The 84,859-nt window shown below is 37.7% G+C and carries 95 protein-coding genes; 77 read left to right on the forward strand and 18 right to left on the reverse strand.

Features of this window, described 5'->3' with window-relative positions; genetic code table 11:
* Positions 1–91: 91 nt before the first annotated feature.
* On the reverse strand, positions 92–784 hold the full coding sequence (locus ACRD7B_RS11785) for a TetR/AcrR family transcriptional regulator (RefSeq protein WP_430824764.1): 693 nt from the start codon (positions 782–784) through the stop codon (positions 92–94).
* Between the two features lie 186 nt (positions 785–970).
* Here ACRD7B_RS11785 and ACRD7B_RS11790 point away from each other — a divergent pair, with 186 nt between their 5' ends.
* The 20 genes from ACRD7B_RS11790 to ACRD7B_RS11885 all read left to right on the forward strand — a co-directional run bounded on the left by ACRD7B_RS11790 (position 971) and on the right by ACRD7B_RS11885 (position 16,782).
* Entirely contained in the window at positions 971–2,569 is a 1,599-nt protein-coding gene (locus tag ACRD7B_RS11790) for a SulP family inorganic anion transporter (RefSeq protein WP_430824765.1), read from the forward strand.
* Between the two features lie 39 nt (positions 2,570–2,608).
* Positions 2,609–3,235: a carbonic anhydrase family protein gene (locus tag ACRD7B_RS11795; protein WP_430824766.1), complete on the forward strand. Its 627-nt coding sequence runs from the start codon at positions 2,609–2,611 to the stop codon at positions 3,233–3,235.
* 437 nt (positions 3,236–3,672) lie between these two features.
* Positions 3,673–5,088 (forward strand): anthranilate synthase component I family protein, encoded by a 1,416-nt coding sequence (locus ACRD7B_RS11800; RefSeq protein WP_430824767.1) that lies wholly within the window; start codon positions 3,673–3,675, stop codon positions 5,086–5,088.
* A gap of 45 nt (positions 5,089–5,133) precedes the next feature.
* Positions 5,134–5,703, forward strand: coding sequence for an anthranilate synthase component II (locus ACRD7B_RS11805; RefSeq protein WP_430824768.1), 570 nt, complete (start codon positions 5,134–5,136; stop codon positions 5,701–5,703).
* Positions 5,704–5,737: 34 nt separating this feature from the next.
* Positions 5,738–6,757, forward strand: a complete 1,020-nt coding sequence (trpD, locus tag ACRD7B_RS11810) for an anthranilate phosphoribosyltransferase (RefSeq protein WP_430824769.1) — start codon at positions 5,738–5,740, stop codon at positions 6,755–6,757.
* Between the two features lie 11 nt (positions 6,758–6,768).
* Positions 6,769–7,569 (forward strand): indole-3-glycerol phosphate synthase TrpC, encoded by an 801-nt coding sequence (gene trpC, locus ACRD7B_RS11815; RefSeq protein ID WP_430824770.1) that lies wholly within the window; start codon positions 6,769–6,771, stop codon positions 7,567–7,569.
* A gap of 3 nt (positions 7,570–7,572) precedes the next feature.
* Entirely contained in the window at positions 7,573–8,211 is a 639-nt protein-coding gene (locus tag ACRD7B_RS11820; RefSeq protein ID WP_430824771.1) for a phosphoribosylanthranilate isomerase, read from the forward strand.
* A gap of 20 nt (positions 8,212–8,231) precedes the next feature.
* The gene (trpB, locus tag ACRD7B_RS11825) at positions 8,232–9,425 is read left to right on the forward strand and encodes a tryptophan synthase subunit beta (RefSeq protein WP_430824772.1); all 1,194 of its coding nucleotides are present in this window, start codon (positions 8,232–8,234) and stop codon (positions 9,423–9,425) included.
* A gap of 58 nt (positions 9,426–9,483) precedes the next feature.
* Entirely contained in the window at positions 9,484–10,260 is a 777-nt protein-coding gene (trpA, locus tag ACRD7B_RS11830) for a tryptophan synthase subunit alpha (RefSeq protein ID WP_430824773.1), read from the forward strand.
* 10 nt (positions 10,261–10,270) lie between these two features.
* Positions 10,271–11,128: a formyltetrahydrofolate deformylase gene (gene purU / locus ACRD7B_RS11835; protein WP_430824774.1), complete on the forward strand. Its 858-nt coding sequence runs from the start codon at positions 10,271–10,273 to the stop codon at positions 11,126–11,128.
* Positions 11,129–11,175: 47 nt separating this feature from the next.
* Positions 11,176–11,697 carry a peroxiredoxin family protein gene (locus ACRD7B_RS11840; RefSeq protein ID WP_430824775.1) on the forward strand — a complete coding sequence of 174 codons (522 nt, stop codon included), beginning with the start codon at positions 11,176–11,178 and terminating at the stop codon, positions 11,695–11,697.
* 85 nt (positions 11,698–11,782) lie between these two features.
* Positions 11,783–12,112, forward strand: a complete 330-nt coding sequence (locus ACRD7B_RS11845) for a four helix bundle protein (protein WP_430824854.1) — start codon at positions 11,783–11,785, stop codon at positions 12,110–12,112.
* A gap of 2 nt (positions 12,113–12,114) precedes the next feature.
* A complete protein-coding gene (hisH, locus tag ACRD7B_RS11850) occupies positions 12,115–12,768 on the forward strand; it encodes an imidazole glycerol phosphate synthase subunit HisH (RefSeq protein WP_430824776.1) in 654 nt (217 codons plus the stop codon).
* A 72-nt stretch (positions 12,769–12,840) separates the two neighbouring features.
* Positions 12,841–13,566, forward strand: coding sequence for a 1-(5-phosphoribosyl)-5-[(5-phosphoribosylamino)methylideneamino]imidazole-4-carboxamide isomerase (gene hisA / locus ACRD7B_RS11855; RefSeq protein ID WP_430824777.1), 726 nt, complete (start codon positions 12,841–12,843; stop codon positions 13,564–13,566).
* 54 nt (positions 13,567–13,620) lie between these two features.
* Positions 13,621–13,986, forward strand: a complete 366-nt coding sequence (locus tag ACRD7B_RS11860) for a four helix bundle protein (protein WP_430824778.1) — start codon at positions 13,621–13,623, stop codon at positions 13,984–13,986.
* A gap of 37 nt (positions 13,987–14,023) precedes the next feature.
* Positions 14,024–14,782, forward strand: coding sequence for an imidazole glycerol phosphate synthase subunit HisF (hisF, locus tag ACRD7B_RS11865; RefSeq protein WP_430824779.1), 759 nt, complete (start codon positions 14,024–14,026; stop codon positions 14,780–14,782).
* 54 nt (positions 14,783–14,836) lie between these two features.
* Positions 14,837–15,187 carry a four helix bundle protein gene (locus tag ACRD7B_RS11870; RefSeq protein WP_430824780.1) on the forward strand — a complete coding sequence of 117 codons (351 nt, stop codon included), beginning with the start codon at positions 14,837–14,839 and terminating at the stop codon, positions 15,185–15,187.
* 47 nt (positions 15,188–15,234) lie between these two features.
* Positions 15,235–15,834 (forward strand): bifunctional phosphoribosyl-AMP cyclohydrolase/phosphoribosyl-ATP diphosphatase HisIE, encoded by a 600-nt coding sequence (gene hisIE, locus ACRD7B_RS11875; RefSeq protein WP_430824781.1) that lies wholly within the window; start codon positions 15,235–15,237, stop codon positions 15,832–15,834.
* A gap of 54 nt (positions 15,835–15,888) precedes the next feature.
* Positions 15,889–16,428, forward strand: a complete 540-nt coding sequence (locus ACRD7B_RS11880; protein ID WP_430824782.1) for an HDIG domain-containing metalloprotein — start codon at positions 15,889–15,891, stop codon at positions 16,426–16,428.
* Positions 16,429–16,437: 9 nt separating this feature from the next.
* A complete protein-coding gene (locus ACRD7B_RS11885; protein ID WP_430824783.1) occupies positions 16,438–16,782 on the forward strand; it encodes a hypothetical protein in 345 nt (114 codons plus the stop codon).
* A gap of 43 nt (positions 16,783–16,825) precedes the next feature.
* Here the strand turns inward: ACRD7B_RS11885 and ACRD7B_RS11890 are convergent, their stop codons facing one another.
* Positions 16,826–17,158: a DUF4870 domain-containing protein gene (locus ACRD7B_RS11890; protein WP_430824784.1), complete on the reverse strand. Its 333-nt coding sequence runs from the start codon at positions 17,156–17,158 to the stop codon at positions 16,826–16,828.
* Positions 17,159–17,186: 28 nt separating this feature from the next.
* Positions 17,187–17,717, reverse strand: a complete 531-nt coding sequence (locus tag ACRD7B_RS11895) for a DUF3124 domain-containing protein (RefSeq protein ID WP_430824785.1) — start codon at positions 17,715–17,717, stop codon at positions 17,187–17,189.
* A 359-nt stretch (positions 17,718–18,076) separates the two neighbouring features.
* Here ACRD7B_RS11895 and ACRD7B_RS11900 point away from each other — a divergent pair, with 359 nt between their 5' ends.
* Positions 18,077–19,513 carry an MATE family efflux transporter gene (locus tag ACRD7B_RS11900; protein ID WP_430824786.1) on the forward strand — a complete coding sequence of 479 codons (1,437 nt, stop codon included), beginning with the start codon at positions 18,077–18,079 and terminating at the stop codon, positions 19,511–19,513.
* A gap of 160 nt (positions 19,514–19,673) precedes the next feature.
* The gene (locus tag ACRD7B_RS11905; RefSeq protein ID WP_430824787.1) at positions 19,674–21,722 is read left to right on the forward strand and encodes a hypothetical protein; all 2,049 of its coding nucleotides are present in this window, start codon (positions 19,674–19,676) and stop codon (positions 21,720–21,722) included.
* Positions 21,723–21,866: 144 nt separating this feature from the next.
* On the opposite strand, the gene ACRD7B_RS11910 is transcribed toward ACRD7B_RS11905, so the two are convergent.
* Entirely contained in the window at positions 21,867–22,358 is a 492-nt protein-coding gene (locus ACRD7B_RS11910) for a sigma-70 family RNA polymerase sigma factor (RefSeq protein WP_430824788.1), read from the reverse strand.
* 449 nt (positions 22,359–22,807) lie between these two features.
* Between ACRD7B_RS11910 and ACRD7B_RS11915 the strand changes: the two genes are divergently transcribed.
* From ACRD7B_RS11915 to ACRD7B_RS11930, 4 genes are read left to right on the forward strand one after another with little or no spacing between them, the layout of a single operon-like run.
* On the forward strand, positions 22,808–23,020 hold the full coding sequence (locus ACRD7B_RS11915) for a DUF4492 domain-containing protein (RefSeq protein WP_430824789.1): 213 nt from the start codon (positions 22,808–22,810) through the stop codon (positions 23,018–23,020).
* A 14-nt stretch (positions 23,021–23,034) separates the two neighbouring features.
* On the forward strand, positions 23,035–24,630 hold the full coding sequence (locus ACRD7B_RS11920; RefSeq protein WP_430824790.1) for a cytochrome ubiquinol oxidase subunit I: 1,596 nt from the start codon (positions 23,035–23,037) through the stop codon (positions 24,628–24,630).
* Entirely contained in the window at positions 24,630–25,763 is a 1,134-nt protein-coding gene (gene cydB, locus ACRD7B_RS11925) for a cytochrome d ubiquinol oxidase subunit II (RefSeq protein ID WP_430824791.1), read from the forward strand. The genes ACRD7B_RS11920 and cydB overlap by 1 nt, the downstream gene beginning before the upstream one ends.
* 17 nt (positions 25,764–25,780) lie before the next feature.
* The gene (locus ACRD7B_RS11930; RefSeq protein WP_430824792.1) at positions 25,781–25,906 is read left to right on the forward strand and encodes a hypothetical protein; all 126 of its coding nucleotides are present in this window, start codon (positions 25,781–25,783) and stop codon (positions 25,904–25,906) included.
* Between the two features lie 46 nt (positions 25,907–25,952).
* On the opposite strand, the gene ACRD7B_RS11935 is transcribed toward ACRD7B_RS11930, so the two are convergent.
* The 8 genes from ACRD7B_RS11935 to pssA all read right to left on the reverse strand — a co-directional run bounded on the left by ACRD7B_RS11935 (position 25,953) and on the right by pssA (position 36,073).
* Positions 25,953–26,771: a hypothetical protein gene (locus ACRD7B_RS11935; RefSeq protein ID WP_430824793.1), complete on the reverse strand. Its 819-nt coding sequence runs from the start codon at positions 26,769–26,771 to the stop codon at positions 25,953–25,955.
* Between the two features lie 15 nt (positions 26,772–26,786).
* Entirely contained in the window at positions 26,787–29,246 is a 2,460-nt protein-coding gene (locus tag ACRD7B_RS11940; protein WP_430824794.1) for a DUF294 nucleotidyltransferase-like domain-containing protein, read from the reverse strand.
* A 14-nt stretch (positions 29,247–29,260) separates the two neighbouring features.
* A complete protein-coding gene (locus ACRD7B_RS11945) occupies positions 29,261–30,007 on the reverse strand; it encodes a metallophosphoesterase family protein (RefSeq protein ID WP_430824795.1) in 747 nt (248 codons plus the stop codon).
* Between the two features lie 98 nt (positions 30,008–30,105).
* On the reverse strand, positions 30,106–30,885 hold the full coding sequence (locus ACRD7B_RS11950) for a tetratricopeptide repeat protein (protein WP_430824796.1): 780 nt from the start codon (positions 30,883–30,885) through the stop codon (positions 30,106–30,108).
* A gap of 199 nt (positions 30,886–31,084) precedes the next feature.
* Positions 31,085–32,755, reverse strand: a complete 1,671-nt coding sequence (locus ACRD7B_RS11955; protein ID WP_430824797.1) for a VC_2705 family sodium/solute symporter — start codon at positions 32,753–32,755, stop codon at positions 31,085–31,087.
* A gap of 15 nt (positions 32,756–32,770) precedes the next feature.
* Entirely contained in the window at positions 32,771–33,514 is a 744-nt protein-coding gene (locus ACRD7B_RS11960; protein WP_430824798.1) for a DUF4212 domain-containing protein, read from the reverse strand.
* A 390-nt stretch (positions 33,515–33,904) separates the two neighbouring features.
* Positions 33,905–35,182: a hypothetical protein gene (locus ACRD7B_RS11965; protein ID WP_430824799.1), complete on the reverse strand. Its 1,278-nt coding sequence runs from the start codon at positions 35,180–35,182 to the stop codon at positions 33,905–33,907.
* Between the two features lie 162 nt (positions 35,183–35,344).
* A complete protein-coding gene (gene pssA, locus ACRD7B_RS11970) occupies positions 35,345–36,073 on the reverse strand; it encodes a CDP-diacylglycerol--serine O-phosphatidyltransferase (RefSeq protein WP_430824800.1) in 729 nt (242 codons plus the stop codon).
* 455 nt (positions 36,074–36,528) lie between these two features.
* Between pssA and hisG the strand changes: the two genes are divergently transcribed.
* The 5 genes from hisG to hisB all read left to right on the forward strand — a co-directional run bounded on the left by hisG (position 36,529) and on the right by hisB (position 41,916).
* Positions 36,529–37,389, forward strand: a complete 861-nt coding sequence (hisG, locus tag ACRD7B_RS11975) for an ATP phosphoribosyltransferase (protein WP_430824801.1) — start codon at positions 36,529–36,531, stop codon at positions 37,387–37,389.
* An 80-nt stretch (positions 37,390–37,469) separates the two neighbouring features.
* Positions 37,470–38,756, forward strand: coding sequence for a histidinol dehydrogenase (hisD, locus tag ACRD7B_RS11980; protein ID WP_430824802.1), 1,287 nt, complete (start codon positions 37,470–37,472; stop codon positions 38,754–38,756).
* An 86-nt stretch (positions 38,757–38,842) separates the two neighbouring features.
* A complete protein-coding gene (gene hisC / locus ACRD7B_RS11985) occupies positions 38,843–39,883 on the forward strand; it encodes a histidinol-phosphate transaminase (protein WP_430824803.1) in 1,041 nt (346 codons plus the stop codon).
* 6 nt (positions 39,884–39,889) lie between these two features.
* A complete protein-coding gene (locus ACRD7B_RS11990; RefSeq protein ID WP_430824804.1) occupies positions 39,890–40,795 on the forward strand; it encodes an alpha/beta hydrolase in 906 nt (301 codons plus the stop codon).
* Positions 40,795–41,916, forward strand: coding sequence for a bifunctional histidinol-phosphatase/imidazoleglycerol-phosphate dehydratase HisB (hisB, locus tag ACRD7B_RS11995; RefSeq protein WP_430824805.1), 1,122 nt, complete (start codon positions 40,795–40,797; stop codon positions 41,914–41,916). The genes ACRD7B_RS11990 and hisB overlap by 1 nt, the downstream gene beginning before the upstream one ends.
* An 81-nt stretch (positions 41,917–41,997) precedes the next feature.
* Here hisB and ACRD7B_RS12000 read toward each other — a convergent pair whose 3' ends face one another.
* Positions 41,998–42,621: an ERCC4 domain-containing protein gene (locus ACRD7B_RS12000; RefSeq protein ID WP_430824806.1), complete on the reverse strand. Its 624-nt coding sequence runs from the start codon at positions 42,619–42,621 to the stop codon at positions 41,998–42,000.
* Between the two features lie 157 nt (positions 42,622–42,778).
* Between ACRD7B_RS12000 and ACRD7B_RS12005 the strand changes: the two genes are divergently transcribed.
* The 3 genes from ACRD7B_RS12005 (at position 42,779) to ACRD7B_RS12015 (ending at position 47,053) form a co-directional block, all read left to right on the forward strand.
* Complete coding sequence (locus tag ACRD7B_RS12005; RefSeq protein ID WP_430824807.1) at positions 42,779–44,053, forward strand: fibrobacter succinogenes major paralogous domain-containing protein; 1,275 nt, start codon at positions 42,779–42,781, stop codon at positions 44,051–44,053.
* 365 nt (positions 44,054–44,418) lie between these two features.
* Positions 44,419–46,377 carry a tetratricopeptide repeat-containing sensor histidine kinase gene (locus tag ACRD7B_RS12010; RefSeq protein ID WP_430824808.1) on the forward strand — a complete coding sequence of 653 codons (1,959 nt, stop codon included), beginning with the start codon at positions 44,419–44,421 and terminating at the stop codon, positions 46,375–46,377.
* 37 nt (positions 46,378–46,414) lie between these two features.
* Complete coding sequence (locus ACRD7B_RS12015; protein ID WP_430824809.1) at positions 46,415–47,053, forward strand: response regulator; 639 nt, start codon at positions 46,415–46,417, stop codon at positions 47,051–47,053.
* 39 nt (positions 47,054–47,092) lie between these two features.
* Here the strand turns inward: ACRD7B_RS12015 and ACRD7B_RS12020 are convergent, their stop codons facing one another.
* The 3 genes from ACRD7B_RS12020 to ACRD7B_RS12030 all read right to left on the reverse strand — a co-directional run bounded on the left by ACRD7B_RS12020 (position 47,093) and on the right by ACRD7B_RS12030 (position 48,653).
* On the reverse strand, positions 47,093–47,287 hold the full coding sequence (locus tag ACRD7B_RS12020) for a hypothetical protein (RefSeq protein WP_430824810.1): 195 nt from the start codon (positions 47,285–47,287) through the stop codon (positions 47,093–47,095).
* Positions 47,288–47,372: 85 nt separating this feature from the next.
* Positions 47,373–47,765 (reverse strand): hypothetical protein, encoded by a 393-nt coding sequence (locus ACRD7B_RS12025; protein ID WP_430824811.1) that lies wholly within the window; start codon positions 47,763–47,765, stop codon positions 47,373–47,375.
* Positions 47,766–47,816: 51 nt separating this feature from the next.
* Entirely contained in the window at positions 47,817–48,653 is an 837-nt protein-coding gene (locus tag ACRD7B_RS12030; RefSeq protein WP_430824812.1) for a carboxypeptidase-like regulatory domain-containing protein, read from the reverse strand.
* 139 nt (positions 48,654–48,792) lie between these two features.
* Here ACRD7B_RS12030 and ACRD7B_RS12035 point away from each other — a divergent pair, with 139 nt between their 5' ends.
* Both ACRD7B_RS12035 and acs read left to right on the forward strand, forming a co-directional pair.
* Positions 48,793–51,771 (forward strand): PEP/pyruvate-binding domain-containing protein, encoded by a 2,979-nt coding sequence (locus tag ACRD7B_RS12035; protein WP_430824813.1) that lies wholly within the window; start codon positions 48,793–48,795, stop codon positions 51,769–51,771.
* Positions 51,772–51,923: 152 nt separating this feature from the next.
* Positions 51,924–53,813: an acetate--CoA ligase gene (gene acs, locus ACRD7B_RS12040; RefSeq protein ID WP_430824814.1), complete on the forward strand. Its 1,890-nt coding sequence runs from the start codon at positions 51,924–51,926 to the stop codon at positions 53,811–53,813.
* Positions 53,814–53,938: 125 nt separating this feature from the next.
* Here the strand turns inward: acs and fabD are convergent, their stop codons facing one another.
* Positions 53,939–54,829, reverse strand: coding sequence for an ACP S-malonyltransferase (fabD, locus tag ACRD7B_RS12045; RefSeq protein ID WP_430824815.1), 891 nt, complete (start codon positions 54,827–54,829; stop codon positions 53,939–53,941).
* A gap of 72 nt (positions 54,830–54,901) precedes the next feature.
* Between fabD and ACRD7B_RS12050 the strand changes: the two genes are divergently transcribed.
* From ACRD7B_RS12050 to ACRD7B_RS12070, 5 genes are all read left to right on the forward strand, one after another.
* On the forward strand, positions 54,902–55,129 hold the full coding sequence (locus ACRD7B_RS12050; RefSeq protein WP_430824816.1) for a hypothetical protein: 228 nt from the start codon (positions 54,902–54,904) through the stop codon (positions 55,127–55,129).
* Between the two features lie 305 nt (positions 55,130–55,434).
* Complete coding sequence (locus ACRD7B_RS12055) at positions 55,435–55,917, forward strand: hypothetical protein (RefSeq protein ID WP_430824817.1); 483 nt, start codon at positions 55,435–55,437, stop codon at positions 55,915–55,917.
* Positions 55,918–56,009: 92 nt separating this feature from the next.
* Positions 56,010–58,091 carry a hypothetical protein gene (locus ACRD7B_RS12060; protein ID WP_430824818.1) on the forward strand — a complete coding sequence of 694 codons (2,082 nt, stop codon included), beginning with the start codon at positions 56,010–56,012 and terminating at the stop codon, positions 58,089–58,091.
* A gap of 99 nt (positions 58,092–58,190) precedes the next feature.
* Positions 58,191–58,841, forward strand: coding sequence for a porin family protein (locus ACRD7B_RS12065; protein WP_430824819.1), 651 nt, complete (start codon positions 58,191–58,193; stop codon positions 58,839–58,841).
* Between the two features lie 8 nt (positions 58,842–58,849).
* Positions 58,850–59,434: a phage holin family protein gene (locus tag ACRD7B_RS12070; protein WP_430824820.1), complete on the forward strand. Its 585-nt coding sequence runs from the start codon at positions 58,850–58,852 to the stop codon at positions 59,432–59,434.
* Between the two features lie 80 nt (positions 59,435–59,514).
* Here ACRD7B_RS12070 and ACRD7B_RS12075 read toward each other — a convergent pair whose 3' ends face one another.
* Positions 59,515–59,754, reverse strand: a complete 240-nt coding sequence (locus ACRD7B_RS12075) for a M28 family peptidase (RefSeq protein ID WP_430824855.1) — start codon at positions 59,752–59,754, stop codon at positions 59,515–59,517.
* Positions 59,755–60,045: 291 nt separating this feature from the next.
* On the opposite strand from ACRD7B_RS12075, the gene rpsL reads away from it, so the two are divergent.
* From rpsL to ACRD7B_RS12255, 36 genes are all read left to right on the forward strand, one after another.
* The gene (gene rpsL, locus ACRD7B_RS12080; RefSeq protein ID WP_430824821.1) at positions 60,046–60,429 is read left to right on the forward strand and encodes a 30S ribosomal protein S12; all 384 of its coding nucleotides are present in this window, start codon (positions 60,046–60,048) and stop codon (positions 60,427–60,429) included.
* 109 nt (positions 60,430–60,538) lie between these two features.
* Positions 60,539–61,015 (forward strand): 30S ribosomal protein S7, encoded by a 477-nt coding sequence (rpsG, locus tag ACRD7B_RS12085; protein ID WP_430824822.1) that lies wholly within the window; start codon positions 60,539–60,541, stop codon positions 61,013–61,015.
* A gap of 26 nt (positions 61,016–61,041) precedes the next feature.
* On the forward strand, positions 61,042–63,153 hold the full coding sequence (gene fusA, locus ACRD7B_RS12090; RefSeq protein WP_430824823.1) for an elongation factor G: 2,112 nt from the start codon (positions 61,042–61,044) through the stop codon (positions 63,151–63,153).
* A 15-nt stretch (positions 63,154–63,168) separates the two neighbouring features.
* Complete coding sequence (gene rpsJ, locus ACRD7B_RS12095; RefSeq protein WP_130642659.1) at positions 63,169–63,474, forward strand: 30S ribosomal protein S10; 306 nt, start codon at positions 63,169–63,171, stop codon at positions 63,472–63,474.
* Between the two features lie 20 nt (positions 63,475–63,494).
* On the forward strand, positions 63,495–64,112 hold the full coding sequence (gene rplC, locus ACRD7B_RS12100; RefSeq protein WP_430824824.1) for a 50S ribosomal protein L3: 618 nt from the start codon (positions 63,495–63,497) through the stop codon (positions 64,110–64,112).
* On the forward strand, positions 64,112–64,741 hold the full coding sequence (rplD, locus tag ACRD7B_RS12105; protein ID WP_430824825.1) for a 50S ribosomal protein L4: 630 nt from the start codon (positions 64,112–64,114) through the stop codon (positions 64,739–64,741). The genes rplC and rplD overlap by 1 nt, the downstream gene beginning before the upstream one ends.
* Positions 64,742–64,752: 11 nt before the next feature.
* Positions 64,753–65,043 carry a 50S ribosomal protein L23 gene (gene rplW / locus ACRD7B_RS12110; RefSeq protein WP_430824826.1) on the forward strand — a complete coding sequence of 97 codons (291 nt, stop codon included), beginning with the start codon at positions 64,753–64,755 and terminating at the stop codon, positions 65,041–65,043.
* A gap of 5 nt (positions 65,044–65,048) precedes the next feature.
* Positions 65,049–65,873 (forward strand): 50S ribosomal protein L2, encoded by an 825-nt coding sequence (rplB, locus tag ACRD7B_RS12115; RefSeq protein ID WP_430824827.1) that lies wholly within the window; start codon positions 65,049–65,051, stop codon positions 65,871–65,873.
* Between the two features lie 20 nt (positions 65,874–65,893).
* The gene (gene rpsS / locus ACRD7B_RS12120) at positions 65,894–66,163 is read left to right on the forward strand and encodes a 30S ribosomal protein S19 (protein ID WP_430824828.1); all 270 of its coding nucleotides are present in this window, start codon (positions 65,894–65,896) and stop codon (positions 66,161–66,163) included.
* A gap of 37 nt (positions 66,164–66,200) precedes the next feature.
* Positions 66,201–66,620, forward strand: coding sequence for a 50S ribosomal protein L22 (gene rplV / locus ACRD7B_RS12125; protein WP_430824829.1), 420 nt, complete (start codon positions 66,201–66,203; stop codon positions 66,618–66,620).
* Between the two features lie 7 nt (positions 66,621–66,627).
* Positions 66,628–67,350, forward strand: a complete 723-nt coding sequence (gene rpsC / locus ACRD7B_RS12130) for a 30S ribosomal protein S3 (RefSeq protein ID WP_430824830.1) — start codon at positions 66,628–66,630, stop codon at positions 67,348–67,350.
* Between the two features lie 30 nt (positions 67,351–67,380).
* On the forward strand, positions 67,381–67,812 hold the full coding sequence (gene rplP / locus ACRD7B_RS12135) for a 50S ribosomal protein L16 (protein WP_430824831.1): 432 nt from the start codon (positions 67,381–67,383) through the stop codon (positions 67,810–67,812).
* Positions 67,813–67,816: 4 nt separating this feature from the next.
* Entirely contained in the window at positions 67,817–68,014 is a 198-nt protein-coding gene (gene rpmC / locus ACRD7B_RS12140) for a 50S ribosomal protein L29 (RefSeq protein WP_430824832.1), read from the forward strand.
* Between the two features lie 7 nt (positions 68,015–68,021).
* Complete coding sequence (gene rpsQ, locus ACRD7B_RS12145) at positions 68,022–68,279, forward strand: 30S ribosomal protein S17 (protein ID WP_430824833.1); 258 nt, start codon at positions 68,022–68,024, stop codon at positions 68,277–68,279.
* Positions 68,280–68,281: 2 nt separating this feature from the next.
* Positions 68,282–68,647, forward strand: a complete 366-nt coding sequence (gene rplN, locus ACRD7B_RS12150; RefSeq protein WP_430824834.1) for a 50S ribosomal protein L14 — start codon at positions 68,282–68,284, stop codon at positions 68,645–68,647.
* A 20-nt stretch (positions 68,648–68,667) separates the two neighbouring features.
* Entirely contained in the window at positions 68,668–68,988 is a 321-nt protein-coding gene (gene rplX, locus ACRD7B_RS12155; RefSeq protein ID WP_430824835.1) for a 50S ribosomal protein L24, read from the forward strand.
* On the forward strand, positions 68,988–69,545 hold the full coding sequence (gene rplE, locus ACRD7B_RS12160) for a 50S ribosomal protein L5 (protein WP_430824836.1): 558 nt from the start codon (positions 68,988–68,990) through the stop codon (positions 69,543–69,545). The genes rplX and rplE overlap by 1 nt, the downstream gene beginning before the upstream one ends.
* Positions 69,546–69,549: 4 nt before the next feature.
* Complete coding sequence (gene rpsN, locus ACRD7B_RS12165) at positions 69,550–69,819, forward strand: 30S ribosomal protein S14 (protein WP_430824837.1); 270 nt, start codon at positions 69,550–69,552, stop codon at positions 69,817–69,819.
* A gap of 53 nt (positions 69,820–69,872) precedes the next feature.
* Entirely contained in the window at positions 69,873–70,268 is a 396-nt protein-coding gene (rpsH, locus tag ACRD7B_RS12170) for a 30S ribosomal protein S8 (protein WP_430824838.1), read from the forward strand.
* 12 nt (positions 70,269–70,280) lie between these two features.
* Entirely contained in the window at positions 70,281–70,832 is a 552-nt protein-coding gene (rplF, locus tag ACRD7B_RS12175; RefSeq protein WP_430824839.1) for a 50S ribosomal protein L6, read from the forward strand.
* A gap of 21 nt (positions 70,833–70,853) precedes the next feature.
* Positions 70,854–71,210 carry a 50S ribosomal protein L18 gene (rplR, locus tag ACRD7B_RS12180; protein ID WP_430824840.1) on the forward strand — a complete coding sequence of 119 codons (357 nt, stop codon included), beginning with the start codon at positions 70,854–70,856 and terminating at the stop codon, positions 71,208–71,210.
* 6 nt (positions 71,211–71,216) lie between these two features.
* The gene (rpsE, locus tag ACRD7B_RS12185; RefSeq protein ID WP_430824841.1) at positions 71,217–71,735 is read left to right on the forward strand and encodes a 30S ribosomal protein S5; all 519 of its coding nucleotides are present in this window, start codon (positions 71,217–71,219) and stop codon (positions 71,733–71,735) included.
* A gap of 11 nt (positions 71,736–71,746) precedes the next feature.
* Positions 71,747–71,923, forward strand: coding sequence for a 50S ribosomal protein L30 (gene rpmD, locus ACRD7B_RS12190; RefSeq protein WP_430824842.1), 177 nt, complete (start codon positions 71,747–71,749; stop codon positions 71,921–71,923).
* Between the two features lie 29 nt (positions 71,924–71,952).
* Positions 71,953–72,399, forward strand: coding sequence for a 50S ribosomal protein L15 (rplO, locus tag ACRD7B_RS12195; RefSeq protein WP_430824843.1), 447 nt, complete (start codon positions 71,953–71,955; stop codon positions 72,397–72,399).
* A 4-nt stretch (positions 72,400–72,403) separates the two neighbouring features.
* A complete protein-coding gene (gene secY, locus ACRD7B_RS12200) occupies positions 72,404–73,747 on the forward strand; it encodes a preprotein translocase subunit SecY (RefSeq protein WP_430824844.1) in 1,344 nt (447 codons plus the stop codon).
* A 21-nt stretch (positions 73,748–73,768) separates the two neighbouring features.
* Positions 73,769–74,554 carry a type I methionyl aminopeptidase gene (gene map / locus ACRD7B_RS12205; protein WP_430824845.1) on the forward strand — a complete coding sequence of 262 codons (786 nt, stop codon included), beginning with the start codon at positions 73,769–73,771 and terminating at the stop codon, positions 74,552–74,554.
* Positions 74,555–74,568: 14 nt separating this feature from the next.
* Entirely contained in the window at positions 74,569–74,787 is a 219-nt protein-coding gene (gene infA, locus ACRD7B_RS12210) for a translation initiation factor IF-1 (RefSeq protein WP_010527070.1), read from the forward strand.
* 11 nt (positions 74,788–74,798) lie between these two features.
* Complete coding sequence (gene ykgO / locus ACRD7B_RS12215; protein ID WP_071792536.1) at positions 74,799–74,915, forward strand: type B 50S ribosomal protein L36; 117 nt, start codon at positions 74,799–74,801, stop codon at positions 74,913–74,915.
* Between the two features lie 11 nt (positions 74,916–74,926).
* Positions 74,927–75,304, forward strand: a complete 378-nt coding sequence (gene rpsM / locus ACRD7B_RS12220) for a 30S ribosomal protein S13 (RefSeq protein ID WP_430824846.1) — start codon at positions 74,927–74,929, stop codon at positions 75,302–75,304.
* A 10-nt stretch (positions 75,305–75,314) separates the two neighbouring features.
* Entirely contained in the window at positions 75,315–75,704 is a 390-nt protein-coding gene (gene rpsK, locus ACRD7B_RS12225; RefSeq protein WP_430824847.1) for a 30S ribosomal protein S11, read from the forward strand.
* Between the two features lie 145 nt (positions 75,705–75,849).
* A complete protein-coding gene (rpsD, locus tag ACRD7B_RS12230) occupies positions 75,850–76,455 on the forward strand; it encodes a 30S ribosomal protein S4 (RefSeq protein ID WP_430824848.1) in 606 nt (201 codons plus the stop codon).
* Positions 76,456–76,464: 9 nt separating this feature from the next.
* Positions 76,465–77,457 (forward strand): DNA-directed RNA polymerase subunit alpha, encoded by a 993-nt coding sequence (locus ACRD7B_RS12235; RefSeq protein ID WP_430824849.1) that lies wholly within the window; start codon positions 76,465–76,467, stop codon positions 77,455–77,457.
* A 5-nt stretch (positions 77,458–77,462) separates the two neighbouring features.
* On the forward strand, positions 77,463–77,999 hold the full coding sequence (gene rplQ, locus ACRD7B_RS12240; RefSeq protein ID WP_430824850.1) for a 50S ribosomal protein L17: 537 nt from the start codon (positions 77,463–77,465) through the stop codon (positions 77,997–77,999).
* A gap of 130 nt (positions 78,000–78,129) precedes the next feature.
* Positions 78,130–79,431 (forward strand): phosphopyruvate hydratase, encoded by a 1,302-nt coding sequence (gene eno / locus ACRD7B_RS12245; protein WP_430824851.1) that lies wholly within the window; start codon positions 78,130–78,132, stop codon positions 79,429–79,431.
* 152 nt (positions 79,432–79,583) lie between these two features.
* Positions 79,584–80,897 carry a citrate (Si)-synthase gene (locus tag ACRD7B_RS12250; RefSeq protein ID WP_430824852.1) on the forward strand — a complete coding sequence of 438 codons (1,314 nt, stop codon included), beginning with the start codon at positions 79,584–79,586 and terminating at the stop codon, positions 80,895–80,897.
* Positions 80,898–81,078: 181 nt separating this feature from the next.
* A complete protein-coding gene (locus ACRD7B_RS12255; protein ID WP_430824853.1) occupies positions 81,079–84,399 on the forward strand; it encodes a ligand-binding sensor domain-containing protein in 3,321 nt (1,106 codons plus the stop codon).
* Positions 84,400–84,859: the final 460 nt, after the last annotated feature.

The following is an 84,859-nucleotide window of genomic DNA, read 5'->3' on the forward strand; positions in this document are numbered from 1 at the left end:
GGCAAAAGTGCCTGTTTTCGGGGTTTTATTATACCATTAAGATAGTGATAATTATTTAATTATCAAAGATATATACCACTTAAGAATATGCCTAATTATGTGAGCTTTTGTAGCCCAATAATGTAGATGTGAAATAAGCTAACATTCTTTTAACCTGGTCATAATCATTCTCTGAAATACTAATGTCGGTAAGTCTAGGCAAGTGTAAAGCAAAGTAGCTATGGTTATTTGCCATCTCAAATAAATTACTAGCCAGGGTATGGGGATAAGGAAATTCTGGGTTAACATCTGCCATCACTACGGCTACCTTTTCGGTTAACTCTTTGTAATTGGTGAAAAAACCATGCTTGTTATCTTTGTCTACTTCCTTAGTGTGATAAGCTTTTGATGCCTCTGCAATTACTAAACGGTGCAATATGCTTTCGTTCACATATTCAATGGCCGGATTCTCTCTATAAGCATATACCAGTTTTTCAATAATTATATCTAACTTCTTTTCAGGTTCAGAAATATTCAAGGTATTAATATCGATTAAATAACTAACCCACTCCCAGTACCAGGAAATTAGATATATCAGTAATAGGTGTTTATTCTCAAAATACCTATAAATGGATGCTTCGGTTGATTGCATTTGTTTGGCTAGCTTTTTAAATGTAAAAGCTTCAAAGCCCAATTCGTCAATTAAAATAATACTGTGTTTAATTATATTCTGACCCAGACTGGTTTCTTGTGGATCGCGTAAATACAGTTTGCTGTTTAGATTTATTTTAATTCCAATTGACATGGTGATGATATTTTTTTTACAAAAATAGGGAAATTAGAAAACAAAATTGTGATTTCTGTGTTTTAGTTATGCAAATATTAATAATAGTATTGCTATTATGAAGAAAAGTAATAGTTTTGCAGTGTTTGATTTTCATATTTCTTTTGAATTGGAGACAGAGAAATGTGTTTTTTAAAATTTTAAGAAATGAGCGTGAAAGAGAAAGTAGGATTATTTAGTAGCTTGAAGCAAGACATACCAGCTTCGATAGTGGTTTTTTTGGTAGCAGTACCTTTGTGTTTGGGAATTGCATTGGCTTCTGGAGCCCCTCTTTTTGCAGGTATTATTGCAGGTATTATTGGGGGTATTGTTGTTGGAGCAGTAAGTGGATCGCAATTAGGAGTTAGTGGTCCGGCAGCGGGCTTAGCTGTAATTGTATTGTCTGCTATTACCGAACTTGGTGCATTTGAAGCCTTTTTATTGGCGGTAGTTGTAAGTGGTGTTTTTCAAGTGATTTTAGGATATGCCAAGGCAGGTATCATCGGTTATTATTTTCCGTCATCTGTAATTAAAGGAATGCTTTCGGGTATAGGTATTATCATTATTTTAAAGCAGATTCCTCATGCAGTTGGTTATAATAAAGATTACGAAGGGAGTTTGTCTTTTTCGCAACCCGATGGTCATAATACCTTGACTGAGTTGTTTTATATGTTCGAAGCTATAAGTCCGGGAGCTATCATTATTACTGCTCTATCAATGATTGTTTTGATTTTATGGGAGCGTCCATTCATGAAAAAGATAAAGGCTTTTAGTATAATTCAAGGCCCACTTGTTGTTGTAACTTTAGGTATTGTATTAAATCTTATTTTCCAAGGCATACCTTCTTTGACTTTGAATTCGGAGCAAATAGTTGCACTTCCAGTAGCAGGTAGTATTTCTGGCTTTTTCAGTCAGTTTACCTTACCCGATTTTTCTCAAATAATGAATCCATCTATTTGGATTGTAGGTGCTACTATTGCCATTGTGGGAAGTATGGAAACGCTGCTTTGTTTGGAAGCAACGGATAAATTGGATCCTCAAAAGCGTGTGACTCCGGTGAATCTTGAGTTAAAAGCACAAGGTATTGGTAATATACTGTCGGGCTTAATTGGTGGTTTGCCTATTACTCAGGTTATTGTGCGAAGCTCTACAAATATTCAATCGGGTGGGCGAACAAAAATGTCAGCCATACTACATGGTGTAATAATGTTATTGTGTGCAATGGCTATTCCAAACGTTCTTAATTTAATTCCTTTAGCAAGTTTGGCTGCCATTTTATTTATAGTAGGTTACAAATTGGCAAAGCCAGTTGTATTTAAGCAAATGTATAAATTAGGTATTTCGCATTTTGCACCTTTCATGGTTACTATTATTGGAATTGTTTTTACCGATTTATTGATAGGTATTATTTTAGGTTTGGTTGTGGCTGTGATGTACATACTCTATAATAATTTTAAGAAACCATTTTTATTCGAAACTGATGAGCATTTGAAAGATGGAGTTTTGCATTTGGCTTTAGCCGAAGACGTGACTTTTATAAATAAAGCCAGTATCTTGAATACTTTAAGTCAAATTCCTAATGGAACAAAAGTTGTTATTGATGCATCAAAAACCATTAACATCGATCAGGATGTGATAGAAATTATACGCGAATTTGAAACGGGAGCCACATTCCGCGATATAGATTTGAAAGTTATTAAACGAAAGAAAAGAGGAGTTACGAATCAGCGTAAGGTGGTTGAAGATTTGCTTAATAAAGCTGTTTAAATAGCTGGTTATTAGTTAATACTTTTAAAAGATAATGATATGGAGCAGACAAAAACAAAAGAATTACAGGAGCAAATAACTCCGGCCAAAGCCATTGAGTTGTTAAAGGAAGGCAATGATCGATTTATTAACTCTAGTCGATTGGAACGTAATTTATTGGAGCAGGTTGAACAAACGGCAAAAGGGCAGTATCCTTTTGCGGCCATTGTGAGTTGTATTGATTCGCGTATTCCAACGGAGGTCGTTTTTGATCAGGGAATTGGTGATGTTTTTAATGCACGCGTGGCTGGTAATATTGTGAATGAAGATATATTAGGCAGTCTCGAGTTTGCTTGTAAACTAGCAGGTTCAAAAGCCATAGTTGTATTAGGTCATACCTCGTGTGGTGCGGTTAAAGGTGCTTGTGATGATGCGAAATTAGGTAACTTAACATTGTTGTTAGATAAGCTAAAGCCTGCTGTTGATGGTGTGCCGACATCCCAAGGAGTTGTGAGAAATTCGACTAACGCTGCTTTTGTTGATGCGGTTTCGCTTAAAAACGTTGAGCTAACTATTGCAAACATTAAGGAGAAAAGTCCTGTTTTAAACGAGATGTTTGATAAAGGAGAGATTGATATCGTAGGAGCGATGTACGATGTTAAAACTGGTAAGACTGTATTTGGTTAATTTATACTCCTTGGTGTAGGTAGTTGCGATCACCTATGCCAATTTTTATTTTGATGTTAGAATGGTTTACGCTCTTGATAGGCTTCAAGCGTAAACCATTTTTTTTACTCTTCATTCTATATTTGCATTCAAACACTAGTGGCATACTATTAAATTGATGATTTTTGTTTGCTTTTTTGATAATATTGTCACTTTTTCCATTAAAAGTTTATAAAAATGCAAAAGTGTACTTGGATTTCTAAATTATTATTTCAAATATTTGTGACCATATAAAAACAGAAGAATGAATTTGATTTTGAACAATACAGGTTGGTGGCATCATTTAACACTTTCAACAAAGAGTTGAGGGCTCTAGCCGTATATCTATAATATTCAAAGAAGGCTTACCTAACTCAAGGTAAGCCTTCTTTTTTTTAAACAATACTTAGTACCAAACCATGGAAACAAAAAATATAAAATGCATTGCTACTCAAATCCCCGCTAATGTTGCGGATGTAACAACCCCTGTGAGTTTATACTTAAAGTTGAGAGATGTATACCCTAATACAATATTGCTTGAAAGTAGTGACTACCATGGCAATAGTAATTCGATGTCGTTTATTTGCTTTAATCCACTTTATGAATTTATTGCTGATAAGGGTGAAGTGATGTATGGAGACGCACATAAAGAGTTGGAGCGAATTCCAGTTTCAAAAGAAGAGAATGTTCCTGCCTTACTCGATGCTTTCATCAAAAGTTTTAAAGTTGATAAAAAAGAATGTTCATTGAAAATTAATGGACTGTTTGGCTACACCACTTTCGATGCAGTCCAGTATTTCGATACTTTAAACTTTCAAGCTCCTGTGAAGGATGCGCACTCCATACCTGAAATGCGTTATACCTTTTTTAGGTACATTATTGCCTTTAACCACTTCAGCAACCAGTTGCATTTAATTGAAAATCTTGGAGAAGGAGAAACATCTAATAGTTCAACGGTAATTGAATCGCTTTATAACCGTACTATTCCTGCGTTTCAATTTGTTCCTTCCGACAATGAAGAGTCGAATTTGACAGATGAGGAATACATGAAGATGGTGACCAAAGGTAAGGAACACTGTTTCAGAGGCGATGTATTTCAGATTGTACTGTCACGACAATTTAAGCAAACTTTTAAAGGCGACGAATTTAATGTCTACCGTGCTCTGCGTAACATTAATCCTTCGCCATATTTATTTTATTTCGATTATGGTGGGTATAAAATATTTGGATCTTCGCCAGAGGCTCAACTCATAATTGATAACAATGTTGCGACTATTAATCCTATTGCCGGAACTTTTAAGCGTACTGGAGATGATGTTAAGGATCAGGAGTTGGCCATCCAATTAAGTAAGGATGAGAAAGAAAATGCTGAACATGTAATGTTGGTTGATCTGGCACGAAACGACTTAAGTCGAAATTGTGCAGGCGTTAAGGTGAATACTTACAAAGAGGTGCAGTATTATTCACATGTCTTACATTTAGTTTCTGATGTAAGCGGCGAATTGCAGGCTGGTTCCATCGCATCACGTGTAATGGCCGATACTTTTCCGGCAGGTACATTATCAGGTGCGCCAAAATACAAGGCTATGCAATTGATTGATGGTATCGAAAACCAAAATCGTGGTTACTACGGAGGTTGTATTGGTAACATTGGTTTAGATGGAAGTTTTAATCAAGCCATCATGATTCGTTCATTTTTGAGTAAGCACAATACCTTATTTTATCAGGCTGGAGCCGGAGTGGTGAGTGAGTCGAAAGAAGAAAATGAATTGGCTGAAGTGAATAATAAATTGGGTGCTTTGAAGAAAGCCATTGAAACAGCCAAAGATTTTTAGCAAATTACAGAATATAAGGCACTATTACATATAGAAACTATACAGATGAAGATATTAATATTAGATAATTACGATTCGTTCACCTATAATTTAGTCCATTATGTGGAAGAGCTTGTGAATGAAAAAGTTGATGTTTATCGTAACGATGAAATCAGCATAGCTGAAGTTGGTAAATACGATAAGATTCTTTTGTCACCCGGTCCAGGTATACCCGATGAAGCTGGAATTTTAAAAGAGCTGATAAAAACTTATCTGCCGAGCAAAAGCATACTTGGTGTTTGCCTTGGTTGTCAAGCTATTGCCGAAGTGTGTGGTGGAAGTATCCGTAACATGAATCAGGTTTTTCATGGTGTTGCCACGCCAGTAAAAGTATTAAGTCGTGATGAGTATTTATTCGACACTTTGCCCGATAGTTTTTTAGCTGGGCGTTATCATAGTTGGGTGGTAAACGAGGAAGATTTACCTAATGAATTGGAGATTACTTCGAAGGATGAAGCGGGGCAGATAATGGGATTACGTCATAAAGCCAATGATGTGCGAGGCGTTCAGTTTCATCCTGAATCGGTATTGACCGAACATGGAAAGAAGATGATCGAGAACTGGTTAAAGAATTAAAAAAATATACTAACGGATGACATCTCTTTGATAGATGTCATCCATAGCTGATTACACCATGATTAAGACCTTACTAAAAGAATTATTTAACCACAAAACTTTATCACGTCAGCAAGCCAGAGACGTGTTGGTGAATATTGCCAAAGAATCCTACAACCAATCCGAAGTAGTTGCTTTTTTAACGGTATTCATGATGCGCCCGGTAACGGTTGAAGAGTTATCGGGTTTTCGCGATGCTTTACTTGAATTATGTCAGCGAATTGATTTGAGTGATTTCAATACCATCGATATGTGTGGCACAGGTGGTGATGGTAAAAATACTTTCAATGTCTCCACATTAGCTTCACTTGTAGTAGCTGGTGCAGGAGCAAAGGTTTCGAAGCACGGCAACTATGGTGTTTCATCATCATGTGGGTCGTCAAATGTGATGGAGTATTTGGGTTATCAATTCACCAGCGATGCTGATCAGCTCAGAAGACAGTTAGATGAAGCTAATATTTGCTTTTTACACGCACCACTTTTTCATCCTGCCATGAAAGCGGTTGGACCTATCCGTAAGCAGTTGGGACTTAAAACCTTCTTTAATATGTTAGGGCCGATGGTGAATCCATCATTTCCACAGAACCAATTGGTGGGTGTATTCAGTGTTGAGTTGGCTCGGATCTACCAATACATCTATCAGCAAACGGACAAAAATTACTCAATTGTTCATGCCTTAGATGGTTATGATGAAATTTCCTTGACTGGCGATTTTAAATCCATCACACAAAACGGCGAAACTATTTATGCACCCTCAGATTTTGGTATGAACACCGTTCGGCCAGAAGAGATTTTTGGAGGCGATACGGTTCCACAAGCTGCTGAAATATTTGTTCAAATTCTGGAAGGTAAAGGTACCGATGCTCAAAACAATGTGGTGTTAGCCAATGCGGCTTTAGCGCTTCAATGTTATTATCCTGAAAAGACTATAGAACAAACTATTCTAGATGCCCGACAATCTTTATTAGATGGCAAGGCAGCTGGTGTATTAGCCAAATTACTTTCCATAGCCTAAAGAAAAATACAATGACCATTCTAGATAAAATAATCGTACAGAAACGAAAAGAAGTGGAAGCTGCAAAAGCTAAGGTTTCCATTAAAGAGTTAATGTACTATCGCGATTTCAACGAACAAGTTCCGTCCTTAAAAGCCTTTTTGAGTGATCCACTGAAGTCGGGCGTAATATGCGAATTTAAGCGTCAGTCGCCTTCAAAGGGTGTTATCAACGGAGCTGTTCAGGTTGCCGATGTGGTTAAGGGCTATGAGAAAGCTGGCGCTTCGGCGCTTTCAGTCTTGACTGATACACAGTTTTTTGGAGGCACAAACGATGATTTAACCATCGCCCGTCGTAGCACAAGTATTCCAATTCTGCGTAAGGATTTCATTATCGACCCTTATCAATTATACGAGGCTAAAGCAATTGGTGCAAGTGCGATACTCTTAATTGCCGCTTGTTTAGATGTAAACGAAGCCAAAGAGTTGGGTGCTATGGCGAATTATTTAGGACTCGAGGTGTTGATGGAACTACATGGCGAAGATGAGTTGGAAAAGCTAAATGCTTTTGTGGATGTGGTTGGTATCAATAATAGGAACCTTAAAACTTTTGAGGTTAATTTGCAGCATTCTGTTGAGTTGGCACAACGTTTACCAAAAAATAAAATTCGCATTTCGGAAAGTGGTATTCATTCTAAAGAAGATGTCTTTTTCTTGCGTCAAAATGGTTTTGATGGCTTCTTAATTGGAGAGAATTTCATGAAGACAGAGGATCCGGGACAGGCTTGCATCGACTTTTGTAAGAGTATTCGTGTTGAATCGCTTATCTCATAACTTATGAAAGCAATTCCTCAAATAAAGGTTTGTGGCATGCGCGATGCCAATAATATAAATGAGCTTGTGGCGCTTAAGCCTGATTACCTTGGATTCATCTTTTACGAGAAGTCACCGCGTTTTATTGCTGATTATCCGGCTGTTGATATTCCTAATTCAATAAGAAAGGTAGGTGTTTTCGTGAATGCTTCAGAACGATATATCCAAGAAATGAAGGTACGTTTTGGTTTGGATGTATTGCAATTACATGGTGATGAATCGCCAGAGCTGTGTTATATTCTAAAGCAAAGTGGAGCACAAGTGATGAAGGTGTTTCGCATAAATGAAGATTTCAACTTTGATTTAACACGTTGTTACGAAGACTATGTCGATTATTTCTTATTTGATACAGCTACCAAAGCCTATGGAGGTAGTGGAAAGAAATTTAATTGGCAATTGTTGAAAAGCTATAATCAGGCACGGCCAATCTTTTTGAGTGGAGGCATTGGATCCAATGACGCTGAGGAACTTCGACAATTAGAAGGATTAAATATTAAAGCCATCGATATCAATAGCAAATTTGAATCAGCTCCGGGATTGAAAGAAATTGAGAAGTTGAGAGTTTTCATGAGTGAATTGCGTGCAAGTAGCGTAATGCAGTAATACGAATTTATTAGATAGTTATGAGTAAAAAAAATAAATATCAGGTTGACGAAAAAGGCATGTATGGCCGATTTGGTGGTGCGTTTATACCTGAAATGTTGTATCCCAACATTGAGAATCTGAAAACGGTTTATCTGGATATAATTAATTCAGAGGCCTTTCAGAATGAGTATAAAGCTCTATTAAAAGATTACGTAGGCCGGCCTTCGCCCTTGTATTATGCCAAACGTTTATCTGAAAAGTATAATACACAAGTTTACCTGAAGCGTGAGGATTTGAATCATACGGGCGCCCATAAAATTAATAATACGGTCGGGCAGATTTTGATTGCCAAACACATGGGTAAAGATCGCATCATTGCTGAAACTGGTGCTGGGCAACACGGTGTTGCAACTGCTACAGCCTGTGCCTTGATGGGCTTACAGTGTGTGGTGTACATGGGGGAAGTTGATATTGAGCGCCAGGCGCCAAATGTAGCTCGAATGAAGATGCTGGGTGCTGAAGTGGTGGCAGCCAAGTCGGGGAGTAAAACCTTGAAGGATGCAACTAACGAGGCATTGCGCGATTGGATATGTAATCCTGAAGATACTTTCTATTTGATTGGTTCGGTTGTAGGGCCACATCCTTACCCTGATATGGTGGCGCGTTTGCAAGCTATTATCAGCGAAGAAATAAAATGGCAGATAAAGGAGAAAACGGACAAAGATTATCCTGATTATGTAATTGCGTGTGTTGGAGGTGGTAGTAATGCGGCGGGATCATTTTATCATTTTTTGGATGATGAACGCGTTAGTTTAGTTGCCGTTGAAGCATCAGGTATGGGGGTTGATTCGGGTGAAACAGCTGCTACAATTGCCTTGGGCGATTTGGGTATTATCCACGGGAGCAAAACCTTTTTGATGCAAAGTGATGATGGCCAAATAACGGAGCCCTATTCCATTTCTGCTGGATTGGATTATCCAGGTATTGGCCCTCAGCATGCTCATTTGCACGATACCAAAAGAGGTTCTTTCATCTCCGCTACGGATGCAGATGCATTGGAAGCTGCCAAAGAGCTTACGCAATTGGAAGGCATTATCCCGGCACTTGAGTCAGCTCATGCATTATCAGCCCTTAGTAAAATGAGTTTTAAGAAAGATGATTCTGTGGTAATAACAGTATCAGGTCGCGGCGATAAAGACATGGCGACATATATGAATCGTTTTGGTTTTTAATTTTTGCTAGCAGCTACCCCGATAATTATCGGGGGCTGAAAGCTAACAGCTTATTGATATGAAAAGAATACAGAAACTCTTACAAGAGAAAAAAGATATATTTTCGGTTTATTATACGGCAGGTTATCCAAACTTGGATGATACCATGCCGATATTAAATGCTTTGCAAAAAGCTGGATGCGATTTGGTAGAAATTGGTATGCCTTTTTCCGATCCTTTAGCCGATGGTCCAACCATTCAGCATAGCAGTGAACAAGCCTTGGAGAATGGGATGAGTATTAATTTGTTGTTTGAACAGATTAAGGAATTACGCCCAAGCATCACTATGCCAATCGTTCTGATGGGTTATATTAATCCCGTATTTAAATACGGTGTTGAGGCTTTTATAAGTAAATGTCAGGAGGTTGGCGTTGATGGTGTGATTTTGCCGGATTTACCTTTTGATGAGTACCACGAAAAGTATCAGACTTTATTTGAAGAAGCTGGTATTGCCAATACCTTTTTAATAACGCCACAAACTCCTAATGAACGCATTCAATTGATTGATGCCAACAGTAATGGCTTCATTTACATGGTTTCTTCATCGGCCGTCACAGGTGCTAAATCTGGTTTATCAGATGAACAACTGGATTACTTCAATAGGGTCAACTCTTTGGATTTGAATACGCCCCGAATCATTGGTTTTGGGATAAGTAATCAATCTACCTTTGAAACGGCCTGTCAATATGCATCAGGTGCTATAGTGGGAAGTGCATTTGTCAAACTTTTGAAAGAAAAGGGTGCGGATGAATCGGCGATCAACGATTTTGTGAAAGATATAAAACGAAACAATTAGTAAAAAAGGAATGAGAGAAACAGCCATATTACGAATTCACTGCCCCGATCAAAGAGGAATTGTTGCCAAGGTTACCGATTTTATTCATCGCCACAATGGCAACGTATTGTATCTCGATCAGCATACAGATAGGAGTGAGGAGCGCTTTTTCATGCGAGTGGAGTGGGATATGGAAGCGTTTGGTATTGCTGAGGAAGCGCTTAAGGAAGTAATTGCTGCAGAAATTGCTGAGCCAATGGAGATGACTTGGTCATTGAAATTTTCGCATCAGGTGCCACGAATGGCTATATTCGTTTCGCGTGCATCCCATTGTTTATACGATTTACTTGCTCGTTATAGCGCCGGTGAGTTGAATGTGGATATTCCATTAATCATCAGTAATCACAAGGATTTGGAACATGTTGCCAGGCAATTTAATTTGCTTTTTTATCACATACCAGTCACAAAAGATAACAAGGTAGAGGTGGAAAAAGAGCAGCTTAAGCTCTTAAAAGAGAAATCAGTTGATTTCATTGTGCTGGCACGTTATATGCAAATATTGTCCAGTTCGTTTAATGACTTATACCCAAATCGAATCATTAATATCCATCACTCATTTTTACCAGCTTTTGCAGGAGCCAAACCTTATCATGCCGCACATTCACGAGGGGTGAAGTTAATAGGCGCAACAGGGCATTATGTTACTTCCGATTTGGATGCAGGTCCAATAATAGAGCAAGATGTTATTAAGATTTCGCATCATGATACAGTAAAATCATTGGTTCAAAAAGGTAAAGACATTGAGAAAATTGTACTTTCGAGAGCTGTTCAGGCACACATCGATCGTAAAACGCTGGTGTATAAAAATAAAACAATCATATTCGATTAGTTTCTGATTACCCAATCAATGGAACTAATTATTAAAATTTTTAAAACATGACTAAGTATCTTTTATTGCTATCCGTATTATTTCTCTCATTTACATGTCAAGCTCAATCTAAAGCTGACGACCGTGGTTACATTGTAAAAGTAGGTGATATGGCACCCGATTTTAAAATGACTTTAACCGATGGAACTAAAGTCAAACTGTCTGACTTAAAAGGTAGCGTTGTAATGCTTCAGTTTACCGCTAGTTGGTGTGGTGTATGTCGTAAAGAGATGCCACACATTGAGAAAGATATTTGGCAGGCATATAAAGATAAGGGATTAAAATTGTATGGAGTTGATCGTGATGAACCCGTTGAGAAAGCAATGCAATTAAAGGAATCAACTAAGGTAACTTATGATATAGGTTTAGACCCTGGCGCTGATATCTTTGGCTTATTTGCCGATAAAAAATCAGGTGTCACTCGTAATGTACTGATTGATAAAGAAGGAAAGATAATTTTTTTAACGCGACTATTTAATAAGGAGGAGTTTGGAGAATTGGTAGATAGGATTGGAGAGGAGTTAGAGTAGTCCGAAGTATTTAGTCCGAAGTCCAAAGTAATGATTTGTAGAATTACATTTAAATCTAATCCAATATGAAAACATTCAAGAGTTAATAGTTTGGCAGAAGTCAATGGGTTTAGTTACAAAGATTTATGAAGAAACTAAGATTTTTCCTGCTGAGGAAAAATTTGGTCTGACAAATCAAATAAGGAGAGCTTCGGTATCAATTCCATCAAATATTGCCGAAGGATTTGGGAGAAAGTCAGATGGTGATTTCGCAAGGTTTATATCGATAGCTATGGGGTCTAATTATGAAGTTCAAACACAATTGGAGATTGCGAGAAATGTTGGTTTTATGGATGATGAGAAACTCATTTTATTGATAGAGAGCTTGGAAGAAATAGATAAAATGCTAAAAGGATTAAGAGCCAAATTGAAATAAATATGAATAAGAACAAAGTTTATTCTTCGTACTCTGGACTCCGGACTTCGGACTCTCAGGTTATAGTAATAATAAAATACAACGCCGGAAATATTCGTTCGGTATTGAATGCATTAAACCGACTCGGTTATGATGCCGAAATATCAGCCGATCCGGAAGTGATTCGCAATGCCGATAAGGTAATTTTTCCTGGAGTTGGAGAGGCCAGCACCACCATGGAGTATCTTCGTCGTACAAAATTGGATGAATTAATTGTCTCTTTAAAGCAACCGGTTCTTGGTATTTGTTTGGGAATGCAGTTGATGTGTAGTTCGTCAGAGGAGGGTAATGTTAGTTGCCTAAATATTTTTGATGAGAAAGTAATCAAGTTTCAATTGCCTGTGGGTAATGAAGAAAACATTAAAATTCCTCACATGGGCTGGAATACAATCTTCGATGTTAATAGCCAGTTGTTTGATGCTTCTTTGGAAGGGGAGCATGTGTATTTCGTCCATAGTTATTATGTAGCCTTGGGGGCTGATACGGCTGCTACAACTAATTATATTGTTGATTATAGTTCAGCCTTACAAAAAGATAACTTTTATGCAACTCAGTTTCATCCTGAGAAGAGTGGTTCTGTTGGAGAAAGAATTTTGAGCAACTTTTTGAAGTTGTAATTGGAATAAAATAACTAAGTAAAATATTCAAGCTATTGGCTATAAGCTAGCAGCTATCAGCTTTAAAAAAACATGAACAAAATCGACATAATACCAGCCATTGATATTATCGAAGGTAAATGTGTAAGGCTTAGTCAAGGCGACTATGCCAGTAAGAAGATATACAATGAAGATCCATTGGAAGTGGCTCGTGAATTTGAAGATCATGGAATAACACGTCTGCATGTGGTTGACTTGGATGGCGCAAAGGCTGGCCATATCATCAACTATAAAACTTTGGAGACAATTGCAGGTAAAACCAATATGGTGGTTGACTTTGGGGGAGGCTTAAAAACGTCTGATGATTTACGTATCGCTTTTGAGAGTGGAGCACAAATGGTAACAGGCGGTAGTATTGCTGTTAAAAATCAAGCGGAGTTTGAAAGTTGGATTAAGCAGTATGGAAGTGATAAAATAATTCTTGGAGCTGATGCAAAGGACGGTAATATTGCTGTTACTGGATGGCTCGAAGAAACAGATCAAAAGTTAATTCCATTTATCAAAGATTATTGTAATAAAGGAATTACTAAGGTGATTTGTACCGACATTAGTAAGGACGGTATGTTACAGGGGCCGGCTATCGATTTATATAAAGAGATTTTAACTGAAATACCCGATCTATACATTGTCGCCAGTGGAGGTGTAAGTAATATTCGAGATATTGAACTTTTAGCTGAAGCCAATATTCCGGCTGTTATTTTCGGGAAAGCCATTTACGAGGGTCGATTACAATTGAAGGAGTTGGAGAGGTTTTTATAGATAGTCAGTAGAAACTAGCCAGAAGTCAGTTGTATAAAACTTAAATTTATAATTATGAAGTCATTTAGAGATTTAATCGTTTGGCAAAAGTCAATGGATTTAACTGTTGATGTATATGAATTATTAAAAGTGTTTCCTAAAGTTGAGGATTATGCATTAGCATCTCAAATTAGGAGATGCTCTGTTTCTATTCCTTCAAATATAGCTGAAGGTTTTGGAAGGAATCATACGAAAGAATTTATACGGTTTTTACAGATATCACAAGGGTCTGTTTATGAATGTCAAACGCAATTGGAAATAGCTTTTCGTGTAAATTATATAGATAGTATTGTTTTTGATGAACTGGATTCAAAATACACGGAAGTAGCAAAAATGCTTTCTTCGTTAATACGTAAAATAAAAGAATCACCCCAACGCTAAACTCTACTGACTACTGTCTAATTACTAATAACTAACTATGCTATCAAAACGAATTATACCATGCCTGGATATTAAAAATGGGCAAACAGTAAAAGGTGTTAAATTTCTCGAGATACAAGAAGTAGGCGATCCGGTTGAGTTGGGTGCCTTATATGCTCAGCAAGGTGCCGATGAGTTGGTGTTCCTTGATATTACTGCAACTCATGAAGGACGAAAGACATTTGTAGACTTGGTAAAGCGAATAGCACGAAATATTAATATTCCCTTTACTGTAGGAGGAGGAATTAGTGAACTGAGTGATGCGGATGCGCTTTTAAATGCAGGAGCTGATAAGATATCGGTTAATTCATCGGCAGTGCGCAATCCTCAATTGATTAATGATTTGGCAAAGAATTTTGGAAGCCAGTTTGTTGTGGCTGCCATCGATGCTAAACTTAAGCAAGCAGACGATTGGATTGTTACGGTGAATGGAGGCCGTATCCCAACAGATAAGAGATTATTCTCCTGGGCAAAGGAGTGTGAAGAACGTGGTGCAGGTGAAATATTATTCACTAGTATGGATCACGATGGTGTTAAAACTGGTTTTGCCAATGAGGCACTAGCTAAATTAAGCGACTCATTGTCCATCCCTATTATTGCATCAGGTGGAGCAGGAGCCATGGAGCATTTCAAAGACGTTTTCACTATTGGTAAAGCCGATGCAGGATTAGCAGCTAGTATTTTTCATTTTAAAGAAATTGGGATTCCTGATTTGAAAGCTTATTTGAATAAGGAAGGAATTTCGGTAAGGATGTAATTAATAGCTAATAGCTGTTGGCCAATGGCTGATAGCTTAAAAAGTTAACTAAAAATGAAGGATTATAGGAAACTTAAGGTTTGGAGAAAAGGAATTGAAATTGTAAAGTTGGTTTACAAATTAACAGCTCAGTTACCTTCAAGTGAAAAGTTCAACCTAGTGTCGCAGCTAAATAGGGCATCTGTTTCTATACCGTCAAATATAGCAGAGGGAAGTAGTCGAAAAAGTGAAAAGGAATATCAACGTTATTTGGAAATTGCTTTAGGAAGCTGTTTTGAAGTTGATACACAACTGGAAATTGTAAAGGAGCTTAAATTAGTGACTCCTCAATTAATCGAAGAACTTAACGAGCATGTTCTTGAAGAAATAATGATGCTTCAGAGTTTTATAAATAAACTGAAATAGTAATGTTTAGCTATCAGCCTTTAGCTGGAAGCTATTAGCTTTAAAAAATGAACATAGATTTTAACAAACTAGGAAACGGCCTTGTGCCTGCAGTTATTCAAGACGATACAACCAATAAAGTATTGATGCTTGGATTCATGAACAAAGAGGCGTTTGAAAAAACAGAAGCTGAAGGAAAAGTGACTTTTTATAGTCGTACCAAGCAGCGACTTTGGACAAAAGGTGAAGAGTCAGGTAATTTTTTGAATGTAGTATCTATTGCCGTTGATTGCGATGAGGATTCACTTTTGATTAAAGTAAACCCTGTTGGACCTGTTTGCCATAAAGGAACCGATACTTGCTGGAAAGAAGAAAATAAGGTTGACGATATTCTCTTCTTAAAAACACTTCAGGATTTTATCGATCAGCGTAAAGAGGAGATGCCAGAGAAATCGTACACTACTTCTTTATTTACCAAAGGAACTCGTACCATCACTCAAAAAGTTGGTGAAGAAGCCATTGAAACTGTTATTGGAGCAATGGCTAATGACGATGAGAATTTTCTATATGAAGGCGCCGATTTAATTTATCACCTAATTGTGCTTCTAACGCACAAAGGCTATCGAATTGAAAATCTGGCTCGTGAGTTGAAAAGTAGGCATAAGTAATGCCAACAAAAGTCATTACACAAGATACTGTTTTGTAATATCTTTGTGATTGTCATGGAGGTACAAGGCATCATAGATAAATATTATCTGCCAAATAGTCCTATTTGGACTATTTTGGTGGAGCACAGCAAGTGTGTTCGCGATAAGGCTTTGGATGTTGCTTATAAACATCCTGAGTTGAATGCTGATGCTGACTTTATTGCAGAAGCAGCCTTGTTGCACGACATTGGTATATATTTAACTAAAGCACCTGATCTGCATTGTAATGGTGAACTTCCATATATCTGTCATGGGTATTTGGGACGACAAATTCTTGAGATGGAAGGTTTACCTAAGCATGCTTTAGTTTGCGAACGACATACTGGTACAGGTTTATCATTAGCCGAAATCATTTCAAATAAATTACCCATCCCACATCGCGATATGCGACCCGTAAGCATCGAAGAACAAATCATTTGTTTCGCCGATAAATTTTATAGCAAAAGTGGAAATCTAACTAAAGAAAAGAGTCTTGACAAAATTCGGAAATCTATGTTAAAGCATAGTCAGGTTCAACTTGATCGATTTAATCTTTGGTGCGAACAATTTTTATAAATCACTTCTATGACAGAAAAGGCTTCTTCAATATATCGTCATCCTGATTATCGACTTAATTGTGCTCAAGTATTAGTTTATAAGTGGTGTGAGCAGAATAGGATTTCCGACCTTAAAGTTTCTGATCTGATGGGTTTGGGAAGTGGGCGTGCACCTGAAGGTATGTGTGGAGCACTGTACGCTGCGCAACGAATTTTTAGTGAAGATCAGACTACCCAGAATGTTCTTAAAGAAAAGTTTGCAAACGAATTTGGATCATTTGGCTGCGATGCTATTCGTTCGAATAAGGATATTGACTGTCAAACATGCATTGACTATATGGATGATGCTATTGCTCATTTAACAGCGAAGTAAGTAACATAAAAAAGGGTAACAAACTGCTACCCATAATATTTACTTATCGTACAAAATCAAAATTTTCTTCAAACCACCTTCCCAGAAAAGGAACATACCTGAATTGTCCTTGTATGGCACCGATTAATCCTATTAACCAAAGGATAAACAATACAAAGCCAAGTATATTACCTATAAAACCAAGGTAAACAAACGTCAAAACGTAATGCACTATTGAAAGAGCAAAGCCGATGAGGTTAATACCTAAAGCTTGTCTGAGGTGAAAACGACTTAATTCGCTTTGTGGTTTTTCACTTTGTCGCATTATTAGTGCTATTATCCATCCAATTATAGTAACGTAGCTTACAATCGCTATTGTTCTACTTTGTTCGTTCATTCTATTTTTATTTAATATGTAATCAAGGTTATTTACAACTGTCTATTGCTATAATTTTACCATCGGTAATAAACGATAAGCCTTGCTGACCGCTGGTGTTAATCATTAATGCCTGAACCATTAATTGCCCACTACCGCATGTTCGGCCCCAATCCACTATAAAGTTAGCACCGGTATCTCCACTAAATGTCTTTTTATTAATGACTAAATCATATGATTCGAGAGGAGAAAGGCTTAACATTGAATTATCACCAATGTGTTGTTTTATGGCTTTCCCTTTACTGTTGTAGTAGTCAACATTATAAATATATATGGTATCGTTGATACTTGTGTTACGCAAACTTAATGTAACAGTGAGAGGGAATAACTTGGATTGATCTATATGAAACACATCAGTATAAACGGGTACATAAATACGTTCTTTATAAATTGCATCTTCCGCATGTAGAGCTTGTAATTGGTCCATCTTAAAGTGTAACCTTTCGGTATTCTCGGTGGTTTGAGAACAGGCAGATAATACAATTATTAAGACTATCAGAACGTTGTGGAGTTTTAACATGTCAGGTTCGTTTATTGTGCAAAATACAAAATCTTTAGTCTAAATGTGAAAAAGCATTTGCATTCTTTATAAAAAAGAAGCAAATTTGTTCTACTATGAAAACAATGATTAATATATCCTATTGTCCGGCCATTTGTGTCTACACTACCTTCTAAGTAAGGTCGGAACTTCATTGTATCATTTTTAATTCATTTATTTTTCAAATTTTTATTTAATCAAGGAGGATTTTACCATGAGGACAAATGTCGTTTATGTGATGAATGTACCCGTATGTACATGCAAAATTAGTGATCAATTTATTAAAGTATTAAGAGAAGATGAGCCTTCTCATCATAGGCTCAGGCAAAAATTAAAACGCGATGACTAAGCACTATATTAGTATCTTATCAAATAAAAAAAGACAAAGAAAATTGAGTAATATCTGGAATAGTTTCAAAGAAGCTCTGGCTGGTTCATCGCAAGATTATACCAAGATACCATTAAATAAGGCTGTTTTTTTATTGGCGGTTCCAATGGTATTGGAAATGATCATGGAATCAGTTTTTGCTGTTGTTGATATCTTTTTCGTGGGTAAGCTTGGTGCCGATGCCGTTGCTACTGTAGGTATTACCGAGAGTGTATTAACAATTATTTACGCCATAGCTTTTGGTTTGAGCATGGCTACCACAGCTTTGGTTTCTCGACGCATAGGCGAGAAGAAGAATGAAGAAGCTGCAAAGGAAGGCATGCAGGCAATTATTGCTGGAGTTTTTGTTGCTATCATAATTGCAATACCTGGCATGTTATACGCCAAGGATCTGTTAAGCTTAATGGGTGCTTCTGATACCATTGTGAATGAACTTTCATCTTACACTTCTATCATGTTTGGAGGTAATCTGGTGATTATGCTTCTGTTTATTAACAATGCTATCTTTCGTGGAGCGGGAGATGCAGCTATTGCTATGCGCGCGTTGTGGTTGGCAAACGGACTAAATATCATTCTCGATCCCTTATTAATATTTGGAATAGGCCCTTTTCCTGAGTTGGGAATTGCTGGGGCTGCTGTTGCTACAAATATTGGAAGAGGTGTTGCGGTAGCGTTCCAATTGTATATTTTGTTTAAGGGAAAAGGACGCGTTAGTTTGAAGCAAGTGCCAATCAATATTGACCTTAAACGCATTCGTAACCTATTTAAGATATCCTTTGGAGGAATCGCACAATCCCTCATTGCGACTTCAAGTTGGATTTTTATGGTACGTATTATTTCTAATTTTGGTAGCGAAGTAGTAGCCGGATATACCATCGGTATTCGTATTATTCTCTTCTCTATATTACCATCGTGGGGATTAAGTAATGCCGCAGCAACTTTAGTTGGACAAAACCTGGGAGCAGGTGAACCAAAACGTGCTGAGCAAGCAGTATGGGGAGTCGCACGCATTAACATGATTTTCCTAGGTGTATTGAGTTTACTATTCATCATTTTCCCAGGCTGGTTTGTAACTTTATTTACAAAAGATGTTGAGGTTGTGCAAGCAGGTATTAAGTGTCTTCGAATTATAGCTTATGGTTTCATGTTTTATGGAATTGGTATGGTTATGATACAGGCTTTTAACGGGGCAGGCGATACCCGAACACCAACACGTATAAATATTGTTACCTTTTGGATAATTGAAATTCCATTGGCCTATCTGATGGCCATTACTTTAAAAATGGAGGAGTCGGGTGTGTTTTACGCCATTATAATCGCTGAGACTTTCATGACTATTTTTGCTGCCTACCTATTCCGTTTAGGGCGCTGGAAAAAAGAAGCCGTTTAATTTAATGGATAAGGGCTTTTTTTAAAAGAAAAACTCAGTGTCTTTGCGTCTCTGTGTTGACTTTACTCATCTGATTTTATTCACATGAGTAAAGTCCTTATTTGTTTGATTTTTAATCTGTAGTTTTGATAATACGTTAACATTTGAAAATATAATATCTATGAAAGTATTGTGGTTTATGGTGGTAAGCTTGTTTTTGATGACGGCTTGCTGTAATAATGAAACTCAAGAGCAGAAGAATATTGAAATTGCAAATATCTCGAAAGCTACTGTGAAGTCTACTATTGGATTATTAGTTAGTGAGCATGGTGATGAGGTGAAGGAAAATGCGCAACGAGGCGTTAATCATGCAGCATCTTTGTGGCGTAATGTAGATGGCACTGAAGAAGAGTTTAAAGCCTTCTGTCAATCCAATTTTATTGCTGATAATGATTTAAAGGCCGTGAGCTTTGAAAAGATAAGCCGCAACATGGAAATATTGCGAGGTCACTTTAATAAAATAAGTCTTGATCTGCAAAAGCCACTTCACGAACCGATGGGAGACATTTTTGATGTGGATAAAGCTTTTGGTGCTTACAGTGCAGGCTCGCATATGATTGAAGATATGTATCGCAACAAGTTGGCTTTTACCATAGCTCTAAATTTTCCTTACTATAGTTTAACCGAGAAAGAAAAGTTGGGTAAAGATTGGACGCGTCAGCAGTGGGCTTATGCACGCTTGGGCGATGTTTTCACAGCACGAATACCTGCCGAAGTATTGCAGAATGCTTCCGAAGTAGGTTCTGCTTCTGAAATGTATATTGCCAACTACAATATACACATGGGGCATTTAACCGATGGAAGTAACAAGCGTTTCTTTCCAGAAGATATGGTCTTGTTGTCGCACTGGAACCTACGTGATGAAATTAAGTCGCACTATAGTAGAGGTGAAGAAGGTTTAGCATCGCAGGCAAAGGTTTATGAGGTGATGAAACGAATTATTGATCAGAGTATCCCTAAAAAAGTGATCAATAATGGTGATGTTGAATGGGATCCGGTTACAAATATTGTATATAAAGATGGTAAAGCGATTGAAGCTAGTCCCGAAGGTAATGAGCGTTACCAGCAAATTATTAATAATTTTCATGCCTTAAAAGCGATGGATGAGCACACACCATTAAACACGGCTGTGAAAAGAGCTTTTGAAGGCGGAATGGAAATTACGCAAAAGGATGCCGAAGCACTTTTTGTGAAGTTTATGTCATCCAAGGAATTGAAAAAAGTGGCCGTTTTAATTCGTACTCGTTTAGGTCGCGACTTGCAGCCTTGGGATATTTGGTACGATGGGTTTAAAGCGCGCAGCTCAATAAATGCAGAAAGCTTAGATGCGATCACACAAAAACGCTATCCGAATGCCAAAGCCTTTGATGATGATTTGGCAAGCATGTTAATGAAGCTTGGTTTTAGTAAAGATAAGTCAGAATTTTTGGCAGAACGTATCGATGTTGATCCGGCGCGAGGTTCCGGGCATGCCTGGGGTGCTTCCATGAAAGGTGAAACGGCGCATTTGCGTACTCGCATTCCAGAAGGCGGAATGGATTATAAAGGATATAATATTGCCGTTCACGAGTTTGGGCATAACGTGGAGCAAACCATTTCATTATACGATGTGGATTATTACATGTTGAATGGTGTGCCTAACACAGCTTTTACCGAAGCGCTTGCTTTTATTTTCCAGAAACGTGATTTAGAGCTACTAGGGATTAATAATAAAAACCCACAGAAAGAAGCTTTACAAACTTTGGATAATTTCTGGTCAACCTACGAAATAATGGGTGTATCATTATTGGATCAACGCATGTGGTTGTGGTTATATGATAATCCAACTGCCACAGCTGATCAATTAAAAGCAGCAGTTCAAAAGATGGCTATTGAAATTTGGAATGATTATTATGCGCCTGTTTTTGGTGTTAAGGATCAACCAATTTTGGCCATTTATTCGCACATGATCAATAGTCCAATTTATTTATCGAATTATGCTTTTGGTCATTTAATTCAGTTTCAGGTGGAGCAGTATTTAATGTCAGCTGACTTTGCTTCTGAAGTTGAGCGTTTATTCCGTATCGGTTGCATTACACCTAATGCATGGATGCAAGAAGGTTTAAAGGAAGATATCTCGATTAAGTCCATTATAAAAGAAGCTGGCAAAGCTGTGAAGGAAGTTTCGTAAACTAAGGATCGTATCTTTAGTTGTATTGCATCTAATAAGATGCGATCCTTAATTTAAGGTGTCATCTGTATTAAACTATAAAAAAAAGCGAGTAGAAATTAATCTACTCGCTTTTTAATACCAATCTATTATAGTTGACTATAGCTATTCAATCATTTTTTGCAATTTCTTGCGTCCAAAGAAAATTCGACTTTTAACTGTGCCAATTGGCATTTCAAGCTTATCCGCTATTTCTTTGTATTTATATCCTTCCATGTGCATTGTTAATGGTCTTTTAAAATCGCCATCAAGGTTGCTCATGTGATTTGATATCTCATTGGTATAATGAAGAATATCAGGAGTGTCATTAGTGTAATACTTGTTTGATAAATAATTAACTTCATCTACAAGCATAGGAGCCTGTCGCATTTTATACCTTCTACGGTAATTATTGATGAATGAATTACGCATAATGGTATGCATCCATGCAGAAAAGTTGGTGTTCATAACGAATTTTTCACGCGACGATAAGGCACGAAAATTAGTTTCCTGCAATAGGTCGTTTGCATCTTCTTCATTCGTAGTCAATGTAAGGGCGTAGCTAAACATTCTCTGTTGAAGCCCCAATAAGCGATGGTTGAATTGTTCTGCGGTCATCTTTCTGGGTATTTTTCGTTAAAACTTCATTTCTTTCGACACAACTGCTCGGGTGTTTAACGGTTGTTATCAATTAAGAAATATAATTTAGTTATTTTTTAATTTTTATGCAACTGATTGTCAGTACTTTTTTATAATGTAGTAAATAAGTATTGAAATACCTGATTGCGGAATAAAGGTGAACAAAAATTATTTAAGTACCAAATTTGTTCAACATATAATATTCTTAATTGGTCAATATTATTTGTAAATTTGGCCTTTCAGAAGTTCTAAAAGGTTTATTTTCAAGATAAAAAGCTAACGGAAAAAATTTTATCATTTTTTTACATCTGAAGTAGAATCTCGTAAAATATGTTTCTTTTATTTAATCTTGTTTAAGGATATGAAAAAAATGTCGAGCTTAAAAATTGAAATAATAACTTATGGAGAGGCTTTATAATTGTTGAATAATGAATTGGATAAAGAAGGTATATCGTTTTTATCGGGATGGATTTAGAGGTTTGTCGGATTGGGGCAGAACCATGTGGATAATAATCCTGTTAAAACTGTTTGTGATGTTTGCCATTTTAAAATTGTTCTTTTTTACGGATACGCTTAAAAACAAGTATGATACGGATGAAGAAAGAGCTCAACATGTACTCGAAGAATTAATTACACACTAAACTTTTATTATATAATGTTTGAATCAATAGATTTTGCACTTGTCAATTGGTCGAGGGCACAATTTGCACTAACAGCCATGTTTCATTGGCTCTTTGTTCCGTTAACTCTCGGACTTGGTTTTATCATTGCTTTTATGGAAACCATTTATGTGCGAACGGGTGATCCCGAATGGAAACGAATTACTAAATTCTGGATGAAACTCTTTGGCATTAATTTCGCCATTGGTGTAGCGACGGGAATTATTCTTGAATTTGAATTTGGCACCAACTGGTCAAATTATTCATGGTTTGTTGGCGATATTTTTGGAGCGCCCCTGGCCATTGAAGGAATCATGGCCTTTTTCCTTGAAAGTACGTTTATAGCAGTTATGTTTTTTGGCTGGGGAAAGGTGAGTAAGCGATTTCACTTAACAGCTACTTGGTTAACAGCCATTGGCGCCAATTTATCTGCTTTGTGGATTTTGGTAGCAAATGCCTGGATGCAAAATCCAATTGGGATGAAATTTAATCCTGAGATGGCGCGGAACGAAATGGTCAACTTCTGGGATATTGTATTATCCGAAACAGCCGTGAACAAGTTTCTGCACACTACCACTTCGGGTTATGTACTCGCATCTGTTTTTGTTGTAGGTGTTAGTGCATGGTTCTTATTAAAGAAAAGGCACATCTTATTTGCCAAACGTAGCATTGTTATTGGTTCGGTTTTTGGAATTGTTTCGTCCATAATGGTTATTGCTTCAGGAGATGGCTCGGCCAGAGAGGTTGCAAAGAATCAGCCAATGAAGTTTGCCGCCATGGAGTCGCTTTACGAAGGACAAACAAATGCGCCTTTAATTGCCATTGGCTTGTTTGGAAAGCCACATGACACACCAATGCATCGTAAATCAGATCAAGATTTTCTGATGAAAATTGAAATTCCGAACATGTTATCATATATGGCATTTTTAAAAGTAGATGCTTTTGTTCCTGGTATTAAAGATTTGGTATTGGGGAACGAGGACTACAACATCATGTCGTATAAGGAGAAAATTAAGCGTGGATATGAAGCCCAGCAGGTATTGAAAGCTTTTAAGGAAGCAAAAGGAGTTGATGCGGTAGAATATAATCGCTTAAAAGCAAAGTTTGACGACAAGCATTGGGTGGAAAACTACTTTCGCTACTTTGGATATGGAAATTATTACGATCCAAACCCTGAGCAGTTGGAGTTAAATGCTTTTAAGATTGTGCCACCGATATCATTATCATTTTATGCGTTTCATATTATGGTTGCTTTAGGCGGACATTTCCTTTTACTCTTTATTGTAATACTCTATTTTGCCTTATACAGTCGTATCGAGAATAAAAAGTTGGTGCTTTACACAGCGCTTTGGACCATTCCTTTTGCCTACATCGCAAGTCAATCGGGCTGGGTGGTTGCAGAGGTGGGCCGTCAGCCGTGGGTTATTCAAGACCTAATGCCAACCATGACTGCCGTATCTAAAATTGATACGAGTTCAGTAATGATCACTTTCGGATTGTTTACTATAACTTTTGTAGGATTGGCAATTGCCGAAGTGCGCATAATGGTGAAACAAATTAAGAATGGACCAAAAGAAGGAGGGAATAAATAATGTTTGAAGCACTATCACATTTAGCTTTACAGCAATATTGGTGGATAATTGTCTCTCTTCTGGGAGCTATACTGGTGTTTTTAATGTTTGTACAAGGTGGACAAACATTGCTGTATACAATTGGAAAAACAGATATGGAACGCACCATTTTGGTGAATACACTTGGCCGAAAATGGGAATTTACTTTTACAACTCTTGTCACATTCGGTGGAGCTTTCTTTGCATCTTTTCCACTGTTTTATAGTACAAGTTTTGGAGGAGCCTATTGGGTCTGGATGATTATTTTGTTCGCGTTTGTATTGCAAGCAGTGGCTTATGAGTTTCGATCGCGACCAAATAATTTTTTCGGGGCAAAAACCTACGAAGTCTTTTTAATGCTCAACGGTTTGATTGGGACAGTATTAATCGGAACGGCCGTGGCAACTTTTTTCACTGGCTCAGCTTTCAGTGTGAATGATTTAAATCAATCGCAGTGGGAACTTTCTTCTCATGGACTTGAAGCAGCGCTAAACTTGCACAACTTATCATTAGGTTTGGCGGTATTCTTCCTGGCAAGATGTCTGGCATTACTTTATTTTATGAATAGTGTTCAACACGACGAAATATTAAAGCGAGCAAGAAAGCAATTACTTAACAATGCCATTCCGTTTGTGGTATTTTTTCTCACTTTCGTAATTTGCTTGATGTTTCGTAATGGTTATGCAGTAAATGCGGAAACCGGATTGGTTACCATGCAGGAGTATAAATACGCGATTAACTTATTCGAGATGCCCGTGGTATTCATCATGTTTTTAATTGGTGTTGTAGCTGTTTTGTACAGCATCACCATAAGTATATTAAGGGTGCATACCAAAGGAATATGGTGTGCGGGTGCAGGAACCATTCTGACGGTGTTAAGCTTGTTTCTTTTGGCAGGATTTAATAACACCTCATTCTACCCATCGAGTTTCGATTTACAAAGTTCATTAACCATTCAGAATTCGTCTTCGAGTCATTTCACTTTAACTGTGATGAGTTACGTGTCGTTAATGGTACCTTTTGTAATTGCCTACATTTGGTATGTGTGGAAGTCGATTAATAATAAACCCATCGATGAAGAAGAAATGGGTGAGGAAGATTTACATGTGTATTAAGATAAAAAAAATAGGATATGAATTACCTACATCAAGTATTATGGTATATGGCCTTACCGCTAACTATTGTTGTTAGTTATTATGCTGTAAGGTTAGCCTTAAAGATTTTTCATAAAAAACTTGAGGCGCAGAAGGATCAATAAAACTTATACTCCCGGGGTACAGCCTCGGGAGTTTTTTTGTTTAACCTTATCTCTTGTTCTTTTTCATTTGTTCATCTTCAAATATTTGAAAATACTCCTTTGCATAATTATATAATGGTCCTAAATACCCATCAAAGGGACCCAGATTTTTGAATTTCTTATTAAAAGTAGGATACCTACTTATGGCCAGAATCATTGTATTGTAAATTTCATCTTCTGGATATTTATATTTAAGCCAGTTATTTGCAACCGAATCTAATCTTTGCTCAGAAATACTAGAAAGATTGAGAGAAAATACGGTGTCTAGATTGATAGTATTATCTTTTGTAAGAAGGTTAATTGTAAAAACAGGTGCTAATTCATACTTCCCTTTTTTTCCTATTGGTAACTCTAGGCATCTTGATATTTTTAATTGTCCATTTTCATGCGTGATTTTATCTATGTGATATTCATAGCTTTGTAGTATTCTGGTTGCCGAATTGCATTCAAATATTTCAAAACCTCTAAAATAAACTGAACTATCTGGATACTTATAGCCAGACACAATGGTGTCAATTATTTCATTAGCTGAATAACCACAAACAATAAATCTAAAATTTTGCTTATGGACTTCTATTATCGGCTCTCCTGGTGACGAAAAGAAGCTCTCAATACATTTACAGTTGATTTTTAACGAATCGAGATTTGGTTCATATTCTTCTAAAGAATCATCTCTGGAGGAGCTATATTCAGTAAGGCCTTCAAAAACAATCCCTTTCGTTTCGTTTAGAGTTTCATGAATTGATTTTTTAGTATTCTTTTGGTTTGGAAGGCTGCAGCTTGAAATAACTATTGTCAATAGTATAACAGTATAAATAAATTTCATTTATGGATATTTTAATTAACTCAAATGTTTAAACGTCAAACTCAATTGTGCTTGCAACTCCATAATTTCCTTATGCGATTTTTTTAGCGTGTTTTGTTCAATATGCGATAGCACCTTGAAATTAACAGTATTCTCTGGAGCTTCATTGTTCAGCACGGCTTGTGATTGTAGTTTCAAACGAAGTTGCATCAGATAGTTATAAATCTGTTTGAGCTCATTTTTATGTTCAAGTGAGAATTCCTTTTGTTCAAAGAGTAACTCTATTCGTTCGATTGTATTGCTTGCTTGTAATTGATGAACCAGACCATAAATACGGACGTATCCAATTAAAGGCAATAGCACCTTTTTTAAATTAAAAGCTTCGGCATCGGCTGTGACTTTATATTTGATTATGGAGTTAGCCATGTGGTAAAAGAATAGGCCATTATCTTTTACAATGTCATTTATGTGTTCGCGTAATTCGTTAATTAATTTACCTTCACCGTAAATACATCTAAAATCAAAAAAAGTACTGCTGTCCAAAACACTTTGAGGGTCTGGGGAATTAATCCACTTTGAGAAATAATCTTTCCAAGTAGAAATCGATTGACACCATTTTTTATTACTCGCCATAATCTCACCAATGCAATAGTTATAACCAATGGTATGCAGGTGTTTATTAATGGACTTTGCTAGATGGTGAAAATACACTTGATCTTGTTCTGTTGCCGAATTCGATAGCACTATGGCATTATCTTGATCGGTTTTGAGTGTTTGTTCCATGCGACCTTCGCTGCCAAGTGCCATAAAGGCAAAATCACATGGAGGAGTTCCATGCTCTTCAATGGCCAAATCAATTACACGAATAGAAATAGCATCGGCTACCGATGTGATTATGCGGGTTGTATTTTGGGCATTATCACTATTTACAATAATAGCATTAATGAGCACCGGAACATGATTGTAAATCTGTTTAAGCTCATCAATATGTTGGCTGTTTTCGATTTCTTGAATTATATAACTTAATGAGTTTCGCTGTACTTCTAACGCTTCCTGATTACCGATTACGCCTACTACATTATTCTGGGTGTTTTTCACCAAGAGGTGCGAAATGCCTTCTTGACGGAACAGGAGAACTGCTTCGTACAAAAGGGCATTTTCAGAAATTTGTGCAACCGGGGCACTCATTATATTAACAACCTTACTTTCGAGACTAATTTCTTTGGCCAGAACACGCTTTTTCAAATCCGTATCGTTAACAACACCAATAATGGTTTGTGCTTGCTTTACGAATATAACTTTCTGATTTTTTAAAGTCATCAGTGTGGCAACCTCCTTAATAGAGGTATCTATTTCACATGTTAAAGCCGATTTTACAAACGACTTAATTGGTTGATTCATTAATAACAATGAAGTTTGCAGTTCCTGCGAAAGCTGTTTGGTGCTTGTTTCCAGCTGTTTTTTACGGCTCACATCTTTGGCTACTACAATAAACGCCTCTTGATTGGAGTATATGATTCGTGATATGGAAATAACAATCGGTCGGCTTGCTTTACCATTGCAAATCAGTTCGGTTTCGGCAGAAACACTCTTTTTAGGATCAGAAAATAAAGAAAGAACCTGATCCCATTTGATGGTAAAAAGATCGTTGAACGACGCTCCTGTTAGTTCTCTGGATGGACAGTCTATCATCGTGGCAAACTTTAGGTTATTAAAGGCCACTCGATTATCCACAAACATCAAAGTGCCTTCAGTGGAGGCATCAACTAGTGTTTTATATTTTTGCTTCGATTGTATCAGTTTTTGCTCTGCTGCTTTTCGTTTGTTTTCAATATTAAGGCTTTGTCGGATGATGTATATTAGGGCAATGATGATGATAGCGACAATGATCGATGATATTTTTAAGAGGCGATTTTTTAATGCGGCTATTTCTTGTTCCACATCTTCAAGGTAGATGCCTGTTCCGATTAGCCATCCCCAATCATCAAAACCTTTAACAAAGGATAATTTTGGCACAACTCGGGAGGTATCATCTTTCCATTGCCAATAGTAATCGATAAACCCTTCATTATCTTCTTTTACCAATTTTACGGCATCCACAAATAATTTCTTCTCGTGCGAATCCTTAAAATCTTCCAGGTTAGTATTATTGAGCTCAAGTAGATACGGGTGCATAATCATTTTCGGAGAATAGTCAATCAGCCAGAAATAATCCTTGCGTTCCACGCCATACCGCATTTGTTCTATTTGATCCGCTGCTACTTTTTGCGCTTGTTCAAGACTTAATTCACCCCTTACATATTCCAGATGATGTTCTTCCAATATGCTCCATGCCGTATTGGTTAATTCGCGAATCATCTCTTTTTTTCGATCCATCATATTTTTCTCAAAGTGAGGGATGATTATCGCAAAGAAGGAAATAATAAAAAGCACAATAGCTAATATGGATGGTGCCACTATGCTAATGAAGAATTTATTGAGGTTTTTTTCAGACATAATGAGGCTATAAATCAGATGCGCTTGGTTTGAACGATATTGGTTTCTGTATCATAAATGCAAAACCCTTTACCTAAGCGACTACCGGCAATAGGCGGAACCAATATGCAATCGTTTTTTTGCGCGTTGTATTTTTTATTAAATCGTTTTCCTATAATTGAATGATCATTGGCCACATATAGACCAGAGAAATGAAAATGCCCGGCGAAGGCTATTTCACAATCGTGATCCTTCATAAATTGTTTGTGTTGACCAAATTCATCTATTTCTGTCAAAAATATCTTCATCGACCCACTTAGGTTTGGATAGATAAAATGTGAAAGAAAAATATTAATCTCCTTCGTTTTTATAATATGGTATTCAGGAAGCGATTTAAGGAAGGCAACGTCATTTTTTGTGTAAAGAGGATCCAGTTCATCATGATCGTAAAGCCATATTTTCCCTTGCGCTTTTTCCGCTCTTGCGTGGTAATCCATATCGTACCAATTGTCCGGAAAATTAAAAGAGCTTTTCACCGATGGCGTTCGCTGAGCAGCATGTAGGTCGTGATTGCCCGCAATAATGATGCTGCAATTTTCTCTTACCAAGCGCAGACATTCATGCGCATCTCTGGTATCGAAATAATGATAATGAGGTACACTAAAACCGGATATATCGCCAAGACAGATAATTTCATCGCAATTGAGCTTTTCAATTTTCTTGAGTGCTCGCTTTAGATGCACAATGTCTTCATGTATATCGGTTAGTATGGCGTATCTCATTAAAATTAGCTTGTTTACTTCTTAAGTGCCTTGTACCTAAAGATAGTAGAATATTTTCTTTCCACATCGATGAAAGGAATGTAAATGATGTGTTGATCTTATTTGTCCTTGGGCGGAGGTAGAATCTTCTCGATGAAGTTTCTTTTCTTTTGAGGCTGACCCAATAGCGCATTTAAACTGTTTTCAGCTGCAAGGTTTCGATCCCAAAGATCCATGGCTTTTTTGTAGTATTCTATCGCCAATTCATAATTCTCGCGATGGCGCATCACAATGCCCAAGTTGGTATAAGCAACTGACAAGCGGCGAGGTGTTTCCAATTGGGCTTCTTTAATTTCATTAATGCGACTTGATGTAAATCGCTTTAATTCTTTGTCAGAATAACTCGTAAGTCCGTTGAGGAAATTAGTTGTAAGTAGCATATGTATTTCCTCTTCGTCTTTCTCAGAGTATATGTTTAACCAATCTTCATAGGTTTGGATGCTTTTCAAAGCTGCTATTTTACTCAAGCTAAGTAGTGTGTCTTTTGATAAAATAGAAATGCCATCGAGACTTAAACAATTGTCTTCATGAAAAATTGCCATTGCAAGGTAGGCGGCTGATCGGTTGTTGTGTAATACACCTATTTCGTAAGAGCGTTGGTAATGCTCTACAGATTGGTAAATAAATTCTACCGAATCCAAGAGTAGAAAGATGGCTTTGAAATTATTGCTTTCGGCATAACTATCATATTTGCCATATAATTCGCGGGCTTCAATAATACGTGGGTCGTTTGATTTATTTACATGATTGTAATAAAGCTTGGCAATGGCGAAACCAATGATAACAATAGAACCTAGGATGACAATGAGAGATTTCTTGGAATTATTTATGTTCGGCATGGATAGTATTTGTTTGTGAGCTTAAGAGAATATGAGAAAAGGATTGATGAATTATTCTATTCTCTTTTACCCCTCCAAACCTCCCCTAGAGGGGAGGCTATGTCCCCTTTAGAAGGGGTTTTAGGGGTGAAATTATTGGATATAGAAAATTGGAAAGGTATCCAGTAAAGATTCTTTATATGAATACCTTTCTAATATTTTAACTGTGTACTTTTTCTATTAAGAATTTACGAATCTCCTCAGGAGTTTCAGGTGTTAATTTCGAAACAATGATGTTAGCTAAAATCGCTAAAGGAGCACCAATCCATGCGAAATACCAAGCTTCCAGATAGTAGCTGATGAATTCATGGAAAGGTAAAACTACACCTTGTTTTCCTGCGACAAAGTAGGTGATTGATATGATGGAAATTAAACCACCAACAATTAATCCAGCAATAGCACCTTGGCGGTTCGATCCACTCCACCAAATTCCTAGAAGGAAAAGAGGGAAGATTGTACAACCGGCCAAAGAAAAGGCTACGGCTACTAACTGACCTATTAAACCTAATTCTAACATTGCAATCATAGTAACGATAATTGCCATAGAGATAGTTCCAATACGAGCCATCAATAGCTGTTTCTTCGGAGAAGAGTTAGGATTAATTACTTTCACATATAAATCGTGAGAGAAGGCGGATGCTCCAGCAACTAGTAATCCCGATACGGTCGAGAATGCGGCAGATACACCACCAGCAGCCAATAAACCAACAATCAGTGGGTGAATTCCACCTAATTGTGCTGTATAAACAACAATGGCATCTTTCGAAAGCTTACCTACTTCAGGGTTGGCAGATAAAATCTTACCAAATGCTGAATAAACGGGTGCACTCCAATATAGAATACAGATAAAGAATAAGCCCCATACTACTGACCAACGGGCATCACTTGCCTTAGGTACCACATAAAAACGTTGAATAACGTGTGGTAGACCTGCAGTCCCAATCATTAATGAAAAAGCAATGGCCATCCATTGGAAGTAAGTTTTACCAGTTGCAGGATCCCATGGCATGGAAAACTCAGGTGAAGCAGCAATGGCATAATCATGCCCTACGGCATTAACCAATTGCGATATCTCAGCAGATGGTATACCATTGGTGATATCTGTTACTACCGATCCATAACCTATCTGCGGTAAAATCCAGAAGTAGTCAAACTTAAACGTAAGAATGAATAATGGAATCAGGAATGAGATGATAATAATAATGTATTGGATTTGCATGTTTTTAGTTACCCCAAGCATACCCGATATTAAGGTATAGGTCAGTACCACTGAACCACCAATCATGACAGCCCACATATATTCGAGACCTAATATCCATTTAAACATTAAGCCGATACCTGCGAACTGACCAACACAGTACGAAATAGATATTAAGATGGCAATGATAGCACCTGTTGCACGCAAACCTTGTGAGTAATAACGGTCGCCAATAAAATCGGCAGCTGTGTATTTTCCATATTTGCGAATTTGGCCAGCCATTAGTATTAGCAATAATACATAACCTCCAGTCCATCCTACAACGTAGGCCAGTCCGTGATAACCCGATCCATACATAAGAGCAGCCATTCCAAGAAACGAAGCAGCACTCATCCAGTTTGAAGCAATAGCCATACCCGATCCGGTACGCGAAATGCTACGACCTGCAGCATAATAATCGTTGGTGTCTTTCGCTCTGAAAAGAATACCTACCATTACAAACACACAAAGGATGCTTATAAGTATAATGGCAGGACCTGTTTTAAATCCCCCTTCGAGTTCAGTTGCCGCATTGGCCGCAGACATAAGGGCTGGCAACGATAAAGTAAAAAGTGATAATATTATTTTTTTCATAATGATTCGAGTTGATTATTCAGCAATTCCCATTTTTTTATTGTATTGGTCTACTCTTAAGCAATATGCCCAGCATAGGCCAATAAAGAGAATTAATAGAAAAACTGCAGAGTAGAAATAATGAAATGGGAATCCTAAAAATGTCGTGTCAGTTAAAAACGAACGATTATGTATGGTATATAAAGGCATACATGTTTCAATTATTTCCATGTTTTCAGCTGTTATAGCTTCAATGCTCGAAGATCTTAATTCTAATGGAAGAATCTTTGCCAAAACCTCTGTTGGTTGAAGACCAAGAATTGATGTGGCCAATCCGCCAAGTTTTCGTTTAGCACTGAGGTAATCGGCGTCGGTAACCGCATTGGCTTCAGATTCGGCTTTTTCGAAATCAAGAAGTGCACTCGTTAACGCTACTTGTTGAGCCGAATCGGCCAATTGAAATGTGGCCCAGGTAATACCGTTATCAAGAGCGGCTCTGTGCTCGGTTGAAATAAAAACCTTGCCTGCAACGTGAAGTGCTGAATTTGCAAAAGTTGTAAGGCTAGAAGCATCTGCATTGCCTTCTTTTACATCATTCCAAACCTCATTAAATGCGATTAGTTGTGGTTCTGGTACTGGTTTCTCAATGACTCTCAATAAAATATGAAAGCCAAAGATGGCGATTGCCCAAATACCAATTAACCACAGCACCATGTTTCTGTTATGTTTAGCCCTTTCTGTTGTTGGCCTAAAAAAACTGATGTGATAGTCTTTGTTCATGTTTGTAAATTTTGGATTTTAGTAACTGATAGTGACTAAAATAGCTGATTTGAATCAGAAAAAAGACAAAATTTAAGCATATACGATTCCGAATATATGTAGATAAGTCGAAGAAATGCTATGCTATTGACTTACAGTGAGTGTTGTGTTTGGCTTAGATTTGACAGAAAGTGACCAATTTCTTTGAATGGGGTGAAAAACTAAGAAAGAAGGGGGTGCATAATAGGGCTTAAGATCTTGAATATAAATCAAATTGGTTTAAAAGGTCTAAATTTAAAGGATGGCATCTTTGGTCCAATGTTTAAATTAAGATGCCATCCTTTGGTTAAGTGCAAAAAAAAAGGATCGCCTCGAAAAGCGATCCTTGAATATTATAGAGTTTGCTACTCTTTAGAATTTATACAACATACTAACTGTTATTCTGTGATTTTCTACATCAGTCGTGTTAATTGGTGTCCCTTGCGAATCGAAATCATCACCATAACCAGCAACTGTATATGCATATTGCAAACCAAGAGTAGTTTTCTTAGCAAGTACAAAGTCAACGCGCGGAGAAACAGAGTATAATGAACCGATTGTACTACTTCCAGGGTTTGTACTACTTCCACCAATTGAATACTGCCATAAGATACTTACATCTTCACGCGCACCATATGCTTTAGAATGACCAAAGAATACGCCTGTTTGTACCTTACCAATATTGTATTGCAGATCAGCCCAAAAACTTCCTGAGTAGGTGGCAGCATATTCTGATAAAATATTATTGATGCCCGTATTAGCTTTTCTTCCTACACCACCTAGCATTACCATGTTCGACATGTTTCCGCCGTAGGTATAGCCAGCTTTTACAGTTAAGTCACTTATGTTTATTTTGGTTATTGCACTTAGGTGATAACTTGTAACTTTTTCATCTGTAGCATAAGTATATTTAATATCAGGGTCATTGGCATCATCAAATTGCTCTGATAACATAGGCTTTAAGCTTTTTACACCTGCGGTTAAGGCCAAAAGAAATTGTTTGCTCTTATACTTTAGTTGTACATCTAACTCTGGCAATTGCGACATTTCATCACCAGTTGGCATACCCGCATTTTTAAAATCAGTTTGTGCGACTAATGCTGCATTGAGTTCTAAATTATCAGAAGCTTTAACGCCATACTTAAGCTGAGCATTTCTGGCAAAAGGGTTGAAAGGGATAGCCGGATCTAAACCTATCATTAACGGAAATGACTCTGGGATGAATAGAGGGTGCCAATATTGACCAACAATTAAGTATGATTTTTCCCAGCTTAATCTGATCATAGCATGACGTAATCTGAAATTGACATCATTTGAACCTGATTTACCTAGAAAATCACCTTCAACTAATGCGAATGACTTAGCTCCTAATACATCTGGTCCTGATACGTGTAAGCCAAATCGGGAATGCGCTGCATCAATATTGTATTGACCAGTTGCGTTAATGTCGTTACCTCTGTCGTCAAGTTGTACAGGTTTTGGGTACAGATAGATATGGCTATTGCGTGGAGCAACACTTTGGCGTGAATCATAAAAACCACTGACTCCAACAAATCCATGCAGTTCTACCTTAAATGCTTTTTCTTTTTCCTGTCCAAAAACTGATAGTGTTATCAGTATGACAAGTAATGTGTTTAGACTTCGTTTCATAATATTTGTTTCTGAGATGGCGTTGTATCGATTAAATACTTGAGTGCAAAACAACTAAAAATTTGGGCAAAAAAAAAGACGTTCAGCGAATGAATGTCTTTAATTTTGTGATAGTTATACTATTATTGATGCAACGCATACTACTTTGCATTCAATGTATTCTTATTTAAATCCTAATAGCCACTTCCCCAAGGAAACAATAATGTAATATAAAATTATAGCAGCGATGCCACCTACGCCAAGTAATACAATAAACACTATGGCAAGAAATAAGAGGATGAATCGCTCTTTGTTTTCTGAAAATTTGAAGTTCTTAAATTTCAAGGAGAACATGGGAACTTCACTTACTAATAAAATGCTGAAGAAGAGAATGAGGCCGAAAATAACCAATGGGTTCATCCAGTCGAATGATTGTGGAGAATCGATAAACTTATAAGCAAAGGCAGCTGTAAAAATGCCTGTTGCAGTTGTTGTTAACCCAAGGAAGTTTTCGGTTTGTCTCGTATCGACATTAAACTTAGCCAGACGGAGTGCAGCAAACACAACTAGTATAAACGGACTTAATATCCATAGTTGTTCAGGCCATTCCAATGTGTTAAATGGAATACTTACATCGGCAAAGAGTTTGGCTTTTATTATGCTCGACCAAATGGCAGCAGGCGCTACTCCAAAACTAATTAAATCAGCTAATGAGTCAAGTTCCTTACCCATTTCACTGTAGGCCTTTAAAGCTCTTGCCGCAAAACCGTCACCAAAGTCGAAAATGGCACCGATAAATATTAACCAAACAGCCCACTCTAGTTGATGATTTAAGGCGAAGAAAGTAGCCAGAGCGCCACAGAGTACATTAAGGCTTGTTAAAAAATTCGGAATATGTTTCGTAATATTCATTGTTCATATTTGTTTGTTCGAAAATATGACAATCCCTTAGACATTCAAAATATCGGAGCCGAAAGCTGTGTTAAATAATAAATTAACGTTAAAAGGCAATATTTATTTGGAATTATAATTATACACTCTATATTTGTATCGAATTATAGAAAAGAAATGAAAAACTGTATCCATCATATTCATCATTTATTCCTCCCACAGGTAGGCTGAGATTGATATGTGTATACATTAAACAATATTTCATCAAAAAGGCTTACCAGAAACGGTAAGCCTTTTTTTATTTTAAAATTTTGACATGTTAAACAATTTTCATCATCATACACATCACCATTACCTATCGAGCAGATAAGTCAGATTGTTGTGTCATAAAACGAAATACAAAGGCTTATCTCATACGGGATAAGCTTTTTTTTTATCCATAAATATTTAGAATAGAACATTAAAACATAGAAATCATGGAAACTAAAATTAGAATTGCATTACAGAAGAAAGGTCGCTTGAACGACGATTCAATGAAATTGTTAAAAGAAGCGGGCATTAAGTTTAATGTAGGTAGCGGAAAATTAGTGGCATCATCGCCAAATTTCCCAATTGAAGTATTGTTTTTACGCGATGATGATATTCCACAAACGGTGGCTGATAAAGTGGCAGATATTGGAATTGTTGGTGAGAATGAAATGCTTGAAAAAGGCTTTGATTTAAATATTTCCAAACGTTTAGGCTTTAGTCGTTGTCGACTATCTTTAGCTATACCAAAGGCTGATGAATACAAAGGATTAGACTATTTCGAAGGTAAAAAAGTAGCCACTTCCTATCCTGTTATTCTTAAAAAGTATTTTGCCGAGCAAAAAATAAATGCTGACATACACGAGATTACTGGGTCGGTAGAAATTGCACCGGGCATTGGATTGGCCGATGGTATTTGCGACATTGTAAGCTCTGGAAGTACTTTAGTTGCAAATCGCCTTAAAGAAGTTGATGTGGTGATGGAGTCCGAAGCTCTTTTGGTAGCAGCTCCTGAGCTAAGCGCCGAAAAGCAAGCCTTATTAGATGAGATTATTTTTAGAATTAACTCGGTAAAAGCAGCTAATTCAAACAAGTACATCCTTATGAATGTTCCTAATGATAAGGTGAATGATATATTGGAAATACTTCCGGGAATGAAAAGCCCAACCGTACTTCCTTTGGCAGATGATAAATGGAGCTCGGTGCACTCGGTAATTCAAGAGAAGAAGTTTTGGGAGATTATTGGCCAACTGCGAAATAAGGGTGCTGAAGGAATTTTGGTTATTCCTATTGAGAAAATGATTTTGTAGAAAGTCCGGTGTTGTACGTTCGGAGTCCGAAGAATAAACATTTATGAATTATCCCATAAGAGGGAATAGCTATAAAGAAGATGCAAAAGATATTATACCCCAAAAAAGAGCAGTGGCAACAATTATTGGAACGACCTGATAATGGTTTGGAAGATTTGTTTGATACGGCAAAAGGTGTGTTGCAAGATGTGCAACGCAATAAAGATGCCGCATTGAAGAAATATACCAGAATGTTTGATGGTGTTACGCTTGAAGAATTTGCTGTTACCAAAGAGGAAATTGACGAAGCATGTTTAAGTGTTGGTAGTGATTTGAAAGAAGCTATCTTAACGGCAAAAAGTAATATCGAAAAATTCCACGAAGCGCAACGTGTTTCGTCTAAAGTGATTGAAACAATGCCAGGCGTACAATGCTGGCAACGAAGTGTGGCTATTGATAAAGTAGGCTTGTATATTCCAGGGGGTACTGCGCCTTTGTTTTCAACTGTTCTAATGTTGGCGCTTCCTGCGAAAATTGCTGGTTGTAAAGAGATTGTTATCTGTACACCTGCTGGAGCTGATGGAAAAATTAATCCAGCCATCCTGTATAGTGCCAACCTTGTGGGAGTAAGTAGGATATTTAAGTTAGGTGGTATTCAGGCTATAGGCGCTATGGCCTATGGTACCGAAACGGTTCCATCTGTATCTAAAATATTCGGCCCGGGTAATCGATTTGTGACGGCGGCAAAGCAGTTGGTAAGTATTAAAGAGGTGGCTATTGATATGCCTGCTGGTCCATCCGAGGTTATGGTTATGGCCGATGAGAGTGCCGAACCTTCGTTTATTGCAGCCGATTTATTATCACAAGCTGAGCACGGTGCCGACAGTCAGGTGGTGTTATTAACTAATAGTGAAGCTTTGATAGATGAGGTTGAAAAAGAAGTGGCTGCCCAACTTGAGCTTCTGCCACGAAAGGATGTTGCTGAGAAAGCGCTTGGAAACAGTCGGCTAATTGTTTTGAAAACGGAAGCTGAAATGCTTGAGATGTGCAATGATTATGCACCTGAGCACTTGATCATCTCCATGCGCGATGATGAAGAGATTGGTAGTAAAGTAACAAATGCGGGCTCTGTATTTTTGGGTAATTATTCTCCAGAAAGTGCTGGCGATTATGCTTCGGGAACTAATCATACTTTGCCAACGCAGGGTTATGCCAAAGCCTATAGTGGTGTGAGTACCGATAGTTTTATGAAAAAGATCACCTATCAAAAAATTACTCAAGCTGGCTTAACTAAATTGGGGCCATCCATCGAAATTATGGCGGAAGCCGAACAGTTAATAGCGCACAAAAATGCGGTTACTGTAAGATTAAAAAAAATTAAGAATTAATATAAAGTAAGGAGTATAAAGTACTGAGTGTTGATATTTTGATACATTTACTACTGACTACTCACTACTGCCTACTCACTATTACTATGAAACCACTCGACCAATTATTACGAACCAATATTAAAAACCTGAAACCATATTCTTCGGCACGTGATGAATACGTGGGAGAAGCTTCGGTTTTTTTAGATGCCAATGAAAACCCATTTAATAAACCTTACAATCGATACCCCGATCCGTATCAACGAACAGTGAAGCAAAAGATAGCATCCATAAAAGATGTGTCAGCTGATCAGATCTTTTTAGGAAATGGCAGCGATGAGCCAATCGATTTGTTGTTTCGCGCATTTTGTGAGCCCGGTATCGACAATGTGGTAAGCATTGATCCTACCTATGGTATGTATCAGGTAGCAGCAGATATTAATAATATTAAGGTGCGAAAAGTATTATTGACACCCGATTTTGAATTGGATGTTGACGGCTTATTAGCGGCTAGCGATGAGCACTCAAAGCTTCTGTTTATTTGTTCGCCCAACAACCCAACTGGTAATTGTTTTATTGAGGCCGATATCATTTCACTCATTTCTCAATTCAAGGGTATCGTTGTTTTGGATGAGGCCTATATTGACTTTGCAGCAGATAAAAGTTTACTCAATCGTTTAGGCGAATTTCCTAATCTGGTAATACTGCAAACATTTTCAAAGGCATGGGGTATGGCGGCTATTCGATTGGGAATGGCTTTTACCTCGCCCGAGATTGTGTCTGTACTGAGTAAGATCAAATACCCGTATAATATAAATGTACTCACCCAGGAGAAAGCTTTGGAGCTTTTAGAGAATGAAAAAGAAAAGGCCTACTGGGTCGAGCGTTTATTGGCCGAGCGAGAGGTTTTAAGAGCGGCGCTAAATGAATTTTTCTTTGTTAAAAAAGTGTATCCGTCCGATGCGAACTACCTTTTGGTAAAAGTGGAAAATGCCAAAGGTTTATACCAGTTTTTGGTTGATAAGCACATTATTGTTCGCGACCGTTCATCTGTTGCTTTGTGCGAAGAGTGTTTACGAATAACGGTTGGTCAGCCGGCAGAGAATAGTTTGTTGTTAGAAGCACTATCTTTATATGCATCTAAATAATAGATCATGTTAAAAGATAATGCCTTACTATTACTTTTTATGTTGAATATAAATTTCCTAATGGGACAAACTAAAATTCGCTTATGGGAGGGGAACCCTCCCGAGTATATTTTGAATGAAGTTCAAGAGATTGATACCGTTTCTAACTGGAATGTACCTGTAGTATATGGTATTAATCAGTCTGAATTGACATTTTTCAAAAGTGATAAAAAAGGTTTGTTACCAGCAGTGATTATTTGTCCTGGCGGGGGCTATGGTGTTGAAGCGTACAAACATGAGGGTAATGATGTGGCTTTATGGTTTAATTCGTTGGGGATTCATGCCTTTGTGCTAAAATATCGCTTGCCCGATGAGGCTATTTGTGAAGAACCAACTTATGCGGCTTTAACAGATGCTTTGAGGGCTTTGCAACTAGTACGTAAAAATGCAAAGCAATATTCAATTGTTGAGGGCAAGATCGGCATCATGGGTTTTTCTGCAGGCGGTCATTTGGCGGCCTCGGCATCTACTTTGTATGATCAAGCACGTTTTTCAGAATATTCTGCTCGTCCAGATTTCTCAATATTGATGTATCCGGTTATATCAATGCAGAAAGATTACACGCATATGGGATCACGCAATAACTTATTGGGATCAAAACCTGAAACCGCGCTCGTAGATTTGTTTTCGACAGAATTGCAAATTAATAGTAAAACGCCTCCTGCATTTTTATTACATGCTGCTGATGATGAAGCCGTGAATGTGAAAAATACGATGCTTTATTCAGAAGCATTACTTAATGCAGAAGTAGATTGTACGAAACACATTTTTGAAGAAGGAGGACATGGTTTTGGCTATGACGAAAGTAAAGCAACGAACCGTTGGATCAGCTTACTGGAAGATTGGTTAAGGCAAAAAGAAATTATTAAATAATGAAAAAAGTACTATTTATAGATAGGGACGGCACATTAATTATGGAGCCACCCGTAGATTACCAAGTTGATACCTTAGAAAAGTTGGAGTACTACCCTGGTGTGTTTCAGAATTTATCGAAAGTAGCATCTCAGCTCGATTATGAACTGGTAATGGTAACTAATCAGGATGGATTGGGTACCGACTCTTTCCCTGAAGATACCTTTTGGCCGGCTCAAAATAAAATGATGAATGCACTTGAGAAGGAAGGGATAAAGTTTGATGAGGTACTAATTGATTACTCCATGCCCGAAGACAATGCCCCTACGCGTAAACCTCGAACAGGATTGTTAGGCAAGTACATGACAGATGAATATGATTTGGCGAATTCTTACGTGATTGGCGATAGAATCACCGATGTAGAATTGGCAAAAAACCTGGGTTGTAAAGCTATTTTCCTAAAGGAAGAAGAGGAAGCACAATCGTTGTTGCATGAAACAGGTTTTGAAGCCGTGTTGTCAACTCTGGAATGGAGCGAGATTGTAGCCTACCTTTTTAAATTGGATAGATCGGCTTCTGTTGAGCGAAATACCGCTGAAACGCAGATTAAAGTGTCTGTTAATCTTGATGGTAGCGGGAAGTGTAATATCTCAACCGGATTAAATTTCTTTGACCACATGCTCGATCAGATTGGTCGTCATTCAGGTATGGATCTGGACGTAACTGTTAAAGGGGATTTAGCTGTTGATGAGCACCATACCATTGAAGATACGGCTATTGTGTTAGGTGAAGCATTAAAAGAGGCTTTGGGTGATAAGCGTGGCATTGAGCGCTATGGATTCTGCTTGCCAATGGACGATTGTCTGGCTCAGGTGGCGCTCGATTTTGGTGGAAGGTCATGGTTGGTTTGGGAGGCTGATTTTAAACGCGAAATGATTGGTGATATGCCAACAGAGATGTTCTATCATTTCTTTAAAAGCTTTTCTGATGCGGCAGCCTGTAATTTGAATATAAAGGCAGAAGGCAAGAATGAGCACCATAAAATAGAAGGTATATTCAAGGCTTTAGCCAGGGCTATCCGTGCAGCTATTCGAAAAGATCCGTATAGTGATCAACTGCCAAGTACAAAAGAGATGTTATAAAATTCAATCAATCTGATTTACGGATGCGATCTTTATTCAACAATAAAGGTCGCATTCATAGTTATTCATTATGAAGTTTCTTCAGATCGTGCCATTCAGAAACTTAATAATAGCCTTGGCTTTCTTATGACCAATGCTTTCAATTTGCATTAATTGCTGTTCGTTGGCTTGCAATACAGATTTTAATGTGCCAAAATGTTGTATCAATAAATAAGCCGTATTTGTTCCAACTCCGGGCAGACCTTGCAAAAAATATAGTTGTTGTTTGGCAGGTGTTTTAGGTTTGTATCCATATCTGTAATTGGTAGTTGTTCTTTTAAAGTTCTTTACAGATAAATTGATCAGAGTGTTGGTGGTATCTTCCTTGTCTTTACAAAATACAATAGGTAGTTGCCAGTTGACGCTAATGGATAATAGAGTGACTTTAATAGCTTCGCGACTGATTAGGTGCTTGGTTTGATATGGATTACCTTCAATAAGTAAAATACTACTGTATCTACTTTCTTTAATTTTTTGGCATTGCTTAAAAAGTCGATTTTGAATTAGCGAAATCACAAAGTCATCTTTTGTTTTTCGCTCCACAATCAATTGCTCGTCAATAATGTAGTCGCCTTTTTTGAGTTCTTTTATTAGTGTGCTTTGTCCTTTTTCTTCTAGACGTTTTGGTATTCCAGAAGCTCTTTCTCTGTGGTCAATTACGATCATGTTGAATGGGATGTTGTTCCGGTTTCTTTCTATATTCAAGATAGCACAGTTGCTTGAAAATAGTAATGTTATACTTGGCGTAAATACCTAGTATTAGGTATTGAGAACGATGCATAGTAGTAATAAATTTGATTTATAATCCTTTAAATCAAATGTTATGAAACAATTATTACTCACTATTCTAATGGTTTGCAGCAGTGCAATATTGAGCTCTCAAACCTACCAAATTTCTTTTGCAGCTCAAGGTGATGCTTCTACAGTAGATGAAGTTGTTGCGACGAATCTAACGACTAACGAATCTATTACTTTACCGGGGGGCGAAGTGCTTTCTTTGCAACCCGTAGCAACAAATATTAAAAATATGTCAGTGTTTAAAAATGCTGCCATCTATTCAAATATGCGGGAGGGCTTCTCTGAGCTTCATCTGACAAGCCAAAAAAATCAGGAAATAAATATTGAAGTAATTGCCATAGATGGACGAACAGTCGCAAGACATCATCAGGTTCTTGAGATGGGCAACTACAAATTTAAACTGGCAGGTAAGTCGCAAGGCATCTACATTGCAAACATATCAACAGGGGCGGATCAACTGGGCTTGAAGTTTTGTCAGAGTAAAGCGGCTGAGAATACCATTCGTTTTATGGGAGAATCGGATAAAATCCAGGAATTAAAATCAAGCAATGCAACTTATGCTCTAAGCTTTTCTCCTGATGATCACATTTCGTATGAAATTAAAAGTGGTGATTACATTACTATGATTATTGAATGTCCTGCAGGTGATAAAACGCTAACTGCCGATATGGTTGAATGCATGGATGGGGATGGCAACTATTATCCCGTTGTGAAAATTGGCACCCAAACGTGGATGGCCAAGAATATTAACACATCCAAATACATGGATGGAACAGAAATACCTTACATAGCAACGACAGCAGAGTGGGGTGCTCTTCCTGATGCTAATTCGGGAAAAGGTTATGGCTATTTTCTGGAGGAAGAAGGGGATCTTTACGGAGCTATATATACATATGGGGCAGCCGTTAATGGAACGCCATTATCCGGATCACATATTCAAGGTGTTTGCCCCAATGGTTGGCACATACCAAGCGATGCCGAGTGGAAGGTTTTGTGTAATTATTTAGGTGGTACGTCTTATGCTTCAAATAAATTAAAATCAACTAGGTCTGACTTATGGAAATATTCACCCAATGGAATAGGTAATAATTCAAGTGGTTTCAATGCCCTTCCTAGTGGCTATCGTACGGCATATAATGGGGCACCTAATCTGGGTGGCTATTATGCCAGATGGTGGAGTAGCAATCAATACAGCGGCTCTTGGGCCTATTATTGCCAGTTGACTTATGCCAACAACGGTGTATACCTTAGTTACTGGGAAAAGAGCATAGGTATATGTGTACGTTGTATCAAAGATTAGTAGAATACTAGTTTATACTAATAGGTAGATTTGCAAATACTGCGCAAACAGATAATGAAGGTTATGCAAAGTTTAATGAACAATATAAATATGAACTTGATAATAGTTTAGATCGATTATACTACACATATACTGTTATTCAGGGCTCACCAACTTATGAATTGCCACCTGCATACGATAATTTAACTACCACTTCAGATGGTAGGTTAATATATCAAGTGAAGGGCGAAATAGACTATTTTTATGATGGTTCGTATTATATCCTTTTTAGGATTAATCTGCCTTGGAATTTGGAGGATGTTTATTTTCAATGATATATAAGGGTATTTTCGTATCTTTATTAATATGTTTTACTTAATGTAACAATGCGGCGAACTGTTTTCTTTTTAAAACTTACCTTACTAATAGGCTTATGTAATGCGCAACTAGTATTTGGTCAGCATAATGAGATCGATAGCTTAAAGCATGCTTTAAAAGGTTCTGGCAATGATTTAAGTGCTTCAAAGATTAATCTGCAATTGGCAAAATTATATGAAAGAGTCGATCTGAAACTTGCAATCGATCATGCCAATAAGGTTATTGAGTATAAAGTAAGCGATTCTCTAATGGCTGAAGGATATAATCAATTAGGGCGGAGTTATTTTTTCATGCGCCAACTTGATTCGGCTGCCGTTAACTTTACAAAAGCAAAAGGTAAATTACTCGAGATTAACGATGTAAAAAAAGCTGCGATTATTGATATTGGTATTGGAGCCATACAATTGCGGCAAGGTGACTATAATGGCACAATAAAAACTTTGACCCAATGTGCCTCATTTTTTGAGGCAGAGGCTGATATGCTGAATGCAGCCAAGTGCTATAATAACATGGCTACAGCCATGGCCGAATTAGAAAACTATGATAAGGCCATTGAATTTAGTGAAAAGGCTTTAAGTATTTTTGATGATAAGGAGCTCATTCAGTATAAATTGATAACCCTTCCGAATTTAGCCGCCCAATATTTGAAAACAGGAGATACCATAAAAGCTATTCAATATAACCATGATGCTGAGAAATTAGCTGAAAAAGAGAATGATAAAAGATCACTTTCAATAATATACAACAATCTTGGCAGTATTTATCTGGATAGAGATAGTGAGTTGGCTCGCAACTACCTCGAAGAAACAATTGCTCTGAAAAATGAATTGAATCTTAAATCAGGAGTTGAAGTGGCTCTTGGTAATTTAGGACATATTTATCTGCAAAATAAAGATTACGATTCGGCCATTAAAAATTATAGTGAGGTTCTTCTTTTGGTAAAGGGAAAACAACGGGTTTTTGCTTTTGATCAAATAGCTGATGCTTATCGGGGAAAGGGAGACTATAAAGCAGCATTGGCTTATGCAATATTGGCAAGAACATTGAACGATAGTATTCTGGATACGGAGAATAGAAAAGTGTTTAATGAAATTCAAACCAAATATGAGACTGAAAAAGCATTTCGGGAATACTCAGACTTGAAAGTTAACAATCTGGAAATAGATAGTAAAAGAAGGCGTAATCAAAACCTTTTAATTATAGCTTCCATTCTCTTATTAATGTCTTTGGCTTTTGGTTACCTCATGCATGCAAGTGTTCTTCGTAAAAAGGAGTTAGCTCAGCAGAGTTTTAAGATTAAGCAGCAGGAACTTGAAAAGCTTTTAAAGACAAGAGAACTGGAAGGTATTGATGCCATTATTGATGCTCAGGAGCAGGAAAGAAGCCGGATGGCAGATGATTTGCACGATAACTTAGGTAGTAAGATTGCTACATTGAAATTGTATATCGAGGAGATCCGTAATAGGATGATTACCGATTCTTATGAAAGGGAAATGCTACTTGGCAAATTGAAATATTTGGCTGATGAAGCTTATAAAGAAGTTAGGACAATTGCTCATAATAAAAATACAAAATCATACATTAGTAAAGGCCTAATTATTGCCACTCAAACAGTTGCCGATCAGATATCGATGTCGAACCAATTAACGATTAATGTATTTAATGTGGATGTCAATCAATTTATTAGTAATGCTATCGAGATCCAAGTGTTTAGATCGATTCAGGAACTTTTAACAAATGTTATTAAGCATGCTCATGCGTCTGTAGTAAATATTCAGTTTTCTAAAGATGATGGTTTACTACTTGTGATTGTAGAGGACAACGGTAGAGGCTTTGAGTTGAATACAAGTCCAAAAGCTTATGGTTTAAAGAATATTGATGACCGTATGGACAAGCTTTCAGGAAGTATGAATATTGATTCGACACCAGGAAATGGAACAACCGTTATATTAACTGTGCCGATTTAAGTGTACAAAATCGAAACCAAAAATAGTATTATCACAGATGGATGCCAGAATAATCCTTGCAGACGATCACCAACTTTTTATTGATGGGATAACTTCTATTCTCTCAAAGGTATCTGGTATTTCACTTATTGGCGAAGCCTCCAATGGTTTGGAATTAATTGAGTTGTTAAAGAAAGGATTAAAACCGGATATTATAATTACTGATATTCGTATGCCTGTTGTTGATGGGCTTACAGCCACTCGAATAATTTCAAAAGATTTTCCAGAAATCCCTATTTTGGCATTGTCAATGTATGATCAAAGCGCTGATGTGCTTGAGATGCTTGAAGCTGGTGCAAAAGGTTACGTGACTAAAGATGTGGAGAAGAATGAGCTATTAATTGCAATCGATACTTTGCTTAGAGGGCAATATTATTTTAGTAAGAATTTGCCTGAAGAAATAAGTGATTGGTTCAAAAAAGGGCGGCACATTGAAACAAAGACACTCACAAAAAGAGAAACTGAAATATTAGAGTTGATAGCAAAAGGGCGTAGCACACTTGAAATTGCAAATTCGTTAAAAATTAGCAAGTTTACCATTGATACGCATCGGAAAAATATTCATAAAAAGCTGGGGATAAAAAGTAATACAGGTCTGGTAAATTATGCAGTTAAGAATATTGGATTAAAGATTTAAAAATAGCAGAAACGATGCATATCATCTCTGCTATTTTTATTACGGTTTTACTTCCAAAACAGTCTCCTCAGATTCTTCCTTATTATCTAAAAGTTCTGATTTTACTTCTATAGTGTCTTCTTTTTTACCCGAAGAAGAAACGGGAATGCCTCCACTAATACCTATGCCAAGTGTAGCTAATAGTATTAAAAGTACGAGTGCGACAACGCGCAATACTTTTTTATAGTTTGTCATTCGAAATATACTTGATGATGGGCTTGCTATGATACAAGCATGAATATGAAAATTAGATGGCCAAAGGATTGGCTCAGAGATTTATCTATCCCATTTCATATTCTGGAGAATCCGCTTCTTTATGTTCGTTATAGAGCTTATAAAGCGTGCTGGTGTTTTGTAAAGTATGGGTTTGTTGTTGTACAAAGATGGTTTTATAGCATTGCTCAATATTTTTATTATAAAATAGAAGTGCAAAAGTAAAGTCGTGGGTGTCGTAAATTGTTTTTGACCTTAACTTATCAATGCAATGTTTCTTATAGGAAAGTGTTTTGCTGGTCCTTTTGAATTTTGCTTGCCACTCAGTATTTACCGATACTTTTTGTTGACCGTTGATGCGGTAGGCAAAACCAGAAAGTGTTATAACATTACCTAGTATCAATAAAGATACAAGTGTAGTCGTGTATTTGAGTTTTATTTCCTTCCAGTTAAATAACATCGCTGTAAAGATAGGATTTTTGTCAATGAATTGTTAAATGACAGTAAAATGCTATTCGTAATAACTATAAGAGCATTCGAGATTCAAAAATCGATGTTTCGTGTCAGGAAAATTTTGTTGTATAAAAGAAAGGTGGTAAGATTTAAAATAGGTTATAGCTTTCTGTGTTCTTGAACTTAAATATAGGTAAGGATTTGCTTTGTTTTGTTTTTTTGGATCTTCATTTGGCTCTCCCATAAAAACAATGCCAACAAATAAGCCGTGTTTGGAGCAGGTGATATTATACTTTTTTAGATCAAAGTGAACTTTAGAAGACCACCTTGAAATTTCAGTGGTGTAGTTTTCGGTTAATAAGGATTCTTTTGGTTCCATCTTATGGTTCATTGAGTACACCTGTACGCCAACAATAGGGGTGTTTAATGATCGTTTACAATAGAAAGTAACATCATTTAAGGTACTTCCTTTTGGTAGCTCAATGAATGTAACAATTTGAGTTCCCAAGTGAGAGCGTATTGAGCATCTTGCCCGCTTATTATCCTTTATTCTTTTCAGTTTTCGTTGAACTCTGGTAATTGTGATATCTGGTATCTCGTAAGACTTTTTGTTTAGGGTTATGGTTTGATTAGAATTATCTTTCGAAATAGGAAGTATGACTGACTCATACCCAATACAACTAATTTGAATCGTATCGGCTTCTTCCGTTTTGCAACTAAAGTAGAATAAGCCATTCTGGTTCGCTATGGTACCTTGTGTTTTTCCGTTCAGGCTTATTGTGGCAAATGGTATGGCATCGCCAATCTCATCTATCACTTTACCTGAAATTTCAGTCTGAGATAATAGGATAGTATTGGTGGTAAATAATAAAAGGCAAAATATAAGTGGTCTCATGTAGGGTTTATGTTTAATTCAAATATAGAGTTTCTTGTTATTAATCAAATCAGGAATATCTAAAATCATTTTCTAACATGATAATTTTGTTTTAATTTGTTTCATTGCTTTTTTAGTACAAAGCTTTAAAATTTACCTAATGGAAGGAATTCAACAACTTGAGTTGTCACAAATATATAATCGTAAGCGAACTGATCGAGATATCTTTCAGGAACTTATGTCCTTTAAAGTACGCGAAGTTTTATTAGTTGCCAATCACTACGATGCCTATAGTATTGTGCGTGAAGGTCGTTTTTTCGATAAGATCTTTGGTGAGTACTTGCAACTTAATCTTTTTACAGCTCCGCGTATTACAAGTGTAGCAACTGCTGACGAGGCAGCTGATATTCTTCAGGAACGCGATTTTGAAATGGTCATTTTAATGGCTGGTCTCGATAAGCAACAGCCACTATTAATGAGTGAACGCATAAAGGCGGTTCGTCCTGATGTACCCATTCTGTTGATGGTAAATAATAACGCTGACCTAAAGTTCTTTGATGAAGGTAGCGGTAATATCGAAAACATTGATCGTGTATTTGTTTGGAATGGCGATTCACGTGTGTTCCTAGCCATGATAAAATACGTTGAGGATAAGATGAATGTAGCCAACGATGTGAAAGTGGGCGATGTTCGTGTTATTCTTTTGGTTGAAGATTCGCAAAAGTATTACACACGTTATTTGCCCCTGCTTTATTCCATTATTATGCGGCAAACACAGGCCATTTTGGCCGAGGAGTCGAGTGATCAGTTGCATAAAATTATGAAGATGCGTGTGCGTCCGAAAATACTTTTAGTGAGTAATTATGAGGATGCCGTTGAAATAGTAGATAAGTACCTCGATAATTTAATTTGTGTCATCTCCGATGTGCAATATGCGCGCAATGGTGTGGACGATGTGGATGCGGGGGTTGAATTAATCAAGTATGTGAAATCGCTGACAATAATACCCACACTGCTTCAATCATCTGACCCAACAAATGCCTTACGTGCAGAGGCAATTAATTCCGATTTTATTGATAAGAATTCGGATAGTCTATCCTTAGACATCTATAATTTCATTCATCAGAAATTAGGCTTCGGTAATTTTATCTTTAAAAATAGCCGGGGAGCCAAAATTACTGAAGCGCATAACCTAAAAGAATTTGTGCAGTGCGTACGCGATATATCGCCAGAATCACTTCTTTATCATGCACGCCGAAATGGTATTTCAACATGGCTAATGGCGCGTGGTGAAATTTCTATTGCTAAACGTCTTCGACCATATCGCATTGAAGATTTTGAAAGTTTTACTAAGCTGCGACAGGCTTTGCTCGATGTATTTGAAGAGGTTCGTTTGGAGCGTTTACGAGGCAGAGTGGTTATGTTTGATCCGAACCTCGTAAAAAGCAGTCGATACGTTGTGCGAATCGGTGAAGGGTCCTTTGGTGGTAAAGGGCGTGGTATGGCTTTCTTGAGTAATTTTATTGAGAACATTAATTTCGATAAAATTATAAAAAACATAAACATACGAATACCAACTACTACAATAATTGGGGCTGGTGAGTTTTCGCACTTTATTGAAAAGAACAACCTATATACACTTGCTTTCGTCGAAAAGAAGTTTGATGAAATTAAGCAGCTATTTCTTAAATCGGAACTGAGTGATGAGGTCAATGAAAAATTGATGCAATACCTCGAGGTAATGGATCGTCCATTGGCTGTTCGTTCTTCGGGTCTGTTCGAAGACAGCTTGTTGCAGCCTTTCGCTGGCGTGTATGCCACATACATGGTGCCCAACAATCATTCTGATATTAAGGTGCGATTTAAACAGTTGAGTACGGCTGTTAAGTTGGTCTATGCTTCTATGTTTAGTGATTCGGCAAAGGCTTATTTCGATGCCGTTAATTACAAGATTGAGGAGGAAAAGATGGCGGTCATTATTCAGGAAGTGGTTGGAGGTCGCGTTGGCGATCGCTTCTACCCGCATATGAGTGGTGTGGCGCAATCGTATAATTACTATCCATTTTCATACATGAAACCTGAAGATGGCTTCGCTGTATTGGGGGTTGGCTTAGGTAAGTATGTGGTTGGTGGCGAAAAAGCTTACCGTTTTTGCCCAAAGCATCCTAAGCTTGAGTTAAATGCCATACCTGATCAGATAAAAGATTCACAAACTCATTTTTATGCGCTAAATCTCGATGATGAGGATTTAGATCTTGAAAATGGAGGTGAAGATTCAGCTATTTTAAAGTTAAGTATAAAAGAGGCTGAAGAAGATGGTAACCTTAAGCATTGTGCTACGGTGTATGATTATAACTACGATCGAATGGTTAACGATTTCTCAAAGCGCGGTCCACGTGTGGTTAACTTCTCAAATATTTTAAAGTACGATTATGTGCCTTTGGCTGATACGCTTGATATGCTCCTACGTTTCTTTAAAGAGGCAATGGGTGCACCTGTTGAAATTGAATTTGCTGTGGATTTAGATCCGGGCAGACGAGATTTGCCAACGCTTTATTTATTGCAAATTAAACCTTTAATCCGAATCGAGAATAATGTCAATATTAATTTCGATGAAGTGCCAAAAGATAAATTGGTGTTGCAGTCGATCAAAGGCATGGGTAATGGTCGATTGAATCATATTAAAGATGTGGTTTACATGAATATCGACATGTTTGATCGAACTAAGACAGCAGAGATGGGACAGGAGATGTCTGAAATAAATAAGTACTTTGAAGAACAAGGAAAGGAATATGTATTGATAGGTCCGGGACGTTGGGGAACAAGGGATCGCTTTACCGGGATACCAGTTTATTGGTCGCAAATATCGCATGCGCGTGTAATTGTTGAAATGGGCTTGCCTGATTTTCCATTGGATGCCTCTCTTGGCTCACACTTTTTTCACAATGTAACATCTATGAATGTGGGTTATTTCAGTGTGCAGAATAATGGTAAAGATGAATTTGTAAATCTTGATGTTCTAAAATCAAAGAAACTGATCAATGAAACAACATATTTCAAACATGTTGAGTTTGAAGAAAACTTAGATATACTAATGGATGGCAAAAAGCAGAAGGCAGCCATTGTGTGGAATGATTGAGATGTAAAAATAATAGTTTGAAAAGGTCGTTAAGCGACCTTTTTTTATTTGTATAAAATACAAAATCATCCAAATATCTTGTAAAAGTCAAATACTCTTTCTATTTTGTTTGGAATCAAAACTTTAATAGAGATAATAAACCTTAAAAGAGTATGTCAAATTCAAAAGATTTTTACTTTCCATCGCAGGAAATAGTGGATAATGCTACCGTTAAATCGTATGATGACTTTTATAAAAAGTCAATCGAAGACAGAGAAGGATTCTGGGCTCAAGAGGCAAAACAATTAGAGTGGTACAAGCCATGGGATAAATTGGTAGATGAATCAAATCATCCGTTTTATAAGTGGTTTGTTGGGGCCAAAACCAATATTGTGCACAATGCCATTGATCGCCATTTAAAAACAGCCAATCGTAACAAATTAGCATTGATTTGGGAAGGTGAGCCCGGCGATTTAAAAACTTACTCATATCATGCATTAAACCGGGAAGTATCCGAATTTGCAAACATCTTAAAAGCAATGGGTGTGCATAAGGGAGATATTGTTACCATATATATGCCTCAAATTCCAGAGCAGATTTTTGCCATGTTGGCTTGTGCTAAAATTGGCGCTGCGCATAGTGTGGTATACGGTGGCTTTAGTCACGAAGCATTGGCCGAGCGTATCAACGATGCGAAAAGTAGAGTAGTAATTACAGCCGATGGTGGTTTCCGCCGAGGTAAGGCCACGCAGCTTAAATCTATTGTAAACAAAGCCATGGAGCTCTCTCCAACAATGGAGGTCTGTATTACGGTTAAGCGAACAGGTGAGGAGGTCTACATGGAAAATGACCGCGATTATTGGTATCACGATTTAAAAGCGCTTCCAATTGCCAGCCACAAATGTGAAACTGAACAAATGGATGCGGAAGACATGCTCTTCTTATTATATACGTCTGGTTCAACTGGTAAGCCCAAAGGCCTGGTTCACACACATGGGGGCTATAGCGTTTATACTTCAGCAACCCATCGAATGGTTTTCGATATTAAACCTGAAGATAGATGGTGGTGTGCTGCCGATCCGGGCTGGATAACGGGTCATAGTTATATGGTATACGGGCCGTTGATTAATGGCTCAACCATTTTTATGTACGAAGGAGCGCCAAACCATCCCTATCCTGATCGCTGGTGGCGAATGATAGATAAATATGGAATTACGGTATTATATACATCCCCAACTGCTATTCGTGGCTTGATGCGTTATGGTGAATCATGGGTGAAGCGACATGATATTAGCTCCTTGCGATTGCTAGGATCCGTCGGTGAGCCGATTAATCCGGAAGCGTGGCGTTGGTATCACGATACGATTGGAAATGGGAAATGTCCAATTATGGATACCTGGTGGCAGACCGAAACGGGCGGCTTTGTGATTACACCTTTGCCGATTACACCTTTAAAACCGGGTTCGGCAACCAAGCCATTCTTTGGTCACGAAATAGGAGTTGTTAATGAAAAAGGTGAAGATGTGGCCGCAAATGATGTTGGTGCATTGGTAATTAAAAAGCCTTGGCCGGGAATGGCTCGTACCATCATGAATGATGATGATAGATATAACGAAACCTATTGGAAGAAGTTTGAGGATAAAAAATATTATCATGCTGGCGATTCAGCCAAAAAGGATGAAGATGGCTATTACTGGATCATTGGGCGAAGCGACGATGTAATTAAAGTAAGCGGTTATCGTTTGGGAACTGCAGAAGTTGAAAGTGCTATGGTGAGTCATCCTGCCGTTGCTGAATCAGCAGCTATTGCCTTACCTCACGAATTAAAAGGAAGTGGAATACATGTGTATGCTATTCTTCGCGAAGGCCGAGAGCCATCAAAGGAATTGGAAAAGGAATTGTTGAACCATGTGGCTCAAGCAATGGGACCAATTGCTAAACCTGAAGAAGTAATATTTGCTGATTCATTACCCAAAACACGAAGTGGTAAAATCATGCGTCGTGTTCTTAAAGCCCGTGCACTGGGTGAAGATGAAGGTGATTTAAGTACATTAGATGACTAATCAAAATAAACAAAGGCAAGCTCTAGAGCTTGCCTTTGTTTATTTGTAGCTATCAGCTATCAGCTATCAGCTATCAGCTATCAGCTATCAGCTATCAGCTATCAGCCAATAGCTAGTAGCTTTTGTTACCCTTGAAAAGTGCTGTAACCTTTAGTTTCCATTTTACGGTCAACTTTCTTAACCAATCCCTGTAAAACTTTACCAGGGCCCACTTCAGTAAATGAAGTAGCACCATCAGCAATCATGTTAGTTGCAGTCTGCGTCCAACGAACAGGAGCTGTTAATTGTGCAACCAAATTTTCTTTGATAGTTGCAGGTTCGGTAACAGCTTGCGCATTTACATTCTGGTAAATTGGGCAAACAGGCTGCTTGAACTCAGTAGCTTCAATAGCAGCTGCTAACTCAGTGCGTGCAGGCTCCATCAATGGAGAATGGAATGCTCCACCAACGGGAAGTTTAATGGCGCGTTTGGCACCTTTCTCAGTTAATACCTCACAGGCTTTATCAATGCCGGCAAAAGAACCTGAGATAACTAATTGACCTGGACAATTGTAATTGGCGGCTACCACAACTTCGTCAATGCTTTCACAAACTTCTTCCACAATAGCATCTTCCATGCCTACAATGGCAGCCATAGTTGATGGCTCAGCTTCACATGCCTTTTGCATAGCAAGGGCACGTTGCGATACTAGTTTCAATCCGTCTTCAAAGTTCATGGCTCCGGCAGCAACAAGAGCTGAAAACTCACCCAATGAATGACCAGCAGTCATTTCAGGTTTGAATTCTTCTCCAAGCGTCTTGGCTAGTATTACGGAGTGCAAAAAGATGGCTGGTTGAGTAACTTTTGTTTGCTTAAGGTCCTCATCAGTTCCTTCAAACATTAAGTCGGTAATGCGAAATCCTAATATGTCATTCGCTTTTTCAAATAGTTCTTTAGCCAAAGGAGAATTTTCATACATATCTTTCCCCATACCTACGTACTGGGCTCCCTGACCTGGGAATACAAATGCTTTCATCTGTTTTAATTTTTAGATTTTACCTCCCGATAGTTATCGGGATGGAACTCGCCACTTATATAAATGTCCTGAATGAGCGACATTTTATGGCTCGTTTCATGTGTATTGTTTTTGTTATTACTTAATCAGGTATTAGTGGCCTTTACCAGATTTATGTCAAAGGCTCCTGATAGTCGTACTTCACTCATTTATCAGAGCGCAAAGTTAAATGAATTTAATTCAATGAAGGAATATTTTTTGAAAGAAGATTATTTGGAGAAGTATTTTACTAGGCTACGAAATTCTTGTTTTGGTCATTAAAAACTCTTGATTAATCAAAATGAACTTGGTGGTTGAAAGTGTAATTAATAGCTTAGCTTACTCAAAACCAACTAACTCATAATTATTAATGAAATCCGAAAAGTTGAATTGTTTCAAAACACAATTCATATCTTACAATAATGCTTTCTTCAAGTGTAGGATTGCAATGGCTAATCTTCCGTTGTTGTATTTCAAAATAAATTTGTGTTAAAACCAACTGCTTGTCTATGCAAGTGTTTTGCTGTTTATTATGGTGGTGGTTTTTGAAAAATGACGTTTATTAATTTATAAATACAACACATCAAATGATTAAATTTAAGATTGCTTTATTAAGTCTGGTTACCATTTTAGTGGTAAGTAGCTCAACCGTTGCTCAAGAAAAAGAAATTGGCGGAGGTTTAACTTTTATTTCTGAAACATATGCTTCTCCTGTTGGTTTTAGTGGCCGTTATTATCACTATTTAAATGAAGAGTTAAGATTAGTACCAATGGTTGATTTAGCTTTTGGTGACTTTAACGTTTTTGATATAGCTGCCGGAGCTCATTTCTTACCAGAGTTCGCTAATTGGGATCCATTCAGATATTATTTTGCTGCTTATGTTGATTATTCTTATTTATGGAAGGATGAATTTAATGATAGTGGTTTAGGAGTTCAACTGCAATTTGGTGGTTTTGAATACAAGTTGGATGATTTTAAGTTCTTTGCCGAGTCGGGAATTCGTTTTGGAGGACCGAATGATTATGACCCATGGGTAACACGCATTGGAGTTGTAATTTCGTTAGACTGATTTCAAATAGAAATATTATAATACAAATTAGCTAATCGTAGTTTACGGTTAGCTAATTACTATTTTAATAATCCCAATAAACGCTACAACAAATGAAAGCTTATACGAGGTTACTTACTATATTATCTTTATACATATTGAGCGTTGTCTCTGTGTTTGCTGATAATACACCTGTAGAATGGTTAGAGGAATTCACAAGTGAAGTTGTTACTAAATCAAATACATATACGCAAGAGTTTAAATGGGTAGATCGTGATAAATATCTAATTCAGATGTCTGTTCAGCGAATTGATAAAAAGGGGCGTTCTGAGGAAAAAGAGTTCTTCTTTTACCTTCCGGATATTGATGAAAATGCATTGCAGTTTAAAGCAACGGGAGAGTATATTACGGTTTTTCTTAGAACTCAATTGTCTCAGAAATTTATGTTTGAGGAAGAGAATGGTGAGATGAAGAGTTATTTAAATGAGATAACATTGTTTACCGATGAAGTTGGGAAGGCTAGAAAAATAATAGAAGTATTTAAATCGCAACTTCCTGAAAGTAGAAAGAGTCTGAATCTGTGGCAAACTGCAAATGATGCCAAAGATTGGATTCAGGCCAATGTCACTTCTGTTAATTATGATGCTGAAGAGTTTGAGCAGAGTATAAGTATAGAAGGAGAAGGGCGTTTACTATCTTTTGAACGAAATTTTACCAATTCAAAAGGCTTGGCGGTTGCCGAAGAATATGTGTTGAATATTACCGATATTGATATCTCGAAACCAATGTTGGTAATAACTGGAAATCGTTTGAGCATTAAGTTAGAGACTAAAGAAAACCATAAGTATGTATCCAAACATGTAAATGGAGAAATACAAAACTATAGTAATAACATGGTGATTTATGCCGATGACTTGGCACGTGCCCGAAATCTAATCAATGCGGTTCGCTTTGTTGTGCCAAAAACCAAAGATCACCGTGTGGAGCTCGGTTCAGCTTCGGAATCATTGGATTTTTTAAACGCAAATTCTGAACTCAATCAAGTTGGAAGCAATCAGTTCGAACATGTTTTTCAATTTACAAGCGAAGAAAAACACAAATTAATAATTGAGACGAGTAAAGTTGATGCGAAAGAAGTTGAGACTATTATTAAAGAAGAAGTTAGTATTGTAGATTTAGAACCACGAGCACAGATTGCTGTGAGTGGAAAGAATATAAAAGTTGTCTTGCTGCTAAAAGAAAACCATAAGTTCTTTAAAGTTGAAAAGAACGAAGTGAAGCAATCATTTACAAGCAAGGCATTTGTTTATGCTGCTTCTGTTGAACAAGCGCGTAATATGGTTCATGCCTTATCTTACTTGGTTGATAATGATACTTTCGAACCGAAGGAGTTTGCATCGGAGGATGAGGTGAGTACTTGGTTGAGCAGCGAGGTGAGTGATGTAGTTTTAGGACTAATATCCTACGAGCAGGAAATGAACATCGATAAAAGTAAGGAAAATGTTATTAACCTACATCTTAATTCAACTAATGAAGATGTAACAAAAAAGATGGTTTTTAAGTGTTTTCCACAAGACATTAATGCAAAAGCTTTAAAAATTGAAGTGTCAGGAAAGGAAATGTTTGTTGATGTTTCAACAGGAAAATTAAAATATGTAGCACGAACTCTTGAAGATAGTCCTGAAAATTATGATAATGAAATGCGTGTGTATTTCGATGATTCTGGGAAAGCAAAATCATTCATTAATGCCATTAAATTTCTGCATTCAAAAATGGCAAATGTGGAACATGGATTTGAATCGCAAGATGCTGCCATTGCATTTCTTAATGAGAATGTAGTAACTGTTACTTTAGATAAGTATGAGCACAAACAAGCAATAAACCTTGAAATGGCAGATTGTATATTTACCTATACCAATGCTTCTTCTGATTCAAAGGGTGGGTATAACGAATGGATTTATGAATTTACGGCTTCTGATCTTGGTAAAAACGCAGCTAATATTAAGGTGGTTGGTAAAAGTGTAGCCGTAGTGCTTACTACCCGTGGAGAAAGTAAGCTTATTAAACCATACAAGAATAATGATCCGCAAAAATTCGTTTCGAATATGCAGGTGTATGCTCCAGATATTTTAACGGCAAAACGATTGAGAGAAGCTTTTCTTAAAGTGTCAGAAGAGTGTAAGATGAAGCAATAATCAATAATGTGAAATTTGTTTATTCAGGCGATTAGGGTCGAAATGGCGATTGTTAATAGTTTGGATGATAGTGCATTAAAACAAGTATAAATTATTATAATGAAAAGAATTCTATTTGTATGTATATTGGGTTTAGTCTCATTTATGACTATTTCGTCACAAACGATTAAACCGCGATTCGGATTTGGTTTATCAACATTTGCTACTTCAGGTGGCAGTATTGACACTGATGTGTCATCACGATTTAAAATACACCTTGGTGCTACTTATGAGCACGAAATGAACGAATCGTTAATGTTTCAGACAGGATTATTATTTGAAGGAAAAGGAGCAAGGGAATATGGTGCTGTTGGCTCCTTTTCTCAGGAAGTTATTTACAATCCAGTTTATATGATAATTCCCGTTGCTGCAAAATACTATTTTTCAGCAAATAGTGATTTGCAATTTTTTGGTAATGGCGGTTTTTACGCTGGGATTGGCCTTGGTGGCAAGGCTAAACTTACTGAAAATGATGCTGGTAATATAGAAAAGGAATCTGCAAAGGTATTTTCTACCGATGCTTTAAAACGAATGGATTTCGGTGTAGAGTTTGGAGGTGGTGTAATTGTACCTTTTTCTGGAATGGATGTAGAATTTGGTATGCTTTTAAGTTTTGGACTTACTAATATTGGTCGTTCATCTAACTTAAATGTTAATACGCTAAAAAACCAAGCTTATAAGTTGTACGTAGCAGTGCCATTTTCTTTATAGTTAAAATTATGAAAGAGGCTAATGTAGATTATGGTTTTCAAGTTCTAGACATTGAAAATGGGTCACGTATAAATTATAAAAGAGCTAGGGCTGGTTTTGGTGCTGGTTGTATGTCAATAATTTTGGTGTTTGCATTATTACTATTGTCGTACTTAATTGTTTCACTTATGGAGCAGTCGGGTATGCGGCAATCAGGAATGGCTTTTTGGGCAATTGTTATGATAGCAGCAATCGTATTAATTTTTTGGAATAAGGCAAGGAAGAGAAGGGGACCGTATCATTTTGATTTGTTGAAAGATTGCATTGTAGCAAAAGATACTCGTTATGACAAGGTTCATGTGACCAAAGTGTTTTTAAATAATTCCATTGATAAGAATTATTCAGAAGAATATATTATTGCAGGAGGAGGACTCGCCGGGGGTATGACAGCGGCAAGTAATGATTTAGGTCGTATTTATCGGAAATCTATGCGTAAAGCTTCATTTGCGGTATGTATATTATATGGAACAAAGGAAGTTAAGATAGCTTATCCTTTAGCGGAAAATCAGGCTATTGCATTGTATAATAAGGTAAAGGAGGATTTGGATCAATAAGATTCTTAGCTTCTTGAATTTATAAGGAAAAGGCATGCGCATGATGCGTGTGTCTTTTGTATAAGAGTTTGTACAGTTACTTATTCATTCGCCAGCTTCCAAAGTGTTAAAAAGCTTGTTTTAATAATTGCCTCGTATTTCTGAATGTCAATTTTCTCTACCGTATCATCCGGCAGGTGATAGGATGGATGACCTTCGGTATGAAACCACATGATTGGGATGTCTTGTCTGGCAAAAGAGGCATTGTCACTGCCCGATATCGGCTTGTTCCAAGGTCTTGGTTTTATATTTAAACCAAATAACTTTGAAGAAAGGTTGATCGCATTTTTTACAAATGCACCGTCTCAATGAATTGAATTACGCCAGGAATGAAATAATTGTTAACGATTACTAACAAATTGTCTTTTAGGCAAAAAAGATGGTGCGATATGAAAAAAAATAGACATAGTTCTGCTCTTTTTTAATTGTAAATTAGTACTTTTGCAGCGCTTTTTTGTCTAAATGAGCCAAAAGAGTTGAGAATCAGTGGGTTTTTTGAAGGTAATAATGTACCTTTGCAGCCCGTTTTGAAGTAATGAAAGAGATTGTTTAATACAATATATTTAAATTTTATGCCAACAATTCATCAGTTAGTTAGAAAAGGACGAGACAAGCAGGTGGACAAAAGTAAGTCACGTGCTTTGGACGCATGTCCTCAAAGACGAGGTGTGTGTGTGAGGGTGTATACCACTACTCCAAAGAAGCCGAACTCAGCAATGAGAAAGGTAGCGAGGGTGCGTTTAACCAATGGTAAAGAGGTTAATGCTTACATTCCGGGAGAAGGACACAACTTGCAGGAACACAGTATCGTATTAGTTCGCGGAGGTAGAGTAAAAGACCTTCCGGGTGTACGTTATCACTTGGTTCGTGGTGCACTAGATGCATCAGGAGTAGACGGACGTACGCAGCGCCGTTCAAAATATGGCACTAAGAAGCCAAAGGCTGCTAAGAAGTAATAATTGTGTAGTGCGTTGTTTACTTGGTTAGTACTGGATGAGTAAACGCCAAGCGTTGAAGACTAGGAACGACAGCCAAGGAGAATAGCAAAGTAAACAAAAAGAAAAGATGAGAAAAAGTAAACCAAAAAAGAGGATCATACTACCAGATCCACGATTTAACGACATTCAGGTGACACAGTTTGTGAACAACTTGATGTTGGATGGAAAGAAATCCATCGCTTTCAAAATTTTCTATGATGCCATGGATCGTATGGCTGACAAAGCAGAAAAAGAAGGTAAGCCAGTATTGGAAATCTTCAAGAAAGCACTTGAAAACATTACTCCTGCGGTGGAGGTTAAAAGCCGTCGTGTTGGTGGGGCTACATTTCAGGTTCCAACGGAAATTCGTCCAGCCCGTAAGATGTCCATCAGCATGAAGAACTTGATTTTATTCTCGCGTAAGCGTAGTGGAAAATCAATGGCAGAGAAATTGTCTGCCGAAATTGTTGCTGCATATAATTTAGAAGGCGCTGCCTACAAGAAGAAAGAAGACATGCATAAGATGGCGGAAGCTAACCGTGCATTTGCTCACTTCAGATTTTAATCAATAATTTTAAGGATTTAATTGTCATGGGAAAGGCAGATCTTAAAAAGACCAGAAACATTGGGATTATGGCCCATATCGATGCTGGTAAAACAACGACTACAGAGCGTATCTTGTTTTATACTGGTATCACTCACAAGATTGGTGAGGTACACGATGGTGCCGCTACAATGGACTGGATGGAACAGGAGCAAGAGCGTGGTATTACTATTACCTCTGCAGCTGTAACTACTAACTGGATTTACGAAGGTGTTGAAAATAAAGTTAACATTATTGATACTCCGGGTCATGTTGACTTTACTGTTGAGGTAGAGCGTTCGTTACGTATATTAGATGGTGCAGTTGCATTATTTTGTGCTGTTGGTGGTGTAGAGCCTCAGTCTGAAACTGTTTGGCGTCAGGCTAATAAATATAATGTACCACGTATCGGATTCGTTAATAAAATGGATCGTTCGGGTGCTAACTTTTTCGAAGTAGTTCGTCAGGTTCGCGAAATGTTGGGTGCAAATCCAATTCCTTTGCAAATTCCAATTGGTGCTGAGGATGATTTCCAAGGTGTGATTGACTTAATCGAAAACAAAGCTGTTGTGTGGTTCGACGATGAGCAAATGGGTTCTCGTTACGAATTGCAGGAGATACCTGAGAACTTGAAAGCAGAAGCTGAAGAGTGGAGAGGTAAATTGGTTGAAGCAGTTGCTGAACACGATGATGAATTAATGGAGCGTTATTTCGAAGATCCAGATTCAATTACTCGTGATCAAATGATCGAAGTAATTCGTAAGGCAACTATTGCTCAAACAATTACTCCAATGATGTGTGGTTCAGCCTTTAAAAATAAAGGTGTTCAACGTTTATTAGATGCAGTAATTCAGTACTTACCAAGTCCAGCGGACATAGGTGAGATTCAAGGTTTCAACCCTAAGACTGAAGAGGAAGTATCATATAAGATGGACGAAGATGAGCCATTGTCAGCACTTGCGTTTAAAATTGCTACTGACCCATTCGTAGGCCGTTTGGCATTTATGCGTGTGTACTCGGGTAAAATCGATGCAGGTTCATATGTGTTGAATACACGTACCGGTAAAAAAGAGCGTATCTCTCGTTTATATCAAATGAAATCGAACAAGCAGTTGCCTCGTGAGGTAATTGGTGCTGGTGATATTTGTGCTGGTGTTGGTTTCAAAGATATTCGTACAGGTGATACACTTTGTGACGAAAAACATCCTATTATTCTCGAATCAATGGACTTTCCAGAGCCAGTAATTGGTGTTGCTGTTGAGCCATTGTCTCAAAAAGACATGGATAAAATGGGTGTTGCTTTAGGTAAATTAGCTGAAGAGGATCCTACATTCCGCGTTCAAACTAACGAAGAAACCGGACAAACAGTAATCTCTGGTATGGGTGAGCTTCACCTTGAGGTATTGATCGACCGTTTGAAGCGTGAGTTTAAAGTTGAATGTAACCAGGGTATGCCTCAGGTAACATACAAAGAAACCATTACTCAAGAAGTTGAGCTTCGCGAAGTATTCAAGAAGCAGTCTGGTGGTCGTGGTAAATTTGCCGATATTCAGTTCCGTATGGGGCCTGCTGATGAAGGAAAAACTGGTCTTCAGTTCGAAAGCATCATTAAAGGTGGTAACATACCTAAAGAATATATTCCTTCAATTGAGAAAGGATTTAAAGAAGCCATGTTAAATGGTGTACTTGCGGGTAACGAAGTTGAAAACTTGAAAGTAACAGTTTTTGATGGTTCTTTCCACGCAGTCGATTCTGATCAGTTGTCATTTGAGATTTGTGCACGTCAAGGGTTTAAATCAGGTTCAGCACAAGCTAAACCGCAGTTATTAGAGCCTATTATGCGTGTTGAAGTAGTTACTCCAGAAGAGTACATGGGTGATATCATCGGTGACTTCAACAAGCGTCGTGGACAAGTAGAAGGAATGGAATCTAAAGCAGGAGCTCGTGTAGTTAAGGCTAAGGTACCATTGGCTGAGATGTTCGGATATGTTACGGCATTACGTACTATCTCGTCTGGTCGCGCTACTTCATCAATGGAATTCTTAGAGTACGCAGGTGTACCTAAGGCAATTGCGATGGAAGTGGTAAAAGAAGCAAAAGGAAAAGTAGAATTATTATAAGTTAGTGATTTCACTATGAGTCAGAAAATTAGAATAAAACTTAAATCTTACGATCACAACTTGGTTGACAAGTCAGCTGAGAAGATCGTAAAGACAGTAAAGAGCACTGGTGCAGTGGTAAGTGGACCTATTCCGCTTCCTACGCACAAGCGTATTTTTACTGTGTTGCGCTCCACATTTGTGAACAAGAAATCACGTGAGCAGTTCCAACTTTCATCGTACAAGCGATTGATCGATATTTATAGCTCAACAGCTAAAACCATCGATGCTTTGATGAAACTAGAATTGCCTAGTGGTGTAGAAGTTGAAATTAAAGTGTGATAATCTTAAATGTTTAAACAATGCCAGGACTAATTGGAAAAAAAATCGGAATGACATCCGTTTTCAGTGCCGATGGAAAGAATGTTCCATGCACTGTTATCGAAGCAGGCCCTTGCGTAGTGACACAGGTTAAAACTGTGGACACTGACGGCTATGAGGCTGTACAGTTGGCGTTTGACGAAAAAAGAGAGAAAAGCACAACGCAGCCAGAAGCTGGCCATTTTAAAAAGGCCGGGGCTACTCCTAAACGTAAAGTTGTTGAATTCAATGAATTCGAACAAGAGTTTAAATTAGGAGACACGTTGGGGGTTGATTTCTTTGAAGAAAACTCATTTGTAGACATTACCGGAATATCAAAAGGTAAAGGTTTTCAAGGGGTAGTTAAACGTTACAACTTTAGAGGTGTGGGTGATGCCACCCATGGTCAGCACAATCGCTTACGCGCTCCTGGATCTATTGGTGCAGCATCCTACCCAGCAAGGGTATTTAAAGGAATGCGCATGGCAGGTCGTACAGGTGGTGATAGAGTTAAGGTTGAAAACCTTAAAGTAATTAAAGTAATTCCTGAGAACAACCTTCTTTTGGTTAAAGGTTCAGTACCAGGTGCTAAAGGCTCATATCTAATTATTCAAAAGTAATGGAACTGAACGTAGTAACAATTGAAGGAAAAGATACGGGACGTAAGGTAGCCTTACCAGAATCCGTATTCGGAATTGAGCCCAGCGATCACGCCATTTACCTAGACGTAAAACAATTCTTGGCAAATAATCGTCAAGGGACTCATAAGTCGAAAGAACGTGCTGAAATAACAGGTAGTACCCGTAAGATCAAGAAGCAAAAAGGTACAGGTACTGCTCGTGCAGGAAGCATCAAGTCTCCTATTTTCGTAGGTGGAGGTCGTGTATTCGGTCCACGCCCACGTAATTATCGTTTTAAGTTGAATAAAAAACTTAAACAGTTGGCTCGTAAATCTGCATTAGCTTACAAAGCGCAAACGCAAATGATTACTGTAATGGAAGACTTCAACATGGAAGCTCCAAAAACAAAAGAGGTTGTAGCTATCTACAAAAATCTTGAGTTAACAGGACAACGATCATTGCTTGTTTTGAAAGAAGCTAACGCTAACATCTACCGCTCAGTTCGCAATGTACAGCGTGCAGAGGTAGTGACTATTGCTGATCTTAATACGTATGACATCATGAAAGCTAAAAACTTGGTGTTAACTGAAGGTTCAGTTGAAGAATTCGGAAAACTGTTTAACGCATAAGGAGGCTCGTCATGAAAGTTATTATTAAACCAATTGTAACGGAGAAAATGACAGAACAAGGCGAAAAGTTGAACCGCTACGCATTTGTTGTTGATAAAGGAGCTAACAAGCTTCAAATCAAAGATGCAGTAGAAGAGTTATACAACGTAAGCGTTGCAGCTGTTAATACAATGGTATATGCGGGAAAAGAAAAGTCGCGTTATACTAAGAGTGGAGTTATTGTTGGTAGAACAAATTCCTTCAAAAAAGCCATTATTACTTTGGCCGAAGGAGATCAGATAGATTTTTATAGCAATATCTAATAAAAATGGCAGTAAGAAAACTAAAGCCCACAACACCGGGGCAGAGACACAAAATTATTGGTGCGTTTGATTCGATTACCTCAAGCACACCAGAGAAGTCCTTATTGAGGCCGTTAAAAAAGTCGGGTGGTAGAAATAACACCGGAAAAATGACCATTAGAAATATTGGTGGCGGTCACAAGAGGAAGTATAGAGTAATCGATTTCAAGCGTAATAAAGACGGTGTTAATGCAACAGTAGAGTCAATTCAGTACGATCCTAACAGGAGTTCTCGTATTGCTTTACTTGCATACGCTGATGGAGAAAAAAGGTACATTCTTGCACCTAATGGGTTGCAGGTAGGTCAAGCTATTGCATCAGGGTCAGGGGTTGTTCCTGAGATTGGAAATAGTTTGCCTTTAAGCGAGATTCCACTTGGCTCCATTATTCACAACATCGAGTTGCGTCCGGGTCAAGGAGGTATTATGGCACGTAGTGCTGGTACTTTTGCTCAATTGGCTGCTCGTGAGGGAAAATACGCGGTTGTTAAATTGCCTTCAGGCGAAACAAGAATGGTATTAGTTGCTTGTCGCGCTACCATAGGTGCGGTTGGTAATTCAGACCACGCTCTTGAGCGTTCAGGTAAAGCTGGACGTAGTCGTTGGTTGGGACGTCGTCCACGAGTACGTGGTGTGGCAATGAACCCAGTTGATCACCCAATGGGTGGTGGTGAAGGTCGTTCTTCAGGAGGACATCCAAGATCTCGTACAGGGGTATTGGCGAAGGGTTATAAAACTCGTCATCCGAAGAAGGCTTCTAATCAATATATCATTGAAAGAAGAAAAAAATAACCGGTTAATTTAAACGAATTATGAGCAGATCATTAAAAAAAGGCCCATTTATCGACTTTAAACTGGAAAAGAAAGTTCTTACACAGAACGAGTCAGGTAAGAAATCAGTAATTAAAACTTGGGCCCGTGCTTCTATGATTTCTCCGGAATTTGTAGGACACACAATTGCCGTACATAATGGCAATAAGTTTATCCCGGTTTATGTTACTGAGAATATGGTAGGACACAAATTAGGCGAATTCGCTCCAACCCGTACTTATCGCGGACATGGAGGTAACAAGAAAAGGTAATTGGCCTGCCAATATTAAATTCTTTAAACAGTAAAAAATGGGTGCAAGAAAAAGAATAAAAGCTGAACAAATAAAGGAAGCCAAGAAGACTGATTACTTCGCTAAGCTTCGCAATGTACCTACTTCACCGCGGAAAATGCGTCTTGTTGCCGATATGATCCGAGGTAAAGAGGTGAACCTCGCTCTTGATATGCTGAAATTCTCATCGAAAGAAGCGTCTAAAAGAGTAGAGAAACTATTGCTTTCTGCTATTGCAAATTGGAAAGAGAAAAACGAAGGCGTTCGCATCGAAGACGCTAACCTTTATGTGAGTGAGATCGCTGTTGACTCAGGTCGCATTCTGAAACGTTTACGTCCGGCTCCACAGGGTCGTGCACACCGTATCAGAAAAAGATCAAATCACGTAACGTTACGCGTTGCAAGCAAAGTAGTATCTAATGAAAATCAAGAAAACTAATAGCTAGATGGGACAAAAAGTTAATCCAATAAGTAACAGGTTAGGTATCATCAAAGGGTGGGACTCTAACTGGTATGGAGGAAAGAACTACGGCGATAAGCTGTTGGAAGACTCCAAGATTAGGAAGTACCTTAACGCTCGTTTAGCTAAAGCTAGTATCTCTCGAATCATTATTGAAAGGACTTTGAAACTGGTAACTATTACCGTTTTCACAGCTCGTCCTGGTATCATTATTGGTAAAGGAGGTCAAGAAGTAGACAAGCTAAAAGAAGAGCTTAAGAAAATTACTGACAAAGAGGTTCAAATTAACATCTTTGAGGTAAAACGACCAGAGTTAGACGCTATTATTGTAGCGAATAACATCGCTCGTCAGGTGGAAGGACGTATTGCTTATCGTCGTGCCATTAAAATGGCCATTGCTTCTACCATGCGAATGGGAGCTGAAGGAATAAAAGTACAAATCTCAGGTCGCTTGAACGGGGCAGAAATGGCTCGTAGCGAAATGTACAAAGAAGGCCGTACGCCTTTGCATACATTACGCGCCGATATAGACTATGCGCAAACAGAAGCGCTAACCAAAATGGGTCTAACTGGTATCAAGGTTTGGATTTGTAAAGGTGAGATTTTTGGCAAGCCAGATTTATCCCCTTCCTTCAACACCAAGGAAAAAGGTGGTGGACCCCGTGGAGGCGGTAATAGAGGTCCGAGAAGAAGAAATAATAAGAAGTAATCATCCTTTCACTTTAATTGACAAGTAACGATGTTACAACCGAAAAAAGTAAAATTTAGAAGAAGGCAGAAGGGCCGGATGAAAGGTAATGCTCAACGTGGGCAAGAACTAGCTTTCGGGTCTTTCGGAATTAAGTCCTTACAAAGTAAATGGATTACAGGTCGTCAGATTGAAGCTGCCAGGGTTGCGGTAACGCGCTACATGCAGCGTCAAGGACAGATCTGGATCAGAATATTCCCCGACAAACCAATTACTAAGAAACCAGCCGAAGTAAGGATGGGTAAAGGTAAGGGTAGTCCAGAGGGATTTGTGGCCCCTGTTACTCCAGGACGCATCATTTTAGAATGCGAAGGAGTTCCCTATGCGGTAGCTAAAGAGGCATTGCGCTTAGCAGCACAAAAATTGCCAGTTACTACCAAATTCGTTGTGAGAAGGGATTTTGTTGAATCTACAAATGCTTAATGAGATGAAAGTACAAGAAATCAAAGAATTAAGTATAAGTGAATTAGTTGAACGTATTGAAAACGAAACTGCTGCATTGCAACAGATGGAGTTGAATCACACTACTTCACCATTGGATAACCCAATGAAGATTAGACATTCCCGTAGAAACATTGCGCGCTTGAAGACTGTTTTGAGTCAAAAGCAACTAACTGAAAAATAATTATAAGATGGAAAGTAGAAATCTTAGAAAAGAGCGTACAGGTGTAGTGGCCAGTAATGCAATGGAGAAATCTATTGTTGTAGCTGTTGAAATCCGCGAGAAGCACCCCATCTACGGTAAGTTCGTGAAAAAAACTAAAAAGTTTCACGCGCATGATGAAGAAAACGCTTGTAACGCAGGGGACACTGTACGCATTATGGAAACGCGTCCCTTGAGTAAAACAAAACGTTGGAGATTAGTTGAAATTCTAGAAAGAGCTAAGTAATCATGATACAACAAGAATCTAGACTTTCAGTTGCTGATAACAGTGGAGCCAAAGAAGTGTTATGTATCCGTGTTCTAGGTGGAACAGGGAGACGTTATGCAGGAGTAGGCGACAGTATCGTAGTAACTGTAAAAAGCGCAGTGCCAAGTGGTGAACTTAAAAAGGGAACCGTAACTAAGGCAGTAATAGTGCGCACTAAAAAAGAAGTTAGACGTCAAGATGGTTCCTACATCCGCTTTGATGAAAACGCTTGCGTTTTACTTAATGCAACCGGAGAAATGAGAGGAACTCGTATTTTCGGTCCTGTAGCCCGCGAATTAAGGGACGGATATATGAAAATTGTATCCTTGGCGCCGGAAGTACTTTAATCATCAAAGAGATTAGAACAATGGGTAAATTGCATATTAAAAAAGGCGACATCGTAATTGTTAATACTGGTGTTAACAAAGGCCAAGAAGGAAAAGTACTTGAAGTATTTCCTAATAAAGACAGGGCCATTGTTGAAGGTGTTAACATGGTGAGCAAACATACAAAGCCTAATGCTGAGAGTCCGCAAGGTGGAATCATTAAAAAAGAGGCTCCAATCCATATTTCAAACTTGAATGTGAAAGATCCTTCAACTGGAAAAGCTACACGTGTAGGAAGAAAGTTGAATGATGCCAATAAATTGGTTCGCTATTCTAAAAAATCAGGGGAGGAGATCAAATAATGGAATATTCATCTAGTTTAAGAAAGCAGTATTCGGAGCAGATTGTGCCAAATTTGATGAAAGAATTTGGATATAAGTCAATCATGCAGGTTCCTAAATTGGAAAAAATCGTACTTAACCAAGGTATTGGTGCAGCATCAGCTGACAAGAAAATGGTTGAGATATCGATTAAGGAAATGACGACCATTACTGGTCAGATAGCAGTTCCTTGTCTTTCAAAAAAGGACGTCTCAAACTTTAAGCTTCGTAAGCACATGCCTATCGGTGTGAGAGTTACATTGCGTCGCGAGAACATGTATGAATTTTTGGAGCGTTTGATTCGCGTGGCTTTACCACGTATTCGCGACTTCAAAGGTATCAGCAGTAAGCTCGACGGAAGAGGTAATTACACCTTAGGTATTGAAGAGCAAATCATTTTTCCTGAAATAAATATCGACAATGTGTCGAAAATAATGGGTATGAATATTACCTTTGTCACCTCGGGAAAAACCGATGAGGAAGCCTTCGCTCTTTTAAAAGAGTTCGGGTTACCATTTAAAAACGTTAAAAAGAACTAGTTATATGGCTAAGGAATCAATGAAAGCGCGCGAAGTAAAGCGAGCTAAACTTGTTGCCAAATACGCTGAAAAGCGTGCCAGACTGAAAGAAGAAGGTGATTACGTGGGCTTGCAAAAGCTTCCACGTAATGCTTCACCTGTTCGTATGCACAACCGTTGCAAGATAACGGGGCGTCCGAAAGGTTACATGCGTCAGTTTGGTCTTTCTAGGATTCAATTCCGCGAAATGGCTTCAGCCGGTTTAATACCTGGTATTAGAAAAGCAAGTTGGTAAGAGTGTTAAATATTGTCCCGCAATTTTGCGGGATCAATTTAAACTTAATATAAATGACAGATCCAATAGCAGATTTCCTGACTCGAATCAGGAATGCCATTATGGCGGGTCACAGGGTTGTTGAGGTTCCAGCCTCCAATCTTAAAAGAGAAATGACCAAAATTCTTTTTGAAAAAGGTTATATCTTAAATTACAAATTCGTTGACGATAACAAGCAAGGTATTGTTAAGATCGCACTTAAGTACGATCCTCAAACAAAAACACCTGCTATTAAGTCTTTGAAGCGTGTAAGTACACCTGGTTTACGTTCGTATACCGGGTATCGTAATATTCCTCGAGTTCTTAACGGACTTGGAATCGCGATAATGTCTACTTCGCATGGTGTAATGACGGATAAAGAAGCCCGCATTCAAAAATTAGGTGGTGAAGTATTGTGTTACGTTTATTAAAAAGAAGGAATTATGTCAAGGATAGGAAAAGCGCCGATAAGCATACCTTCAGGAGTGAACGTAACAATTAAAGACGATACAGTGACTGTGAAAGGGCCGAAAGGCGAATTGACACAGACTATTCACCCTGAAATGGAAATTAAAGTTGAGGATGGAACTTTAACAGTTACACGTCCTAACGAAGAAAAAGAAACTCGTGCCCAACACGGTTTATATCGCTCGTTGATTAACAACATGGTGATTGGAGTTTCTGAAGGATACAAAAAGCAGCTAGAATTAGTAGGTGTAGGTTACCGTGCTACCAACCAAGGTCAATTGTTGGAGTTAGCATTAGGTTTCTCTCACCCAATTCAATTATTGTTGCCTGCTGAGATTAAAGTGGAAGCGGTTACTGACAGAAAGAGCAACCCTATTATTACGCTTGAATCTGCAGATAAGCAATTACTTGGTCAAGTATGTGCGAAAATACGGTCAATGCGTAAACCAGAGCCTTATAAAGGTAAAGGTGTTCGTTTCAAAGGCGAGGAAATTCGTCGTAAGGCCGGTAAATCTGCAAAAGTTTAATGTAATTTAAATTTAGGAGTTATGGCTTTTTCGAAATTAAATAGAAGACGAAAAATAAAGAAACGTGTTCGTAAGAGTATAAGCGGAACCGCTGAACGTCCACGTATGTCAGTATTCAGAAGTAACAAGCAAATCACTGTTCAAATAATCGATGATGTTGAAGGTAAAACTTTAGCCGCATCTTCATCTTTATTGAAAGAGATTGTTGAGCAAACAGGAAATAAATCAGAAAAAGCTGCACTAGTTGGTAAGAATATTGCCGAAGTAGCGCAGAAAGCTGGTATTTCTTCTGTTGTATTTGATAGAAATGGATACTTGTATCATGGTAGAGTTAAACAATTAGCTGATGCGGCTCGCGAAGCCGGGCTCAAATTCTAACAAACTATGGCTGGAAATAACAAAAGAATCAGAAACAATAACGATCTTGAGTTAAAAGATCGTTTGGTTGCTATCAACAGGGTAACAAAAGTAACCAAAGGTGGTAGAACCTTTAGTTTCTCTGCCATCGTAGTGGTTGGAAATGAGAATGGTGTTGTAGGCTGGGGGCTTGGTAAAGCCGGCGAGGTAACAACAGCGATCGCTAAAGGTGTTGAAGCTGCTAAAAAGAATCTAGTGAAGGTGCCAATTTTAAAAGGTACCATTCCTCACGAGCAATATGCACGCTTTGGTGGAGCAAGTGTTTTTATGAAACCTGCTTCTCATGGTACCGGAGTAAAAGCCGGTGGTGCGATGCGCGCGGTATTAGAGAGTGTTGGTGTAACCGATGTATTGGCTAAATCAAAAGGCTCATCTAACCCACATAACTTGGTTAAAGCAACTATTGAGGCATTAACTGAATTACGTGATGCTGCTGAAGTAGCTGAAATTAGAGGTGTATCATTGGATAAAGTATTTAACGGATAATTAAGGTAAAAATGGCTAAGATAAAAGTAACTCAGGTTAAGAGTAAGATCGGGGCCACAACCAGACAAAAAAATACTCTGGCTGCCCTTGGGCTGAAGAAACTTCAGCAAACCGTTGAACATGAAGCCACACCTCAAATCGAAGGAATGGTTCAAAAAGTACTGCACTTAGTGACAGTAGAAAGATAATTTGGTCAAACGAATTAGAGGAAATTAATATGAACTTAAATAACTTAAGACCTGCAAAAGGCTCAACAAAAACTTCAAAGCGTATTGGACGTGGACAAGGTTCTGGACGCGGTGGTACATCCACACGTGGTCATAAAGGAGCTAAATCTCGTTCAGGATACTCACGTAAGTTTGGTTTTGAAGGTGGACAGATGCCGTTGCAGCGTAGAGTTCCTAAATTCGGTTTCAAAAACATTAATCGTGTTGAATACAAAGCTGTTAATATAGAGTTGTTGCAAACACTTGCTGATAATAAAAGCATTAATGTAATTGATCCTGAAATTTTAAGAGAAGCTGGATTAGTTAGCAAGAACGATTTAGTTAAGATTTTAGGAAATGGTGAATTAACTGCCAAAATGGAAGTTAAAGCTCATGCATTTTCAAAATCAGCTATCGAAGCTATCGAAGCTGCTCAAGGAACCGTAGAAAAATTGTAATTGAATGAAACTAGTCGAAACCATCCGCAACATTTGGAAAATTGAGGATTTAAAGTCCCGCATTATTACTACGCTAGGATACCTATTGATTTATCGTTTAGGTTCTTTCGTTGTGTTACCAGGGATTGATCCAAATCAACTTAGTGCCTTAAAATCTCAAACTAAAGACGGAGTACTAGGTCTTCTTGATATGTTTTCAGGAGGTGCCTTCTCTAATGCATCAATCTTTGCATTGGGAATTATGCCGTACATTTCTGCATCCATCGTGATACAGTTAATGGGTATAGCAGTACCTTATTTTCAACGTCTTCAGCGAGAAGGTGAAAGTGGACGCCGTAAAATCAATCAAATAACGCGTTATCTAACGGTTATTATTTTGGTAGTTCAGGCTCCCGGTTATTTGGCCAACCTTGCTGCACAGTCAGGAAATGCCATTGTTGAGGCTGGATGGGCTTTCAATATTACTAGTACAATCATCTTAACTGCTGGAACAATGTTCGTAATGTGGTTAGGAGAACGTATTACTGATAAAGGTATTGGTAACGGTATTTCACTAATCATCATGATTGGTATTATCGCTCGCCTACCTCAGAATATGTTCGCTGAATTTGTATCTAGAATGGAGTCTGTCAGCGGAAGCGGTGGTTTGGTGATGTTGCTAATCGAATTTGTTGTATTGTTCTTTGTTTTCTGTGGTACAATTTTATTGGTACAAGGTACGCGTCGTATTCCGGTGCAGTATGCCAAGCGAATTGTTGGAAACAAACAATATGGAGGTGTTCGTCAATACATTCCTTTAAAAGTTAACGCAGCTGGTGTAATGCCGATCATTTTTGCTCAGGCAATCATGTTCATACCTGTTACATTTGCTGGCTTTGTTGATAACGAAACCGCTACAGGTTTCGCTTCAATATTCGCTAACTTTACAGGATTTTGGTATAATTTTATTTTCGCATTAATGATTATTGCATTTACGTATTTTTATACAGCAATAACTATTAATCCTACTCAGATGGCTGAGGATATGAAACGCAATGGTGGTTTTATTCCGGGTGTTAAACCTGGTAAAAAAACGGTTGAGTTCTTAGATTCAGTTATGTCAAAAATTACATTGCCAGGTTCGGTATTTTTAGCACTTGTGGCTATTTTACCAGCGTTTGCAATGATGGCAGGAGTTGATCAAGGATTTGCTCAGTTCTATGGAGGTACATCACTATTAATCTTAGTTGGTGTAATCTTAGATACTTTGCAGCAAATCGAAAGTCATTTGTTGATGAGACATTATGATGGATTAACTAAGTCGGGTAGAATTATGGGCAGATCCGGAGGTGGAGCTGCAGCACTTTAATGTTGAAATACGATCATTCACATGATTTATTTAAAGACTGACGAAGAAATAGAATTAATGCGAGTGAGCAATCAAATAGTTGCTAAAACACTCGGAGAGATTGCTAAGGTTATTAAACCTGGTGTTTCTACGTTAGAGCTAGATAAAATTGCTGAGGCCTTCATTAGAGATAATGGAGGTACTCCAGCCTTTTTAAATTACCAGGGATTCCCTAATACCCTATGCACGTCAATTAACGAGCATGTGGTACACGGTATTCCAAACGACAAACCTCTTAAAGAAGGGGATGTTGTTTCTGTTGATTGTGGTGTTCTTAAAAATGGTTTTTTTGGTGACTCAGCCTATACATTTATGATAGGTGAAGTTGATCCTGAGGTTAAGAAACTGTTGGATGCAACCAAAGATTCGTTGTATAAGGGAATAGAGCAGGCTGTTGAAAACAATCGCTTAGGTGATGTTGGACACGCCATTCAAAAACACACCGAAGATCTGGGCTACACTGTAGTTCGTGAAATGGTGGGGCATGGAATTGGAAAAAACCTGCACGAAAGTCCTGAAGTACCCAATTATGGTAAAAAAGGTAATGGAACTAAATTAAAGACTGGAATGGTTATCGCCATCGAGCCAATGATAAATTTAGGCAAACGCCAAATTGTTCAGGAAAACGATGGATGGACCATTAGAACGGCCGATAAAAAGGTTTCTGCACACTATGAACATACAGTTGCAGTAAGAAAAGGTAAAGCTGATATACTATCTAGTTTTAAATTTGTAGAAGAAGTATTACATTTGCAGTCTGAAAAATAAAAAGTTATACAGTTATGGCGAAACAGGCCTCGATAGAACAAGACGGTACAATAATTGAAGCCTTATCCAATGCCATGTTTAGAGTGGAATTGGAGAACGGACATGTTATTACGGCACATATCTCAGGTAAAATGCGTATGCATTACATTAAAATCTTACCTGGTGATCGTGTAAAAGTAGAAATGTCTCCGTATGATTTGACAAAAGGAAGAATTACCTACAGATATAAATAAAAAGACTGATCATGAAGGTTAGAGCATCTGTTAAAAAAAGAAGTGCCGATTGCAAGATCGTAAAACGCAAAGGGCGCTTATATGTGATTAATAAGAAGAATCCAAAGTTTAAACAACGTCAAGGATAAATTTAAGAATTATGGCAAGAATAGCTGGGGTAGATATACCCTCCAACAAGCGTGGAGTAATTGCTTTGACATATATCTTCGGTATAGGCCAAGGTAGAGCTAACGAAATTCTTAAGAACGTTGGTGTAGACGCAAATCTCAAAGTATCAGAGTGGACTGATGATCAAATCAAATTGGTTCGTGATTACATTTCAGATTCGTATAAAATCGAAGGTGAATTGCGCTCTGAGGTACAATTAAACATTAAGCGATTAATGGATATTGGTTGTTATAGAGGTATTCGTCACCGTGTAGGTTTACCATTACGTGGTCAATGTACAAAAAACAACGCTCGTACCCGTAAAGGTAAAAAGAAGACTGTTGCAAATAAAAAGAAAGCCACTAAATAATAAGTAAGATATGGCAAAGAAGTCAGGATCTCAAAAGAAGAGAGTCGTTAAGGTGGAAGCGCAAGGTCAGGCTCATATCCATTCATCTTTTAATAACATTATTGTATCATTGACCAACTTAAATGGTCAGGTGATCTCATGGTCAAGTGCCGGTAAAATGGGTTTCCGTGGTTCTAAAAAGAACACGCCATATGCTGCACAAATGGCTGCTACTGATTGTTCAAAAGTAGCTTATGACCTAGGTTTAAGAAAGGTGAAAGTATATGTAAAAGGACCAGGAAATGGTCGTGAGTCGGCAATGCGTTCTATACATGCTGCTGGTATTGAAGTAACAGAAATTGTTGATGTTACTCCATTGCCACATAATGGATGTCGTCCTCCAAAACGTAGAAGAGTTTAATTACTCAACTAGTTATTAACCATAAATTTTTGATGGCAAATTTGAATACGAGAATTGGTTATAAGATTATTACTCCTCTCTATAATCTAGCGGCTGCCATATTCAATATTTAAAATCAAAAATTTAAAATCAAAAATTTAGAAGAATGGCTAGATATATTGGTCCAAAAACACGAATCGCCCGTAAATTCGGTGAAGCGATTTATGGTCCGGATAAAAGTTTCGAAAGAAGAAATTTTCCTCCAGGACAACATGGTAATAACCGTAGACGTAAAACAAGCGAATACGGATTACAGTTAAAAGAAAAGCAAAAAGCTAAGTATACTTACGGTGTACTCGAAAAACAATTTAGTAACTTGTTTAAGAAAGCATCTCGAAGTAAAGGTATTACCGGTGAGGTATTACTTGGATACTTAGAATCGCGTTTAGATAACGTAGTTTATCGTTTAGGAATTGCTCCAACAAGAGCAGCCGCACGACAATTGGTATCACACCGTCATATCATTGTTGATGGTGAGATCGTTAACATACCTTCTTTTCAGGTTAAGCCAGATCAGATCGTAGGTGTTCGTGAAAAATCAAAGTCTATGGTGGTTATTTCTGAGTCATTGACAAATACAGGTGTGCATAAATACTCTTGGTTAGAATGGGATCAAGATAAATTGGCAGGTAAGTATTTGACAGTACCTGAAAGAAGTGATATTCCTGAAAATATCAAAGAGCAGTTGATAGTTGAATTGTATTCTAAATAATTAATTCTTATGGCAATATTAGCATTCCAAAAACCAGATAAAGTAATCATGCTGGAAGCCGACGATAAATTCGGCAAATTCGAATTTCGTCCGTTGGAACCGGGGTATGGTATTACCGTTGGAAATGCCTTAAGAAGAATTTTGTTATCCTCTTTAGAGGGATACGCAATTACTACTGTAAAGATCGAAGGAGTAGATCATGAATTTACCAGTATCCCTGGTGTAATAAATGATGTTACTGAAATCGTTCTTAACCTTAAACAGGTGCGCTTCAAAAACTTGGTTGAAGAAACAGAGCAGGAAACTGTGACCGTTTCGGTATCAGGTAAAGAAGAGTTTACGGCCGGTGATCTTAATCAGTTTATGACAGGTTTTGAGGTGTTAAACCCAGAATTGGTGATAGCTAGTATGAATCCGGAAGTAAATCTGCAAATGACATTGACCATTAATAAGGGTCGAGGTTATGTTCCAGCAGAGGAAAACAAACCAGTTGAGGCCGAATTTGGTGTAATTGCTGTTGATTCTATCTTTACGCCTATTTGTAATGTGAAATATGCGATTGAAAACTATCGTGTAGAACAAAAAACAGATTACGAAAAGCTTGTACTAGAAATTGAATCGGATGGCTCTATTCATCCTAAGGAAGCTTTAAAAGAAGCAGCAAAAATTCTTATTTATCACTTCATGTTATTCTCTGACGAGAAGATTACACTCGACTCAGATGAAAAGTTTGGCAATGAAGAGTTTGATGAGGAAGTATTGCATATGCGTCAACTTCTGAAAACCAAATTAGTAGATATGGACTTGTCTGTTCGTGCGTTAAACTGTCTTAAAGCAGCTGACGTAGAGACATTAGGTGAGTTAGTTACATTTAATCGTAACGACCTGCTTAAGTTCCGTAACTTTGGTAAGAAGTCTTTAACTGAGTTGGATGATCTCCTTCTTAACATGGGACTAACTTTCGGAATGGATACCGCAAAGTATAAATTAGACAAGGAATAATCGCGATGAGACATAGAAAGAAATTTAATCATTTAGGTCGTAAGACCGCGCATCGTAAGGCTATGTTAGCTAACATGGCGTCATCTTTGATTCTTCACAAAAGAATTAAGACGACTGTGGCTAAAGCAAAAGCATTACGTATGTATGTTGAGCCTCTTATCACAAAAACAAAAGGTTTGAGTACTGTTGAAGAAAACATTCACGCTCAAAGATCTGTTTTTAGTACACTTAAAGATAAATATGCCGTTAAGGAATTATTTACTGAAGTGGCTGGTAAGGTAGCTGACAGACCAGGAGGATATACTCGTATTTTGAAGTTAGGAAATCGTTTGGGTGATAACGCAGAAATGTGTTTAATCGAATTGGTTGACTACAACGAAAATATGTTAGAAGATAAAAAATCCTCTACTACAAGTAAGAGAACACGTCGTGGACGTAGAAAAGCAACAGCTGATACTGCTGTGGCTGCAGAAGCTCCAGTTCAAGAAGAAACTTCTACTGAACAAGCTACTGATACTACTGACGCTGATACAAAAGAATAAATCTTTAGAAAAAGGAAAGACTGCTCGTTTTTCCTTTTTTCTTTGATTAATCTAACTGAGGATAATAACCATATTGGGCATTATCCTTTTTTTTTGAAATTTTCTATCAATACATAAATTGAATATTATTATGGGACAAATTGCTAACATTCATGCACGCGAGATTCTTGATTCACGTGGAAATCCTACTGTTGAAGTAGAAGTAACTTTAGAAAGTGGTTTTGTTGGTCGTGCTGCTGTACCTTCTGGTGCATCTACTGGTGAGCACGAAGCGCTTGAAATGCGTGACGGTGATAAAGGTCGTTACCTAGGTAAAGGTGTGTTGAATGCAGTAAAAAATGTGAACGAAGTTATCGCTCCTGAGCTTATTGGGATGAGCGCACTTGAGCAAGTAGCTATCGATCACAAAATGTTGGAATTAGACGGAACAAAAACGAAAAGCAAATTAGGTGCTAATGGTATCTTAGGTGTTTCTCTTGCTGTTGCTCGTGCTGCTTCTGAATATCTTGGTATGCCATTGTATCGTTACATTGGTGGTACTAATGCAGTAACTCTTCCAGTTCCAATGATGAACATTATTAACGGTGGATCTCACTCTGATGCAACAATTGCATTCCAGGAGTTTATGATTCGTCCTATTGGTGCTAAAACTTTCCGTGAAGGTTTACGCATGGGAGCTGAAGTATTTCATGCTTTAGCAAAAGTATTAAAAGGTAAAAACCTTTCTACAGCAGTTGGTGATGAAGGTGGATTCGCACCAATGTTAGGCGGAACTGAAGAAGCTATCGACTGTATTTTAACTGCAATTAAGAACGCTGGTTACAAAGCTGGACGTGCGGAAGAAGGTGGTGACATTTCTATCGCTATGGATTGTGCCGCTTCTGAATTCTTCAAAGACGGTGTTTACGATTATAGTATTTTTGAGCCAAATGGTGTTAAGCGTAACTCTCAAGAGCAAGCTGCTTACATGGCTGAATTAGTTGCTAAATTCCCTATCGATTCTATCGAAGATGGAATGGACGAAAATGACTGGGACGGATGGGTCGCTCTTAATGCTGCTATCGGCGACAAATGTCAGTTAGTTGGTGATGATTTATTCGTAACTAATGTTGATTACTTGAAGAAAGGTATTGAGCTTGGTGCTGCTAACTCAATCTTAATTAAAGTTAACCAGATTGGTACTTTAACTGAAACATTAAATGCAATTGAAATGGCACACCGTGCTGGTTATACTTCAGTAACTTCTCACCGTTCAGGTGAAACTGAAGATTCAACAATTGCTGACATAGCAGTCGCTACTAACAGTGGACAGATTAAGACTGGTTCTTTATCACGTTCAGATCGTATGGCTAAATACAATCAATTACTTCGTATTGAAGAGGAATTAGGTGCTACAGCTGTTTACGGATACGCAAAAGTTCAAAAGAAATAAATTTTCTTTATTATACTTTCAAAGGGTCGCCATGAGGTGACCCTTTTTTTTTACAAAACATTTGATTAGCTTAACTGTTAAATAATTTAAGGTTTTCCCCTTCAAGGAAAAGTTTGAATACCTTACACAGTTAACTTCAATATTAGAATCAAATGGATTATATAAAGGAAAAACTCATTGAAATTGGTCGGCCAAAGGCTGAAACGGTAAAAAAGCTCATAAAAAATTATGGTGATAAAACCATTCAAGATGTCACGCTTGGGCAAGTAATGACAGGTATGAAGGGGATGGTTTCGTTATTGACATGTACATCGAAGCTTGATGCGGAAGAAGGCATTCGATTTAGAGGTTATACAATACCCCAATTGCAAGAGTTATTACCTAAGATCCAGAAAGATGGTGAACCCTTGCCTGAAGGACTATTTTACCTGATGTTAACCGGAGAGCTCCCAACTGTAGACGATGTTAACTTTATTAGTAATCAATGGGCTCAGCGTGCACAAGGTATACCTTCGCACGTATATGACGTGATTAACGCCTTGCCAAAGGACGCTCACCCAATGATTCAGTTTAATACTGCTATTTTGGCTATGTCAACCGAATCGCAGTTTCGTAAGGCCTACCTGACAGGAATGGATAAAAAGGATTATTGGGGGCCAACGTACGAAGGCGTTATGGATTTAATTTCGCGCTTACCTGTAATCGCCGCATATATCTATCGTCGAGTATTCCATAACGAGAATTACATCGATCCGGATCCAAATTTGGATTGGGCTGGAAATTTAGCCCATATGATGGGACATGATAGCGATGAAGTAAAAAGGTTGATGCGTTTATATATGAACATTCATTCCGATCATGAGGGAGGAAATGTATCGGCTCATGCAACTCACCTTGTCGGTTCCGCTCTTTCTAATCCCTATTATAGTTTTTCTGCGGGTATGAATGGTTTGGCTGGCCCATTACACGGAATGGCTAATCAAAATGTAATGCACTGGTTGCATAAGATGGTTCGTGAGATAGGGGTGGAGAATCCTTCGGAGGCACAAATTAAAGAATATGCTGAAACGACTTTAAAGAAAGGCCAGGTTATACCAGGTTACGGACATGCTGTTTTAAGAAAGACAGATCCGCGTTTTACCGTTCAGTTGGAGTTTGCTAAAAAATATGCGCCTGATGCACCTCTCATTCAGTTGGCCGAAAAAGTTTATAAAGTTGTGCCAGATATTCTACTATCTACCGGTAAGGTTAAAAATCCATGGCCTAATGTGGATGCCATAAGTGGTTCTTTGTTATCGTCGTTTGGAATTACCGAATACCCAATTTATACCGTATTATTTGGTGTATCACGTTCCTTGGGAGTACTAACGCAATTAATATGGGATAGACTATACGGATTACCTCTGGAAAGACCAAAATCGCAGAACCTTGCCTGGTATATGGATAAAGTCGGTTATAAGGAGTAATGTTTACAATAAAAGAATGTAAAAGAGGTGAGTTTTCACCTCTTTTGTTTTACTATGTCGTTGAAAATTACAATATTTATATAAAGATGTTGATAAACGAGAATTAGTGAGCGAATTATACTTCAACGAATTTAAACTTGAAGTGCAGTAGATCATCTGTTTTTTACTATTTTTAGCCTTCATGAAGGAAATGGGAAGACGATTGGGATTGATGTCAGTAATTGGTAAACTGACCTTCATATTGCTAGGCCTATTATTACTGGGCTTACCTTGTAGGGGTATGGATTATTCTAGCAAACTCAATGTCCATCAGTTTACAATCGCAGATGGTCTTTCTAATGGAAATATAACGTCCTTATATCAGGATAGCCGTGGTTATGTTTGGATTGGAACAGCAGATGGCTTAAACAGATATGATGGCTATAAGTTTGATGTTTTCCGACATAATCCGATGGATTCTACTACCATCGTTGGGAATAGTATTCAAGCTATCGTCGAAACTTCAGATGGTAATATATGGATTGGTACTAAAAATAGCGGAATAGCCATTTGGAACAGAACTGACGGAAGTTTCAATAATATTAATACTAATTCGGAACCATTTAAAGAAATTAAAGAAGCCGGAGTTTTTGGGATGCGTGTTATTAATGGCGATGTTTGGATTAAGACACGTAATTTTGTTTTTCGTATTGATGAAAAATTAGCTTCTTACGATGTTTATGGTCATTATTCATCGGTGTTTAAAACAGGTTCAGGAGCATGTTATCCTATAGTTGAGGATGGAGAGAGCTTGTGGATTGGGTCCAAAGATGGCCTTCACCATTTTGATACGGATTCAAAGACTTTTACTAAGATTGCACTTCGAACCGAAAACTCAAAAGATGAGTTAAGCGATGTATTAGCGATTAATGATAGTGTTTTAATGGTTTCGACATTGGATGGCGTTATGCGTTATGATACAAAAAATGAAACCATTATGTCGTCGTCTTTGTCTGGCGGACAAAGTGTAAATGAACAGATGTTGTGCATGTTGCAGGATGGCGACAATATTCTGTTGGGAACGACGGATGGCATTAAAATAGCCCATCCACCATTTTTTCACTTTAGCACTTTTGACCACTTTGGTATTTCTGATGCTGACATTAAGAATGTATCTGTTTTAATGGTTGACAACGGTGGTATTTTATGGGCTGGAACTAAACAAGATGGTCTTTTTAAGGTTGATCGTAAGCCACATAAATTTTCGTTAATATCTCGAGAGGAACCAGAACTGGCATTAGAGAGTTATGATTTCTCTGCTGTTTATGTCGATGATGAAAATCAAATGTGGTTAGGTACATCCAACAAGGGTATTTATCGCATTGATAGAAGTTCAGGTCGGATGAGGCATTTTAATATTCTACCTGTTTACACTTCCGAAAATGACCCTGCTATTTTATCCATTTTAAAGGATAGTAAAGGAAAAGTTTGGATTGGAAGTAGTTATGGTATTTATGTCATCGAAAATGATTACTCTAATGTTCGAGAGTTCGATTATAGCAATAGTCCTGAGTTCAAGACTCTATTAGCATCAAATCGTATTAATGACATTATTGAAGATCAGTTAGGGAATATTTGGTTTGCTACACAGTTTGGCTTATATCGCTACAATGGAAAAACACTATCAAGTTATTTTTCAGATAATGAAAAGGAAGCCAGTTTGTGTCACGATGAGATAAATGCCCTGTACGAGGACAGTGATGGTTGGATTTGGATTGGAACAAATAATGGAGTAAACGTCTTTAATCATACTGAAGCCAATTTCACACGTATTCAAAATCAATTCGATGGAAATGCCGAATTGAGTCATAATATCGTTTTATCTTTTTCAGAGGACCTTGATAAACGAATTATTATAGGCACGCAGTCAGGTTTATCGTACTATGATAAAAAGATTTATAAAACAGGTTTTTGGAAAGATAATCCTGCTTTGGCGACCAATAAAATATATGCGATAGAAGTTGATCGCTATAATCGTATATGGTTAAGTTCAAGTGATGGTATCTCTTATTTACTTCCCGATGGCTCTTACTTTCGTTTTAGTGAAAAAGATGGAGTGCCTGAACATAGTTTTAATATAGGTTCTTCATTTAACCACGATAGTAGCACTTTGTTTTTTGGTGGCGATAAGGGTTTAAGTATTATTCAAGCCGATTCTTTAAGTCAGAATTTACATCTTCCACAAGTGATAATTACCGACTTAACCATTAAAAGAAAGGGAAAATTATCTAAAGATTACAAGGGAGATGTTAGGGATGTAAATATTCGTTATTCTCGTAATTTACTTATCCATGTTGAGTTTTCTGGTATGGAATATACCAATCCTAAATTAAATTCATACATGGTATTTCTGGAGGGCTACGACGATAGTTGGAGAAAGATTACAAACGATAATTATGTAGATTTTTCAAATCTATCGCCAGGTAGTTATGTTTTAAAAATTAAAGGAGCCAATAGCGACCTTGTGTGGAACAACGAACCTACTGAGCTTGTAATAGAAGTGGTTCCACCGCTTTGGATGTCGAATTATGCCTATGCGTTTTATTTAATATTAGGATTCTTCTTAATTCAAACTTTAATTAATTATAGGATTCGTAATTATAGAAGAGCTTATAAAGCCTTACAGGAGAAAGCTCATGATAAAAAGAAAATTGAAGCTCAAAAGGAGACTTTATCTAACATCAATCAGAGCCTGACTGATAGTATTAGTTATGCCAAACGAATTCAGGAAGCCATGATCCCATCGGAAGAGATGGTTCAGAGTATTTTTCCTGAGTCCTTTGTTTACTTTCGTCCGAAGGATATTGTGAGTGGCGATTTTTATTGGACATTCCAGAGAGATAATAAGGTATTTATGGCTGCTGTTGATTGTACTGGTCATGGTGTACCTGGTGCTTTTATGTCGATTATTGGTTTTGATTTAATTAAAAATATTGTTGAGATACGTGGTATTGAATGCCCTGCAAATATTCTGAATGTGCTCAACAAAGAAGTTGTAGCCACATTCAATAAAAATGGAGCTAAGGGGATTAATAGTAAGCTTAACGTCAATGATGGAATGGATGTGTCCTTGATTGTATATGATAGATCAAAAGGGCTTATTGAGTTTGCTGGAGCCATGAATCCTCTTTATATTATTCACGATAATGAAATCAATAACTACAAAGGAAATCGCTTTCCGATAGGGTATATGAGTGCCGATTCTACATCCTTATTTACTAAACAGGAAATAAAAGTAGAGCGTGGTGATATTGTTTACATGTTTTCGGATGGGTATGCCGATCAGTTTGGTGGACCAGAAGGAAAGAAATTTAAATACCGTCGTTTCCGACACCTTTTATTAAATATTCATAAGTTACCTGTGCTGGATCAAAAGGCTATTCTACATCAAAAAATGGAAGAATGGATGGGGAATGAGCATGAACAAATTGATGATATTCTTTTATTGGGGCTAAAGCTTTAAGTTACTCAACTTGGTTTTGTAGCCTACGATGTAATACCAATTGTATTCCAAAATGATTGATAAATCATTTTGCTAATTATCCCGATAATTATCGGGAGTTAATGCCGATACAAAAGCACAGATTGATTTTTTTATCAATCGTTTTGGTTTGTAAACGGTATAAGACCTTACTTTTTAATAAAAGTTTTATACCACTTCAAATAACACTTCGTGCAAAATCGATGTATTTGAAGGTGTTAAAAAAGTAAAGAGAGTTTTAATGCTAATACCGATCGGCATGATACCAAAAATAACAAGACCACATTCATAGTTCAAATGGTATAATTTATCCATATCAATTGTTATAAAATTACTCTCGATATTGGATTTAGGCAATTTCAGAAGTAACAAGATTTTAAATAAAATTTAGAGGTTAATCATTTATGGTTAGCCTCTTTGTTTTTCATAATTATTAATGAGT

Source organism: Carboxylicivirga fragile (assembly GCF_050589805.1).
Classification (GTDB): Bacteria; Bacteroidota; Bacteroidia; order Bacteroidales; family Marinilabiliaceae; genus Carboxylicivirga; species Carboxylicivirga fragile.

Bases quoted from the DNA above. Each gene is read 5' to 3' on its own strand.
- ACRD7B_RS11785 (WP_430824764.1), bottom strand. From the start codon at position 784: ATGTCAATTGGAATTAAAATAAATCTAAACAGCAAACTGTATTTACGC.
- ACRD7B_RS11790 (WP_430824765.1), top strand. From the start codon at position 971: ATGAGCGTGAAAGAGAAAGTAGGATTATTTAGTAGCTTGAAGCAAGAC.
- ACRD7B_RS11795 (WP_430824766.1), top strand. From the start codon at position 2,609: ATGGAGCAGACAAAAACAAAAGAATTACAGGAGCAAATAACTCCGGCC.
- ACRD7B_RS11800 (WP_430824767.1), top strand. From the start codon at position 3,673: ATGGAAACAAAAAATATAAAATGCATTGCTACTCAAATCCCCGCTAAT.
- ACRD7B_RS11805 (WP_430824768.1), top strand. From the start codon at position 5,134: ATGAAGATATTAATATTAGATAATTACGATTCGTTCACCTATAATTTA.
- trpD (WP_430824769.1), top strand. From the start codon at position 5,738: ATGTCATCCATAGCTGATTACACCATGATTAAGACCTTACTAAAAGAA.
- trpC (WP_430824770.1), top strand. From the start codon at position 6,769: ATGACCATTCTAGATAAAATAATCGTACAGAAACGAAAAGAAGTGGAA.
- ACRD7B_RS11820 (WP_430824771.1), top strand. From the start codon at position 7,573: ATGAAAGCAATTCCTCAAATAAAGGTTTGTGGCATGCGCGATGCCAAT.
- trpB (WP_430824772.1), top strand. From the start codon at position 8,232: ATGAGTAAAAAAAATAAATATCAGGTTGACGAAAAAGGCATGTATGGC.
- trpA (WP_430824773.1), top strand. From the start codon at position 9,484: ATGAAAAGAATACAGAAACTCTTACAAGAGAAAAAAGATATATTTTCG.
- purU (WP_430824774.1), top strand. From the start codon at position 10,271: ATGAGAGAAACAGCCATATTACGAATTCACTGCCCCGATCAAAGAGGA.
- ACRD7B_RS11840 (WP_430824775.1), top strand. From the start codon at position 11,176: ATGACTAAGTATCTTTTATTGCTATCCGTATTATTTCTCTCATTTACA.
- hisH (WP_430824776.1), top strand. From the start codon at position 12,115: ATGAATAAGAACAAAGTTTATTCTTCGTACTCTGGACTCCGGACTTCG.
- hisA (WP_430824777.1), top strand. From the start codon at position 12,841: ATGAACAAAATCGACATAATACCAGCCATTGATATTATCGAAGGTAAA.
- ACRD7B_RS11860 (WP_430824778.1), top strand. From the start codon at position 13,621: ATGAAGTCATTTAGAGATTTAATCGTTTGGCAAAAGTCAATGGATTTA.
- hisF (WP_430824779.1), top strand. From the start codon at position 14,024: ATGCTATCAAAACGAATTATACCATGCCTGGATATTAAAAATGGGCAA.
- ACRD7B_RS11870 (WP_430824780.1), top strand. From the start codon at position 14,837: ATGAAGGATTATAGGAAACTTAAGGTTTGGAGAAAAGGAATTGAAATT.
- hisIE (WP_430824781.1), top strand. From the start codon at position 15,235: ATGAACATAGATTTTAACAAACTAGGAAACGGCCTTGTGCCTGCAGTT.
- ACRD7B_RS11880 (WP_430824782.1), top strand. From the start codon at position 15,889: ATGGAGGTACAAGGCATCATAGATAAATATTATCTGCCAAATAGTCCT.
- ACRD7B_RS11885 (WP_430824783.1), top strand. From the start codon at position 16,438: ATGACAGAAAAGGCTTCTTCAATATATCGTCATCCTGATTATCGACTT.
- ACRD7B_RS11890 (WP_430824784.1), bottom strand. From the start codon at position 17,158: ATGAACGAACAAAGTAGAACAATAGCGATTGTAAGCTACGTTACTATA.
- ACRD7B_RS11895 (WP_430824785.1), bottom strand. From the start codon at position 17,717: ATGTTAAAACTCCACAACGTTCTGATAGTCTTAATAATTGTATTATCT.
- ACRD7B_RS11900 (WP_430824786.1), top strand. From the start codon at position 18,077: ATGACTAAGCACTATATTAGTATCTTATCAAATAAAAAAAGACAAAGA.
- ACRD7B_RS11905 (WP_430824787.1), top strand. From the start codon at position 19,674: ATGAAAGTATTGTGGTTTATGGTGGTAAGCTTGTTTTTGATGACGGCT.
- ACRD7B_RS11910 (WP_430824788.1), bottom strand. From the start codon at position 22,358: ATGACCGCAGAACAATTCAACCATCGCTTATTGGGGCTTCAACAGAGA.
- ACRD7B_RS11915 (WP_430824789.1), top strand. From the start codon at position 22,808: ATGAATTGGATAAAGAAGGTATATCGTTTTTATCGGGATGGATTTAGA.
- ACRD7B_RS11920 (WP_430824790.1), top strand. From the start codon at position 23,035: ATGTTTGAATCAATAGATTTTGCACTTGTCAATTGGTCGAGGGCACAA.
- cydB (WP_430824791.1), top strand. From the start codon at position 24,630: ATGTTTGAAGCACTATCACATTTAGCTTTACAGCAATATTGGTGGATA.
- ACRD7B_RS11930 (WP_430824792.1), top strand. From the start codon at position 25,781: ATGAATTACCTACATCAAGTATTATGGTATATGGCCTTACCGCTAACT.
- ACRD7B_RS11935 (WP_430824793.1), bottom strand. From the start codon at position 26,771: ATGAAATTTATTTATACTGTTATACTATTGACAATAGTTATTTCAAGC.
- ACRD7B_RS11940 (WP_430824794.1), bottom strand. From the start codon at position 29,246: ATGTCTGAAAAAAACCTCAATAAATTCTTCATTAGCATAGTGGCACCA.
- ACRD7B_RS11945 (WP_430824795.1), bottom strand. From the start codon at position 30,007: ATGAGATACGCCATACTAACCGATATACATGAAGACATTGTGCATCTA.
- ACRD7B_RS11950 (WP_430824796.1), bottom strand. From the start codon at position 30,885: ATGCCGAACATAAATAATTCCAAGAAATCTCTCATTGTCATCCTAGGT.
- ACRD7B_RS11955 (WP_430824797.1), bottom strand. From the start codon at position 32,755: ATGAAAAAAATAATATTATCACTTTTTACTTTATCGTTGCCAGCCCTT.
- ACRD7B_RS11960 (WP_430824798.1), bottom strand. From the start codon at position 33,514: ATGAACAAAGACTATCACATCAGTTTTTTTAGGCCAACAACAGAAAGG.
- ACRD7B_RS11965 (WP_430824799.1), bottom strand. From the start codon at position 35,182: ATGAAACGAAGTCTAAACACATTACTTGTCATACTGATAACACTATCA.
- pssA (WP_430824800.1), bottom strand. From the start codon at position 36,073: ATGAATATTACGAAACATATTCCGAATTTTTTAACAAGCCTTAATGTA.
- hisG (WP_430824801.1), top strand. From the start codon at position 36,529: ATGGAAACTAAAATTAGAATTGCATTACAGAAGAAAGGTCGCTTGAAC.
- hisD (WP_430824802.1), top strand. From the start codon at position 37,470: ATGCAAAAGATATTATACCCCAAAAAAGAGCAGTGGCAACAATTATTG.
- hisC (WP_430824803.1), top strand. From the start codon at position 38,843: ATGAAACCACTCGACCAATTATTACGAACCAATATTAAAAACCTGAAA.
- ACRD7B_RS11990 (WP_430824804.1), top strand. From the start codon at position 39,890: ATGTTAAAAGATAATGCCTTACTATTACTTTTTATGTTGAATATAAAT.
- hisB (WP_430824805.1), top strand. From the start codon at position 40,795: ATGAAAAAAGTACTATTTATAGATAGGGACGGCACATTAATTATGGAG.
- ACRD7B_RS12000 (WP_430824806.1), bottom strand. From the start codon at position 42,621: ATGATCGTAATTGACCACAGAGAAAGAGCTTCTGGAATACCAAAACGT.
- ACRD7B_RS12005 (WP_430824807.1), top strand. From the start codon at position 42,779: ATGAAACAATTATTACTCACTATTCTAATGGTTTGCAGCAGTGCAATA.
- ACRD7B_RS12010 (WP_430824808.1), top strand. From the start codon at position 44,419: ATGCGGCGAACTGTTTTCTTTTTAAAACTTACCTTACTAATAGGCTTA.
- ACRD7B_RS12015 (WP_430824809.1), top strand. From the start codon at position 46,415: ATGGATGCCAGAATAATCCTTGCAGACGATCACCAACTTTTTATTGAT.
- ACRD7B_RS12020 (WP_430824810.1), bottom strand. From the start codon at position 47,287: ATGACAAACTATAAAAAAGTATTGCGCGTTGTCGCACTCGTACTTTTA.
- ACRD7B_RS12025 (WP_430824811.1), bottom strand. From the start codon at position 47,765: ATGTTATTTAACTGGAAGGAAATAAAACTCAAATACACGACTACACTT.
- ACRD7B_RS12030 (WP_430824812.1), bottom strand. From the start codon at position 48,653: ATGAGACCACTTATATTTTGCCTTTTATTATTTACCACCAATACTATC.
- ACRD7B_RS12035 (WP_430824813.1), top strand. From the start codon at position 48,793: ATGGAAGGAATTCAACAACTTGAGTTGTCACAAATATATAATCGTAAG.
- acs (WP_430824814.1), top strand. From the start codon at position 51,924: ATGTCAAATTCAAAAGATTTTTACTTTCCATCGCAGGAAATAGTGGAT.
- fabD (WP_430824815.1), bottom strand. From the start codon at position 54,829: ATGAAAGCATTTGTATTCCCAGGTCAGGGAGCCCAGTACGTAGGTATG.
- ACRD7B_RS12050 (WP_430824816.1), top strand. From the start codon at position 54,902: ATGAGCGACATTTTATGGCTCGTTTCATGTGTATTGTTTTTGTTATTA.
- ACRD7B_RS12055 (WP_430824817.1), top strand. From the start codon at position 55,435: ATGATTAAATTTAAGATTGCTTTATTAAGTCTGGTTACCATTTTAGTG.
- ACRD7B_RS12060 (WP_430824818.1), top strand. From the start codon at position 56,010: ATGAAAGCTTATACGAGGTTACTTACTATATTATCTTTATACATATTG.
- ACRD7B_RS12065 (WP_430824819.1), top strand. From the start codon at position 58,191: ATGAAAAGAATTCTATTTGTATGTATATTGGGTTTAGTCTCATTTATG.
- ACRD7B_RS12070 (WP_430824820.1), top strand. From the start codon at position 58,850: ATGAAAGAGGCTAATGTAGATTATGGTTTTCAAGTTCTAGACATTGAA.
- rpsL (WP_430824821.1), top strand. From the start codon at position 60,046: ATGCCAACAATTCATCAGTTAGTTAGAAAAGGACGAGACAAGCAGGTG.
- rpsG (WP_430824822.1), top strand. From the start codon at position 60,539: ATGAGAAAAAGTAAACCAAAAAAGAGGATCATACTACCAGATCCACGA.
- fusA (WP_430824823.1), top strand. From the start codon at position 61,042: ATGGGAAAGGCAGATCTTAAAAAGACCAGAAACATTGGGATTATGGCC.
- rpsJ (WP_130642659.1), top strand. From the start codon at position 63,169: ATGAGTCAGAAAATTAGAATAAAACTTAAATCTTACGATCACAACTTG.
- rplC (WP_430824824.1), top strand. From the start codon at position 63,495: ATGCCAGGACTAATTGGAAAAAAAATCGGAATGACATCCGTTTTCAGT.
- rplD (WP_430824825.1), top strand. From the start codon at position 64,112: ATGGAACTGAACGTAGTAACAATTGAAGGAAAAGATACGGGACGTAAG.
- rplW (WP_430824826.1), top strand. From the start codon at position 64,753: ATGAAAGTTATTATTAAACCAATTGTAACGGAGAAAATGACAGAACAA.
- rplB (WP_430824827.1), top strand. From the start codon at position 65,049: ATGGCAGTAAGAAAACTAAAGCCCACAACACCGGGGCAGAGACACAAA.
- rpsS (WP_430824828.1), top strand. From the start codon at position 65,894: ATGAGCAGATCATTAAAAAAAGGCCCATTTATCGACTTTAAACTGGAA.
- rplV (WP_430824829.1), top strand. From the start codon at position 66,201: ATGGGTGCAAGAAAAAGAATAAAAGCTGAACAAATAAAGGAAGCCAAG.
- rpsC (WP_430824830.1), top strand. From the start codon at position 66,628: ATGGGACAAAAAGTTAATCCAATAAGTAACAGGTTAGGTATCATCAAA.
- rplP (WP_430824831.1), top strand. From the start codon at position 67,381: ATGTTACAACCGAAAAAAGTAAAATTTAGAAGAAGGCAGAAGGGCCGG.
- rpmC (WP_430824832.1), top strand. From the start codon at position 67,817: ATGAAAGTACAAGAAATCAAAGAATTAAGTATAAGTGAATTAGTTGAA.
- rpsQ (WP_430824833.1), top strand. From the start codon at position 68,022: ATGGAAAGTAGAAATCTTAGAAAAGAGCGTACAGGTGTAGTGGCCAGT.
- rplN (WP_430824834.1), top strand. From the start codon at position 68,282: ATGATACAACAAGAATCTAGACTTTCAGTTGCTGATAACAGTGGAGCC.
- rplX (WP_430824835.1), top strand. From the start codon at position 68,668: ATGGGTAAATTGCATATTAAAAAAGGCGACATCGTAATTGTTAATACT.
- rplE (WP_430824836.1), top strand. From the start codon at position 68,988: ATGGAATATTCATCTAGTTTAAGAAAGCAGTATTCGGAGCAGATTGTG.
- rpsN (WP_430824837.1), top strand. From the start codon at position 69,550: ATGGCTAAGGAATCAATGAAAGCGCGCGAAGTAAAGCGAGCTAAACTT.
- rpsH (WP_430824838.1), top strand. From the start codon at position 69,873: ATGACAGATCCAATAGCAGATTTCCTGACTCGAATCAGGAATGCCATT.
- rplF (WP_430824839.1), top strand. From the start codon at position 70,281: ATGTCAAGGATAGGAAAAGCGCCGATAAGCATACCTTCAGGAGTGAAC.
- rplR (WP_430824840.1), top strand. From the start codon at position 70,854: ATGGCTTTTTCGAAATTAAATAGAAGACGAAAAATAAAGAAACGTGTT.
- rpsE (WP_430824841.1), top strand. From the start codon at position 71,217: ATGGCTGGAAATAACAAAAGAATCAGAAACAATAACGATCTTGAGTTA.
- rpmD (WP_430824842.1), top strand. From the start codon at position 71,747: ATGGCTAAGATAAAAGTAACTCAGGTTAAGAGTAAGATCGGGGCCACA.
- rplO (WP_430824843.1), top strand. From the start codon at position 71,953: ATGAACTTAAATAACTTAAGACCTGCAAAAGGCTCAACAAAAACTTCA.
- secY (WP_430824844.1), top strand. From the start codon at position 72,404: ATGAAACTAGTCGAAACCATCCGCAACATTTGGAAAATTGAGGATTTA.
- map (WP_430824845.1), top strand. From the start codon at position 73,769: ATGATTTATTTAAAGACTGACGAAGAAATAGAATTAATGCGAGTGAGC.
- infA (WP_010527070.1), top strand. From the start codon at position 74,569: ATGGCGAAACAGGCCTCGATAGAACAAGACGGTACAATAATTGAAGCC.
- ykgO (WP_071792536.1), top strand. From the start codon at position 74,799: ATGAAGGTTAGAGCATCTGTTAAAAAAAGAAGTGCCGATTGCAAGATC.
- rpsM (WP_430824846.1), top strand. From the start codon at position 74,927: ATGGCAAGAATAGCTGGGGTAGATATACCCTCCAACAAGCGTGGAGTA.
- rpsK (WP_430824847.1), top strand. From the start codon at position 75,315: ATGGCAAAGAAGTCAGGATCTCAAAAGAAGAGAGTCGTTAAGGTGGAA.
- rpsD (WP_430824848.1), top strand. From the start codon at position 75,850: ATGGCTAGATATATTGGTCCAAAAACACGAATCGCCCGTAAATTCGGT.
- ACRD7B_RS12235 (WP_430824849.1), top strand. From the start codon at position 76,465: ATGGCAATATTAGCATTCCAAAAACCAGATAAAGTAATCATGCTGGAA.
- rplQ (WP_430824850.1), top strand. From the start codon at position 77,463: ATGAGACATAGAAAGAAATTTAATCATTTAGGTCGTAAGACCGCGCAT.
- eno (WP_430824851.1), top strand. From the start codon at position 78,130: ATGGGACAAATTGCTAACATTCATGCACGCGAGATTCTTGATTCACGT.
- ACRD7B_RS12250 (WP_430824852.1), top strand. From the start codon at position 79,584: ATGGATTATATAAAGGAAAAACTCATTGAAATTGGTCGGCCAAAGGCT.
- ACRD7B_RS12255 (WP_430824853.1), top strand. From the start codon at position 81,079: ATGAAGGAAATGGGAAGACGATTGGGATTGATGTCAGTAATTGGTAAA.